Origin of the sequence: Sphingobacterium sp. UBA3519, assembly GCF_002377215.1 — a bacterium.
In the GTDB taxonomy this organism is placed as follows: Bacteria; Bacteroidota; Bacteroidia; order Sphingobacteriales; family Sphingobacteriaceae; genus Sphingobacterium; species Sphingobacterium multivorum.
Window position 1 is genome coordinate 1 of the sequence record NZ_DFPI01000026.1, and the last position, 115,343, is coordinate 115,343.

Here is a 115,343-nt window from a genome sequence, read left to right on the forward strand (position 1 = left end):
CCCCAAGAAGTCTGCTTGATCCCAAGACAGTTCAAGAACACCAGGGCTGACGTCCTCGGGTTGTGTTCGTATTGTGTTCGTACCACCTTCGGAGATGAACAATCTGGCGACAATTATTGACCTAATTCCGACCAGATAATTCCTGTACAGAGTCTGGTCGGAATCAGGTCAGCATTTGTACAATATCTGTATCGCATCCGAATAAGGTACGAAGCAGGTACGAACAAAAGGCAAGTTACATTCCTGAACATCGTTGTACAGTCTTTAGGCCCCAATAAGTATTGCAAATATTTTATCAATTTATTACATTGTGTTTGATTTTCATAACGCTATTAGATTGTTAAAAGCAATTTGTTCAACTTTGGCAATATGAAACAGCTTAAAAGAACAGGTTATCTACAAATTCCCTTCGGTACGCTCGAAATTGTGCTCCTGACAGATGGTTATTTTACACTAGAAACATTACAGCCTACCCTTGCCCCAAAAACACCGTCTCAACTAGTCGAAATGGAACTGCAAAGGCTTTCACTTTCAACAAAGATCTACCAAGCACCCATCATCATCATGCTGATTAAACAACAGAATCGATACATACTCATTGATACTGGTGAGGGACATTATGACACCGACAAAGCCGGAAATTTAATGGAAAGTCTGCTTTTAGCAAATATTGACCGTAATAAGATAACCGATATTCTCATTACGCACGCACATCGCGACCATATCGGTGGCATATTAGATGCCGATGGTTCACCCAATTATCCAAACGCAACTTACTACATGGCTAAACCCGAATTTGAGTTCTGGATGTCAGATCGTCCTGATTTTTCGAAGAGCGAAAATCCAGAAATTGCTCAAGCTAGCATCGATTTAATACGAAAAACACTCGTTGCTATTGAGGTCAAATTACAGCTATTTGAACCGGGCGATCAACTATTTTCCTGCATTCATACAGAATCAGCAGCTGGGCATACCCCAGGACATATCATCTATACAATAAAATCCGACAATAGAGCAATTACAAATCTTGTTGATCTGATACATTCACCGATCCTAGTTTCCCAGCCTCATTGGGGAACTCAATGGGATATTGACTTCGATCGTGCTGTGGATACACGGATAAAAATACTTGATCGCTGTTATCAACAACAGACACTTGTGCTCGCATCTCATATGCCTTGGCCGGAGATAGGCTTCATTGGTAGAAAAAACAACGGTAAAGAATTGGAGTGGATTCCTAAAAACAGCATTAACTAAAATGTCTTTTCCAAAAGACACACAGCAGATAAATAATCTCCTTCAATTCCTGAAATATTCAAAATGCTCTCTTTCATAATTTTTGTTTTTCATCATATCCAATTTTTTGTAGCAAATGACTCAAGGATTATAAAATATCGTTTCTGGTACTATACAAAAAAATACCTGAAACCAGTGATAAGGGGTATGGGCCAATTCAGCTATTTTTGTAGGAAAGAAGAGTGAAAAATGAAAAAGTTAATTGGATGCTATTTTATTATTTTAAGCATCGGACCACTTTGCTTAAAAGCGCAGGAAAATTTAAAGTTTGACGATAATTTCAACGTTTGGAACATACAGAAAGGCCAGTCAGCAACTGTTTTTGCAGCCAAAGCTTACGTCCGTGCTCAACCCAGTCTAAAGGCAGCAATCGTAGATTCTTTATCCGTAGGAAATGTCGTTACGATCAATAGTAATCCCATCAAAGGAAATACACTAAAAAATTTTTATGCTCCTTGGTATGAGATAAGTTATTCCGACGGTAACAGCAAAAAGAATGGATTTATTTGGCTTGGACTATTAGCGCTCGGAAAACAGACCGCATCAGACGGCTCGCAATATATTTACGGTTTTGAACGTTTCACCAAAGGTATCAACGAACAGGAACAGGATCATTTCTCAACCGGGGTAAAGCTTATCGACGCAAATGGAAATTTTCTAGCTGAACACACCTTCCCTTTCGCCTATTCAGAACAAACCTTCTCCCAAAGTAAATTGCTGCCAGCAATGGGGCTGCAAAATGTCAAACACATCATCCGCATTGAATTTCTGGGCGAAGCTTGTGGCATACCCTCTGAATATAACTATGTGGCCTGGACGGGACGGCAGCTGGTTGATCTTCCTAGCCGATATTCGGTTAGTGATGCTGGTGTGTTCTATTACGATGAAAAGATTCTTTTCCCTTCCGAACACGGAAAAAATAATCAGATTATCTATAAATACATTGAAGAGGGAGAAGTTATCGACGATAATGCGGAAAATCCAAATTTTAGGGTCACAAAAAAGAGTGAAGAATTTCTATGGAACGGTATTGGCTTTGAAAAGCTTTCGAAAGCTAAATAGTATTTTAAACAGATTTCAATATACTGAATACATACAAGAATTAATAAATGGAAGAAAAGAATATATATGATTTGTTCTACAGCGGACAACTAGACCTCTTTATTATTGAAGGAGAAAATCAACTACGACAAAACGATCAAGATGTGACGCTTTGGACACACCTCGCCATCGCCTACCACGATCAGCTATTTTATGAGGGCCACGAAGCTATTTTCGATGTGATTCAGGAAAAAATGATTCCCTATTTTCAAAAAGCATTGGCCATCGAACCTAATAATGAAACGACTCTATATCATATACTGAATTATGTTTTAGACAATCAAGCAACACTAGCGCAAATTGGTCGACCAAAATCCCATATTACCGAAGACAATAAAGGTTTATTTATCGAATATGCAAAAAAATTAATCGCTTCCCCGAATATGTCCGGATATGGTCACAATTATTTAACCAATATCTACGAAGGGCTCCAGGATGATACAGCGTTGCTCCCAGCTTTGGAGGCGAGTATTGATTTCGTTAAAGAAACATTCAAGGATGAACGAGAAACCTCTGATCATAATTTTTCCCTCTTTTGGATAAAGAAAATATATCTGCTCGACCGTACAAAACAGATCAACACATCCAATATTTTAGCTTTAATGGAAGCAGATTTTAAGCATTTCATCAGCAGCAACGAAATGAATTATGTGGATCTTGCTGAAATTGCTTACGAAAACAAAGCAATCGACCTAGCATTGCAGATTTTACTTAAGCTCATCAAAGGGGAAAACTCAGCCGTGCATATCCATCAGGAGCTGGTTAAATGGCATACTCGATTTGAAGAATTGATTGCCGAGGGGTATGAGCACCCTGAGGTCTTCTACTATCAGCTTATCATTGAGCGTAATTACTCGGAAGAAATCGGAATCCCCCTTGACTATTATTATCTCCATGCACTCAAATTGATCGACGCCTATCCTGACTCTTACGTCGGTTACCATTTTGCGGCAGCCTATCTCTATGACGAGGGACAGTATGCTGCTGCTATTCCATATCTGACTATGGTAGGCGAACGGAAATGGAACGCAACATCCTGGCGACGTCTAGTTGAATGCACTTTTAAAGCCAATGGAACAGTTTACGATCAGGTCCCTACTTTCAATGACCTTCCCCGTGAATGTTACAATGAAGCTGTTATGCTATCTGATTTCATTCACTCCCTGGACAACTTAACCGCAGTCGATCAGTCTGCACTACAATTGCTCGTCCTCGGACTTTACCGTCAAGCCTACGATGCCTTCAAGGACTATTTTGAACAAAATAAATACGAAAGTGACTATTTTGGAGGCAGTCACAATAGGGCCATGAATTGCAATAATCTAGCTTTAGCTTATAAAGAAGCCGGTGAATTGGAAACCTGTTACGCTATCGCAACCGAAGGATTAAGCTATTCCGACTTTGAAGAACTTCATTTCACCCGAGCCGATACCTTGTCAGCCTTGGAAGATTACGTACGTCTCGAGCAAGTACTTCAACAGTACTTTGACACCTATCAGATCTCGTTGGAAGCCACTCTTGCGCAGCAAGAATTTACTTCAGAAGAAGACGAAGAGGACGAAGAAACGGAGTCTGCCATATTTCCTCCTTGTTACCGCATGCTTATGCATCAAATCGACGTCGAATATCAACTGGGTCGTACAGCGGACATTCAATCCCGGGCGCAACAGCTTCTGGAGTTTATTTACAAATTCTATATTGATCATCCCAATTTAGACGAATATCACTACCGTGACTTTGAAGCGTCAAAGAATGGGATCGAGCATATTATCTATCAGATAACCGAACAGGATAATTTAGCGCAACGCATCTCTTATTACGAACAAATGGCTAAACAATATCCACACGAGGCTCAGCCTCAATATGTGTTGATGCAGCTATATAATGAAAAGAGCAACTACAAAGCCATGAACATCGCTGCGCAGAAATATCTTAAAAATAAACCGGAATTTATTATCGACAATTTCGACAAGGCAAAAACACTCTATCTCATCATTAAAAGCCATTATTACCTTATGGAATTTAGTGCAGGTAAGGAAACATTCCAAAAGCATGATAACTGGGTCCAATCGATCATGGAGCCTAATGACTATGTTCTTTGGTTAAAATTCGGCATTGAACTTTTGGCCGAAAACGGAGCTATAAACGAAGTAGATAAATACGTCAAAGTTTTCAACGGTATTTATGCCCAACACGATTGGGGTTATGACGATGACGTCGAATCGGTTAAATTAGCAGAAGCACATGTGAACTATAAAACTGGGAATCTGAAAAAAGCACACAGCTTACTTGATGAAGTGCTTTCCTATTCGGATCACTCTCCTCTGGCTGATGAATATAAATGTACCTGGAAAAAGCCAGGCTTCTTCTCTGGTTTTAAATTTTAAGTACTTCTTTTGCTTAAAAAAAGAAAGAATTCCAAACGTCGCTCCATGTTATTCGGCCCTCAGAACCCAAATAACATGGAGCGAATAAAAAAGTCCTTAATGCCAAAAAAAGTTAAAAAGGAAGCAGATTCTGCCCAAAACGACTATATTTGAACTGACATGGCAATTAAGCGACTTATACTACTTTTTTTAACCTTAGGTTTTCTGTTAAGTGCACCCGGCGCTTTTGCCTGCCATAAAATGAATGCACACAGCAGTCACACCCAAGATGATGCTACCACTGACAAAAAGGACCATTGTTGTGCAAAATTTAAATCTTCCAAAAAAAAGGCTTTCTGTAAACATCATAAAGCCTGTAAAAATTGTAATTGTCAATGTGCTTATAGTTGTACGATTTTGGCAATTTCCAACCCTCTTGAAAAAGGTCATGAACTTTGCGGTATAGCCATCAAAAAAAATTATAAACCCATAGCGCCAACATTTATTTCTGAAGGATATTTCTGTCCCTGGGTTCCGCCAAAAATAAGTTAATTCTCGTATTGATCATTTATCAATCATTTTTGATTACTTATTTTTATATATTCTTTTATCTAATCATATGAAAATCCAACACTATATCATAACAGGGGCTTTAGTGCTATCCTCTTTGACAAACTATGCACAAGACAACAACACCGTGAACAACAATGTTAAAATTGCCGGGAACTGCGGTATGTGTAAAAAAACAATAGAAAATGCAGGAGCCGCCGCTCAGGCGAAAGTTGAATGGAATGAAGACAACCAAACAGCGACAATAGCCTATGATGCAAAGAAAACGTCCTTAGATGCTGTATTGAAAAGTATCGCTGGAGCAGGCTACGACAATGAAAAATACCTTGCTGCCGAAGACACCTATGCTAAGCTACACACTTGCTGTCAATACGAAAGGAATTTAGCTCCTCCAGTTTCAGACGCCCCCCAAGATGCAACCATTGCAGCGGTAGCTTCAGTAGATAACATCAGCAACGCAAGCAATTTTCAAAAGATCTATGACCAATATTTTCTGCTTAAAGATGCGCTTGTAGCAGCGGATGGTAAACGAGCTGCAGGCCTCGCAAACGATCTTGCCGATGCTATCGCCAAGGTCAAAACTGCTGATCTAACGCAAGCGGAACAGGACGTCTGGAAAACCAAAACAGCATCACTCAAAGCCATTGTAAAGAGCCTACAACAGGCCAAGGATATCAGCAAACAACGAGAATCCTTCGCAATTTTGTCAGAAGATATCTATAGTTTGTCCAAAAACTCAAAACCATCTTCTGCTGTTTATTATCAAAAGTGCCCGATGTTCAATAAAGGTAAAGGTGCCACTTGGTTAAGCCGTCATAAAGAAATCAAAAATCCTTACTATGGCGCAAAGATGCTAACCTGTGGTAGCACAATTCAAACGCTTTAACAAATAACGTCAGTTAATCGACTCTTAAAAGGTTTATCTCGTCGGGAGATAAACCTTTTTTTGTAATTGCTGCCGCAATGATCGATTTTTTATAAACCAAAATAGTATATTTAATATCAGCAGAAATAGGTTCGCTTAAATGACAATATGCGTATATTAAAACAAGGTTCGATTCATGGAAAAAGTAATTATTACAGGTGGTGCCGGAGCTATAGGTCTTCATTTAACAAAACTATTGGTTGCCAATTTCTATGAAGTTATTATTTTTACTAGAAATCCGAAATCCCATCCCGCACAGCCGAATGTCAGATACGTACAATGGGATCCCTATAAGCAAGAGATAGATGCCAAATCAATTCAGGAGGCCGATTATATCATCAACCTGGCAGGCGCAAACCTCAATGCCAAACGCTGGACAAAAACATATCAGCAAGAAATTATCGCCAGCCGGGTCGAAAGTGGGAAACTGCTCTACCAAAGTCTTAAACAACTACCTAATCAGGTAAAAGCAGTTATATCTGCCTCCGCTATAGGCTGGTATGGAACTGACGATCCCTACCAAAAAAGACCTTTTACAGAAGGAGACCCACAAGGGGGCAATTTTCTATCCTGGGTTTGCAACCTCTGGGAAGGAAGCGTAAAACCTATTGAAACACTGGGAAAAAGACTCGTTGTCTTCCGTTTTGGAGTCGTTATCAGTAAGGATCAGGGAATGCTAAAAGAAATCGGACGCTTCCTACCCTTCCGTTCAGTTCCGATATTGGGTTCTGGCAAACAGATGCTCAGCTGGATCCATATGGATGATCTCTGCCGCATGCTGTTATTTGGTATACAAAATAATACCATAGCCGGGATTTATAATGCCTGCTCGTCCGAACCGCTTCCGCTTGCCGAGTTTACCAAAAGAATAGCGAAACGTCAATACGGTCCATTCTACATACCCCTCCCAGTCCCATCACTGATGATTAAGCTGATGCTCGGAAAAAAAGGAGAGGAAATGGTACTCAATGGGACATGGGTGAGCAACAAAAAGATTGTTCAGGAGAAATTCCCTTTTAAATATCCCCTTTTGGACAATAATTGTATAGATAATTTACATATCGATTAATTGTTAATTCGCGTTAATTTCCGCCCTTTTTGGGACAAAATCCGTATATTTGCGGCTTATGAAGATTTTTAGATATGGCGCAAAGGGCTCCGAAAAAGCGGGAGTCATTTTAAACGAAAAGAAATATGATGTTTCGGAAGGAAATTTTCAATATAACCGCGATTTCTTTGCGGATATTGCAAATTTGGAAAAACTTCAAGCATATATAATTGAAAAAGGCGACAAGCTTAAAGAGATAGCCGACGACGAGCGTATTGGTACACCATTGGAAGCTCCTTCCAAAATACTTTGTGTAGGACTTAATTTCGATGATCACGTCAAAGAGACCAAATTACAACAAGCTTCCGAGCCTATTGTATTTATGAAATCTGTATCTGCATTCAATGGCCCTTTTGATGGAATTACCCTTCCGAAGTTCTCTGTAAAATCTGATTGGGAAACCGAATTTGCCATTGTAATTGGAAAAAAAGCTTCTTATGTTACTGAAGAAGAAGCTTTGGACCATGTGTTTGGCTACGTGCTACACAACGATGTGACAGAGCGTGAATTTCAAATCGAGCGTGGCGGAACCTGGGACAAAGGTAAAGGATGTGACACGTTCGCCCCTATTGGTCCGTTTATAGCAACCAAAGATGAAATCACAGATATCGATAACTTAAGAATATGGCTTAAACTTAATGGTGAAATCATGCAAGACGGCAATACAAGTGATTTTATCTATCGTGTGCCCAAATTGATCTCTTATTTAAGTCACTTTATGAGCTTACTTCCTGGCGATATCATTTCCACAGGATCGCCTGCAGGATCTGGCATGGGCAAATCTCCACAAAGATTCCTGAAAGATGGCGATGTCATCGAATATGGTATTGATGGACTTGGATCGGCAAAACAAGTGATTTCAGCTTATCAAGGTTTATAAAAAATAGATATCTGGGTTCTTTCATTCTTTTTCAGTCTGAAAGAGCCCATTTTCTTTCACTTGATTTTATTTTATCCCCGGCATTTGTGTACATTTATATCAACATCATCCATTTGTCCAACTAAAATTGCTAAATCCCTACAGGGTCAATGATTCAACTAAACAACATATCCAAATCTTTTGCGGTAAAAGCGACACGTATTGATGCTTTAAAAGACGTCTCACTGTCTATTGCAAAAGGTGAAATTTTTGGTGTAATAGGCGCTTCCGGAGCGGGTAAAAGTACTTTGATTCGTTGCGTCAACCTTTTGGAAAGGCCAGACAGTGGTCAGGTAATTATAGAAAACAACGACTTGATGTCGCTGCCTGCCAGTGATCTTATGTTAAAAAGAAGGAAAATTGGTATGATTTTCCAACACTTCAATTTGCTATCATCACGAACAGTTTATGGAAACATATCCTTCCCGCTCGAACTTGAGGGCAAATCTAAAGAATTTATCAGCGGAAAAGTGTTGGAGCTATTACGTTTGGTTGGGTTGGAAGACAAAGCCGACGTGTACCCTGCAAATCTTTCAGGAGGCCAAAAACAACGCGTTGCCATCGCGCGTGCATTAGCCAATGATCCTTACATTCTACTTTGCGATGAGGCTACAAGTGCCTTAGACCCAGCAACCACAAAATCTATCCTCAAACTGCTAAAAAAAATCAATAAGCAGCTTGATCTTACGATATTATTGATTACGCACGAGATGGATGTCATAAAAAGTATTTGCGATCAGGTTGCCGTATTAGACCACGGAAAATTGATTGAAACTGGTCCGGTAGAATCAATATTCGCCAATCCTCAGGAAACAACAACCAAAAACTTTATTCAGTCTTCACTTGAAGTTGAAATTCCACTAAGTTTTCAGGAACGCTTGAAAAGCGCTGGAAACCCACTCGTAGAAATCTATCTAACTTCAAATGAAGAATCCATCCCATTTATACAACATTTGGAACAACAATTTCAAGTCAAGACAAATATCATCACCGCTCAAATAGATTATATTGGCGAAATGAAATTTGGTGTTATATTAGCCGAACTATCGGGTGAAAAAGAAAATGTTATGCATAGTCTATCTTTCTTAAAAGAAAAGCATTCACAAACTAAAATCTTAGGCTATGTCTGATCAGGTATTTAATCTTCTGCTATCGGGTACTTTAGAAACCCTAACCATGACTTTCTTATCAGGTTTCTTTGGTTTTGTACTGGGTCTTCCACTCGGGATTTACCTGTTCTTGACCCGCAAACATCAACTGCTTGAAAACAAAGCCATGCACCAACTTGTTTCATTGCTAGTGAATGTGTTTAGGTCTATCCCCTTTATTATACTTATCGTATGGATGATTCCGTTTACACGCAACCTTGTCGGAACATCTATTGGTATGGCCGCAGCATTGGTTCCCTTGAGTATAGGTGCAGCTCCCTTTATTGCAAGACTTGTGGAAAATAGTCTTCTAGAAATTCCAAATGGCCTGATTGAGGCTTCAAGAGCAATGGGAGCAAATGCCCAACAGGTAATTTTCAAAGTTTTACTTCCTGAGGCTCTCCCCTCGCTGGTAAACAATGCAACAATTACGTTGATCACACTTGTTGGATACTCCGCGATGGGTGGCGCTGTAGGTGCCGGTGGACTTGGACAGATTGGTTATCAGTATGGTTATGTCGGATATGATACTTTTATCATGAATTCTGTTCTAATTTTATTAATTTTAATCGTATTCCTGTTACAGTATACAGGAGACTACATCTCAAAAAAAGTAAACCATCGTTAACATAAATTATATCATATGAAAAAATTGAACTATGCATTTGCGATCTTAGCCTTCAGTCTCGTATCGATTGTGGCATGCAACAACAGCGAAAAGAAAGAGAATACCCTTAAAGTCGGTGTGGTATCCGGACCAGAAAAGGAGCTTGCAGAAACGGCTAAGAAGGTTGCAAAAGAAAAGTTCAATCTTGATGTGGAGTTGGTAGCTTTCAACGACTATGTTGTGCCCAATGAAGCCCTAAATCAAGGAGATATCGATGTAAATGTATTTCAGCATCAGCCTTATTTACAGGAACAATCCAAACAACGCGGTTTTACAAAGTTAACCATCGTCGGAAACACATTTGTATTTCCGATCGTTGCCTATTCTAAAAAAATAAAAAGCATCACCGAGTTACAGCCTGGCGCGAGTATTGCCATCCCCAATGATCCTACCAATGGTGGCCGCTCACTTTTACTTCTCCAACGCGAGGGCATTATCGGCTTAAAAGAAAATGTAGGCATACAGCCTAAAGTAACAGATATAGTAAGCAACCCTAAGCAGGTTAAAATCATTGAGATGGAGGCACCACAGTTGCCGCGCGTTCTGGATGATCCTCAGGTTACAATTGCCATCATCAACAATAGTTTCGCCGCTCAGGCTGGGTTGGATCCCGAAAAACAAGGCTTATTCACAGAAGACAAAGAATCACCTTACGTTAATCTGATTGTTGCCCGTTCGGATAATAAAAACGATGAAAAGGTGCAGCAGTTTATTCAAGCGTATCAGTCACCTGAAGTGGAAGCTACCGCAAAAAAAGTCTTCAAGAATGGCGCCATTAAAGGCTGGTAAAATTTTTAAAATACAAGTGATAGCATCAGATCAATTATGCCCCTGTGGCTCTGGCAATACCTTTGGAGAATGCTGCCAACAAATTCATCGTTTCCATGCCAAAGCAACCACAGCAGAGGCATTGATGCGTGCACGTTATAGTGCTTTTGTGACACAACAGATCGATTTCCTATACGATACATTTCACCCCTCAACACGACGGTTCCAAAATAAACAGGCCATTGGGCAATGGGCGCGGGACAATAAATGGATGCAACTCGCGATCCTGAAATCTACACTCCATACGGTCGAGTTTGAAGCACATTATCTGGATCCACAGATGGAAGTTCATATTCACCATGAAAAGTCTACCTTCAAAAAACAAGGTGATTTATGGTACTACGTTGACGGGCGCTGATATAAATAGTTTGCTTGCAAGCCATTGGAAAGCATACCAGACTATCAACAACAGCTTGCAAGCAGCTTTCCGTTCCATAAAAATTCTCTTCTATGAAATAAAATGTGGTTTCAACTAAGTCCTTATTTTTGCTCATAAAAAAGCAGTCTCAACGGGGATGTCAAGACTGCTTTTCTGCAACGAATATTCGTTAGTTATTTCTATTAGATCGCCTGTTCAGTATCTTCGCGATAAGGAGCTTCTTCATCAAACTCACCCTCCCATTTAGCAACAACAACGGTTGCCAAACAATTTCCGATCACATTTACAGAGGTACGCGCCATATCCATGAGTTCATCGATACCTAAAATGGCAGCAATGACAAATGTTGGTAAACCAAACTGATCCGCTGTCGCAATCAAAATAATTAATGAAGCTCTTGGGACAGCAGCAACACCTTTGGAGGTAATCATCAATGTAAATGCAATCATCAATTGATGTCCAAACGACAAATGGATACCAGCCGCCTGAGCGACAAAGATGGCAGCCAATGATAAATAGAGTGAAGTACCATCCAAGTTAAAACTATATCCTGTCGGAATGACAAACGAAACAATCTTACGTGGCACACCAAATTTCTCCATTGCGCTCATTGCTTTCGGTAATGCCGCATCTGAACTTGTAGTGGCAAATGCAATGGAAACAGGTTCCTTAATCGCATTTATAAAACGTTTCACAGGTATCTTTAAATACAAAGCTACAGGAAGCAATACCAAGCATAAAAAGCATACTAAAGCAAAATACAGCGTCGCTAAAAGCATGAAAAGATTCTTAAGGATATCGACACCGAGATGCCCCACAGTATAGGCCATGGCAGCACCAACCCCGATAGGCGCAAAGTACATAATCATGTTCGTAAACTTAAACATCGTTTCAGACATACTCTCGGTAAAATCAACCAAGGGTTTACGCTTTTTCTCATCGACCATTGCCAGGCCAATCCCGAACAAAATTGAAAATACAACAATCTGTAAAACTTGGTTATCCGCTACAGATTTGACAATATTTTCAGGAAACAAGTCGCGTATAAAAGAAGTGAACTTGTATACAGGATGCACATGGTCCGGAAGGGTTTTGAGGATATGCTCATCCATACTTTCCTTCGGCGCAGGGAGTTCTTCATGTGGCATATGTGCAACATCAACGCCCACTCCTGCTCGAGTCAGGTTTATAGCACCTAAACCAATAAAAATAGCACATGTCGTTGCGCAAAAGAAATAAAGCATCGATTTCCATGCCATACGTCCCACCTGTTTCAAATCAGAATGCCCTGCAATTCCATATACAAGCGTAGCAAAGAGAATCGGTCCCACAATCGTCTTGACTAACTTGATAAAACCTTTACTCAAAGGTTGCAGGGAAATCGCTAGATTTGGAAAATCCAACCCGACAAATATCCCCATAATCATACAGGTCAAAATCCAAGTGGTCAAATTTTTCTTAAAGAGCGCATTTACAACCAAAACGGTAGCAACTATCCAACGGACAGCCATTAGAAATTCATGCGAAAAGCCTACAACATCAAATTCGTATAATACAGCAATGATACAAGCTAATGTAACTGTGATTAGGGTTATCAACCCTATTTTGGTTTTTAACATTTAAAAGATTTTAATGGTCAAAAGAACAAAAATAAAAAAATACTATGCTTTTGCAAATATTATTATTCCAAATAGCCAAGATTCACAACAAAATATCGATTTCGCCAAAATAGAAAGGCACAAAAAAGGCAGGAAAATTTCTTATCCTGCCTTATATTTTAACGGAACACTAAATTTATTCCGCGTGTAACCAAGCTTTTTTCGCTAATAGCTCATCGTTCGATTCACGTACATCTTCGTCATCCACACAACAATCTACAGGGCAAACCGCTGCACATTGAGGCTCATCGTGGAAACCTACACATTCCGTACATTTATCTGAAACAATATAATAGACTTCATTAGAGATCGCTTCTTGAGACTCGTTGGCATCCAGTGTAACACCATCGCCAAAATCAATAACCCCATCCAAAGCCGTCCCATCTGAGAATTTCCAAGTTACACCAGCATCGTATATTGCATTATTTGGGCATTCCGGTTCGCAAGCACCACAGTTAATGCATTCGTCTGTAATTTTAATCGCCATTTATAACCTCACAATTATGATAAATAAACTATTTTTGCATTATCAATATGAAACAAAGTCTGATTGAACAATAAGGCTAGTTGATTCACGTTGATTAATGTTAACAGCACAAATATAATACAAATTTGTGTATTCATCTTTTAAAATTTTAATATTTTGACAAAGCAACAACGAATAAATGCATTTGTAAAATTAGGCGAGCGGCTGCAAGAGCGACCTGATGATTTGATTCAAATCATTCAATTCGCCCAACATAAAAACCCCTGGTATACGCCTCAAAATGTTGAACGTGCCATTCAAGCCATTGCTGCCAATTTGACAATAGAAAAGCTGAATCACTGGTTGGCTCCTTATCCAGATCTAAATTCAACGAAAATTGTAGGATTAATTCTGGCCGGCAACATCCCCTTGGTTGGCTTCCATGATATGCTATCGGTACTGATCAGTGGCTTTAGAGCCAAAATCAAAGTCTCATCGGACGACGCAGGATTGACAAGTTATGTGCTCCGCCTCCTTAAACAAATTGACCCGTCCTTTACCGATGCCTTTGAAATTGTTGACAAACTAAAAGATTTCGATCTGGTTATAGCAACAGGTTCCAACAATAGCTCGCGTTATTTTGACTATTATTTTGGAACCAAACCACATATTATTCGTCGCAATAGAAATAGTGTTGCCATCATCGGTGGACAAGAATCTCCCGACCAGCTTGAATCACTGGGACCCGACATCTTTGATTATTTTGGGTTAGGCTGTCGCTCTGTATCAAAGTTATTCATTCCAAAAGATTATCCAATAGCACACTTCTTCGAAGGTATCGCTGCGTTTAACAACGTGACGGAACATTTTAAATATAATAACAATTACGACTACAACAAATCCATCTATCTGATCAACGGCGACAAGCATTTTGATAATGGATTTTTATTGCTAAAGGAGGATGAGCGCACAGCTTCTCCCCTTGCTGTAGTTTATTATGAAACATACGAAACACTGGCTGAAGTTGAAAATAAACTCCAATTAGCGCAAGAAAATATCCAATGTGTTGTATCAGAAATAGCTTTAAATGTGCCCTCGCCAGTATTTCGTTTTGGAGAGAGCCAATGCCCTGCTTTGGATGATTTTGCTGACGGCGTGAATACATTGGATTTTTTATTCGCAAACCAATAAGCTTCCTTTAAATTCATAGTAAATAAATTGCATTAAAAATACTAACTTTGAAATTATGTATATCATTAAAGTAAAAGGTGTCGCCAAAATCCCTGATTATGTTCAATTAAGAGATGATGCCTTCACCTTGCTGGCATATTTTAGAGTCGACCGCCCAGATAAATCACTTGATAAGATTGGATTAGGAGAAAAGGCAGAATATATCATGCAACTGGTTAAAGAAATGCCTTTTGGGCAAATTAAAAAATTAGAATTTTAGCTTCCATGATTGAAAATAAAGTCATTACATTAAAAAACGTTGATATCTTCCAACAAAAACATTTGGTATTGTCCAATGTCAATTTAAACATTGGTAAAGGAGAGTTTATTTATCTTATCGGCCAGTCCGGCAGTGGAAAAAGTAGTTTACTAAAAATCATTTACGGCGATTTATACATCGGCAATGGTGAGGGAATGATTGCGGGCTTTGATCTTAAAAAGCTGCACGAAAATGATGTTCCCTACCTGCGTAGAAAATTGGGTATTGTATTCCAGGACTTCCATCTTTTATCCGATAGAAGCATCGAGAAAAACCTCGAATTTGCACTGAAAGCAACAGGCTGGAAAGATAAGAAAATGATCGATAGCCGGATATTGGATGTATTGGAAAAAGTTGGGCTTCGTTCCAAACTTAAGAAAATGCCACATGAGCTTTCTGGTGGTGAGCAACAACGCATTGTAATTGCCCGCGCATTACTAAATAATCCTGAAATTATTCTGGCAGATGAGCCGACCGGTAACTTAGATCCTGCGACATCAGAAGAAATCGTCTTATTATTGCGTGACATTGCCAATTCGGGAACGGCTATTTTAATGGCAACACACGATTATACCATTATCCGTAATATGCCATCCCGCATCATCAAAACTACTGATGGGGTATTACAGGACAATGTCAGTATCTAGACAGAAAACTGACATATAAAAATAAGATTCCGACAAATTGTTAGGCTTTTTTAATAAAATCTGACAAGCTGTCGGAATTTTATTGTTTGGCAAAAACTTTGACAAACGAAGCATAGAGTAAATTTTTGAATCTAATTTTAGCATTGAAGATATGAATGAGCAAGATAATTATTACGATGAAGGTCAAGATCCAGTAGAAACAAATTCTTCTGAACAACAGGAACAGCCTGCTGATAATATAGCAGAAGAACTGTCTACTGAAGAGAAATTGGCTGCAGAATTGGCAGAGGCAAAGGATAAATACATTCGTCTTTCTGCTGAATTTGACAATTATAGAAAACGTACAAGCAAAGAACGTGTTGAATTGATTCAATCAGCAGGAAAAGATGTCATCAGTAAGCTATTACCTACACTAGATGATTTTGACAGAGCGTTAACAGCCATGGAAACAGCGACAGATGTTGAATCTGTAAAAACAGGAATGGATATTGTTAACAACAAATTCAGACAAACGTTGTCGCAATTGGGGTTAAAGGAAATGGATACCACAGGCCAAGCCTTCGATCCTGAATTACAAGAAGCTATCACAGCAATTCCTGCACCCACAGCAGAATTAAAGAATAAAGTAGTTGACGTGATCGAAAAGGGGTACTACTTAGGTGACAAAGTGATCCGTCACGCAAAGGTAGTTATAGGTCAATAATATTAAGACGATGTCAAAAAGAGATTATTACGATATACTTGGTGTCTCGCGATCAGCGGACGAGAAGGAGATTAAATCAGCATATCGCAAATTAGCGATAAAATACCATCCGGATAAAAATCCTGGTGATCATGAAGCTGAAGAACAGTTTAAGGAAGCTGCTGAGGCATACGATATCTTGAGCAATCCACAAAAACGTCAACGTTATGACCAATTTGGCCATGCCGGTAATTCTGCAAGTGGTGGTTTTGGCGGTGGCGGCGGTATGAATATGGAAGACATATTCAGCCAATTTGGTGATATCTTTGGTGGAGGACATCCATTTGAAAGTTTCTTTGGCGGTGGCGGTGGCCAGCGTGGCGGCCGTCGGGTAGCTCGCGGAAGCAACTTACGCATAAAAGTTAAATTAACACTCGAAGAAATTGCCAAAGGCGTCGAGAAAAAGGTAAAGGTCAACAAACAAGTGGTCTGTCATTCTTGTGACGGATCTGGTGCTAAAGATAAATCTTCGTTCCATACCTGTAAAACCTGTGGCGGATCAGGATCAGTTCGAAGAGTAACAAATACCATCTTAGGACAAATGCAAACAACAAGCACTTGCCCTACGTGTAATGGTGAAGGTGTTGAAATCACAGCAAAATGTACAACTTGTAGAGGTGAAGGACTCGAACGCGGTGAGGAAACAATTGCGATCAATATTCCTGCGGGTGTAAGTGAAGGCATGCAACTTTCCATGAGTGGAAAAGGAAATGCTGCTCCGCGTGGCGGCGTCCCAGGAGATTTAATTATCCTGATCGAAGAAGTACCACACGAAAGTCTAAAACGCGATGGACTAAATGTAATCTATGATCTATACATTAATTTCGTAGATGCGACCTTAGGTACTAGCGTGGAAGTTCCTACAATAGATGGAAAAGCGAAGATCAAAATTGAGCCCGGTACACAAGGTGGTAAAATTTTACGGTTAAAAGGAAAAGGTATTCCCGAAGTCAACTCTTATCACAAAGGGGACCAACTTGTATACGTTAATATCTGGACACCAAAAGCTGTGTCTAACGAAGAAAAAGAATTATTGAACAAACTGAAAGAATCACCAAACTTTAAACCTCAACCAGGTAAAAGTGAAAAATCATTCTTCGAGCGAATCAAAGAATATTTCGATTAAAATCGGTCTTTCAAATACAAAAAAAAGCCATTTGTCCGCTGTTGACAAATGGCTTTTTTTTATCTTCTTACTTGAAATTGACAATTAAAAACAAAAAGTCAGGACAATATCATTATCGTTAAATAGAAACGATAAAAATAAAAATACACTAAATTTTAACGCGCTGAACCACTATCAATTACCATAATGGCAAAACATCTAGACAATCTAGTGACAAAAAATTAAAATAAGATTTCGATATTTGACTAACAAATTTAAAAAGTCAGGAAGTATTTACTGGCTTATTAGAACAAACTATTTTAAATAAAAAAGACATGAAAAAAGTTTTACTAACATTGACTGCCATTGCAGGTTTAACAATAGCAGCACAAGCGCAAACTGAACAAGGAAAAATTATGGTTGGTGGTCAACTTGGCTTCGAAACATCAAAAGTAAAAGATACTGATCATAAAAATAATTCATTCTCAATCAACCCAACAGTTGGTTACTTTGTAAGCGACAACTTGGCAATTGGTACTGGAATTGGTTACAACTGGGGAAAAACTGAAACAAGTAAAGATAATAGCGTTAAAAACGATGCTTTTCAGGTATCACCTTTCGCTAGAAAGTATTCTGCAAATGGCCCTGTAAGATTCTTTGCTCAATTGTCAGTTCCAATGGCGTGGGGTACAACCACAACTGAAGTAAATAACGTAGAGACAAAAAATAAATTCGAATCATATGGTGTGGAACTAGCACCAGGTTTAGCTTACTTCCCGACAAGCAAAATCGGTATCGAACTAAAAGTCAGAGGTTTATATTACAACTACAATAAAGATAAAACGAATGACGTTGCAGTAAATACATTTGGTCTGAATGTTAACTCATTAGCGCCAACTTTAGGTGTACAATTCCACTTCTAGTCAGTACGGAATTTAACAATAGGAAAGGCTATAATTACTTATAGCCTTTTTTTATGTCCTTCGCGATCATGTATACCGTTTAACAATCCGGAGTTTGTGTGTGTAACGGTTCTGTTCAGTATTAAAAATGCCCTCCGCATCCATCCGATCGACACGCACTTTCGCTGAAGCGTGGATAATCGTATCGCGATCCAGCATAATCCCTACATGGGTAATCCTTCCTTCGGCGTTATCGAAAAAAGCCAAATCCCCTACCCGTATTTCCGAAACAAAATCCACTGTCTGCCCCATCTCCGCCTGCTGGTAAGCATCGCGAGGTAAGGAAAGGTCAAAGCAACGATAAATCAATTGGGAGAAACCGGAGCAATCAATTCCCCATTGTGAACGTCCACCCCATAGATAAGGAACGTCATTATAACTTAAGGCCAATCGCACCACCTCGGTTTCAAATTGCTCTCTGGTAAAGGTATTGATACTACCTTGATACGTTAATGTCAATGGCGATAAATTGACGGTATTCCCTGTATTTAGATAAAGCTTGGTACCATGACAGAGCTGAAATTGTGTTGTATCGGTAAAAAGAACTCCACCCTCCCGTCCAACGATAGTAGGTTTTCCACTCAGATAATGTTGCCTATCCAAGTCGTTTAGTTCCTGAAACTGTCCGTTTTGAATCCAACCCAAATAGTCCGTTTCCAATAGACGTATTGAGGTCCAATCGGCCTGTTCATCAAGGATCTCAAAAAGTTCCCCAAACAATACCTGAGAAACCATTTCACTGCGGTGTGCCTGTTCTGAACGTAACGGAACGAGAGCTAGTGTACAAATACCATATTTCATGTGCTAAACAAAACAAAATCGTCAAAAATGTGATTATATATTATATGACGAAGATAAATTAATTATAGTAGAAATGGACAATACAAACTCAAAATTCAAAAGGATACTCGTCGCTGTCGACGACGAACCATGCTCAGAGAAGGCGATACTATATGCCAAAGAAATGGCCGCAGTATTTGGAGCCTCCATAGCGCTTGTCACTGTTGTTCCCCCTACTTCTCCGGCCAACTTTGGCGCGGATCCACTATTAGGTCAGCAACCTATCATTGTTCCGGAAGTATCGGAAATGGAACAGGATAATGCACAAAAATACCTTGAGAAAATAAGCCGCGAGTTTACAGGTGCAGGCGAAGTTTATCTTTTTAATCGAATCGGATCCATTAAAGAAGAAATTCTGGCGGCATCCCACGAGTGGTCCGCCGATCTTATTATTATGGGGACCAATGGACGGACTGGCTTTGACCATTTCATTTCTGGTTCCGTATCCGAGTCAGTCATTCGCAAATCAACTTGCCCTGTGCTCGTTATTCCCAGTAAATGTGACTGATACTAAATGATTTCTACATATAAAAGGCTATTTTTTCCAATGAAAAAATAGCCTTTTGCTTTTATTGCTTCTGAAAATTACCTTTTAATCAATCGCGCCACAAACATACTATCCGCTTTCTCTTCATAACCTTTCAAATAGTCCATGCGTTCGATTTCAAAACCAAAATTATCCACAATGTAATTGACAACATCTTCATTTTCCGCTTTAAAAATGGAGCAGGTTATATAAATCAAAGGCTTGCCCACTTTAACATGTCCTACTACATTACTTGCAATATTTTTTTGTAGTGCATTGAATTCGCCAATCTTAGCAGCCCGAAACTGTCTAATCATTTCTGGTGTACGCCCCCAAGTCCCCGATCCTGTACAAGGCGCATCCAATAACACCCCATCAAATCTTTCGCTCCCAAGAAGCGCAAAGGTATCCTTAGTAAGATCAAGTATTTTTTTTCGGTAATGCTTGATTCCAGCACGGTCAAAACGTTCATCGAGATTTCGGAGAATACTCATGCGAACATCGGATACCAAAAGATTGACAGTCGGACAAGCGTCCATCAATAAGAGAGATTTGCCACCTGAAGCTGCGCACGCATCCCACCAGGATTCCTTTTCAGCTGGATCCATATAATCCAACGTGCGCTGTGAAGAAAGATCCTGCACTTCTATCATTCCATCCAGCGTATCAAATCGCTGCAAGGATGTTCCATTATTCAAGGCAATAGTCTGATCGCCAATCATGGAATAAGGAATCTGATTGTTATCCAAAATAGCACACACGACTTTTGTCTTTCCGCGTTTCACCCGAATATATAAATAAGGCTGTATCAACTGGCTCTCTAAAAATTGTACCATGTCGATCTCATCAGAAATATGATCCGTAAATGGAAAGAGGTCATTCAGGTTAAAAACGCCTTCTGATTCCAGAAATGCAATTTTGTCCTTCAGTGGTAGATGGATCTTATCGCTGTACGAAGGCTCAAAAAGAGCCACCAAGGGGCTTTCGTGTTCACACAGGAATTCCGCAAGCACCAATCTACGCTGTTGTGACAGCTGCGAAGCTGCCGTTCCCAGACGAAAATAATTATAACATAAACGGGAAGTAGCCTTGCGATCGGATGATCCCATTTGCTTATTCAGCTTAAAAAAAGTAGTCAAATAACGCGAAAAGGGTTGATCCGCTTCAAAACCATCCATTGCCCGCTCAAAATTACGTATTTGCTGATGAACACGTCTTTCACTGAATTCCGCCATTCAAAGATTATTTTCTTTCAAATTTTTTGTTGTGATAAACCATCATACCCAAAGCTCTATTGGCATAGCCCCATTTTGGATAAAATTCAAATTTGTAATCGCTATTCAATCCCGAAAACTTATCCTGCGTCATTCGGCTAACATAATCTACGCCATATTTGTGGATCAATCGACCGAAATACAACGCCGCGTCATAACCTTTATAAGAAAATTCAGACGGGTCCACTTTATAAGCCGATTTATAATTTCCAATAAATTTACGGGTATCACTATCACTCTCATTCACCAAGTTGGAAGAAGTAATAGTAAGTCCATAAAAATCCATATTTTCGAAATTCTCATACGAAAGCTTAGCCATGTTTGGATGTCCATACAACTTAAATTGATTACCTGGATTCAAAAAGCGTTCGTCCATCTTATCCAATAAAGCTTTAACAAGATTCTTATTGGCTGTACCACTTACAATATGATTTGAACCGGTCAAGACAAGACTATTATCCAGTTCAGCAAGATTATAAACCGTTTTCACTTTTGCCTGTGCATTGGCTTTTGAAATTTCGCTAACAAAATTAACTAGAAACTGTTTGCTTTCATCGTCACCGGCATCGTATACTAATATTTGATCACCCGTATAGTATTGATCAGCAACATATTTCGCCAATGTCTCGGAATGTGTTCGAATAGAAGGTGTTATGGAAACCAAATTAGGTAAGCTAAATTCAGAAGCCATAGTGGCCGCCAAGGGAGAAACTTGCAGCACATTCTTATTTGCAAATGTTTGCCCAAAGCTTTTTATCTCACGTGGATACACTGGGCCCACCACAAGTACGGCATCCTTCACATTGACCGCTGTCCCCAAGGTCGCATTATAGGCAACATTGTCTCGAGAATCAATTACTTGTAAATCAAATAAAGCGCCCTCTTTGGCAATTTTGTCAAGGCCCAACTGAAACCCCTGATAAAAATCAAGTGCCAGGGAAGAACGCTCCACATCTTCTTTTGTAATTGTACCGGCAATACCACTTAACTCAAATGGCAATAGTAGTGCTATTCGATTATTCTTCACGGCGTGCCCATTGACATTTTGCACATCGCCCACTTTGGCAATCGTCGTCTCTTTGTCAACGGCCGGTTTAGTCACAGCAGTTTGCTGTTCGCCTTGACCAGAGGAAGGCGAACGCAATACTGTGCTTTTTTTGGTTGTACAGCTTGCAAGGCATAATGCTACAAGTGCCGCAACCCATATTTTATTCCCACTCAATTGTAGCGGGCGGTTTTGAACTGATATCATATACAACTCTGTTTATTCCTTTCACATGGTTGATAATTTCATTTGAAATTTTTGCCAACAGGTCATATGGTAAATGTATCCAATCCGCAGTCATTCCATCAAGAGAACCAACTGCACGTAAGCTAACAACATGCTCGTAAGTACGCTCGTCACCCATCACGCCTACAGAACGCACTGGCAAGAAAATTGTACCAGCTTGCCATACTTTATCGTACCAGCCAGCTTCCTTCAGGTTATTGATAAAGATCGCATCAGCCTCTTGTACAATACGTACACGCTCAGGCGTAATATCACCTAAAATACGAATTGCCAAACCTGGTCCAGGGAAGGGATGTCTGCCTAAAATTGCCTGATCCACTTCTAAAGCTTTTCCTACTCTTCTTACTTCATCTTTAAACAACGTTTTAAGTGGTTCTACGACTTTCAATTTCATAAAATCAGGTAAACCACCAACGTTATGGTGTGATTTGATTGTTGCTGAAGGTCCTTTCACTGAAACCGACTCGATAATATCGGGGTAAATTGTGCCTTGTCCCAACCATTTCGCTTCAATTCCCTCAGGTAATTCCTTTTGGATTTCTTTTGCAGCTTCATCAAAAACATCAATAAATGAATTACCAATGATTTTGCGTTTCTCTTCTGGTTCAGAGATCCCAGCTAATCTACCATAAAATAAATCTTTGGCATTTATTCCTTTAATATTTAACCCCATATTTTTGTAAGAATCCAATACCTGCTCGTATTCATCTTTACGAAGCAGACCATGATCTACGAAAATACAATGTAAATTTTTTCCAATTGCTTGGTGCAACAATACCGCTGCTACTGTCGAATCTACGCCCCCTGACAAAGCCATGATAACGTGATCGTCACCCAATTGTTCTTTCAAAGCGGATACTGTTGTTTCAACAAATGCGTCTGGTGTCCAATCCTGTGCACAACCACAAATGTTTACAACAAAGTTTTTTAATAAGATAGCACCATCTGTACTGTGTGTTACTTCCGGATGGAATTGTATACCATAGGTACGGGTGCCTTTTACTTGATAAGCTGCAACGCGCACTTTATCCGTACTTGCAATAATATCAAAATTTGCAGGAACTTCTTTGATGGTGTCTCCATGTGACATCCATACCTGCGATTGAATGGGTACTCCTGCCAATAATTCATTCTCGCTATTGACAAACTGCAGATTTGCACGACCATATTCACGAATTTCAGATGGCAACACTTCACCTCCTGATTTTTGAGCAATGTATTGCGCTCCGTAACAAACTCCTAAAAGTGGGAAACGATCCTGAATAGCAACAAAATCAATTTGCGGTGCGTCTTCTTGTCTAACAGAATAAGGACTTCCCGAAAAGATAACACCTTTTACGGTATCGTCAAAATCTGGCAATTTATTGAACGGGTGTATCTCACAATACACATTTAGTTCTCTGACACGTCTAGCGATTAACTGTGTGTATTGAGACCCGAAGTCTAGAATTATAATTTTTTCTGGCATGCTGCAAAGGTAAGTATTACGAATGAATTATTAAATGTCAAATCAGGAAATAATGCCTGCTTTTAACAGTTCTACTTCCATTTCTTTCTGTAGAATCAGCGCTTCCTCCCGTGCCCTTTCAGCGAAATCACGTCCGTTTGAGGCATAGATAATTCCCCTTGTGCTGTTTACTAAAAGCCCGCAATCTTTGTTCATACCAAATTTACAAACATCTTCAAGCGAGCCGCCTTGAGCCCCCACTCCTGGAACCAATAAAAAATGATCTGGTGCATGTTCTCTAATTTTAATAAAGCCCTCCCCACGTGTTGCTCCGACCACATACATCAAATTATCAGGTGTACCCCAAGTATTGACTTTATCGATCACCTGTTCGAACAATTGCAATCCTTCTTTGTTTTCAAAATTTTGAAAGTCCAGGCTACCTTCATTCGATGTCAACGCAAGTACGATTGCCCATTTATCGTTAAAATCCAAAAATGGTGTCACCGAGTCCTTCCCCATATAAGGTGCGATAGTAATACTATCAAATCCAAGTCCAGACGTCTTTTCATCAAAAAATGCCATCGCATAACGTCCCGACGTATTACCGATATCGCCCCTTTTTGCGTCAGCAATACTGAAACAATCCTTTGGCAACGCTGCCCAGGTTCTTTGAAGCGACTGCCAGCCTTTAATACCATAACATTCATAAAACGCAATATTAGGCTTATAGGCAACACATAAATCAGCTGTTGCATCTATGATGGCCTTATTGAAGCTATAGATCGGATCCTCATCATCTAAAAGATGCTCCGGGATTTTGGTGAGGTCTGTATCGAGTCCGACACATAGAAATGAGCGTTTCGCTTTTATTTGATGAATAAGTTCTGCTCTTGTCATACTATATTTAGAGATCTTAAAAATTATTTATTGATTAAATCTTGCATAAATTTGCCTACATCCGGACTTGAATAATCCGCCATACCTTCATGCCGTGTCGCGATCTTACCCGCTTTGTCCAATATCACCGTTGATGGAATCGGTCCCGAGAGCCATTCTTTTGGAATATCGCTATTTGGAAAACTAATTGGTAGGATTAACTGCTGTTCTTTCATGAAAGCCTCTGCCTTAGCCCTGTCGCCTTCAATCTCCACAATTAAAAACACTATATTTGGGTCATCTTTATACCGCTCATAGAGTACATTGATCGAAGGCATTTCGGCACGACAGGGAGCACACCAGGTTGCCCAAAAATTAATAAAGACCACTTTTCCCTTCAGATCCGCCACCTTGATTGTTTCTCCCCGCGAATTGACAAAGGAGACATGATTGAATGAAGTCTCTGGAGCCCGCCTGTCGGATTCTTTAGTAGTTGAAACAAGCTCCAGTTTAGGGTTGAAAAACCCCAATTTCATTAAAAATTGCTGAAAATAACTTCTACTTGTTGGCCAGATCAACAAACCGATGAGCAGTACAAATACAACATTTCCGATGATGTTTCTTGTCTTTGGACTCATTAGGCAATCCCGGTATTAAGCATCGAACTTATCCAACAGCTTCAATAAGGTCGCAAAATCCTTTGGATAAGGTGCCTCAAAAGCCATCTTAACTCCATTCAACTCAAATTCAACCTGTTTTGAATGGAGTGCAAAACGTTTCATAATAGGCTGCTCCTCTTCATCTTTCGACAATGTATATCCCCTTTTCTTAATTTGGGACAAATACACAGGTTTACCGCGATACATGTTATCCCCCACGATAGCGGCATGTTGTGTGGCGAGGTGAATACGGATTTGGTGCATACGTCCTGTAATAGGTTTACATTCCACCAAAGTATAATTCTTATAGTATTTGATCGAATTGAAGATGGTCTCGGCCGGTTTACCGTTTGCACGGTCAATAGATACGTTTTTATTGCCCTGGTTCAAGATGGGTAAATCGACAAGCAAGTCCTGAAAAGTATGTGTACCTCCTATGACCGCATGATAAATCTTATTCACTTTTCTTTTTTCAAATGCAATGGAGATTGTACGGTATGTTTCTGGATTTTTTGCAATTAGTAAAATACCCGAGGTCTCTTTATCCAGGCGGTGGCACACCTGTGCATCAGGATGATATTTCTTCGCCAAACGAAGAATATTGACCTCCCCTCCCTCACGTTCATCTAACGAAGCGACAAACGGCGGTTTATTGATAACGATCAAATTTTCATCCTCATGGATGATTAATTCTGAAAATTTGGGGAATTTAAATAGACGAGTCTCATTTTGTATCATTCTGCAAAAATACAAAACACAAGGCAGAATATTGGTCAATGTATGATAAAAAGCTTACTTTTGAACACACAATATAAGTTAAGATGTCTGTAAACAAAGAAATGAAACGAGTAAGCACAGCAATGCTGCAAGCCATGAAAGAACGTCAGGAAAAGATTTCTATGCTTACAAGCTATGATTACTCCATGGCCAAAATGGTCGATCAAGCCGGTGTTGACGTTATTTTAATTGGAGATTCTGCTGCTAACGTATTCGCTGGCTACGAAACTACCTTGCCTATCACCCTAGATAATATGATCTACCATGCCGCTGCCGTTGCTAGAGGTACCGAACGTGCCATGGTGTTGGCAGATTTGCCATTTGGATCTTATCAGGGCTCCGCCAATGAGGCTTACAATGCCGCCGTACGTATGATGAAAGAATCAGGTGCGCACGCATTGAAACTAGAAGGAGGTCTTGAAATCATCGAAAACATCAAAAAAATCATTGCCGGAGGCATCCCTGTATGTGGACACCTGGGCTTGACTCCCCAATCCATCAATAAATTTGGAAATTTTGGTGTGCGGGCGAAAGAAGAACAAGAAGCCGCTAAATTAATAGACGATGCCCTCGCTTTACAGGAGGCGGGCTGTTTTGCCATTGTTTTGGAAAAGATACCTGCAAAATTAGCTAAAACAGTTACCGAAAAATTGGTGATTCCAACAGTTGGTATTGGAGCTGGACCGGATTGCGATGGACAAGTCCTTGTGGTTAACGATATGCTGGGTATGAATGCTGATTTCAAACCAAAATTTATGCGTCATTTCGCTAATTTGCACGAACAGATCACAACTGCAGTAGCTCATTATGTGGCCGAAGTAAAAGCGGTACAGTATCCGAACGAAGACGAACAATATTAGAAAAATATGCGGTTTTTGATCATTGGACTTATTATTCTTATTGCTTATCTGGTGATACGCAAAAAATTCAATCTATTTGGGTTTACCGAGGATATGTCCAGAAATTTAAAATCAGGTTTTCAGTTGATTGAAGCTTCATCTCCGGTCATCCAGGCAAATCTAAAGAAGAGCGTTTCCAACGCCATGATGGGGGTTGTCCTCATTTTGATCACCGTCTTGCTGTTCATGAAGATAAAAATTGTCCTGTTCCTGCTTCCGATAGCCTTTTTCCTGCTAGGTTATCTTTTTCTGTTCAACAACCACTTTAGCAAGCTCAAAAGCCAGCAAATCTGGTACAATGCCAAAACCAATGAAGTTTTTATTGAACAGCTCAAAGGAGAAAATTATGCTTTTAACATGTTTAAGGACATAGAAGCCGTTCAGAAAATCGAATCAATTCAAACGACCAAAGGTTTATTATACGGCTACTACCGTCTCAAGTTAAAGAACAAAATAGTAGAGATCCCCTATTTGGTCGCCGAAAACAAGCCGGTCAATAATTTATTTTTCGACACCATTAACCAAAATTTCACCATAACTGTTCAAAAACGTATTTTTCCAATCATTTAAAAATGAACAAATTGAATATCTAAAAAGAATGTGGTATATTTAGGTAATTAATAAAATTTGTTAAAACCAAAATATTTCACACTATGGGAAAAGGTGACATCAAGACCAGAAGAGGAAAAATATCGAATGGTTCTTTTGGAAAAAGAAGACCACATGTATCGAAAACTGCAATCAAGGCGGAAGTAAAACAAGAGGCTCCAAAAGAAGTCCAACCAAAAGCAAAATCAAAGAAATAGTAAACAGGAAGCTAGAAAGTTATTTCTAGCTTTTTTTATTTCCAACCATTCGCGCTCGTCCATTTCGCTGTCCATTTGCAAAGTTTTCGTGGTATTGTAAAATCCTTTTGACAACTGATATCGGCATAATAATAAACCTATATTTACCTGTTAAATGTAAAAAGTACATAAGAGACTATATCGTATGAATAAAAAATCGATCATTTACCTCCTTTTGGCCTGTGCTGTGTTTGGAGGTGGATACTTTCTGATAACTGCTAAAAAAGATAAAAAAGAAGCTGATAAGCCCAATGGAAAAAAAGATATGCCCGTCCCCGCACAGGCTATCATTGCCAAATCTTCCGTCGCCGATAGATCCATTAATCTCTCGGGAAGCATTGACGCAGAAGAGCAGGTTGAAATCAGAAGTGAAGTAAGTGGTCGAATCACCAAAATCTATTTCTCTGAAGGACAGCGCATCAAACAGGGCGAGCCCTTGATCAAGATCGATGATATTGAGCTGCAGGCACAATTAAGACAAGCGCAAACAACAAATCAGCTGAATGCCGAAAATGAACGTCGGGCCAAACTGCTGTTGCAAAAAGGAGCAATCAGTCAGGAAGAGTTTGATATTGCCAGTGCAGCCTTAAAAACCTCCTTAGCACAGATCCAGTTGATTCAGGCACAAATATCCAAAACAACCATCCGCGCCCCTTTTAGTGGCATGATTGGACTTCGGAACATTTCCGTAGGTGCCATTGTCTCATCCAGTACCCTGATTACAAATTTAGTGAAGGACAATCTTGTCAAAGTTACTTTTGCAGTGCCCGAAAAATACAGCAATATAGTTAAAATAAATATGCCCATTGAGTTCAGTGTAGCCAACGACCCAACGATCATTACAGCAAACATTTACGCTATTGAACCACAAGTATCACTTAACACCAGAACACTCACTGTCCGCGCCAGAGCGACGAACGATCAGGGCAAATTGAAAGTCGGATCCTTTGTTAACGTTATTGTGCCGATCGAAGTGGAAAACGATGCGATATCCATTCCTACAGAAGCTATTGTTCCCGTACAGGACGGAAAGAAGGTCTTTGTACTACAGCACGGCCTCGCCAAGGAAGTGAAGGTTGAAACAGGTGCACGTACCGACAAGGACATCGTTATTCTATCTGGCATCAGTGCCGGCGACACCGTTTTAACCACGGGCGTTCTGTCTTTAAAAGATGGAGCAAAAGTTAAGGTATCATTAGCTAACTAGTTGTACATGAATTTATCTGCAGTTTTTATTAAACGCCCTGTTTTAACTATTGTCGTCAATATTACCATCATCTTGTTTGGCTATATTGGTTTTAGTTTTCTGGGCGTACGCGAATACCCCTCCATTGACCCCGCCATTGTTTCTGTCAGAACAAATTATGCCGGTGCCAATCCTGATATCATTGAATCTCAGATTACCGAGCCACTAGAGAAGGCCATAAACTCGATCGATGGTATTCGTAACATCTCTTCTTCGAGTAACCAGGGATCCAGCAATATTACCATCGAGTTTGATTTAAAAAAGAACCTGGAGGAAGCCGCAAATGATGTCCGGGATAAAGTATCCCAAGCCGTCCGAAGCCTACCACAGGATATTGATGCTCCACCGGTGGTATCCAAAGCCGATGCGGATTCCGATCCCATTATTACGTTGACATTGCAAAGTGAGACACGCGACAAACTGTCGCTGAGCGACTACGCCGAAAATGTGATTTCTGAAAGGTTACAAACCATCCCCGGCGTCAGCAGCACACAGATCTATGGCCAAAAACGTTACGCCATGCGGCTATGGCTCAATCCCGACCGTATGGCTGCCTATGGTATCACGGCTTCAGATATTCGTACAGCATTAAATAATCAGAATGTTGAATTACCTTCGGGAAAAATTGTCGGAAACACAACCGAGCTCACCGTAAAAACTATAGGCAATCTGTCTACCCCCGATCAATTCAACAACATCATTCTAAAAGCCGACAGCAGCCGTATCGTCAAGTTTACCGATATTGGTCGGGCCGAAATAGACGCTGAGAATCTCGAAACAAAAATGGTGAGTAATGGTAAACAGCTGGTCGGTATTGCCATTATTCCGCAACCGGGGACAAATTACCTTGATATTGCCAACAATTTTTATAAAATGCTCGATCAGATCAAAGAAGATCTGCCGCAGGATATTATACTCAACATCGCTTCTGATAATACGACATTCATCAAAAAATCAGTTGAAGAAGTCGCCGAGACACTCCTGATTTCGATCATACTGGTCACTCTAATTATTTATTTTTTCTTTCGAGACTGGGGCATAGCGTTACGTCCGTTATTGGATATTCCGGTATCCTTGATTGCGACATTCTTTATTATGTATATTTTTGGTTTTTCCATCAATGTACTGACGCTACTCGCTATTGTACTCGCGACGGGGCTTGTCGTCGACGACGGGATCGTTGTTACCGAAAATATCTTCAAGAAAGTTGAAGAAGGAATGTCTCCAATTGAAGCCGCGCTAAAAGGGTCTAAGGAAATATTCTTCGCTGTTATTTCCATTTCAATTACACTTGCAGCGGTATTTTTACCGGTTATATTTCTTCAGGGCTTTGTGGGAAGGCTGTTCCGGGAATTTGGTGTCGTCATCGCCTCGGCCGTATTGGTTTCGGCATTTGTTTCCCTCACCCTTACACCGATGCTCAACGCTTATCTGATCAAAGGTGGTGGCCACAAAAAGACGAAGTTTTACGATTGGACAGAACCCATGTTTGTCAAAATGAATAAAGGTTATGCCAAGGCTCTGGAAAAATTTATGAAATTCAAATGGATAAGCTTTCCAATTCTGATCCTATGTTTTATCATTATTGGTATCCTTTTCTCCTCCATTAAAAAGGAAACAGCGCCTTATGATGACAGAAGTAACATCTCCGTCAATGTAACAGGTCCTGAAGGTGCCACCTATGAATACATGGATCGCTACATGCAGGAATTGGACAAATTGGTCTACGACTCCATTCCTGAAAACAAAATCAGTTTAAACATTACCTCTCCGGGTTTCGGCGCGAGCTCAGTCAACTCCGGACGTATACGGATGACTTTGGTTGATCCTGGTGAGCGCAAAAAATCACAGGACGATATTGCCAAGGAGCTCACTAAATGGACAAAACAATACGATGCCGTACGCGTAAATGTTTCTCAAACGCCAACGATATCCATGAATCGAAGAGGTGGATTACCTGTTCAGTACATTATCCAAGCACAAAATTTTGAAAAACTTCAGGAAAAGATTCCCGAATTTATGAATGAGGTCAACAGCGATCCAGCATTCTCGACAACGGATATCAACCTGAAGTTCAACAAGCCCGAACTGCATGTCGAAATTGATCGTCTGAAAGCACTTAGTCTGGGTGTTTCCGTACTTGACGTTTCACAGTCCCTCCAATTGTTGTTAAGCGGTCAACGTTTCGCCTATTTTATGCGTGATGGCAAACAATATCAGGTCATTGGCCAAGTTGAAAACGACCGTAGAGCTACGCCGACAGACCTTGCTTCAATTTATGTACGTAATAACATCGGTCAGCTTATCCAGTTAGATAACGTCGTAAGCGTCAGGGAAGAAAGCAGCCCACCACAACTCTACCACAATAACCGGTACATGTCGGCTACAGTTTCAGCTGGCTTGGCGCCAGGCATGAGCATGAGCGACGGAATTGCAGCAATGGATCGCATAAAAGAAAAGGTACTCGACCAGAGCTTCACCACTGACCTTAGTGGTGAATCACGTGACTTCGTTGAAAGTAGCTCCAATACCTTATTTGCTTTTGGTCTTGCTTTATTGCTTATATATCTAATCTTGGCAGCCCAATTTGAGAGCTTCCTCGACCCATTTATCATTATCCTTACGGTGCCTATGGCCGTTGCCGGTGCACTAATAAGTCTATGGCTATTTGATCAAACCTGGAATATATTCAGTCAAATTGGAACAATTATGCTTATCGGTCTCGTGACCAAAAATGGTATCCTGATTGTTGAGTTTGCCAACCAAATGCGTGAAGAAGGGATGGAAAAATTTGAGGCAATTATGCACTCTGCCGAATCACGCCTCAGACCGATCCTAATGACAAGTTTAGCCATCGCCTTGGGTGCATTACCGATCGCCATGTCACTTGGAGCTGCTTCGACCAGCAGAATTGGTATGGGGGTTGTGATCGTTGGCGGTACAATATTCTCCCTTATCCTAACCTTATTCATTATCCCGGCGATCTATTACATGTGGTCAAGACAAAAAAAGCATAGACCTGAATTTGATAACATTAAAAGCTACGAATAATAAAGACATGAAGAGAAATTTCATCCTATTAGTATTACTTTACTCCATCATGTTTCAAGCTCGGGCGCAAGAAGTACTGACTTTGGAAGATGCACTGAAAACCACGTTGAGCAATAACTTCAATATTCTCCTGGCTAAAAATGACAATAACATTGATATGGAGAATACCAGTTTAGGAAGCGCCGGTATGCTTCCAGCAGTAACTGGAACGTTCAACAGAAGCAACTCCATCCAGAACTCCAGACAGGTCAGAGCAGATGGTCAAATACAGCAGATCTCCAATGCAAAAAACGACAACATGTCTTATGGAGTCAACCTAAACTGGACGATATTCGATGGATTGGGTATGTTTGCCCGTCGCGATCGCTTCAAAGAAATACAACGCCAAGGGGAAGCGGAGATCAAATATCAAGTGATCACCCAGCTCAGCGAAGTCATGGCAACCTATTACAATCTGGTGCAGCAAAAGCGCCTGATAAACGCACTGGATACCACCATTACCTTATCGAGATACCGCGTCACGCTGGCCGAAAATCGCCTGGAGATCGGAAAAGGCTCCAAGCTGGATCTCCTGAATGCGAAAGTCGATTTAAATACCGATCAGACAAACTTACTCAGACAGCAGGAAAGCTTCAAAAATACCAAGACTTACCTCAATCAGCTGATGACACGCGACTTGAGCCTAGATTTTCAGGTTGAAGATGAAATGAAACTTGATACGGATCTTAAACTTGGTAATCTGATCGAAATTGCCGATCGCCAAAATCCACAAATCCAGCTCGCCATCATCAACAATCGGGTGGCCGAACTCAACTTAAAAGCAGTTAAGGCCGAACGTTATCCCAAAATTGGATTAAACAGTGGTTACAACTGGAACGAATCCCACTCCTCCCTCGGTTTCTCGACAGAAAATAAAAATAGAGGTCTTACCTACGGTATATCGGCTTCCCTTAATATTTTCAATGGATTTCTTCAAAATAGAAACGAACGGATCGCTAAATTTCAGATTAAAGGTTCTGAGCTGCAGATACAACAACAAAAACAAGATATTCAGGCACAGGTCAGAACGCTGTTCCAAACCTACATCACCAATATGGAACTGGCTCATGTAGAACGGAAAAACGAGGAGCTGGCAAAAGAAAATTTAAACATCACCATGGATAAATTCCGTATCGGTACCATCACAACTTTGGAAGTAAGAACAGCGCAGTTAAACTACATCAATGTAATGACTCGGAGCTATACAGCACAATATGATGCAAAGGTATCCGAAATAAGGCTAAAAGAATTGACAGGCGAAACATACTAGAAATTTCTTTCAGCATGAGGTCCTCTTCATGAAGGGACAGGATTTTGAAGCGCTTTTCAGCAGCATCTATTCTTAAAAAGCGAAAGGCTCCTTAACTAAATGAGGAGCCTTTCGTTTGTCTATTTAATAGTCTATTGCTATAATAGATTTCAGTGGTATTAACACGCCACTTTTAATCTGAATATATCTATCGGTTAACGACCATACGGTGGTCTCGATACGCTTTGGTCCGGAATCAGTCTCAAAGGCGATTTCAGTTTTGGATTTAAACTCATTTCCCAACCGAAGTGCCCCTTTCAATTTATCCATAAAAGTCGCTGTCTTATCTTCACTCGCCGGGATAAATTTAAATTGAGGAATTTCCTCTTTAGCTATTAGTTCTCCAACCATAATACTAGCATTTAATGTGTAAATTATTGTTTTGCGCTATGCTACTCTTATAACGCTTTAAAGCCAATCTTATTTTATCTCTTTCTGCCATTGGCTTATTTAAATCTACCGATTCCCATGATAAAAATCAATTAAATCCTTGAAAACTATCATTTATTTTACAATAAAAAAACGATTGTACTTTGGACACACTACTCCCCTTTGAGGGTCACCGGCAGGTCCAACAGGCATTTATAACGAGATATCTAAATATAGTGTCATTTCATTTTGAATTTATAGCCCAAATCATTCATATTACCTATTTTTGATCAAAAAAATATGTAAATGGAAAAATCTGTTTTTGAAAAAGAGTGGGAAATTTATTTCACGCAATGCTATTCTAATGGCCGTATTCGTTTCTCCGATTTATCCAATATTCTGCAGCTTACCGCGGGAGAACACGCCAATGCTGTGGGATTCGGTTTTAAAGAAATGGCCAAACATAACCAAACTTGGGTACTTAGCCGCATACGTATAGAGATTGCACGATTGCCCAAATGGATGGACATCGTCAAGGTTAAAACTTGGATACAGGAATTAGAGGGCGCACGCTCAACACGGAATTTCGAAATTACCGTCAATGGACAGATCTATGTTACGGCAACCAGTTATTGGGCTGTCATCAATACCGTGAAGCGGAGCTCTGAAACACTCGCGATTTCCACCGAAAATTTTACCACCTATCCGGATCGTCCCGCAACACAACGGCCATTTTCAAAATTGGATATTTCCCAGACAGTCAAAAATCTTGATGAATATTGTGTTAAGCTCTCGGACCTGGATATTGTCAATCACGCCAACAATGTAAAATACCTGGACTGGTGTATGGACAGGTTGCCCATTGAGCTTGTATTGACCAATCAAATCAAATCATTAGAGATGAATTACCTGCGCGAATTACGCTATAATGATACCGTAGAGATTAATGGTGATGCGACAGATCAGGGTTACTTTATGACAGTGACCAAACAGCAGCGCATTCATTTTGCGCTAGCCATAGAAACAAAATAAAAAGGGAAAACAAGATAAGAACGCGAAACAATAAAAAAAGGGAGGCTACGGGCCTCCCTTTTTATCTTACATAGCGCATCGTTTATGCAAATGCCTTATCGCCTTTTTTGTAAGGAAGGTTACCATCAAATTTTCCCGGAATCTTCACAAAACGTAATGCTTTTGTACAACCCAGCTCCGAGTTAAAGAAACCGGTCAATGTCAATTGCTTGAACATCGTAAACCAATGTGGTGGATCGTTCTCAACATAATTATACAATTGATTTTGTTTTTCTTTATTCTTCTCCAGAATATCCTTTTGATCTTCAGCTTGCTTTTTATTAAACTCGTTTGCTTCTTTATCCAAAGCAGCTGCAACAGCCGTTCTGTCTTCCGCAGAAAGCTCCAGGAATGGTTTTCCTTTCACCTCTTTTGCCTTATCATCTAAGCTCGCAAAACCAGTTAAAAATGCCTTTTGTTGCTTCTCCGTATAACAATCGCGAACCATGACTGGGATAAAACTTCCTACCCCTGCTTCTTTCGCACCCGGAGTTGCGGTAGCTGGTAAGATTGCTTCAGCCAAGTCACCTAATAAATCAGTTGTCTTCGCTTCAAATAATGCTTGCACATCTTTGGTTGCTGAGCGTGTACAACCTTCCAAAAATAAATTAGCGCCGATAACGGTACCTCCTAAAATTAAGGCAACTCGTTGTAATGCTTCTCTTCTATTCATACTACTAAATATCTTAATTTTAGAAATTATATTTCATTTCCCACCCTTGTCTGTAATTACGTTTTACATATTGATTGACGTTGTCAAAGTTGGTGACACGCATGTTATCGTTATCCCACAACAATTTCAGGTTACGTCCAGGGTATTTACCATCAATACGTAAATCAGCACCTCTGATTGCCAGGTTAGCCATTAATAAAGCTTCTGTCAACGGACCTGCTATTTCAAAAGGTGAACTTACTTCTTTCTTGCCGTATCCAGCCTGACAAGCTTCAACCCATTGTGCGTAGTGTCCACCTTCTTGTCCTGGTACACGGGCATATTTCTGTGCCACCTGCTCTTTTCTTGAAGTCGGCAACAAGCGTGCATTCTGGCCGTAGGTATCCGCAAGGATTTTACCTTTTGTACCTACAAGTAAGATACCGTTACCACCATCACCAAAAATTTCGTTTGGACCTAATTCATCCGGGCGAGCAGGCTGAATACCACCATCCATCCAATGTAAAGTCACCGGACCATTGGTACGTGGTGTTTTAGGGAATGTTAATGTCGCATGGCTCGACGGAGGACAGCTTTCAGGGAAATATCCACGTTTGAATTCATCCACATACACCGATCCTACAGTTGCCTGTACATCCTGTACATATGTCAATCCCAAGGTACTGAAAGGAACTTCCAACAAGTGACAGCCCATATCGCCCAATGCGCCAGTACCATAATCCCACCAGCCGCGCCAGTTGAAAGGCACCAATTTATCCACATACTCTTTATAAGGCGCTGTACCTAACCAAAGGTCCCAATCCAATTCTTTTGGAACTTCGGCCTTGCCTGTAGGCCATGCAATACCTGAAGGCCATACCGGACGATCTGTCCAACAATATACCGTATGTACATCACCGATCAGACCTGCTTCATACCACTCACGTACAAAACGTGGTCCATCATTCGATGCACCTTGATTTCCCATCTGGGTAACCACTTTATATTTTTTAGCTGCATGCGTCAATGCTCTCGCTTCCCATACATCGTGAGTCAACGGTTTTTGAACGTACACGTGTTTACCCAATTGCATAGCTGCAAGTGCCTGAATCGCATGTTGATGATCTGGAGTTGATACAGAAACGGCTTCTATACGTTTGTGCTCCTTATCCAACATCTCACGGTAGTCTTTGTAATACTTTGCTTTCGGGTAACGTTTCAACGCACCAGCTGCACGACGGTCGTCCACATCACACAAGAAAGCAAGATCTGCTTTTCCTGAATCATGGAATGCATTGATGTCACTAAAACCTTTACCCCCTACACCAATACCTGCTACTTGTAATTTGTCACTTGGAGCTGTAAAGCCATTTCCGCCCAATACATGGCGAGGGACGATCATAAAAGCCGCAGCAGCTGTTGCCGCGCTCTTTATAAAACCTCTTCTACTCGTCTTATTTGAGTTATTTTCCATTGTTATCAATCTTTAGCTATTAGATGTTACCTTTTTTCAATTCGCTCACTGCGAAATCAACCGCACGAGCAGTAAGTGCCATATACGTCAATGAAGGGTTGACACAACCTGCAGAAGTCATACAAGAACCGTCCGTTACGAAAACATTCAATGCATCCCAAACTTGGTTGTTACCATTTAATACCGAAGTTTTTGGATCACGTCCCATGCGGGCAGTTCCCATTTCGTGGATACCTTGGCCCAAACCATATACGTTATCGTACGTATAGGTATCTTTTACGCCAATGCTTTCCAACATTTCCTTCATTTCATTTTGCATGTCGCCACGCATCTTCAATTCATTATCCTTGATCTCAGCGTCAAATGATAATACAGGTAAGCCCCATTTATCTTTTTTGCTCTTGTCAAGTGTAATTTTATTTTCGTGATATGGCAAGGTTTCTCCGAAAGCAGTAAAACCAACAGTCCAGTCACCTGGCTCACAGATCGCATCTTTCCATGCACCACCAACTTCCATCTCGGCAACAGCACCAGACCAACGTCCACGACCTGCAGCACCCTGGTAACCAAATCCACGTACATAGTCACGTTTTTTGGTATCACCTTCTACATTTACAAAACGTGGCACATACAAGCCTGTTGGTCTACGACCATATACATAGCTATCCAAATATCCATCTATTTTACCTCCGGCACCACAACGGAAATGGTGATCCATCAAATTGTGGCCCAATTCACCGCTGCTGCTACCCAGACCGCCTTCCCAAACATCTGTAGCTGAGTTCATTAACACCCAAGTCGAGTTCAATGCAGATGCACAAACAAAAATTACTTTAGCGAAAAACTCATACGTTTGGTTTGTTTCAGCATCAACAATTTCAACACCTTTTGCCTTTTTCGTGTTTTTATCGTAGATAATCTTTGTTACGATAGAAAAAGGACGTAAAGTTAGATTGTTTGTTTTACGTGCTGCAGGAAGAGTTGCCGATTGCGTACTGAAATAAGCACCAAAATTACAACCCAACCAACATTGATTTTGATATTGACAATTTACACGATCATGATGCGGAACAGTAATGTTGGCTGTTCTACCCATGATGAAATGACGTTGACCACCATATTGCTTTTTCAAACGCTCAGCCAGGTCTTTTTCAACAATGTTCATCGCCATTGCTGGCATGTAATCTCCATCTGGCAAAGATGGTACACCATCTCTATTTCCGGAGATACCCGCAAATTTTTCAGCATAACTATACCAAGGGGCAATATCCTTATAACGAATCGGCCAATCCACACCGTGGCCATCTTTTAAGTTAGCTTCAAAATCCAAATCGCCCAAACGATAAGATTGTCTCCCCCACATTAAAGAACGTCCACCAACATGATACCCACGGTACCAGTCAAAACGTTTTACCTCTGTATATGGACTCTCCTTTTCATTTACCCAAAAATCCAGGTTCTTCTCATTCAACGGATAATCTCTACGCAAAACCGGATATTCTTCGATCATTTTTTGTGTACGACCGCCAGCATGAGGCCATTCCCATGGATTTTTATTTGGCGCAGTGTAATCCTTAATGTGTTCAATGTTACGACCACGCTCCAGCATAATTGTTTTCAGCCCTTTCTCTGTCAATTCTTTCGCAGCCCATCCACCACTTATCCCCGAACCGATTACAATTGCGTCATAAGTATTTGTTGCCATCTCTCTTCTAATTATTTGTTTTTAAATAGTTATTTTTTCTGTTTAGTGTGCAGCATTTGTACTGTCGATCTTTTCGTCCTTAAATAAAGCTAAAAAGATAAAAAATACAACAGCTGCGATAATTGCAGGTACAACCCAGGTATGATTCCAGAATCCTGCTAGGTCTGTTGCTTTCATTGCTTTGTATTTGTCTCCGACGTAACCCGCTACCCAGAAACCGATCAACTGTCCAACACCATATGTTGCCAGCGTGATCAAGCCCTGTGCTGCAGATTTGTATTTAACACCTGCTTTGCTGTCCGTATAAATTTGTCCCGAAACAAAGAAAAAGTCATAACAGATACCGTGCAATGCAATACCGATCAACAACATGAACGACAATTCACCTGCATTGCCATAAGCAAATAACAGGTAACGGATTACCCAAGCCAACATACCGACCAAAATTGTTTTCTTAAAGCCAAATCTTGTAAAGAAAATTGGGAGTGCCAACAAGAACAATACCTCAGATCCCTGACCAATTGTCATTTTACCAGTAGCATTTTCCAGCCCTATCTCAGAAAGAAAAGGGTTTGCATTTGAATAATAAAATGCCAATGGAATACAGATCAATACCGAAGAAATGAAAAAGATCAAGAAGTTTTTGTCTTTCAACAATTTGATCGCATCCAGACCAATGATTGATGCAAAGGACGGTTTTTCGTTTTCGTCCAGTTTAACCGGTGGAGTTTTAGGTAATGCAAAAGAAAATATACCCAATACTAAAGAAGCAACACCCGATAATAGGAAGGTATTTTTTAATGCTCCTTCAGATGCTTTTGCATCCCAAAAATAGCTAATAACTAAACCAGCAACAATCCAACCAATTGTCCCCCAGATACGTATTCCTGAAAATTGTTTTTCCGGATTGGTCAATTGCCGAAAAGAAACTGAACTAGTCAAAGCCAATGTTGGCATGTAAAGTATCATATAAGCCAAAACATACGGATAAAATGTCGACATGTCTGTTGCACTATACATCTGATACATTAATACTGCACCGACCAAGTGTAAAACACCCAAAATACGCTCCGCATTAAAATAACGGTCTGCAATCATTCCGACAATAAAAGGCGCGATAATCGCTCCCAATGATTGTGTTGAAAATACATTGGCCTTTTCAAATTCTGTTGCATTCAAATTCTTGCTCAAGAAAGTACCTAATGTGACAAACCATCCCCCCCAAATAAAAAATTCGAGGAACATCATAAAGGATAGTTTAAATTTTATTGTTGATGAAATCATAAAAAAAATGGTGTTTTACAATACTACTAATTGGTTTTACCTGCTCAATTTAAGAAATTAAATCTAATTGTCAATAGTACACTATTAAAATATTACAAAAAGCTATCGACCTCGCGATATGCCGCCACCAAGCGATCCTCACCCTCTTTACCAGGCTTGGAAATACCATGCTCCATCCCCATGATACCCTTATATCCTTTACTATGAATGTGTTTGAATACGTTTTTATAATTGATCTCGCCCGTAGTCGGTTCTTTACGACCTGGATTATCGCCGATTTGAATATACGCAATTTCATCCCAACAACGATTCATATTTGCAATTAAATCTCCTTCGGTACGCTGCATATGATAAATATCATACAAAATTTTACAGGATGGACTATTCACGGCCTTACATAAAGCATAGGTCTCATGCGTTTGCTGCAAAAACAAATCTGGTGTATCACTTAAGGTTTCCAACACCATCACCAAACCATGTGGTTCAAAGATCTCCGCACCTTTACGCATCGCAGTAAGGATATTGCTGAACTGATTACCCCAAGGCAGTTTTCTTTCATAAAAGCCCGGTACCACAGTCAGCCATTTTGCGTTACAACGCTTGGCAGCTTCGACAGACTTCTTGCATGTTTCGACAAACTTGTCCAAATACTCCTGTTTTCCTGTCGCTAAAGAAGGCATCCAGTTTTGTCCGCCATCCACAACAAATACACCCATGGTCATGCCTAACTTCGCTAATAAATCACCGATCTTCTGCTGCTCGTCCAATGTTCTACCCAAATAGCCATTATCTTCTATTCCACGGAATCCCAAATCATACATATACCGAATTTCATCCAGGAAATTATCACCTGCATGATTTTTGAACATTCCCTGATGGGGAGCATAATTTAAATTGAATGTCTTTCCTTTATCCATCGTATTTGCTGTATTTTGAGTTGTAGACGCAAAAGTCTGTCCAGCTAGTCCTGCCCCCGCGGCCAAAAGACTACCTTTAATAAAATCCGATCTCTTCATTTTATTTATAATTGATTAATTTTTAAATAATTTACCAAATCCATCCGAATAAATCGTTTCTATGGACTGATTTTTATTTTTAAAAATGACAAAAACCGCCACACCTTTCAATTTTTTGGCCTTTGTCTTAATTTGTTCGGGTTCCATGCCCATAAAATAATTATCCAGTGCATCCGCTTCCATAGCAGTCTTCGCATAGACGCTGACACTCAATATATGGGTCATGTATGGGAAACCCGAAACAGGGTCAATATGATGACCCAATTTTTTCCCTTTGTATTGAATAAACTTTTCGAAACTGCCGGCTGTTGTCAGCGCCCCTTCATTGAGCTGCGCAACAGCAGTCATCAATTCCTCCCCACTTTCACCATCGGGCTGAACAATACCAATGGAAAAGCCCTGCCCACCTGGCGGAGTTCCCAAAGCCCTGATTTCACCACCTACCTCGACCATATAATTGGCAATTCCCTTACGTTCGAGATAGTCGGCCAAGACGTCTACCGTATACCCCTGTGCAATACCATTAACATCGATTTTAATCCCCTGTTTCTTTTTAATCAGCCGGTTGCCGCTGACCTTCAGGTAATGCATTCCCACCAGTTCCTTCGCTTTTCGTACCGTCGCCGAATCCGGGGCCACCGGGCTCTTATTAGCACCAAAGCCCCATAGGTTGACCAACGGGGCAATAGTGATATCGAATTGACCTTTCGATAATTTGTGGTATTTAAAGGAAGCATTTATCACCTTAGCCATGTGGCTATCCATCACAACAGACATTACCGTATCTGTATTGAACTTGGATATCCTCGAGTCTTTGCGGTAAATTGACATCGACAAATCGATTGCCGTTAAGATACTGTCAACTTCCGACCGCCTAACAAGACTGTCGGAAGCGAAGTAAGTGATATGGAATTGGGTACCCTGCGCGGGTCCCTCCAGCCGAATTTTATGGGGTTTCGTTGCCGGTATCTGCGCCTGTGCATCAATGCAACAAATCGTAGCAAAAAATAGAAGGCACAAATTCCACTTTAATCCCATCGGCCCAATTGCTTAAATATATAAGTTGGTGTTTTGACCAGGCATCGCTACTGGGTAAAAACCTTCTGCATCCGGAAGTAATTTTGGTTTAGCATCCCAAGCAAGTACATCTGGTCCCAATTTGATGGTCGATTTCAAGGCTTCATCCCACTTGATTACCTTACCGGTATAACAAGCGATACGTCCGATAATACCTGTTAACGTACTGTAAGCACCATATTCTGCATTATCAAATTTATATTCGCCTTTCGAAATTGCCGTAAATAGTTCTTTATGTTCTTGCTGATACGGGTTTGGATTACCCTTCGCATCATGGCGATAGATTTCCTTTCCCTTCCAGTCGTACAATACAGCCTGTCCACCTGCAGAAAGATAAGCACGTCCTTTTGTTGCCTGGAATTGCTCGTCTACACGGTTATGTATACCTTCGAAGTGTCTACATTGACTATAAACAACGCTGTTGTCGGCATAGGTCAATTCTAATGCAAAATTATCATAGATTTCACCATACTCTTTGCCGGTGCGGTGTGCCCTGCTACCTGTACCTTGGATCGATACCGGGTAAGCACCTTTCACCCAATTGGCGATATCAATATTGTGTACGTGCTGCTCTACGATATGATCGCCACACAACCAGTTGAAATAATACCAGTTACGCATTTGGTACTCCATTTCAGTTTGCTCTGGCTTACGCGGACGCACCCATACGCCACCTGAGTTCCAATAAACTTGTCCCGAAGTAACATCACCGATTGCACCCTCGTGGATACGTTTGATCGCCTCACGGTAATTCGTTTGATAACGGCGTTGTAAACCGACTACAACATTCAATTTTTTACGTTTAGCTTCTGCAGCCACACGTAAGACCTGCTGTACACCAGGGATATCAACAGCGACCGGTTTCTCCATGAAAACATGTTTACCTTGACGGATCGCTTCCTCAAAATGCATTGGTCTAAATCCTGGAGGAGTCGCTAAAATAACAACATCGGCCAATTGAATTGCATCTTTATATGCATCGAACCCCACAAATTTGTGATTGTCACTTACATCGATCTTATCTTGCCATTTTTCCTTCAGCGTTTTATAAGTACTCTCTAAATTATCTTTAAAAGCATCTGCAAGAGCCACCACTTTAATGTTCATGCCCGAACTTAGCGCATCAAATGTAGCTCCAGTTCCGCGGCCCCCACAGCCCACTAAGGCAACTTTGATAACATCCGAACCAGCGGCATATGCACCTGATAAAGGCATTGAGCTCAGCACAGCGCCTCCAGCAACTACAGCAGAAGTTTTAATAAAATCTCTTCTTTCTAGATTTTCCATAACAGTTTTATATTGATTATTTTATATTAAAAGTCTTTGATTGGCTGTTTGTCGTAATAAGCCATAATCTCTTCGTGACTAGGTGGGTTGAGGGGTCTGACTAGTCTCATGCCCACGAATGGGGCTTCTGGAAACCACCAGTTACTTTTTGGAATTTGTGGATCCAACTGTTTCCATACGGGATCTGAGGCACCACGCGCTGCAGAGCGCATGTCCTCGGCACCACTGTCAAAAGCACCACCACGTACAACATGTGGATACAGGGTTGTCGGAACGACTACAGGATTAGTCAATACCTTGCCTTTACCTTCATTGTAACTATCGGCCTTATATTGATCATAAGTCCATTCGGCAACATTGCCATAAATATCATAAAGGCCCCAAGGATTCGGTTTCTTCTGTCCTACAATATGTGTTTTCTGTTCAGCATTATCTTTAAACCAGGCATAATCTGCTAATGGCGTTGCTTGATCACCGAAAAAATAAGTCGTCTTTGAACCTGCTCGAGCTGCATATTCCCACTCGGCCTCTGTTGGTAAACGGTAAAATACACCGGTACGGACATACAGCCACTTACAGAATTGAATAGCATTGTAATGGGTCATCGCTAGGGCCGGGTGCCCTTCCTTTCCAAAACCAAAAGTCATATCCAAATAAGGTTTGGTCGGTCGCGTAACGGCATCAATCTCTTTCGATACTTTACCGTCCTTACTCTTTGCGATCTCATAATCTTTATACAGAAATGGCTCAAACAGATCCCAGGTTACTTCATACTGCCCCATCCAAAATGGATCTAACTTCACCTCGTGTGCAGGTTTTTCATCCTCTTTCCCACCACTTGTAGTTCCCATTTTAAAATTACCGCCAGGGATTGCCAGCATTTTGAACGTCAGATTAGTCCCTTCAATAGGTTGTTCATAAGGTTCGAAAGCTTTCTGAGCCATAGCGTGCACGCCGGCAAATAACAAAACAGGAATAAAGATTCTTTTTAACATATTTAGGTTTGTAATTAAAGACTAAAATATAAAATAAGGTGTATACTTTACACTTTGACACTATAACTTTTTTATTACAGTTTAATTCTTAACATAATAGTCCATTCGTAATATCGATTTAGCCAGATGCTGGCAAGTATCCAGGGTAACTTAACTAGCCTGAAAATCAAGATCAATAAAAAAGGTTTTCCATTCTCATGGAAAACCTTAATATCTTATCACAGTATGCTCTGTCTAAAGCAGAATCTTACGACTTACCGCTTTATCGATGGTAATATATCCCGGATAGAATACCGACTGCCCTGCGATATTGATAGAAGGTTTCACTTTTAACGTAAATATTCCCTTTTTATTCTCATCGCTCGACATTAAAAAATCCTGCAGGTCCGAATTCTTCAACAAATCATAGATATTGGTCGCTATACGCACATTGGCTACGGTAGATTCTCCGGGCTCTATTTGTAATGATTGATTGACAATCCCTTCCACAAGCTGCTGTCCACCATAAAGAATGATATACTGAAACTTATTAATTGATGCCTTTTTGAGCGTTGGGTTGTCTATTTTAAGTCGGATAACTGCATTCAATGGAATATCTTTCCGCAAATAGGCCAACGCCAGGCTTGGCGCTGCTCCCAGGTCGATTTGATTATTCTTGATCAGTCGTTGCAATGATGTTCCGGCCAACCGAATACTATCTACCGATTCCACATCGAACTTACATTTCGCCAAATTCTCGATCTGTGCCTTTTGTCGATTCACGCCGCAGCCGGCGATAAACAAACCCAGCAGAACCAAACATCCAAATAAAATTTTCTTGCTCATAATCCCTATTTTCCTCCAAATTTATATAAAACTCCCAGTGTAAACAATGGGTACCCTGCTTTTAAATAGGTATTACTTTTAAAACCAAATACCATACCGTTCGTATATTGCAGCTTCCATCCTTTCCCTAAGCCCATCCTTGTATAAAATACAGGTTCAATAAGCATATTGTCTTCTTTCTCTGCCGGAAGACCATCAATAGCGAAATTCTTCATCCGCATATTGCTCAACCGAATGATGGTACCGTAATCGATATCGTGCCGGTTGCCAAACAACTTTAGGGCATCCTTTTTCTCCGATGAAAAGTTTACCTGCACAAACACCTTTTCAAAATCCATATCCTTCGTTTCCACAATAGCTTGTCCCATCGTCGACGAACGCTTATCAACCACACTGGTATTGCCTAGCCCATACCCCCCGTAAACCTCAAATACACGATTATTTTTCCGACCGAAGCGTGTATAATAGCCAATCCCCGCTTCGCCCATCTTTTGCGCATAGTCTTTGATATTGGATATATTATCCACATAGGAACCATTGGCGATGACAGCTACATGATCGGTTACGGCTACCCCCAGGTTGGCCGATACATTAGCCTTTGTATTGATATTACCGGAAACATATACCTCCCCAGCTTCTGTAAACATCGGCGCTGAAGGCACATTAGGCATGTAAATCGAACTACAGGAATAAAATGAACAGGCAAATAACCCCGCACACAAACCATATCCAAACTTGTTGTATTTCATATGTAAGTATTTATTCAATCGTGCTTGCATCCAATGGTATTCCGGAATGTTTCGCCTATTGTCTTAAAAACACCTATCCTTTATAAAAATTGTACCAAAGCTTTACATTTAACAGAAAATAACAATTTAAATAAAACCAAAACCTTAACGCACTCATTACCAACTCCGATAAATTGGCGGGGCAGCAGCGCTGCGGGTCAACGATATTGCCAATAGTGGCTCTGTGCAACGAAAGTGCAGCAAGTAGCATCCGATTTCGTTCCTATTGCCCAAGGGTAGATCCATGGGAGAACAGACAAACAAAAAAAGGCATCAATTTCTTGATGCCTTTCCAATATTGTTGCAAAACCTTACGCTTGTTCTGTAGGAACTACAGATACATAAGATTTATTGTTAGCTTTTTTACGGAAAACTACTTTACCGTCTACTAAAGCGAACAATGTGTGGTCTTTACCAATACCAACGTTTGTGTCAGGATTGTGTTGTGTACCGCGTTGGCGTACGATGATGTTACCAGCGATTGCTTGTTGACCACCGAAGATTTTGATACCTAAACGCTTGCTATGTGACTCACGGCCGTTCTTAGAACTACCCGCACCTTTTTTGTGTGCCATTTCTTTATCTTAATTTAAGACTATTTGTCTGATTAAAAATTCAATTATAACGTAATACCAGTGATCTGGATTTTAGAAAATTGTTGACGGTGACCGTTTTTCTTTTTGTAGCCTTTACGACGTTTTTTCTTGAAAACGATAACTTTATCGCCTTTTAAATGAGACAAAATTTTAGCCGAAACTTTTGCACCAGCAACGCTAGGTGTACCAATGGTAAATTTACCACCGTCTTCTGCTAACAATACATTGTCAAATTCAATACTAGCGCCTTCATCTCCTTGTAAACGGTGTACAAAAAGGAACTGGTCTTTTGCAACCTTAAATTGCTGTCCTGCTATATTTACTATTGCGTACATTGTTAATTAATTAAATGTGTTATTAAATGAAGGGCAAAAGTAATCAGTTTTTATCATAATTCAAAGACAAATTTACTTTTTCGTTTCCATTTAAACGTTATCAGTTGAACAGCATGACCTTAATCCGTATTAGGACAATGCTGTTCACGCCTGTTTCCGCTTACCAAACCAAAATTCTTTTCTCCGGTGCCACATACATTTTTGCTGTAGGCTGTACATTAAATGCTTTATAGAAAGCCTCCATATTGTATACGGGACCATTTACCCGAAATTGTTCGGGGCTATGTGGATCAACTTTTAAACGTAGCCGCATGCGCTCATCGCTGCTCTTTACGCGCCACACTTGCGCAAAACTCAGGAAGAAACGTTGATCTGGAGTAAAGCCATCAATCTTGTCCTGCCCCTGCCCTTGTTTGGTTAATTTAAAGGCATCATAGGCAATATTTAAACCGCCGATATCCGCCAGGTTTTCACCTAAAGTAAGCTCACCGTTTACATGTTGATTGTCCAACAGCGTAAAACCACCATATAACTTCGCTACCTGATTAGCGCGTTCCGTAAACTGTTTCGCATCCACTGCAGTCCACCAGTCATTCAAGTTACCGTCTTTATCATATTGGCGCCCCTGATCATCAAAACCATGTGTCATCTCGTGTCCGATAACGGCACCGATAGCGCCATAATTGATTGCATCGTCCGCGTTGGCATCAAAGAAGGGGAACTGCAAGATGCCGGCCGGAAATACAATCTCATTATACGGTGGATTGTAATAGGCATTCACCGTAGGTGTTGTCATCAGCCATTCTGCCTTGTCAACCGGTTTACCAATTTTACCCGCCATTTCTTTATAAGCATGCTTTGCAGCAGACTGCAAGTTGGCATAGTAGGTATCTTTGGCGACTTCCACATCACTATAATCTTTCCACTTCTGCGGGTAGCCGATTTTTTTGGTGAAGGCTTCCAATTTTTCAATCGCTTTCTTTTTGGTTTCAGGCGTCATCCAGTCCAATTTCTCAATGCGGCTCTTATAGACTTTCTGCAAATTGTCGACCAATTCGAGCATTCGTTTTTTTGCTTCGGGCTTGAAGTATTCATCCACATACAACTTACCCACAATCTCGCCAAGATTCTCGTCCGCCGAACTCACCATCAGCTTCCACCGCTCTTTCTCCTGCTTCTGACCATTTAGGGTTTTCCCGAATAATTCAAACTTGGCCTCCCGGAAACCTTTGCTCAGTGCCGTCGCAGAAGCATTCGCTAAATCTGCTTTTAGTTTTGTCTTCCAGCTATCTAAGGACTGCGACTTCAACAAATTATTTAAAGCAAGGTAAAATTTTGGCTGCTGTACCAAAATCGTGTCGGTCTTCACATCCAAGCGTCGCAGAATATCTTTCCAGTTGAGGTTTGGCGTTTGCTTCTGAAATTCCTGTACCGCAAATTTGTGGTAGTTTTTAATGGGATCCCGCAATTCTACAGGTGTGGCATGCGATTTGGCAATTTCTGTTTCCAGGCGTAGCACTTCCTCAGCCGACTTTTGGGCATTTGCCCCTTCACCGATCAGTCCGAATAACTTGACCAGATACGCGACATAGGCCTCCCGGATCTTCTTCGCTTTCTCATCCTGATCTAAATAATAACTTGCTTCAGGCAAGTTGAGTCCCCCCTGAAAAAATTGCAATGCATTCTTAGTGCTGATCCGGTCATCCGCGGCGACATAAAAGGTAAAAAGATCACCATCGCCCTCCTTAAATCCATCTGCAGCATACGCAATCAATTCATCAATACTTTTCAATCCATTGATTTTTTGAATGGCCCCTTCGATCGGTTTCGCACCCAATTTATCGATCGTCACCGTATCCATACCACTCGCATAGAAATCGCCAGCCTTTTGCTGATCTGAACCTTTTTTGTTGTCGGACTTTGCGGCCCCTTCCAAAATAGATTTCAGGTTTGCCAGATTTTCGTCGGCGAGCACATAAAAGGAGCCCCATCCTGTTTCCGATGCCGGGATCTGCGTATTTTTCATCCAGCTTCCATTCGCATATTGGAAGAAATTATCTCCTGGATTCACCGTCGTATCCATACCTGAGACATCAAAAAAATTTGTGCGGACCTCCTGAGCAGTATCGCTTTTCTTATTTGACTGACATGACATCATCATTAAGACCATGGATAGCGTCCCCCATTTGACTTTTTGTATCATATTTTAAGAGATTAAAAGCGTATTTAAATTTTACTTCAAAAGTTTCACTTCGTACAGATCCTTCCGCCTATCCTTCTTCACTTTAACAGTACCATACTCATGTAGGTCGCGCAGCGCATACAGATCAACGTCGGCAATAAGCACCATCTCCGCATTCGGTGTCGCCTCGGCTTTGATGGCATTATTGGGAAAAGCAAAGTCTGAAGGAGTAAAAACGGCGGACTGCGAATATTGTATATCCATATTATTCACACGCGGCAAATTACCCACAGAGCCAGCAATAGCCACATAACATTCATTTTCTATCGCCCTGGCCTGCGCGCAGGTACGCACCCGGATGTACCCGTTTTGGGTATCCGTCATAAAGGGCACAAATAGAATCTGCATGCCCTGATCGGCCAAAATACGGCTCAGTTCAGGAAACTCGACATCGTAACAGATCAACAGCCCTACTTTACCACAATCGGTGTCAAATACTTTCACTTCACTACCACCCACCATACCATAGTATTTAAATTCATTTGGCGTGATATGAATTTTTTTAAACTCATCCAGCTTACCGTTGCGATGACAGAGGTAGGAAACATTGTAGAGTTTTTTGTTTTCCATCAATGGCATGGAACCCGCAATGATATTAACGTTGTAGGATACAGCAAACTGTTGAATGCGGTCGATAATCTCGGAGGTATGCTGCGCAAGCCTTTCCATCGCCAGGCGCTCGGGAAGATCGTTATAAGGGCTCATGAGCGGCGTATTGAAAAATTCCGGAAACATGATAAAATCTGTTCCATAATCACTCACGGTATCCACAAAAAACTCGATCTGATCATAAAATGCCTCCAGATTATCAAACAAGCGCATCTGCCATTGCACCAGCCCCAAACGGATCGTCTGCTTGGTGGTCGAAATGGACCGTGTCTCTGACTCATAATAAATATTATTCCATTCCAACAGGGTAGCAAACTCCATCGATTCAGCATCTTCAGGCAGATAATGCTTGAGTATTTTTTTGACATGAAAATCATTTGAAAGCTGAAAGGTCAGCGTCGGATCATAGATCTCCTTGCGTTTGACTTTCTCGATGTAAACCCGCGGACTCATTTTATCCGCATAGTTATGGTAATTGGGAATACGGCCCCCGGCAACAATACATTTGAGGTTCATCTGTTCACACAGCTCCTTACGCGCATCATAGAGACGCCGGCCGAGACGTAACGCCCGATGTGCCGGATGAACAAACACTTCTATTCCGTAAAGGGTGTCTCCATCATCACTATGCTTGGTAAACTTACCGTCATCGATAATCTCATAATAGCTATCGTAAATATTATTCTTTTTTGAATTCAGGATAATGGACAAGGCACAGGCAACGACATGTCCATCAATCTCCACACATAATTGCCCTTCGGGAAATATATCAATCAAATCCTGAATATTTTCCTTTGACCAGGTCTCACCTGCACCATCATAAGCCTGTTCCATCGATCGTTTCAAATCAACATAATCCTTCTTTGTCAAGTTCCGCACTTGAATATCCATATAAATCTCCTTTTTGAATTAGTTATCTAAATTTAGTAAAAGTAAATGCCAAGTCCAAAACTAACAATAGCCCACAGGCGAATATCAGATGGCATCCAACTTTATATTTTAGACAGTGCTTACTCAGTGATTGTTCAGTGCTCGTTCAGTGCTTGCTCAGTGTAGACTGAATATGCACTGACTTATTACTGTCTAAACATTGATTAAGAAATATTAATAGGCACTACCTGATATGCAGATGTTTCAATTTTAATTAGATCTTGATGATCTTATCCCTTAACAGGTAGTTAGGGCAATCGTTTTTTTCGTACATGAACCCAATTGGAGCATCGGAAAGACTTTGCTGAAATCAAGGACATAAAAAAAGCGCCAATGTTCAATTGGCGCTTTTGATATCTCAATGATAGCTGCAATCAACTATGCTTGACCTTGTGGCGTTCCAAAAGGGAATGCAACTGTAGGATCACCACCTTGTTGAGGTTGTTCAGCAACACCTAAGTCCATTTTAATTGGGCCATTTAATGCTTCGAAACGGTTCACGTTATCAACCAATGCACCTAACAAGCGTTTTGCATGCTCTGGAGTCAAAACGATTCTTGATTTCACTTTTGCTTTTGGCACTCCTGGCATCACACGGATAAAGTCAACCACAAATTCAGTATTAGAGTGAGTGATAATCGCAAGATTTGAGTAGGTTCCTTCTGCTACTTCTTCTGTCAACTCGATGCTCAATTCGTTTTGATTTTGGTTATTTTCCATAATAATTCTAATGATAAGTTAATATATTCTTAAATTCTACTTTGTAAATGTTCTAAAATCTTGTCCGTTCTCAATATTCAATAATGTTTCGTAGATCAACCGGATCACGTTATCCACATCTTCCTTGTGCACCATCTCCACTGTTGTGTGCATATAACGGAGTGGTAAAGAAATCAACGCAGACGGTACACCACCATTGCTATAGGCAAATGCATCCGTATCAGTTCCTGTAAAACGAGAAGAAGCCTGACGCTGGAAAGGAATATTATTCTTCTCAGCAACTTTAACCAACAGTTTATTCAGATTAATCTGAACCGCTGGAGCGTAGGACAATACCGGACCTTTCCCTGAAAATAGATCGCCCTGCGTGATCTTATTGATCATCGGAGTTTGCGTATCATGTGTCACATCAGTTACGATGGCGACATTCGGTTTGATACGATCTGCAATCATTTCGGCACCGCGTAAACCAATCTCTTCTTGCACCGAATTTACGATATATAATCCAAATGGCAATTTCTTTTTATTCTCTTTTAGCAAACGAGCAACCTCAGCGATCATAAAACCACCGGCACGATTGTCCATAGCCCGCCCAACATAATAACGGTCGTTAAGGATAGAGAATGTATCTTCGTATGTAATGACACAACCGACATGTATTCCCAAGGCTTCAACCTCTTCTTTGGTACTACAGCCACAGTCCAAAAAGATATTTTTCAGCGAAGGATTTTCTTCTTTCTCTCCCGAACGCGTATGAATTGCCGGCCAGCCGAATACAGCTTTGACAATGCCCTTTTCCGTATGAATATTCACGCGCTTAGACGGCGCAATCTGGTGATCTGAACCACCGTTACGTATTACATAGATCAGTCCGTCTTTGGTAATGTAATTGACAAACCAAGAAATCTCATCCGCATGAGCCTCTATAACGACCTTATACTCCGCTTTTGGATTGATTACCCCTACAGCTGTACCGTAGTTGTCAACGAATGTATCATCAACATAAGGCTTCAAATAATCCAACCACAGGCGCTGTCCTTCCCACTCAAATCCTGTAGGAGAAGCATTATTGATATATTTCTCAAAAAATGAAAGCGAATCTTTCGTCACAACCGCGTCGTGCTTCGGCTCTTTTTTCTTGTTTTTTTCTGCCATCTTTTCCTTTTCTATTTACTTTCGTCAAAATATGAAAATTTCAATGAAATGCAAAAGTAAAAATGTTTTTTGAAATATTGTTTGCGCAATTTATTTTAGGTTATACGCTCCTCTTTAAGTAAAAAGGATCCGCAAAAGACAATATTTTGTTCACGATGAATGAATTAGATCCGCAGCCCAATGATATTCTGCTTAAAAACAAATTGTAGGAATAAAAAAATGAGATTAAAGCTTATCTTTACTTCAAAGTAATTTAAAAAGCTATAAAATTTATGAATTCAATATTAAGTGCAATACATTGGAATATTGACCCCGAAATGTTCAACTTTGGCGCTTTTGCCCTTCGCTATTATGCCTTATGCTGGTTGTTAGCGTTTTTTGTTTCATACGTAATGATGTTACGTATATTCAAAAAGGAAGGCCGCACACAAGAACAGTTGGATCAGCTTTCAATTTATATTTTTCTGGGCACTTTGATCGGAGCACGATTAGGACACTGCCTATTTTACGATTTTGACTATTACAAAGATCATATACTTGAAATCTTTCTGCCATTCAAATGGGATAAAACAGGATTTCATATCACTGGTTTTGCAGGTTTGGCTTCTCACGGTGGCGCCATTGGAATTATCCTCGCACTCTATTTATTCTGCAGAAAAACAAAAACTGATTTTCTGTGGTTAGCGGACCGATTGGTCGTTGTAGTCCCTATTGCCGGTGCACTTATCCGTATCGGAAATTTCTTCAATTCCGAAATTATTGGCACACCTACAGATCTACCCTGGGCTATCGTGTTCGAACGTGTAGACAATGTACCACGCCACCCAGGGCAGCTTTATGAAGCAATCGCCTATATTTTGATCTTCATTATCATTGGCTCCCTATTCAAATCAAATCCCAATCGCCAAAAAGGCCAATTATTTGGCATATTCATGGTCCTATTATTTGGTGCACGCATGGTCTTGGAACATTTTAAAATTGACCAAGAACCTTTCGAGCAAAGTATGGCTTTAAATATGGGCCAATTACTGAGTATACCTTTTATTCTGGTAGGCTTCTACTTTATCTTCCGGAAAACCAAAGCTTAAAACAGGAGACATTGTTTTTGTTTGCTAATACAAGATTTTACAGGCATCTTTTCTACAAAAGATGCCTTGTTTTTTTTCTATACCTGCAAAGATTACTATATTAGGCTTCAATAAACAATATATCTTTTTACAACAAGAAACTTAAGCCTAAAATGAGTCTAACACAAGCTGCATCTGTCGAAGCAAATGAGAAGATGCTTCAATACAATGGTCAATATGGAGAATTTGGCGGATCTTACATCCCACCAGTATTGGAAGAGCAATTGAATAAACTGGCTGCTTTTTTCGATAGTCATGTCCAAAAAGAAGAATTCCAGAAAGAGTTTATTGCGATCTTAAAACATTATGTCGGTCGCCCCTCACCTTTATATTACGCGAAGAATTTAAGCGAACACGTAGGTTCCAAAATCTATTTGAAGCGGGAAGATTTAAACCATACAGGTTCCCACAAGATAAACAACTGTATCGGTCAAATTCTTTTGGCTAAACAAATGGGAGCTACAGAGATCATTGCCGAAACTGGCGCCGGTCAACATGGTGTTGCAACAGCAACAGCAGCAGCATTGTTAAACATCCCCTGTAAAGTATTTATGGGCGAAATCGATGCTGCGCGGCAGGCCCTGAACGTCAAACGCATGGAATTGTTGGGTGCCGAGGTTGTAACGACCAACTTAGGTAGCCGTACATTGAAGGATGCCGTAGACGCGGCCTTGATGTATTACGTCGAAAATCCCACATCCTATTATCTGCTGGGATCGCATGTTGGCCCACATCCCTATCCAAAAATGGTCGGCTATTTTCAAAGCGTTATCGGTAAAGAAGCACGCCAGCAGATCCTTGATCAGGAAGGGCGCCTTCCCGACAGCATCTTTGCCTGTGTGGGTGGCGGGTCAAATGCGATTGGCTTATTTTCGGGTTTTCTCGATGATCATGCCGTCGAAATTCATGGTGGTGAAGGTGGTGGCACCGGGACTTATCCAAAAACAGCAGCGACACTTTCTTTTGGTAAACCAACTGTATTCCAGGGGACATTTTCATACTGTCTGGTCGATGATGAAGGTAATCCGATCCCCTCAACCTCGGTATCTGCAGGCCTTGATTACCCGGGGATATCGCCGCAACATGCCCAGCTAAAAGATAGCAATCGTGCAAACTATCATCCCGTGACTGACACCGAGGCGATTGATGCCTACAAGTTGCTTTCCCGACTGGAAGGTATTATTCCGGCCATTGAATCGTCTCATGCTGTTGCCCTTGCGGTGAAATTGCTCAAAGACAAAAACCAAGTCGCTATTGTGAACCTTTCGGGACGTGGCGACAAGGATGTTGACCGCGAATTCTAGACGGTAACATCAAAATACATGAGTAGACCGAGTGCCGAGCCCTAGGTTATGCACTCGGTCTAAACATTTTATCCATTAGCTAACGATCGCCAAGATGAAACGACCTAGAAAACGTCGAATAGTTTTAAAAACAGTCATCAGCCTCCTCGTCTTACTTTGCCTGGGCCTGATAGGTTATAATCTTTATCCCGAACCAACGTTGGATCGGCATGCGAAAGTGGACAAACTGACTGTCTATAAATCTAAAAGGACACTATTGGCCTATAGCAAGGGAAAGCTCCTAAAATCATATCGTATTTCACTAGGCGGTCAACCTGTGGGCGACAAAGAATTTGAAGGTGATTTAAAAACACCCGAGGGTCTTTATACGATCAACGATAAAAATCCATATAGCGACTATCACAAAAACCTAGGTGTCTCCTATCCGAATGAACAAGATATCGCCCATGCCAAAAGTTTAGGAAAAGATGCCGGTGGCGACATCAAGATCCACGGACTCCGAAACGGACTAGGCTTTATCGGTAAACTGCAACGCCACATGGACTGGACTTTCGGTTGTATGGCACTTACAAACTCGGAGATTGACGAGCTTTTTGACGCTGTTCCAATAGGCACAACTATTGAAATAAAGCCCTAGCGGAAATAAAGCCTTGACTGAAATAAAGCTTAGCATCCGTCCCTTTACACTCATCTGTAGGCGATCTAACCCTTCCGTCCTATTTTTCCCCACTGCCTATTTTCAAAATACTACAAGATAAACCCTAAATATTACAACCCCATGTCTAATAAATTAGCGATTTTTGAGTTTACATGAGTAACTTGTATTTAAAATAATTCTTATGAAACTTGCAATAAAGAATATGGTATGCAATAGATGCATAATGGTTGTTGAAAATGAACTGGCGAAGCTCAATCTCCATGTTAAGCATATTTCTTTGGGCCAGGTGGAAATTGAAGAAGAACTGACCAAAGCGGAGAGCAAGCAACTTGCTGAAAATTTTTCGGAACTTGGGTTTGAACTTATTGACGATAAAAGAACCGTCATCATCGAACAGGTAAAACATGTGGTGTTGGATCTCATCCGTAATCAACATAACGACACCAGCCTTAATCTTTCCGAAATCATCAGCAAGAAAGTGCACCATGATTACAACTACATCTCCAATCTATTTTCGGATGTTGAAGGGATCACCATCGAAAAATACTTCATCGGCCAGAAAATTGAATATGTCAAAGAGTTATTGGTTTACGATGAGCTGACATTAAGTGAGATTGCCTATAAACTCAATTACTCCAGTGTTGCCTATTTAAGTAATCAATTCAAAAAAGTAACCGGATTGACGCCAAGCCACTTTAAACAGATCAAAGACAATAAACGTAAGCCGCTCGATAAAATCAACGAGTAAAGGCGTGGAACGACAAAAGCAAGCTTCATAGCAGCCTCGGCCGCCAGGATTAGAAAACAGACAAAAAACAGAAGCAACTGGTCAAAGAAAAGAAGCAGCAGGCCAAATGAAGAAGTGACAAATCAAAGAAAAGAAGCAGCTGCCCAAAGAAGAGCAGGTCAAAAAAGCAACTGGTCAACAAAAAGAACAGCAGGTCAAAAAAGAAAAGGCTTCCGAGCGGAAGCCTTTCTTTTAAAATTGCCCTTTCAAATTAGCAACCCTTATCTTGAATATCTCTAATTCTTTTTGTTGTTGATTGATAAAAGAATTCTCCTCCAGTTTTCCGACCACAATATCACGTTCTTCATCATTGGCATAGACCATGTTTTTGAACTGATTTTTGTAGTCTTTGGCCCGGGATTTATAAATCTGTTCACCAATCCAGATCCGGTGCCCAAGCGCCTGATCCAACAAAGATACAATTTTATCTGTTGATAAAACCATACCTTCCAAATTTAAGACTTCGATTAAAGACAAGAGTGCATGTTCACGTTTATCTAGGGGGTAATCTTTACTTTTATCATGATAGAATTCATGAATATCATCCCACGAATCTATCTTTTTTGATTTGATATCATCTAAGAAAGTGTGGAGGGCATTGCTTTCGATCAGCTGTCCACCGATATTCTCCCAGTTCGTACGCGATCGACCCGTTAAGGAGGCCATAATATCCTGCAGTGACATACCTTCCTCGAGGGCATCCATCAGGTGCAGTACACCATAATACTTAATAAACGAACGATATAAGTGATAAGCCTCGCCAACCTTCTGAATAACAGTCGGTCTGCGTGAATTTTCGGCTCCTTGCAACACGATGGTCTGATCTTTTAGGTCCATGTTGTTGGCAAGCAGTGCCCGACCGGCAACAATACGTTCGCGCTCATCCTTCCCTGCTGCAGTGTGAAGGCTGTCTGCAACGGCCAAGGCCAGCATATCCATCCCTTCAAACATTTCATTCACCGTATCCGGAGCCAACATATCGTATTCAAAATATTGATTTTTGAAATGTCGATTGTCCCGCGCCGCATACTTATTCGCATTTCGTACCAATGCATACATATTGTACATGAACCAATACCCCGGAATCAGGACCAGTTGATCATGTTGTACGTCATTGCTTACTAAGGTGAAAGGTAGCTTAATATCCAGTTCATGCAGAAAATCCCCTTTTACAATCAGGCAATACGATGCAAATCTGGAGTTGTGTTTTAGACTGACACAGAGTCCGGGCCAAAAACCACGTCCCGCGATAATTTCACCATCCGCAGCTCTGGAGTTGTGATTCGATCCTACGGTTGCTCCAGCAGCCATGTTACTTTGGCCCATCACCAATGCCGCACATAAAAACGAGTTGTTATGGTGCTGTTCATGGGCTGGAAAAATCAGGGAATTTAATACTTCACAACAGGAAATTGTCGAGTTGTCACCCAAATAAGAGTTGATCAAGCGCGCACCATATTTCAATTGCGAATAGGAAGCCAAGATAAAACGTACGGCTTTAACGCCATAAAATATACGACAGCCATAGCCAATAATTCCATTAACAAGCTCACAGCCTTCACCGATCTGCGTATACGATTCCTGGGAGGAATTGACGGTTACATTTTTCAGCTTGCTGACCCCTTTGATATAAACATCAGTCCCAATCTTGACATTCTTGATCGTTAACGTATTTTTGATGACACAACGGTCGCCAATTTGGCTGTAATAGCCGCGTTGACTTCCAAATTTTTGATCCGTAAGTTCTCCAAATCGCTGCTGTAAAGCATGATCATGCCGATTGCGGGTCCAAAGGTATACATCTGCAGCCTGCATGCCATCAAAAGGGTAAACCGAGCGGGCACCATTTTCGTTGCAGAGCTCCAGCTCGATCCGTTTCTCCGACTCTTCACCGTCACGGAGGATGCCATTACCAAACTTGGCTGTACTACCGGTCTCCATTTCCTTGATCTGGCTCAACAGCACTTCATTGCCAACAATAAAGTAGGACAAGTAGCCCACATAATGAACAGCAACATCGTCACCAAAGTCCGAGCTGATGATCGTCGAATGGTACAGGCCAATGGGCAGCTGCAAATTGCGGTAATCCAGGTAACTCGGACTCAAATTGCCGATACGGACCAGACCATAGAACTTACAGTGCTGCACCTGATTCGGATCGAAGACTGCCGATACTTTGACCTTGGTCCAGTCGCTTGACCAGTTACCGTTATGAATCAACTGTTGAATCTCCGTTTCCGTCAGATCGCGGTAGTCATTACGCGGGTTTTGCTGAAAGCGCAGGGTATATTCATCTTGTCCTGCTGGAATAAATTCATCTGGGATAAATCCATAGCCCAGCTGTTCCAAAGGTTTCTTCTTCAATACACTCATAGGCCTCCTTACTCTACAGTTACCGACTTCGCCAGGTTACGTGGTTTGTCCACATCCAATCCGAGTTCTACACCAATATAATACGATAGCAGTTGCAATGGTACAACCGAAATCAATGGCGCAATAATCTCATCGGCCTCCGGAATTTCCATAAAATCATCGGATAGATTTTCAGAAACGGTATCGCCCTTGGTAACCACCGATATGATCTTTCCCTTACGTGCTTTGATCTCCTGAATATTTGAAACAATCTTCTCGTGATAAGCATCTTTTGTAGCGATAAAAACAACAGGCAAGTTCTCATCAACCAATGCGATCGGTCCATGTTTCATCTCTGCTGCAGGGTAACCTTCGGCATGGATATAGGAAATTTCCTTGAGTTTAAGCGCACCTTCCAGGGCAACCGGGAAATTATATCCCCTACCCAAGAAAAGAAAGTCGCGGGCATCTTTGTACTTTTTGGCAATGGTTTTAATTTTATCAACCTGCGTATCCAAAATCCACTCCACCTTTTCAGGCACTTCATTTAATTCCTTTGCGAGTTTTTGATAACGCTCTTCACTGATGGAGCCTCTTAAAGAAGCAATCTTTAAGGCAATCAGGTTCAATACAGTCAACTGTGCTGTAAATGCTTTCGTACTTGCTACGCCGATTTCTGGTCCAGCATGGGTATAGGCACCTGCATCCGAAAGTCGGGCGATAGAAGATCCAACAACATTGACCACACCCAATATAATAGCACCCTGTTTTTTTGCATTTTCCAACGCAACTAATGTATCAGCCGTTTCACCACTTTGGGAAATCGCCAGGATCACATCTCCCGGATGAATAACCGGATTACGGTAGCGGAATTCCGACGCATATTCAACTTCTACATTTATGCGGCACAATTCCTCAATAACATATTCTGCAATAAGCCCGGCATGCCAGCTGGTACCGCAGGCAACAATTACAATGCGATTGGTGTTGCTGATCTCATTGGCAAATTTTTCAATGCCGCTCAGTGTAATCTGATGGGATTGCAGATCCAAACGTCCACGCATCGAGTCAAAGATCGTTTGCGGTTGCTCAAAGATCTCTTTCAACATAAAGTGATCAAAGCCCCCTTTTTCAATAGCTGACAGTTCCAGATCCAATTTTTGGATATAAGGTGTGATGCGCTCATTACCCAGATTTTTAAGGATCAGCTCCTCTGGTGTGATAATGGCCAGTTCATAGTCATTGATGTAAACAACTTCTTTGGTATACGCTAACATCGGGGAAGCATCTGAACCCAAAAAATGCTCATTTTTACCGATACCAATTACCAAAGGACTTCCCTTACGTGCTGCAATAATACGATCCGGATGACCTGCTTCCAATACGAGGATTACATAGGCCCCGACGACCCGTTTCAAAGCAATACGGATCGCTTCTTCTAACGAGCATTCATTCTGCGATTGGATTTCTTCGATAAAGTTGACCAGAACCTCTGTATCAGTATCACTTTTAAACGTATAACCTTTATTTATTAATTCTGATTTTAAGGAAGCATAGTTTTCAATGATGCCATTATGAATCATCGCGATGCGTCCGCTATTGGAATAATGCGGATGTGCATTCCGATCAGAAGGTTCACCATGGGTAGCCCAACGGGTGTGGCCTATCCCTGTGGTCGACTGTAGATCTTTTCCGTACACAAACTCTTCCAAGTTTGCGACTTTACCTGTTTTTTTGTAAACATCGATCTGCTCACCTTTATGCAATGCCACTCCAGCACTGTCATAACCACGGTATTCTAACTTTTGTAATCCGTCAATGACGATACCATACGCCTGACGATAACCTGTGTATCCTACAATTCCACACATGTATGTCTCAATTTTAAGTGTATATTTTGTTAATGCGCCGCAATGTAATAAAAAATATTTACGCAATCGATTGATTAACCTAAAATTAACACAAAAAAGGCGGTTAATGAAACATTAGCCGCCTTTTTCTATTGTAAAATGTATTATTTTTTAGTGTTCTGCCACATCTACATGGTCATAATCTTCCTTCATCAAGGCTTCATAATCTGTTTTTTCTTTCTTGCCAAAACGACGTTGAAGACTGTCAAAAATGGAGTACACCACTGGTACAACAACCAGGGTTAAAAATAAAGAAGATAACAAACCACCGATGATAACAATCGCAAGACCTCTATTCATATCGGCACCGTCTCCAGTAGCGATTGCAATAGGAATCATACCAAATACCATGGCAATTGTCGTCATCAAAATCGGACGAAGACGTGCATGGTTGGCTGCCACCAATGCATCGTGCGTGTTATCGCCAGCTTCCTTACGATGGTTGGCAAAATCAACCAGCATGATCGCATTCTTGGCCACCAGACCAATCAACATGATGATACCCAAAATCGTAAAGATATTCAAGGTCTGATTACCCAAAGCCAAGAATAACAGGGCTCCGATAAACGACAATGGAATCGAGAACAAGACCACAAATGGCGTGATAAAACTATCGTATAAAGCAACCATAACCAAATATACTAGGATAATAGATGCCAATAAGGCAATACCCAAAGTACCAAAACCTTCGGTTTGGTTTTCCATATTACCACCCCAGATAAAGACGATACCCGGTTTACGCGGCAGTTTTTCAAACTGTGCCTGCCACTCTTGCGCTACGGTACCCATTGGTCTACCGATTGCCTGTCCCTGAATGGATACTGCCGGCGACTTGTCGCGACGTTCCAACAACGTAGGTCCCGAACCAAAAGTTACATTGGCAAATTGATCCAAAGAAATAGAGGCACCCTGATTATTGATAAATTTCAGATCACGTACGTTGTCGATATTGGCTCGACCATTTTCCGCATAGCGGATATTGATATCGTACTCGTTATCACCCGCTCTGTATTTGTTATCCGTATTTCCTGAAAATGCCGTCTGCATTGTCATCCCCACAGTAGAGACATTCAGTCCCAAAGAGGTCATTTTATCACGGTCGATCTTCACATTGATCTCAGGGTTACCCGCTTCAGAAGTCAATTTGACACCCGCAGCCCCAGGAATCTTACGTAATTGATCTGCCGCCTTCTCTGCAAATTCCTGTGCATCTTCGACAGAAGCACCGATAATGGTCAGCTTCAATGGTGCCTGCTCCGCTCCCATGATACCCACATTGACGGTTTTGATTTTTGCACCGATCAGTTTATTTTCCAGTTCACGCTTCAGCGTCGCTGAATACACCTGTGAGTTACCCTCAAAATTTTCCTTGTCGAGGATCACATGGATCTCCGATTTATAACGCGAACCCGTTGTTGAAGCCATACCGTCCGAAGACTGCCCCACTGTCGTAATAATTTCTTTGACATCAGGTTTCGATTTAATGTAAGCCTCCGCTTTTTGCGTCAACAAGTTGGTCTTCTCCAGGGAAGCATCTTTATCGAGTTCTAACTGGATGAAAAACTCCTTACGGTCGATACTCGGGAAGAAGTCCGAACCAATATACCCCATACCGACCAAAAAAAACGATGCGACAAGTAAACCGATTGCCAAAAACAACGTAGCCAACTTCGTACCGACGTTCTTTAAAGCCCAGGTCAACAATCCCGCAACCCAATGTGTAAAGCTATTCAAACCGCTTTCAAAACCATGAATAATACGACCAAAGAAAGAAGTTTTGCTTAAGTGCTCCAATTTACCGAAACGCGAGTATAACCAAGGCACTACCGTAAATGACACCAATAAGGATAATAAAGTCGAGATGATTACCGTCACACAGAATTGTGCCAGGATATTGGCCACCAAACCCGTAGACATCGCGATCGGCAGGAACACTACCACGATAACCAAGGTGATCGCCGTTACGGTAAATCCGATTTCCGAAGCACCATCATAGGCCGCACGCACCTTGTTTTTACCCATCTCCATGTGGCGGTGAATATTCTCGATAACAACGATCGCGTCATCCACAAGAATACCTACTACCAGGGATAAACCGAGTAAAGACATCAAGTTTAAGGTATAGCCCATCAAAAGCAAGCCAATAAAGGTAGCGATCAAAGATAATGGAATCGCCACCATGGTAATCGCCGCATTACGTAAACTTTGTAAGAAGAACAACATGATAAAGCCCACCAATGCAATGGCAATCATTAAGTCATGGATCACGTTATCGGCTGCATTCAAGGTAAATTCTGAAGAGTCATTGGCAACCAGAATTTTAATATTCTGTGCAGCATAATCCTTCTCTACACCAGAAATTACTTTTCCGTCTTTATCGTGTACCGCAATGGTTTTCTTGACCGCTTCGGACACCGCTACCGCATTTGCATCAGACTGTTTAAAGACCTGCAATAAGATTGTATTCTGACGGTCCAGGCGGGCTACTTTTTCAATCTCTTTAATACCATCCCGCACATCGGCGATATCGCGCAGATAAATCTGCACCCCTGCCGGCGTTGTGATCGGGAGGTTACGCAGCTCCTCGATTGAAGTTACTTTACCCGAAAGACGGATGGTTGTCCGGTTATCACGAGTACTGACGTTACCTGTCGGGAAATCGAGATTGGATGATGCTACAATTTGTTGTACCTGCGAAATTGTCAGTCCATAACCTTCAATTTTCTTCGGGTCTACAGAGATCTGGATTTCACGTTCCTCACCTCCGATCAGGTCCACTTTGGCAACACCATTGATCCGCGCAAAGACCGGCTGGATTTTATTGTCCAAAAGATCGTAGAGTTCTTTTTCCGATAAGTTGGACGTGACGGCCAAACTCATGATCGCCACATCATCCAGGGAGAATTTGGAGAGTGAAGGTGTCTTTACATCATCCGGCAGATCGTTGATCACGGCATTGATTTTCCGTTGAGCATCCGTAAGCAGGAAGTTGACATCCGCACCGTTGTTGAGGGTAATCATGACAATCGATACCCCTTCCAGGGAAGTCGACTCCACCTTTTTGATACTTTCCAAGGATGAAATGGCATCCTCTATTTTTTTGGTCACCGAACTCTCCACCTCTGCAGGCGAAGCTCCCGGATAGACCGTTTGTACCGTAATGACGTTAATTTCAAATTTAGGGACCAATTCATAGCCCAATCGCGTATAAGAAAACAACCCGCCTAATGTCAGTATTATAAATAATACGATAATTATACTGGGGCGTTTTATCGATATTTCGGTAATTTTCATTCGAATAATTTATTTTTAATAGCTATGCAACCGAGGTTCCATCTGCTACCGATTACAGTATGCTCTATTTAATAATCTCTACAGGGCTTTGGTCAAATAGATTGATCTGACCCGAAACAATCACCTGATCCCCATTTTGCAAACCACCTAAGATCTCGATGTAATCACCAAAGTTTCTACCTGATTTGACGTTTGTTTCGATGGCTTTACCGTTTTTCAGCACAAAGATCTTGTTGTCGCTCACGCTACCCACAAAGGCATTACGAGGTACGATCAACGTATTGCTAGCAACACCTTCACCGAAGATGGCTGTACCGTACATACCAGCACGCAATTGGTTCGATGCATTATTTACCTCGATTTCCACCGGGAAGTTTAAGCTACCATCCGATTTAGGAGCAATAAAAGTTACTTTACCTGTAAAGCGTTGGTCTGCATATACACTCGCTGTCACATCAACAGATTGACCGATCCTTAAGGTAGCCACATTCTTTTCGTCTACATTGACACGCAATTTCAAGGTGGCGACATTGACAATATCGAAGGCTGCAGCGCCCACATTTAGGTAAGTGCCCGGTTCGATTTTACGTGCATTGACGATACCCGATACCGAAGTTTTGATGGTCACATCGCCAGCATTCAATTTAGACGCTTTTAAGTTATTTTTCGCATTCTCAAATTGCAATTTCACCTGGTCTAACTGTTGTTTGGTTACACCACCTGTAGAGAAGGCACTTTCAAAGCGATGCAGATCGGCCTGCGCATTGGTAAATGCAGCCTGCGCATTCGCTACGTTCACATTCAGTTTATCGCCCTCGATGATCGCCAAAGTCTGTCCGGCGCTCACATGAGAACCTTCATCAACCAATACTTTCACCACTCTACCTGCAGTCTCAGCTGAAACAGTTACTTCCTGTTTCGGAGAAAATGTTCCGTTAGCCGTATAACGTAAGTCCATGGAAGATACTTTTGCCGTATCGATACGCACTGCAATAGCCACATTTTTCTTTGCTACCTCTGCAGTTTCGGCCTCATTTTTCTTTTTATTTTTATTTAACACAAAAAATATTCCTGCTAGACCAGCAGCAATAATAAGTAAGGTAATAATTCCGCGTTTCATATTGTATTAGTCAATTATTCTTTAATTAGTGATTTAAGATTTCCATTCGCTTTGATCAGCTGCACTTCAGCAATTTTATAATCGAGCAAAGAGGTATTTAAATTATTCTGGGCATCTGCATAGGCATTTTCCGCATCCAAAAGATCGGTCAATGTTGCCAGACCATTTTTGTAATTGTTGTTAGTATCTTCCAGCACTGATTTTGCCAAATCCACGTTCTTACGGTTTGACTCAATTGTTAACAAAGAATTTTTAATCTGAACCTTGGAGTTTTCTGCTGCCAGATTCAGTGCCAATTTTGTATCCGCGATATCAACCTGCAACTTATCGATATCGATCTGTGCCTGACGAACTTTAGAACGTGTGAGGAAACCATTGAAAATAGGAACCGTCAAATTAAGACCAATTCCTGAAAATCCCGACCAATTTACACCTTCAGCTTTCGAAAAGATTGGGAAAACAGGTCCCAAACCCTGACGACCGTAATTCGCAGTCAAAGATAAAGTGGGGTAGTATTTGGATGCTTCAGCTTTTTTGTTCAACTCTAGTAATTCATTTTGTTTAGTGAGCACCTGGATCTCCGTTCTACTGGACACATCAAGCGGGTCATATATGGCATCCAGAGCAACTGTTTCAAACGTTGACGCCGGCATAACAATCTGCTCCGACATCTGCATACCAATGACAAATTTTAGTGCATTCTCTTTTAATTCAACGGCATTAATCAGCTGCTGGCGAGAAGCTTTCAAATTTGTAACGGCTACATTTGTACGGTCAAGGTCAATTTTCTTCGCTAACCCATTCTTAAAAAGTCCTTCGATGACATCCCTAGTTTTGGTGGTACTTTCCAAGTTATTGTCAACCGTTTTTAACTGCAATTTGGATTGATAAACATCATAATAACTATTGGCCACCTTTTCGATCAATTGCTCATCGGTCAATGTTTTGTTGATCACATAAAATTCGCGTGTCGTCTTGGCAGCTTTCAGTCCAGTAAATACAGTTTGATTAAATAGCTGTTGGTTTAAGCTTATCGAATTTGTCGATTGCCATTTTTGTCCAAAAGCAGCCATTACTGTGGTTCCCGGTTGGCCCACAAGCTCTCCTGGTAAAGCGACCTTTTGAATCATTGGATTGTAAGTGATACCACCGTTAAAATTGACCTGTGGTAATGCACCCGATTTAACTTCCGCAATTTTATGTTCGGCATTTACGACATCGAGACCTGCCTTTTTCGCATCAGCCTTGTTCTGCAAAGCAAATTTAATCGCATCACTTAAGCTCAATTGTTGCTGTGCATGACTTTGGAAAACCATCGTACCTAATAAAAGGCTGGCTAGTATTCTGATTGTTTTCATTCCTAATTTATTTATCCTAATTTTATATCTACTTTTTATTTATACCATTAAAAAAGAGCTTGGTAGCCAGCTTTTGCTTTTGCAGCACTTCATCAAAACGATCCTGATTTGGAATTCCTGAAATGATATCGGAGATATTGCACATCAGGGATAAACTCTTCATCAATTCCACATAGATTTCGGCCGTTTCATAGAGATGCTCCCCATCGATTTCACCTTTTTCGGCACCGATTTTGAAGATCTCAAACAAGGCTTTCACATCTCGGTCGTGCAGGCACTGGAAAAAATCCTGCATGGAAAGTCCCTTGATCCATTCCAGGTTTTCATTCATGTGCAACATATAGTATTTCCGGACAAATGCATCGCGCAGCTCCAGTATTTTCATGATCAGCTCGTAAGTGGTGCCCACGTGCACAGCCACCATCTTCTCCTCCTCTTCCCTATATTCATCCGTCAAACGCACAATCACATCCCGTATAAGTGCATTCTTTTCCGAATAATAGTAGTACAAATTCGCTTTGGTAATTTTGATATCCTCCGCAATTTCATTCATTGTAGTCTTACTAAAACCATAATGCATAAAGCGTCTTATCGCCGCATGAATGATTTGATCTTTTCTATCTTCCATTCTTCAAAAAACTCCTTTCTACTTTCTGACTTTTATCAAAAATTGTTCAAAAATATAAAAAGTAACATGTTGGGCAAAATAAATTTTGATATTGTAATAATTTTGATATTAACCTGACAACAAAACCTTCATGACTTCGCAGACACCAACAGCAATGAAAGCAAACTGAAGGTTCTTTCTGGCCAGTAAGATCAGACACTTTCAGAAAAAAAAGGAAAACTCGAGAGTTTGCCTTTTATTATACGAACAGATCTGTTAGAATGCGACCGTGTTCTGAAAATGTTTTAAGAATTTTCGTTTATCCAGTTTATAGAGCCGTGCTGCACGATAGGCAACTCCAGTCTGCACTTCGTCGAGCTCTTTTAGAAAGCCATAATTTTGCATTTTCTTTCTAAAATTGCGTTTATCAAGCGGTTTATTCAAGATTCCCTCATACACCAGCTGTAACTGGGTGAGTGTAAATTTTTCAGGCAGCAGCTCGAAAGCAATCGGCTTATAGGCAAGGCGGCGCTGCAACCGCTCCAGACAGAGGTCCAAAATCTGCTTATGGTCAAAGGCCAGTTCAGGTACATTCCGAACGGGGAACCATTTGGCCTGCTTCATATAGTTTGTAACAGGTTTGGTTTTCAATTTGGTATTATCCAGCTGCACGAGGGCGTAATATGCCACCGTCAGAATGCGCCCCTTTGGATGCCGTTTTAATCCGGCAAAGGAATGCAGCTGATCCATAAATACATCTTTCAAACCTGTATTCTCATACAGAATTCGTTTTACGGCATCTTCCATCTCTTCGTCATTATCCACGAAAAAACCTGGCAATGCCCACCAATCCTTAAAAGGATATTCATTTCTTTCGGCCAAAAGAACTTTTAATTCTCCTTCGTGAAAGCCTAATATGACACAGTCAACGGTAAAATTACTATACAAAACTTCTAAATTTATTTATGTGCAATATACTGAGCTAAATTTAGCGGTTACTAATCATCGGGTTATCTGTAACAATTATACGCTTCCTAAACGTGATGCGCAAAAAAATATTGAAAAATTTATTCAAAGTGTAGAATATACACTATAAAAATCTTATATTCGTAAAACCTAAAATATAGCGTGTGATAAAAGAAATTAAAAAAATAGGTGTATTGACGTCGGGAGGTGATGCTCCTGGCATGAATGCCTGTATTCGTGCTGTCGTTCGAACAGCATTACATAAAGGATTGCAAGTAACGGGTATTTATCAAGGATACCAAGGTTTGATCGACGCAAATTTCATTGAAATGGATACGCGTTCGGTCAGCAATATTATACAACGTGGTGGTACAATATTAAAAACCGCGCGTTGCATGGAGTTTAAGACGCCGGAAGGCCGTCGAAAAGGCTATGACAATCTGATCGCTGCCGGTGTAGATGCCTTGGTGGTCATTGGTGGTGACGGTACCTTTACAGGTGCTAACTTCTTCTCCAAAGAATTTGAAATACCTATTATAGGTATTCCGGGTACGATAGACAACGACCTTTACGGTTCTGATTATACTATCGGCTACGATACAGCCAACAATACTGTCATCGAAGCGATTGATAAAATCAGAGATACTGCGGCGTCACATGAACGTCTTTTCTTTGTTGAAGTGATGGGCCGTGATTCAGGCTGTATCGCCTTAAATGCCGGTATTGCTGGCGGAGCCGAAGCCATTTTACTTCCAGAGAAAGAAACGGCCATTGACGATCTAATCCGTCATTTAGAAGACGGTGCCATTAAGAAGAAATCGTCATCTATAGTTATTGTTGCAGAGGGCGACCAAAATGGTGGTGCTTATTATGTCGCAAAAAAAGTAAAAGAAAAGTTTGATCATTACGACACGAAAGTTAGTATATTAGGGCATTTGCAACGGGGTGGTTCTCCGACGAGTTTCGACCGCGTGCTTGCGAGTAGATTGGGCTTTGCTGCGGTCAATGAATTATTGGCCGGAAACACACGAGTTACTGTTGGGCTTCGTGGTAATGAAATCAAGACAACTCCAATTGAAGAAGCAATCAGCAATAAGGAAATTAAACTTAGCCCTGATTTATTGGAAATGGCTGAGATTTTATAATCGTAATTTGAACAGACATGATAGCAGTAGTATATAGTGGATCTCGATTTTCAGACTGGCGGTTGGCCGACAAGGGGCGGATCACTACGGGGTTCCGCATGAACGGGATCAATCCTTATCTTCAGGATGAGCGCTCCATACTACAGCATTTGCATAAAAACACCAATTTGATCAACAATGCCGAAAAAATCAGACGGATCTATTTTTTCGGAGCGGGATCTTCCTCGAAGGAACGTAAAGATAAAATAAAAAACGTCCTCGAACGTTTTTTCGTCAATGCGCGCGTACGGGTTGATCATGATGTCATTGCTTCGGCAATTTCCACTTTCGGCGACGAAAGAGGAATTATTGGCATCATTGGAAGTGGATCAAATGCAGCTTATTATACAGGGAAAAAAATTATTGACAATAACTATGGTCTAGGTTATATTCTGGCCGATGAGGGGGCGACAAACTGGAATAGCCAGCAGCTGCTCAAACATTACATGACGGATACCTTACCTGTTGATCTGCGGGACAAACTGGAAAGAGAATTTAACATCGATAAGAAAACCATTTTGGAAAGGGTGTATATTTCCCCACAACCGACAAATTTTCTGAATTCATTTACAGACTTTGTCCTCGAAAATAAAGATCATCTATTCATTAGTCAATTGGTTAAAAATGGGCTTCGTACGTTTATAAAAACCTACATCAAGCCCTTAATGAAAGAATATCCGGACAGTGACGTAAACTTTACGGGTTCAGTAGCGTTTAATTATGAGCACTTGCTTCGGGAAGTTGCCACAGACGAATTTAATATCAGTATTGGTAATGTTGTAAAAGAACCGATACATAATTTAATTAAATATTATATCAATAAAAATTAAGAATATGAAAATTGGAATTAACGGATTTGGACGTATTGGTCGTTTAGCATTTAGAGCGGCTATCAATCGTCCAGAAATTGAAATTGTTGGTATCAATGACTTAGTTGAACCAGATTATATGGCTTATATGTTGAAATATGATTCAACACATGGCAAATTTGACGGTTCTGTAGAAGTAAAAGACGGTAACTTGGTTGTTAACGGAAAAACTATCCGTGTTACAGCTGAGAAAGATCCGGCAAACTTAAAATGGAATGAAGTAGGTGCTGAAGTAATCATCGAATCTACAGGTTTCTTCTTGACGCAAGAGTTGGCTCAAAAACACATCGATGCAGGTGCTAAAAAAGTGGTGATGTCTGCTCCAGCGAAAGACGACACCCCTACTTTCGTCATGGGTGTAAACCACAAAGAATTGAAAGCCGATCAACACATCGTTTCAAACGCTTCATGTACAACAAACTGTTTAGCGCCTATCGCTAAAGTATTAAACGATAAATTTGGTATCGTTGAAGGTTTGATGACAACAGTACACGCGGTTACAGCAACACAAAAAACTGTAGACGGTCCCTCTGTAAAAGACTGGAGAGGTGGTCGTGGTGCATACCAAAACATCATCCCTTCATCGACAGGTGCTGCTAAAGCAGTAGGTTTGGTTCTTCCAGAATTGAAAGGTAAATTGACCGGTATGTCATTACGCGTTCCTACAGCAGACGTTTCAGTTGTTGACTTAACAGTACGTTTGAACAAAGGTGCTTCATACGAAGAAATCAAAACTGCAATGAAAGAAGCTTCTGAAGGCGAATTGAAAGGTATCTTAGGTTATACTGAAGACGAAGTTGTTTCTTCAGATTTCTTAGGTGATGCACGTACATCAATCTTCGATGCAAAAGCAGGAATTTCATTGAATGATAACTTCGTTAAAGTTGTCTCTTGGTATGACAACGAATGGGGATATTCAAACAAAATCGTTGACTTGGTATTAGAAGTTGGTAAATTGTCTTAATCAACTCGACCAATATCCTATAGAGGGGCTATTCTATACGAATAGCCCCTTATTTTTTTTCCTTAAAAATCAGCAGGTTGGCGTTTAAACGCAAAAAAAAGCGCTTTTAGCTTTCGTAATTCAAATAATCCGTCTATATTTGCATCATCAATAAGGCAGACAGCTAAATTGAAAAGGTGCCATAGCTCAGTTGGTAGAGCAAAGGACTGAAAATCCTTGTGTCGCTGGTTCGAATCCAGCTGGCACCACCAAAAGGGAAGAACGCAAGGTTCTGACAGATTGAAAGAATAATAATTCCAATGCGAAAATAGCTCAGCTGGTAGAGCACAACCTTGCCAAGGTTGGGGTCGCGAGTTCGAATCTCGTTTTTCGCTCACCTGCCTAGGTGGTGGAACTGGTAGACACGCAGGACTTAAAATCCTGTTCCCGTTAAGGGAGTGCGGGTTCGATTCCCGCCCTAGGTACAAGAAAGCTCATCTAACGATGGGCTTTTCTTGTTTTAGCCCCTTGCCTCCAAAGACTTATCCGAACTTAATGCGTCCGAGAAGACTATTTTTTGTCCGAAAATTGATAAATTAGATGATATGTTCCATTCAGCTCATTCTCGCCGGCATTGGCCGACACTCCTACTGTGCGTGCTCTTCTCCGTAATGGGTTTAGACCTCAGTGCGCAATTGTTTCATCAGGACAGCCTAACATTAATAGCCCGGCAGTTTGCCTTTACCGAGGGACCGGCAGTGGATAAGTCGGGGGACATCTATTTCACCGACCAGCCCAATAACAAAATCTGGAAATATAGCACTAAAGGGCAACTTACGCTTTTTAAAGATGCTGCAGGCCGCGCCAATGGCTTGTACTTTAACCATCAGGGTCAGCTCCTCGCCTGTGCCGACGAAAAGAACGAAATCTGGTCAATCAGCAAAGATGGAGAGGTTACCGTGCTGCTCTCAGCAGTTGATGGGAAAAAACTGAATGGTCCAAATGACCTTTGGGCAGACAAGAAAGGCGGCATCTACTTTACAGACCCCTTTTATCTGCGCGATTATTGGACAAGGACAAAGCCAGAGATCGCAGGGCAGAAAGTCTACTACCTTCCACCAGGAAAAGGGAAAAAACCCGTTGTAGTAGCTGACGATGTCACCAAACCGAACGGCATTGTAGGCTCGGCCGATGGAAGATACCTGTATGTGGCCGATATCGAACGGAATAAAACGTACAGATACAGCATAGAGTCTGACGGTAAGCTCAGCAGGCAGACGGCGCTTATCGATCAGGGATCTGACGGGATGACTTTGGATCACCAAGGAAATATTTACCTCACAGGCAAAGGCGTTTTTATCTATAGTCCTACAGGCCTGCTGATCGGACATATTGAAGTAAATGAACCATGGACGTCCAATGTCTGTTTTGGAGGCAAAGATCGCAGCGACTTATTTATAACCGCCTCAACAGCCATCTATAGGATTCCCATGCGTACCAAGGGCGTGGATTAATACATTTCATGATACATAGAAGCAGTCTAGTTTTAAAATGATGAAACGTCAAGCAACTTTATTTATCTTTATATTGAAATAAAGATTCAATTATTATGTTCCGGGAAAAGCGCATGACAAGCATCAATTGGTTAGGTAAAAAGCTTGGATTCAATTTAAAAGGAAAGAAGATCTATCTATTGGATTAACTACTATCCATAAGCTTTAGTAGTCGTATGTTTTCTTTAACCAAAGGCTTGCCTTTACCAATAATATCAATACAGGAACTTCCACCAGCGGGCCTATTACGCCAACAAAAGCCTGTGGCGAATGTATACCAAATACGCCTATCGCAACAGCAATTGCCAATTCAAAATTATTACCTGTTGCAGTAAATGAAATGGCGGTATTTTTATCATAGGGAACATTCATCAATTTATTGACAAAGAAGCTAAGGAAAAACATAAGTATAAAGTAAATAATTAATGGTAATGCCACTTTGATGACATCCATCGGCAATTCCACTATTTGATCTCCTTTCAAGCTAAACATCAGTACAATAGTAAAAAGTAGAGCATACAGGGTAATAGGCGATATTTTGGCGATGAACCGGTGGTTATACCATGCTATACCTTTAAATCTTACAAGAATATAACGACTTAAAAAGCCCGCAAAAAAAGGAATTCCAAGGTATATCAATACACTCTGGGTAACATCCTTCATGGAAACGCTCACATTAAAATTGGCCAAACCAAGTTTACTTGGTAAGACATTGATAAATAGCCACACCAGGAAACTATAGGTCATCATCTGAAAAATACTGTTCAACGCCACCAATAATGCAACGTACTCCCTATTTCCTTTTGCCAGATCATTCCAGACGATGACCATGGCAATGCATCTTGCCAATCCAATCAGTATCAGTCCCGCCATATAATCGGGTTCATCTCTTAGAAACAGGACCGCCAATCCAAACATCAATGTTGTTCCGATCACCCAATTCAAGAATAGGGATATACCAATCGCTTTTTTATCCTTAAATGCTTTTGGCAATAATGCATAATCCACCTTTGCAAGCGGCGGATACATCATCAATAGTAAACCGATTGCCAAGGGAATGTTGGTCGTACCTATAGAAAGCGTATTGGTGAGATGAGAAATCTGTGGGAAGAAATGCCCTAGACCTATCCCTACTGCCATCGCAAGGAATATCCATAAAGTCAGGTAACGGTCCAGAAATTTTAATTTTGGCTGCATGGCTATCGCTTGATTTTTGAAAAGACGTAAAACATGCTCCTTGCAATTTCAAGGCTCCGCTCGGCATATATTCTGGTCTGGTCGGGCGTATCATCAGCGATTTTGGGATCCTCAAAAGTGACCGGAAACCTTCTATCGGCACCTGCTATAAACGGGCATCCCCCATCGGCCTGCGAACAGGTCATAATGGCGATAAACTTCGATACCGGATTAAAGGGGCTATCGTATTTTTTTGAAAAACCAATTACGGGAAGCGCATTGTCATCATATTTTATAGCATATACAGGATTAAGGGTCTCCGAAACCGTAAAGATATGAAAACCCTGGCCAGCCAACGTCTCCGCTACTTTAGGAAATAGGGCTGTTTCTTCTGTACCGCCAGAATAACAATATACCTTTGGAATATTGAAATATGCACTTGCCACCTGCGCCCAAACCTGGGACAAGTGGCTGCGCCTTGAATTATGGGTACAGATGAAATTGAGGTTTACAGCCTCCAATTGATCAACCTTCTCCTGAATAGCAAGGATCAAAGGCTTTAAAACGGTGCTGCTATCTTCGTTATCTAATCGCGTCCAATTGAGCTGCTCAATGGTATCCGCTAATTTAGGGTATATCATGCGATGCTCAACAATTTAACAACATCCTGATCCAGGTGTGCAGCATGAGGGTTGCGCGATCGGTAGCTGCGCCAGGTTCAGCTTCGTTTTTTCCGATGGTATGCCACAGGCATCCTGCGCCAGACAAGCAGTCGTTTTATTTTTCAGTATAAACGTTTTCCCATTAAAATCAAGGTCGTACTTACCGATGGTATCGCTTTGGTATTCCACTTCGATGTCAGCATCTTCCAGTCCTAGTTTTTCTTCAGAGAGCTTGATGATATGGAGCAGCTTTGCGGGTTTGAGACGGTGCTCATAATCATCCGCATTCCACAATTGAAAGTTGACTACGTTCTCATTCCGGATGACGCCACCACAATCGATAAAGTTTTTAGTGATTTGACCAACCTCGGTCACATGGAAATGCTCGGGCACAAAATTGCCGTTTTCCAATTGAAACTCAACATTTGTTAAGGTTGGAAGGACTTCTTTAATTTCTGATAATCTCATAATAATTCAATTTAAAATGAACGCGCTATTTATTAATAATATATCGCAATATTACGATACGTATTGCCAAAAAAAATGCACTAACAGCATCCTTTTATTTTTACATCCTGGATAAAGAATGTATTCAGTACACCTTGGGTTTGCTTCCACACATTTTCGTCAATGCAATAACAGACTGATTTTCCCGCTATGGTACCCTGAATGAGGCCTATATTTTTAAGCTCTTTCAGGTGCTGCGATATCGTCGCCTGTGCCAATCCCAATTCCTCAACCAAATCGTTACAGATACATGCCTTTTGGTTTATGATGTACTGAAGAATTGCTATCCGTGCCGGATGTGCTAAGACCTTTAGGAATGAAGCCAGTTTATTCTGCTCGTCGGTGTAAATTTCTGTTTTCGTAATTCCCATATTGCCAATTAATACATCGCAATATTACGATATTAATTTAACGAATCCAAATGCAAGCAACATATTTATCCGACTCCACCTATCAGCAATCCGCCACCATTCTAGGTATGGCAATAATGAAAACGGCAACTACCATCTATCTTGCTTTACATCGCATCCGATGACGGACCCATCCGAAAAATCCAAAGTACAACGTTTTTAGCCTTGCGCTTTGGATTTTCTTTTCGCTGATTATTTTATATTTTTGTACATCTTCCAGCAATAATCTAATTTAGTCGGGAACAACCATTATGCAGTTTAATTTCGCCTTTGATTCCAGTCCGTTTAAAACCCTGATCGCTTTTCATAAGATTATACCCTCTTTTGAAGCAGCGGCCCTATCGCCGGTTGGCTTTCAGGCTAATTACGCCCGATCGCTGCTGGAAGAAATCAGCAAATACCCCGAACTTATCGAGGGCGTAGAAAAAGCCGAAGACCTGCTGCGATACGAGCCTATCATCAAGGTGCTGCTGGCAGATCTGTTTCCAAGCTCACTGACGCATAATGAGATCAAGGCCATTACCATTCCCTTCCATCTCTATACGTTCAACCATACCGCAAGACTGGAAAAAATATTACAGGACGCCGGCGATCACTATGAATTTAGTCTGCGCGACATCTCGCCCGACACCTATTATATCCTCAATTGCTGCGTCATCATCAGTCAATATTATGGCTTTAAGGTGGATGCTATGGATGCCCCGCTCTTTTTGGATATTCCAGACAAGAATAATATCATTCATCATTACCGCGTCCTCTTCAATGCCGATTTTATCGATGTCCTTCCGACAGAACAGGCTATCGACCTTTCGGCAGAAGATATTACCGAACTGGTCGACAACTTTTCAGATATTGCCTTATGGAAGTCCAAATTCCCCGAGCAGAGCTGGATCCTGAAGGGCTTTTCCATTATGACGCTCTTCGATGCCACCATTGAAAATGCGGTATCGAGCTTTAAGAGCAATCTGCTGCGCGAAAAAAGTGCGATCCAAATGGCGGAAATAGAAAGCATCTTCAGGTCGATTTATAAAATAAATGATCTGCGGATCGGACTCACCTCCTTTGAAAAAGTCAGGGACGAGTACAACTTACGGCTTGTCGAAAAGCAGCTGTACAGTCACCTACTTTATGATTCGACCATCGAGGAGTGTGAAAGCATGCTCTGCAGCGAGACCCTGGAGCGCATGCTCAGCAAGGACGAATACCTTGTTGTACCGGATATTGACAAACTGCCGATTGCTGATCCAAAACAGGCCTTTTTTATCAATAAGCTGAAGCAGCAAAATGTAAAGAGCTTTATTTTTGTTCCCCTGATCGAAGGCGACAAAGTGCTGGGTTTACTGGAAATGTCTTCCTCCAGGGTACGCGAACTCAATTCGGTCAATGCCAACAAGCTCAACTTCATCTTGCCCTTTATAAAGGATAAAGTCTCGAAGGCATTTTCCGAAACTGAAAACCAGATTGAAGCGGTGATCCAAAAAGAATATACATCGATCCACCCGAGTGTCAAATGGCGGTTTCAGGAAGAAGCCATCCATTTCCTCAACGACCGCGCCTTCGGCAAAGACTATGCCCTGCAGGAAATCGTCTTTGACCATGTTTATCCGCTCTATGGACAAATCGACGTACAGGGCTCCTCCGAGTCCCGCAATCAGGCCATCCGGCAAGATCTGATCAATCAGAGCGAGGAGCTTATCGCGCTGTTTACGGCGGTCAACCAGACGCAGCCATTACCCCTATTTGAGCAGAAAATATTCGATTTGGAACGAAATCTGACGACGCTGCAACATGGGCTGCTGACGGATACGGAACAGCTTATGCTCGATTATTTTAACCAGGATATCCATCCTATTCTGGAGAATTTCAGAAAGAATAACACAAATAGCCTCGCCACAGAGTCCATAGACCGTTATTTTGAGCGAATCAACCTGTCCATCGGCGGTTTTTATGAGGCCCGCCAGGATTATGACAACTCCATCACGCTGATCAACAAAAAGCTGGTGGCCGTCCTCGACGAGAAGCAGGTGGAAGCCCAACAGTACTTTCCACATTACTACGAGCGCTACAAGACAGATGGTATCGAGCACAATATGTATATCGGGGCATCCATTGCTCCGGACCGGAATTTTGAGCTGTATTATCTGCGCAATTTACGCCTGTGGCAACTGCAGGTGATGTGTGCCATGGAACAGGAATTTAGGCAGCTGCAACCCTCACTGCCCCACCTGCTCGAGGTAACATCCCTGATATTGGTGTTCGCCACGCCCATTTCCATCCGCTTTCGCATGGACGAGAAGCAGTTCGATATCGATGGCTCCTACAATGTGCGCTATGAAATTGCCAAGAAACGGATCGACAAAGCCAAGATCAAAGGCTCTACAGAACGCATTACCCAAAAAGGTAAACTGATCATTGTTTACTCCAATGTACATGAAGAGACAGAGTACCTAGGCTACATCAACCTACTTCAACACAAGGGCTTATTGACGAATGAAATAGAACAGTTTGAGGTGGAAGATCTCCAGGGCCTCGTTGGCCTGAAAGCGATCCGTGTAGGCTTTCACTTTCAGGAACAATAGGAAAACAGCAACGATCATTTCGGACAGGTTCGATTACCGAAAAGTAAACGGTAGCTTTTTTTTATTTTATAAGGAAAAATTATTGCATTGCAATAGCAATTTCGCCGAGATTGGGTTATCTTTACTTCAAAGATTGATCGGGCCATATGATAGAAAATGCATTCAACGAAGCTGCTGTAAACCGTAGGGAAATGGATCGACTAGCGGCATTACAGCGCTACGATATTATTGATAGTCCTTCCGAACGCATTTTTGATGGTCTACTGCAACTAGCTGCACAGGTTTTTCAGGTGCCAGCGCTGTTGCTCACCTTTGTCGGTGCAGATCATATCTTTATTAAATCCAGCCTGGGCATCGACCAGGCTGAGCCTATCAACCGTGCGAATAGCCTTTTTTCCAGTACCATTGAACATCAGCAGGTGATGGTGATTGAAGATCTGCTACACGAAAAAGCCTGGACAGGCGATCGCACTTGGATCGACAGCCATGCTCTTCGCTTCTATGCCGGTGCTCCGCTAGTGACAGCCGATGGATTTCTGATCGGCACATTCAGCATTGCCGACCATCAGCCGCGCGAGTTTAGCGAAGCCGAACGGGACAAGCTTGCCTCCTTTGCCCAAACAGCTATGGATCAGGTCGCTTTGCGCCAATCAGCACTAGCGAAGATCGAAGAGGTTGCCGCCGTCAATACCCATCTGGCCCATATGCAGCAGCGGCTGCTCGATCTCAACAGCGAGCTTGAAGCTGCCAATGCGCAGCTTACCCAGACCAATAGCATGCTTTTCAAATCGTACGATGTGACCCTGCTGCTCAACAAAAACCTCAAGAAGAACGAGCAGCGCTTGAAATCCTTTATCACCAAAGCCCCTATTGCCTTTGCCATTCTAACGGGCCGCGAAATGAAGATCGAGGTCGCCAACGATAAGATACTCCATATATGGGGTAAAACCGATGCCGTGGTAGGCTCGCCGCTGGCAAAGGCCTTGCCCGAGCTCGAAGGCCAGCCTTATTTTGATCTGCTCGACAACGTGTTCACAAGTGGACAAGCCTATATCGGTGATACGGCTCCAGTGGAATTAGAAGAGGATGGAATAGTAAGCACCCATTATTTTGATTTTATTTACGAACCGGTCAAAGGCGAAGACGGAAAAACAGAATCCATTATTGTGATCGCCAACGAGGTGACCGAGCGTATCCGGCAAAACAACCATCTGAAAGGGCTCAACCAGGAGCTGGAAATGGCCCTCAAAGCCGGCGAACTGGGCACCTATCACCTGGATATTCAAAACTGGAAAAACCAGGCTTCAGCTACCTGTAAAGGCCATTTTGGCCTACCGCCAAATGAGACCTTTGAATTTGACGACTTCATTCAGGCGATTATCCCCGAGCACCGCGATATGGTGCAGCAAAAAGTGGAGGAAGCCATTGCTAAAAAGATTACCTATCAGGCTGAATATATGACCCGCTGGCCAGATGGTTCGCTCCATTGGATCAATTCCTCGGGACTGACCCACTATGATGCCGAAGGCACCCCAATCGATCTGATAGGGGTAACGGTTGATGTAACCACCCGCAAAAATTACGAGGCGCAAAAAGAAGATTTTCTGAGTATCGCCAGCCACGAGCTCAAAACCCCCATTACCAGCCTTCGGGGGACAATACAGATGCTGGAGATGCTGAAAGACAAATCGGCAGATGCCACCATCGGCAAACTTATTGACATGTCGGGTGCAAGTATCAAAAAAATAACGGCACTGGTAGATGACCTGTTGAATATGCACCGCATCAGCCTAGGGCAGCTCGAGCTGAATACCACAACTTTTGCAGCAGCCCAAATGATCCGCTCCTGCTTTCGCGACATCAATATGATTGGCAAGCACCAGCTCAACCTGGAGGGCGACATCGAGGCCAGGCTCCATGCAGACGAACAGCGCATCGAACAGGTGGTCTCCAACCTGATCAACAATGCCATCAAATATGCACCGGCTTCGCATACCATTGACGTGCGCATCGAGCAGCTTCCCCGATCTGTTAAGATCAATGTAAGGGATTATGGCGAAGGCATTCCAGCCGAGCTACAGCAGCAGATCTTCGAGCGTTATTATAGGGTCTATCCCGATGGCAAGAAATATTCCGGCCTCGGACTGGGGCTGTATATCTCGGCAGAAATTGTCAAGCGCCATGGTGGTGAGATCGGTGTAGACAGCAGTCCCGGCCAAGGCAGCAATTTCTGGTTTACCATACCGCATGCCGAACCGCATCCTGATGAAAGCCTTTAAATAAAGGTACGAGTCAAGGTTTTATCCAAATTTAAGCAATTCGATATCACATCGGATATGCGTTTGCTTCGGCTTAAAACAAAGTCTAAGTCGCTTTAAACCATTCGATGTTCCATCAGGTAGGCCAATGCCTCACGTACGGCCTGTTCGCTGCTTTTGGGATTAAAACCAAGTTCGGTGCGTGCTTTGCTGATATCAAAATCCTGCTGCAGCCCCGAAAACATCGCAATATCTTTGCGGGTAATCGTTGGCGCCGCACCTTTCAACCGTCCTGCGAGCTCCATAAGTCCTGCGACTCCGTAAAGCAACATTTTGGGAACGGCTGCGGGAATCTTGAGCCCTAATTCGGGATATAGTTTCTGTGCCAATTTGGTCGTATCAGTTATCGTCATACACTTTTCATTGGCCAAAATATAACGTTCGCCTGCTCTTCCGTGGAGGGCCGCGAGGTAGCAGCCCTCGGCGACATCCTTGACGTCCACCTAGTTGAGGGCGATGCCGGTATCGACAGGAATCTGCTTGGTCAGTATAAGGCGGAGCACATCGTATGATACATTGAGGGGCAGAGCGGCTTCGTTGCCGATCATGGCACCGGGCATAACCGACACCAGCTCGATGCCCAGTTCGACCGCCAGTTTAAAGGCCAGCTTTTCCCCATCGTTTTTGGAATTGTAGTAGGCATCCCGCCGGTCGGGGTTGTAACCGTTGCTCTCCTTTGTGGGCGTATGCGTGTAATCCAGTGCAGCAATAGAGCTTACATAGATGATTTTTTTGACGCCTGCCTCTGCGGCGGCTTCGATGGTATTGCGGGTACCCTGCATATTCACGTCGTAGATTTCCTTTTGCGGATCGCGGGCCCATAGCTTAAAAGCCGCCCCCACGGCATAGAACGTATCCACGCCCTGGAGCGCCCTGACAAAAGAGGCCTTATCGGTGATATCTGCCGATACGAGTTCGCAAGGCAAGTTTTTCAATGCAGCGTTGTTATCGAGATTTCGCACAGAAGCGCGTACCTGAAAACCCTTTGTGAGCAGCAGTCTGACCAGGTTATTTCCCAGGTGCCCATTTGCACCCGACACCAATACCAGTGTTTTTGTTGTCATGTGTTTGATTTTAAATGATAGCACAAAGTTCTGCTTTGGCCATTCAAAACCAGTTCACAAATGTTACCTAATGATCTGTTTGCGGATTCGGCTCAAACTTTTGGGGTTCATACCGAGGAAAGATGCGATATATTGCATGGGTACATTGTGCAGCAACTCCGGCTGCTCGGCCATGAGTTTGAGATAACGTTTTTCAGCCGTAAGCGTGGCTAGCTCTTTCGATCTCTTCTCATTGTAACTCAAAGCTTGCTGAAACACATACATGCTAAAATCTTTAAAATCAGGCGATTGCACCATAAGCAGATCGAGGTTTGCCTTACTGATGCGTAGCAGTTCGCAGTCGGTGATACTTTCCAGATTTTCTTCGGTGCAGGTCTGGTTGCTGAAATTTTGGTAAGAGCAGATAAATCCCGGCGGGCAGTTGATATGTGTCGTCAGTTCATCGCCTTTATCATTGTAATGGAACAGACGAACAAAGCCCGACACCACAAAATAGAGGTAAGCCGGTACCTTTCCCTCCTCTTCAATGAGCTGATGCTTAGCATAGCGCACAGGCTCCATATACGTTTTGAGCAGCTCAATCTCGGATTCCGATAGCTGGCTGTGTTGTTTGATCAGCTGAATAAACTTTACGTGCATTTTATCTGTTTTAATCGTCTCCCAATCCTTTCATACGTACACCTGCCATTTCCTGTGCTTGAGTGTCGCATCGCTGGGTATCGCCCATTAACCAAACAAATATACTAAAAACGATTAATATACTAATAAAATTAGTAAATAAATTCTGCATCAGGACTTTTATGCCCGGTATTCCTTGCTGGCGAAAGCCAAAAATTACAGCAAGCTTGGCACAATAAAGAGCAATAAACCGACATGAACGATAAGCGGCCCAGCGATCATTAATTGCGCGCGGGATACGTTGGCGCGGGATAGTCCCTGTCGACATGCATCTGATTGATCAAAACTTCGTTGATCAGGTGACGCATGCGCTTATCATTGACGGCTATTTTTACAATTTTGTGGTTGTAATAGGAATCGGTTTCAAATTCGCTTTCGATTTTCTCGGCGAATGCAGGCGATAGCGATTTGTAGTGCAGGGCAATTTCGGTTTCCTTTTCGGCCACTTTTTTTACGATCAAGGTCCAGAGTACCCCGTACTCCGGAGCGAAAAAGATTTTTCTCGGCGGCGGCACTTTCAATTTTTTATTCTTTAGGGTATACGTATACAGCAGATGAATACTTGGTTTGGAAACATCTTTCGCTGCTGCCGCGACCAGTTTATTATAGTCTTTTTCGTTATCCACAACCGTCTCAATACTTATTCCCTGCTCCTCAATTTCAAAGCTGGCCGTGGAATCTGTACTTTCCAGGGCTGTGATTTTCATTTTGCTGTCCACAAACTGGCCGGCCATATTTGGAAGGGATTCTTTTACACGTTCGAAGCTTGCCGCTAAACGGAGCGGAACCAATTTAGTTGTCACCGTCTGGGCACGCAGACTACCTGCTGCGGCTATAAAAAGAAGTATTATACACAAATATTTTCTCATTATGATTGTTTTTAAGATGTCATTGAGCGATAACGATCGTTCAATTTTCCTCGAATTTACTGATTTTATAGCGGCTATATTCTTCCATCTAATATCCGACAGCATTCATTTACAATTCGTTGTATTTTCAAGCATTTCCGACAGCAATTGGCCTAAAAATGTCTTAACGGCAGCCATACCCCCTCACATACCAGGCCACGGTCATTAACTTGGTCCGGTTGGTCTTTCAATCGCTTTAGCGTCCAGACTGGCTTGTTCAGGAATGGTCAATGTCGCCTCCATCAAACGCTAGGCACCTCGGCTTGTTGCCGCTACGTCAATTGATCAGCCCCTTTACCGGCAAAATACACGACAGCACATCCAGTTTAAAAGTCAAGATTGAGAAAGACAAGGTTGAGTTGGATATCATTTGAAAAAAATTAAAGTTAGCACTATGCTGTCGAAGATTCTACTATTGCTGTCAATTTTTCATGTAAAATCTGACAGTTTTCGTGAAAAAAAATCAGTTTTTTGAACTCGGTATCTTTTTTGTGCAATTTTTAATACAGTCGGCCGGCTGGCAATTATAGATTATTGTTATACTTCATTAAAAGGAGGTTACTATGAAACTTGCAAAAAGAAACTGGAACAATTTTTCACTTTTTTCGCCCATGTTTGATAATTTTAACCGGGAGCTTTTAAACTGGGACAACAAAAACTATTCATCAACAAGTACCACTGTTCCTGCAGTCAACATTAAGGAAAACGGAGACACTTTCGAAGTGGAGGTCGCTGCCCCCGGTATGGCCAAAGACGATTTCAAGGTCACACTCGACGGCAATCTCCTGACCATATCTTCGGCTAAGCAGGAAGAAAACGAGGAACATAAAGACAACTATACACGCCGGGAGTTTAGCTACCAATCTTTTCAGCGCAGCTTCGAACTTCAAAAGGAGGTTGTCGATCAGGACAATATCCAGGCACGCTATGAAAATGGCATGCTCCGGTTGACAATACCCAAAAAAGAAGAAGCCAAACAGAAGGAACCGCGGATGATCGAAATATCCTAAAAATCCAGCTAGCAGCAATAACCTGGTTAGCCTCCGTGGGAGGCTAACCTATTTTTCAGTCTTTAATCCCCGGATTATGAAAACGTCGAATTACTATATTGAAATACAGATGTACTGCCACGGACGTTACATCACGATCGCCAGTTTTGACAAAAACAGCTGTGAAAAGATTATTCATGAACTATTTGATGAACTGCTCGGTGAGCACGAAGCCTCCGATAGCAGACGGCTGCGCATCAATCTTCTGCTGAACGACACCGCAATTTCGAAGACGCAGTTGCGGTCCATACACTGTACACTGGATGAATTGGCCGAGAATACCAAGATGATCATCAAGAAGACCTTCCGCTCAATCAACTTTGACTGATGTCAGCCTGCAACGACATTTACCGTCAACTACCAGCTTTTAGACCGTTTAAACACATTTTTTTTACATTATTTTTTTTATTTCAATCTTGATTTTTATCAAATTGATTTTTAATTTGGGCACGGTTTTCAAAAAGGCACCTGCTGCCCAAACCAACATTTTTTAAAAGCTAATATTCTATTTAAATATAAATTTTAGTTATTGGATCATGTTAACAGAATTACTAATTACAAACACAGACCGACGTTTTTCTTTCAGGCCATTTTTTATCGCAATTGTTGTGCTGGCCAACAGTTTCAATCTATCGGGGCAAACCGCAAAACCCCTCAAATCCGGTTTCGAAGCGAGGCTCATCAATATTGAAGCCCCCAGCAATGAACCCTTTCGTTATACAACGACCCTGACCAATGGATCCGCCCAATTGGTTAATTACAACCTGAATGCCCAGCTGCCTGATGGATGGCAGATCAGCTACCGCGTAGATGGGTCGCAGGTGACTTCCCTGCAGATGCAACCCAATAAAGCCCAGGAAATCAGCATTGAAATCAGCTGTCCGATCACGGCCAAGCCCGATAAATATAAAATTCCGGTCCGGGCGATCTCCCCGACCGACACCTTAAAGCTTGATCTCGAAGCAGTTGTTAAAGGCTCCTATGCCCTCGAGTTGGCCACCCCCAGCGGGCGGCTGAGCGACGAAGTCGTATCCGGCGGCAGCAAGGAAATTCTACTTAAAGTCAAAAACACGGGCACCCTGCCACTCAATGCGTTGGAACTGACGTCCCAATTACCCAGCAGATGGGAAGCAAGCTTCGAACCCTCGAACATCAAACAGCTCGAAGCAGGTAAATCTATCGACGTCAAAGTCAACCTCAAAGTTCCCGACAAGACCATCGCCGGTGACTATGCGGCAAAATTTGAGATCAAGTCATCCAATAGCAACGCCGACATTTCATTCCGTATGATTGTGAAGACTTCTTTGCTTTCTGGCTGGATCGGTATGCTGGTCATCGTTTTGGCCATTGGTTTGGTGTATTTTCTCATCCGCAAATACGGCCGCAGATAAAGGCGCAACAAAAAGATTATCATGATGAAGGATCCTATCATTCAATTGACAGGACTAACAAAACGCTATGGCAAAGTAACCGCCGTAGACCAGTTGGACCTGCACATTTATCCCGGAGAGATCTTTGGTCTGCTCGGCCCCAATGGCGCCGGAAAAACCACCAGCATTCTCATGATGCTGGGCCTGACCGAACCCACAGCCGGCACCGCCTATGTCTGCGGACATAATGCCACGCGCAATCCGATCGCGGTGAAACGCAAAGTCGGCTACCTGCCTGACAATGTGGGCTTCTACCCGGATATGACCGCGCTGGAAAACCTAAGCTTCATTGCCCGGTTAAATGGACTAACAGAATCCCATGCCCAAGCGGCTGCAAAAGACATGTTACATGTCGTTGGACTCGAACGGGAAATGCATAAAAAAACCGCTGCGTTTTCCCGTGGGATGAAACAACGGCTAGGTTTGGCTGAAGTGCTGATCAAGGCTCCCGAGGTTGCCATCCTCGATGAGCCAACACTGGGTATTGATCCCAAAGGTGTTGACGAATTCCTCGAACTCATCAAACAGCTCAGCAGAGAACACAACCTAACTGTACTGCTTTCTTCACATCACCTTCACCAGGTGCAGCGCGTATGCGATCGGGTGGGTATTTTTGTTGGCGGAAAGCTGCTGGTCGAGGGATCTATCGAAAGCCTATCCCAAAATTTACAGCAACAGAAAGGCATCAGCACAGTCATTACCCTTGGGCATGCCCAGGGCAATCAAAAACGCTTTGAAGAAGTATTAAAGGATCTACCCGGACTCCGTGATCTTACGATCAACGGATCTACGATCGAGCTAATGACCGACAGCGATACAACAGCAATGGCCGTGCGCCTGCTGGTAAACAATGGCGCCGATATTGTATCGGTGAACCGCAATGACTATCAGCTCGATGATATTTATAACACCTATTTTGAGAATAGCATAACAACAGATACTGTCTATGAAAAATCCAACGGTTTCTTCAAAAGATATCAATAAGCGGCCAGCCATACCGATGCAGGTGCTGGTCCGCAAAGAAATTGCGTCACATATCCGGAGCTGGCGCTTTATTATCCTGATCCTGCTCATCGTGCTGACCTTCGGCGCCTCCCTCTACGTATCATCCATGGGGCTCAAAGATGCTGTCAGCAATGTGCGCGATCCCGATCAGTCATTTTTATATTTAAAGCTACTGACCATAACGGATAATTCTATTCCGCCGTTTCATGTTTTTTTAAACTTTTTAGCACCCTTGTTGGGCATAGCCTTGGGTTTTGATGCCGTCAATGCGGAATATAATCAAGGGACACTCACCCGTTTGCTGGCGCAGCCAATTTACCGTGACAATCTCCTATTCGCCAAATTTCTGGCGCCGCTGGCCGTGGTGGGTACATTATTTGTTGCGCTGGTCATGCTGATGATCGGTGGCGGTCTCCTGGGCACTGGTGTACGGATAGAACCGCAGGAATTGGTACGTATTTTGGGTTTCACCCTGATCAGTGTGCTGTATGTTGCCTTCTGGCTGAGCCTTTCCATCCTGTTGTCGATCCGCTTTCGCCAGCCGGCCACCTCAGCACTTACCGCAATCGGCATCTGGTTGTTTTTTACGGTATTTTTCCCTATCCTGGTCAACCTGGCAATACGTCCCTTTTTGCCCAATCCCAATTATATTTCTGAGCAGGAATATATTGGCTATAACGAACTCATCTTAAATTTACTTCGCTTATCACCGAGCCAGCTCTACACCGATGCAACCACCACCCTATTGATGCCTTCGGTACGCAGCCTGGGTCCCATTTCGATGGAACAGATGGTGGGTGCCATCCCTTCGCCACTCTCCTTTCGGGAAAGTTTTCTCATGGTATGGCCCCAGATCAGTGGACTCAGCGCAGCCATGATGATCTGTTTTGCCTGGTCTTATTACATTTTTATGCGGCGGGAAATCAGAAGTTAAGAACCTCAACCAAAGCAGCTTATCAAAACTGTATTCATAAACTGTAAGGCGCACCCTCCCGTGCGCCTTTCTTTATTTCCTTTCAGCCCTTCCGTTCGGTCATTAATTTGTTCTCTCTGAAGAAGTCAAAGAGCAACAGGGGCGTTCACACGATAATAGAAAGGCGACATCAAGTCAAAGAGCAACAGGGCCGCCTACACGATAATAGACAAGATAAGACGAAGATAATAGAATAAAAATATACCATATAAAAACAAATTAGCTCCAGTTTTGGTATATTTGTATATAATAAAATAAACAGCTGCACTTAAGAAATCAGGCTATGAAAATTCTCTTGACCGGTGTTACCGGGTATATCGGAAAACGTCTTCTGCCAGTGCTGCTGGAGCAGGGACATGAAGTGATCTGCTGTGTACGAGATAAGAATCGTTTTGACACCTCGGCCATCCCGGCAGCTGTTGAAGTTGTCGAAGTTGACTTTCTTGATCAGGAGACCCTGAAAAATATTCCGGCTGAAATTGATATCGCTTATTTCCTGATCCATTCAATGGCTACGCAATCCGGTGATTTCCAGCAGATGGAAGCCCAATGTGCGACCAACTTCCGGAACTTTATTGAAAAAACCAACGCGCAGCAGATCATTTATCTGAGCGGAATAGTTAATTCGGATCACTTATCGAAGCATCTCGACTCAAGAAGGAACGTTGAAAACATCCTAGCAAGCGGCCGCATTCCGATCACCACGCTGCGCGCCGGTATCATCGTTGGCTCGGGGAGCGCATCTTTCGAGATCATCCGCGACCTAGTGGAAAAACTTCCCCTAATGATTACCCCCAGATGGCTGAAAACAAAATGTCAGCCCATCGCCATACGCAATGTGATCGAATTTATGATCGGGGTCATCGCCAGACCGCAGACTTTTAACAAAAGCTATGACATCGGCGGTCCCGACATCCTCAGCTATAAAGAGATGCTGCTGCAATATGCTGCCGAGCGAAAACTCAGCCGGCATATCATTGTGATCCCGCTCATGACGCCGCGGCTCTCCTCCTACTGGCTCTATTTTGTGACTTCAACATCCTATAACCTGGCCAAAAACTTGGTCGACAGCATGAAAGTGGAAGTGGTCTGTCAACCAAATCATCTGGCCGAAGAACTCGGCATCCAGCTGATCAGCTACCGTGCATCCATCCGCTTAGCTTTTCAAAAAATTGAAAGCGACAACGTAGTGTCCAGCTGGAAAGACGCACAGACCAGTAAAATTCTATCGGGCGGGCTTACCCGGCTGCTGGAAGTGCCCAGCTATGGCTGCTTTAAAGATGTCCGTACAGCCCCGCTTCCTGACAGTGAGGCGTCATTGACCAAAATCTGGTCCATTGGCGGCAATGCGGGCTGGTATTATGGCAACTGGCTCTGGAAAATCCGCGGCTTCATGGATCAACTGGTCGGCGGCGTAGGCATGCGTCGGGGACGCAAAAATAAAAGTGACCTTGCAGCCGGCGATGCACTTGATTTTTGGCGCGTGCTGATCGCAGATCGAAAAACGAAAAGACTGCTGCTCTATGCGGAGATGAAACTCCCCGGAGAAGCATGGCTAGAATTTAAAATCGAAGATAATATCCTGGTCCAGACCGCCACCTTCAGACCGTTAGGTATTGCCGGAAGGCTCTATTGGTATGCCGTATGGCCTTTTCACGGCTTCATATTTAAGGGCATGATCAACAGGATCGCTAACACTTAAAAAAGTATTCATACACTATGATTTATAATGAACAGGCCATTGCGGCATTTGAAAGAAGATACAGAGCTAATTTTATCAACTCGCTGGGCGGCTTTAAAAGCCTGGTATTGATCGGTACAAAAAACAGGGACGGCAGTGAAAATCTGGCCACTTTCAGCAGTTTGTTCCACCTGGGCGCAGATCCGGCACTCTGCGGTATCATACTCCGGCCGGCAACAGATTTTAGCAGCACACTGGAGAATATATTGGATCAGGGGTGTTATACGGTCAATCATGTCTCCCCTGCATTTGTACATCAGGCGCATCAATGCAGTGCCAAATACCCAAAAGGTGTTAGCGAATTTGAACAGGTTGGACTTACCCCTGAATATCTGGAAAATATTCCGGCGCCTTTTGTCCAAGAAAGTAAAATAAAATTCGCCTGCAATTTTGTTCAGAAAACAGCCATTGAGCTGAATGGCACGACATTGGTCATTGGTCAGATCAAGGCTGTTTTGGTACCGGACAACTATTTAAAAGAGGATGGCTATATCGATATCGAAGAAGCCGGGACCGTTACCACCAGCGGTCTAGATAGTTATCATACCACAAGCCGCATCGAAAGGTTACCTTATGCAAAGCCTTAGGTAACCTTGGGCTAGAATTTCCATTAGAGCGAAACAGATTATCCGACTTTTATGAAGACTTTACTCCGCCGAACGGAAGATAATGCGATCCAACGTGGATTAATGTGCATACAAATGTCCCGTCAAATTCATTCAATTAAACATGCCCCTAAATTCCAGTGGCGTTTGAGCAGTTTTCTTCTTGAAAAGTTTGCTGAAACTTTGGGCATGCTCAAACCCCAGTTCATAAGCGATTTCGTTTACCGTAAGTTGTGTTGTTGATAATTTCTCTTTGGCTTTTTCAATAAGTTTATTGTGGATAAACTGCTGGGTATTCTGACCAATGAGCGCACGTAGCATGTCGCTTAAATAACCTGCAGAGAGATTCAACTGTTCCGAAAGAAAATGTACAGTTGGAACACCTCGAACAACCGAATTATCATTGTTAAGATAATCATCTAACAGCGCCTCTGCCTTCTGTAAAATATCATTGTTTACATTTTTCCGAGTAATGAACTGTCGCTTGTAAAATCGGTTGACATAACTCAGCATTAACTCAATCTGGGAAATAATGACTTCTTGGCTAAATTCGTCTATCCGATTGTCCAGTTCATTTTTCATGATGTTCAAGATAGCTATCATCGTTTCTCTTTCCTGATCAGATAAATGTAACGCTTCATTCACAGAATAGGTAAAATAGCCGTACTTTCTAATTTTATGTGCTAAGGGAGAACCCAGGAAAAAGTCAGGATGAATCAGCAGCAGATAGGCATAGGTATCCTTATTATATTCTGTGCTACCCACCAATTGATTGGGTGCAAAGAAAAGCATACTTCCTTCATTAAAATCATAATAACCCCTACCGTACTTGAGTTTTCCGCTATTTTTTGTTATAAACGTTATTTTGTAGAAACTGAGGACATCATAGATTGGAGCCATATCGGTATTGAATGGGTTGTCCTGATTAAAATGAACCAGACTAATCAAGGGATGCTGTGGTTTTGGCAGGCCAAAAGCTTCATGACTCTCTGATATTGATATAAAGCGCCTTAACTTACCGTCTTTCTTTTTCATAGTATAAATTTATAAAAAACCTGTAACGCATGATTACAGGTCTTTGAATCGGTGATTCTACCAGGGAACTTGACCGCCTTGTTCTGTTCGGTAAGTAGCCGGTCCCGTAAAGCTCCCATTGGGAATATCTTCTGCGAGCGCAACGCGTATTGGCTCAAGTGCCCCTTCTTCTACCGTATCCGTCCCTTCAAAGTTATTCAGGGCTGTAGATGTAAAGCCCGGACTTACCAGATTTACCTTAACATTTGTATTTTCCAACTCATTTGCAAGAGAAAGGAAAACTCCATTCAACGCTGTTTTGGAAGCCCCATATACCGCATCAAATCCACTACGAAAGGTATTGTCCCGATCGGCATTCAGCGTTAGTGAACCTAGGGAACTTGAAACCGTTACGATTCTTGATTGTTTCGCATTCCGCAGTAAGGGTAACAATGCCTGTGTTATGGCAAGGGTGCCAAAGACATTGGTTTCCCAGACCTGACGCATTTCATCTATTGATGCAACGCTTGCTTTCTGGGCACTAAGAATTTCCCACATGGTGCGACCGGGAGTTCCAGCGTTTGAAATCGCGGCATTATTGACCAGCAAAGTAAGATACCCAAAATCATTTTCTATTCTGCTTACTGCATTCTTGATTGAGTTGGTGTCGGTGATATCCAGCTGAATAGCCTGTGTTTTAAATCCTATCCGGTTGGCGGCATCTTCCCCTTTTTGTAAATTTCGCGATCCAACAAACACATCATATCCATTTTCAGCAAGAGCTTTGGCTATCTGAAAACCAACACCTGTATTGGCGCCCGTAACAAGGGCTACTTTTATTTCATTTGTCTGCATATCTCATTATTTTAAATTTAATAGGACAAAGTTCACCATCTACAGATGGTCAATTGTAGTCGAATTGAGGAAATTTCTAACCAAATTAAGGGTAGATGCAAATTCAGCTATGACGCAGGTGATGGTTTGCTTTTTTTTGACGTATAATAGATGATCATAGCACTTAGCATCATCAACATAGAGGCCAACAAGAACGGAGCACCTGAAAACTTAAACGGTGCTTTATCATGTGTAAAGTAGTAAAAAAGATTAGTCATCATAGGCGGCCCAATGACTGAAGTTGCACTTACCAGACTTGTTAATGCACCCTGAAGCTCTCCCTGTTGATTTGAGGGGATACTTTTGCTGATCATCGACTGAAGTGAAGGCCCACAGATGCCACCCAATGAATAAGGAATAAGAAACAGCATCATCATCCAGCCTTCCGCTGCAAAAGAAAACAGGAATAAACCCAGTGCATAAAAAATCAAGCCATAATAGATACTTTTTTGCTCCCCTAATTTTGGCGTGGTCCATCTGATCAAAACACCCTGGACTAATCCAAGTAAAAGCCCCAGTACACCTAATGACATACCTACGATTCTTTCCGACCAATCAAATTTATACATGGTAAAGAAATGCCAATTACTTTGTACGGCATGGAGTCCGATATAGACCAAAATTAATGCAATTACTAAACATGAAATTTTTGGATGTTTTGCCAGCAATTTTAGCGATCCGATCGGATTTGCGCGTCGCCACTCAAAGGGTCGTCTTTTGTTTTCGTCCAAACTTTCGGGAAGAATGAAATAACCATAGATGAAGTTCAATAAACAGAGAACCGATGCAACATAAAAAGGAATTCGCGCACCATAGTGCCCGAGCAAGCCTCCCAGTACCGGCCCTATAATAAATCCCAGACCAAATGCGGCACCTATTAAACCAAAATTCTTCGTTCTGGTTTCATCCGTAGACACGTCGGCAATATACGAACTTGCTGTGGATATGCTGGCTCCAGTGATGCCCGCTAGGATGCGTCCGACAAATAGCCAACCAATAGAAGGGGCCAATGCAAGGAAGAGGTAGTCCAATCCAAAATCCCAGGAGCGAAATTAACAGGATCGGACGTCTTCCGTACCTGTCACTGAGATTGCCGATCATCGGTGCACATATGAACTGGGTGAAAGCATAGGCAAAACCCAACCAACCACCATATGTCGCCGCTTCAGTGATGTCACCATGGATAAGTTCGCCGACAAGTTTAGGTACAACGGGAAGTATAATTCCCCAACCTGTAATATCAATTAGCAGCGTGATAAATATAAAACCAACGGCTGCTTTTTTCGCTGTTTTTTTCATGGCATAAAAATAGAGAGCGTCAAAAAAGAAGGCATTGACACCTTAATGGGATTTACGTGCAATTTTTAAGGTGATTTGTCGATTATCTATGGAAGTTTGGCTACGTTCCTTTGATTCCGATAGGATGTTGGAGACACCCCACTGATTCTTTTAAAATACCGACAAAAGATGCTGGTCTCGCCAAAGTTTAACGCATTGGTGATTTCCTTGATCGATAGGTTGGTCGATTTAAGGAGCGTCTTAGCTTCCAAGATCAATATATGGTCAACCCATTGCGCTACCGATCTACCCGTTTTTTCCTTCAGGAAAGTGGAAAGATACTGTGGTGTTAAATGCAATTTCTCCGCGTAAAAATTAACGTTTCTGTGTTCTTTGGTGTGTTTTAAAATTAATTGATAGAAATCATCGATATTCTCGTGTGTGCGGCTTTTTGGTAAACTCTTGGAATTGGGCAGTTCTGAATACAATTCGGAGATCATATTGATCATTACCATGACCAGATGTCTAAGCATTTCGGCTTTATTCGGGCTTGGCTTTTTATTGTAAAATCCTTTTATCAAAGTTATCAGTTCATTTTGCAATCTACCTTCGTCCTCTTGAAGCCTAACTACAGGTTGCCAGCGTAGCTGATCATTCATTACAAATTCACGCAACATTGGAAATGCGGACATAAAATCTAGTGAGATCCCAATTGTGACGATCTCTGCGTCGTCACTCAGGTATTTTGTATCCATTAATAACTGCGGTGGTAAAACAGCTATATCACCGGCCTTTATTTCGTAATCCAGGAAATGGATCTGCATTTTCATAGCTCCTTTTAGCATAAAACCAAGTAACAATCCGTCAAATAACCGGCTATGCTCGGTATACCCCGCACTTGATCCGGCCAGTTGATGGAATACAACGATACCGTCTGTCTTTTTTGAAGGATCAATAGGATATAATTGATAAACGTTATCGAGTGTTATAAATAAAGCCATGTACAAATATTGAAAAAATATTTTTTGTGATCCGTATTTTGAGCGACACAAATCAGAAGCAGATGACAACACGAAGTTAGGTAAGCAGGGACTCCCCTAAAAGGATGACAATTTGTACTAAAGCCGATATCGAAGGGATAAATTGCGCCAAATCTCAGTCGCAAAATGCTGATCTGAATGCCTGTTTTCAAAAAACCAATGGTCACCTCTTTTTACCAGATTCTGCTCAATTCCATCGAGCAAAATGGGCAATTCCGTATCGAGCTTTGATAAAGACTTTTTCAACAACACCAGCTGATAATCCTGTCCTTTATACGTTAAACGGAACACCTGTGAACGATGTGGTTCCCCGCTTATCCCATCAATTGTGCCTTGCATAAATATAGATCCTCTAAAATTTTTAAAATACAGCAATTACGCCAATACGAATATGCTAAAAAGTATGTGAATCGAACACAAATCAGCTTCCTATTTCATACTTTTTTATAACGAATATCAACAAATAATCGTGCCAAAAGATAGATGTCCATTTATAAAAATGTATTCTTTATCTTTGGACTAATGGACATCAATAATAAATTTGGCAGTGCCACTTTTGGCGAGGACCACATCTTACAGGCGCTGAGCAGTTCTCCCGAGCCGACGTCAATATATACTGGGACAGAGATGACCATTCAGTTTGCTAATGCGGGCATGCTTTCCCTATGGGGCAAAGATGCATCCGTTATTGGAAAGGCGCTGATCAGTGCTATTCCCGAACTGGAAGACCAGCCGTTCTTATCTATTCTGCAAGAGGTTTGGCGTACGGGCAAATCCTATTCCGTTAAGGAAGCGCCGGCCAGACTCATTAAAAACGGTGTTCCGGTGACTGACTATTTCGATTATGAATATAGAGCCCTATTAGACCAAAACAATCAAACCTGGTGTATTTTGAACACGGCCCACAATGTTACTTTAAGGAGGCAGCATCAGCAACAAATACAGGAAAAAGAAAAAAAGGAACAAGGGCTTATGGAGGAAATGGCGGCAACGCTCGAAGAATTGACCGCTACAAATGATGAGCTCAACAGTTCCTTACAACTTCTAGCAGAAAGCCGTGAACAAATGCGGACAATTATTGAGCAGGCACCTGTTGGCATAGCGATGCTGAAGGGGCCGGAACTGATTATTGACATCGCCAATCCGACCATATTAAAGATCTGGGACCGTCATTTGGCGGAAGTGCAGGGCCTGCCGCACGATATTGCAAGGCCCGAACTACAGGGCCAGCCCATGATCCAATGGCTCCGGGAAGCGTTTGAAAAAGGCGAACGGAAAACAAATAATGAACTTTCCATCATGCTGCGCCACAAGGACGGTTTGCGGGAGGCTATCGTAAATTCGATCTATCAACCTATTTTTTCAGCTGACAACAAAGTCACGGGAATTCTGATTATCCTCGAAGAAATTACGGACCAAGTCCTTGAACGCCGGAAAAGCGAAAAGGACCAACAAATGTTATCCATGGCTATTGATGCCGGAGAGCTTGCGACGTTCTATTATGAGCCTGAGCTGAACCTTTTCTCCGGAAATGCGCTATTAAAGTTATGGTTCGGTTTGGCCGATGAAGATCAATTGGATCTATCTGCCGCTATTAATTCCATTGTAAAAGAGGATCAGGAACGCGTCATGGCTGCCATCACTGATGCACTGAGCGAAGAGTCGGATGGCAATTACTTTATTGAATACCGTATCGTCCATCCACAGTCCCCGAACGGTAGGCTCGTGCAGGCACGTGGTAAAGTGTTTTATGATGCCAAGGGAAACGCTGCCAGCCTCAATGGTACTTTACGGGATATTACCGAACAGAAAGCTGAGGAACAGCGGAAAAATGATTTTATAAGCATCGTTAGCCATGAATTGAAGACACCGCTGACCTCCATAAACGCCTATCTTCAATTAATGCAGCGTCAGGCAATCCTTACAGCAAACACGAATTACCAAAACATTACAATGAAATCCCTTCGACAAGTTCGCAATATGAAGAACTTAATCAATGGATTCTTGAACATCTCGCGATTCGACTCCGGCAGAATGATGATCGAAAGAGAAGTGTTTGATCTGAAGGAATTATTTGCTGAACTTGAAGATGAATTTAAATTGAGGATCAACACCCATCAGATTGTCGCTGACCTGACGCAAAGTCTATCCATTGCTGCTGACCCCAACAAGATTTCGCAGGTAGTCCAAAACCTTGTGGAAAATGCGGCCAAATATTCGCCGATAGGAACCCAGATTACATTTGGCTATTCGCCCACAGACAACAAGGATATCGAAATTTTTGTCAGTGACGAGGGTATGGGAATTGCCGAGGAAGACCGCGATCAGATATTCGAGCGATTTTACAGGGCAGGAAAAGATCGGGTCGGAACAATCTCGGGATTTGGCATAGGTCTCTACCTCTGCCGTGAAATTGTAGAACTGCATAACGGACATATCGCTGTGGAGAGCAACTCCGCGGGCGGAACCACATTTAGGGTGCGGCTTCCTGCGCAGTAAGCTCCACCCCCAACTTCGCCGCCACTATGTTATCTAGCGGTTTATGGTTGTGTCCCTGCACAAGATCAAGCAATAGGGATCTTTGCTTCAAAGCGCTGATCCGACTAATTAAAAAGTATGAAAGGTTTCCAAGAAACCTTTCATACCTATCAAATAAAAGCATTAAACCTATTTTTCCAGGGGAAGTTTGACCCCCTCCTTGATTTCGTCATTGGCATGCAGCAAGATCTGATCACTCTTGTTTAGCTTACCAAAAACCTCGGTAGAATCATGCGTAGATACGCCTTCTTTGATATCCACGAAATGTGTCTTACCCTCTATCAGTTGAATCACATACTGTCTTTCCGTCGAACGTACAATACTATTGGATGGCACCAATAAAGAATTGGCTCCGGCAGACAATGGAATATCCACTTCACAATATAAACCAGGCTTGAGTTTGTTATCCGAGTTGGCGACATCCACCTCTATCGCTTCGGACTGCATGGCGCCCAAAGAATTTGCCGAACGGGCTATCATCCCTTCAAATACCTTATTCGGTTTATTATTAAACCGATAAGCGACCTTTTTCGAAAGGTCTACTTTATCGACATAGGTCTCGGGGATCTGCACTTCCAGCCGTAATTTATTGAGATCCTGCAGGATCAACAGGGGTTGATCATTTCCTTTTCCTGGTCCGACCAGTGCTCCTTCAGAAACGTTACGTTGTACAATCACACCATTGAAAGGCGCTTTGATATTCAGATAAGACTGCAACATTTCAACCTCTTCCACATTTGCTTTTTCCGACATGGCTACCGCTTCGTCGGCTTTCATCTTTGATAGCGCATTGTCCAGATCAAGTGGTGATACAGCACCTTCCTCCTGTGCAGCATTTTTGAGCCTTTTATATTTATCCTTACTCGCAGAAGCAGTCTCCTGTGCCTGCACAAAACGTGAATGCGCAGCCTGTACCGCAGCGAGCATTTCTGGTGCCTCCAGCTGCATCAGCAGCTGCCCTTTTTTGACTATTGCTCCTCTGTCCACATAGATGTGCTTGACAAAGCTGTTCATTTTGGCGTAGATATTTACCTCGTTAAAAGGTTTGAGCTTACCAGGTAAACGCACACTGCTGGACATGACTTTCTCCTGTATTACTGTTGTTTGATAGGTACTGGCTTTAGCCGGATTTTTCGGCGTCAGATCAATCGGCTTTTCGGTATGACCGAAAGCGGAAAGTAAGCCTGCCAGTATTATTAAATAGCCTACTTTTTTCATCCCTTTGGTTTTCTTGTTCATTTCTCAATTATGTCTTTAAGGCATATATGCTGCCTTTGGCAATTTTATCTTTTTATACGATTCTGTTCCCGTTCCATAGTAACTTCCTTCTATATCATCGCAGTTCGTACTGCTTGATGTCGATTCCGAAAGAGCACTATATTTTTTAGTTTACACGATACGCTTCTTTTTCCATCAATGGCTTCCGATGATCAGGCGCATCCTGCGGCAAGAGTGATTCGGAGTCGAACTTGGATTTTTCCTTCATCCACACAAACAGGAGCGGCAGAATAAAGAGGGCAGCAAATGTGGAGGCAAAGAGGCCACCGATAACGGCCCGGCCCAATGGAGCTGCCTGTTCACCCGTCTCTCCCATTCCCATGGCCATGGGAATCATACCGGCAATCATGGCCATACTGGTCATCAGGATTGGACGTAACCGCGTTGTCGCACTGGCCAGCGCTGCCGTCCTGGCATTGCGAAAGTCCAGCCGCAGTGCTTCCGCATTGGACACGATCAGGATCGCATTGGCGACGGAAACCCCGGTAGACATAATCATACCCATGTATGATTGCAGATTGAGCGTAGACCCTGTGAGCAAAAGCATCGCCAACGACCCTAATATCACTGCAGGAATAGTGACCAATGCGGTCAGCGAAAGCTTGACACTTTGATAATTCGCCGCCAACAGCAGAAAGATCACAACAACTGCGCAGGCTAGCCCCAACTGCAGACTATCCATGGTATCAAGTAATAGTGTCGACATCCCCTTCATTTCCACCACAACACCACGCGGCGGAGCCGGAAGTTCACGAATAGCTTGTTGCACATCGGCTGTTGCTGCCCCCAGGTCCTTCTTATGGATATTTGCCATCACGGTCAGATACCGCCTTGGCCCCTGTCGGTCATATTCACCGGGTAAATATTGTGTATTGAAACTGGCTATATCGCCCAAGGTCGGTGTGAGCTGCCCTTTCACCAGCGGAATTTCGCGCAGTTCGTCCATTGTATTCATCACGTATTCAGGCACCTGCACCTGTACCTGATAGGTATAGGTATTGTTTTCATCGAGCCATTGGATCTTCTGTGTAAATCGGCTTGATGACGTACTGGCTGTTACCGACCGGGCAATATCATCCATCTGCAGACCAAGCTGTGAAGCTTTGAGGCGGTCGATGGCAATGGAAATGGTCGGCAAGCGGAGGGGTTGCGCGATCTGCACATCACGCAGATAGCCGATATGCCGCAATGAACCGACAACCTTATCGGCGTAGACCTTCAATTCGTCCATTTTCTTGCCGGCGACACGCACTTCGATCGGTGTTGCAGCTCCCTGGCTCATAATCTTTTCGGTCATATCAATAGGCTCAAAATTCAGGCGCAAATTTGGTAGTTTATAGTGGATGTTACGCCGTAAAACATCTTTGAGTTCGTCCATATTTACATGGTAGTCTGCATTCAGGTTCACCTGAATCACGGCTTCATGCGTTCCGGTATTGAATACATAGAGGTTGCTGACCCCATAGCTGCTGGGCACCAGACCTACATAGGCCGAACTGATGGCAACCTGATGGTTGACCGTACTGTCGATTACTTGCAGAACCTGTTTGACAGACTCTTCGGTGCGCTCCAGCCTAGTTCCATCGGGCTCTTTGATCCGCAACTGAAACTGCCCATTGTTGACTTTGGGCATCATATCCTTGCCGATGTACACAAATGCGCCAGTGGCAAGAGCCACCGTGAGCAGCAGATATCCTATGATAACTTTGCCCTTATGCCGCATGGAGCGGTATAAGCTAAAGCGATAACGCTTTTTGATCTTATCGAAAAAGCCCGGCGAGTCTGACTTGAAATGACCAATATGATGCTCTTTGAGCAGCCAATTGGACAAAATGGGTACCAAGGTCTGCGCCATGAAATAAGAAGCTATCATCGTCAATCCAATGGATAAAGAAAGTGGCAAAAACATTGCCCGGGGAATTCCCGTCATCATAAAAGAAGGTGCAAATACAGCCAAAATACAGAATAGGATCAAGAGTAGCGGAACAGCGATCTCCTGACAGGCATGATAGATCGCCCTACGTTTGTGTGTACCCTGTTCTTGATGCTGATGTATGCTTTCGATGGTCACCGTGGCCTGATCGACCAGGATACCGATGGCCAGTGCCAAACCGCTCAAGGTCATGATATTGATGGTCTGGCCAAACAGTGTGAGCAGAAAGACACCGATCAAAATGGATACCGGTATGGTGACGATCACGATCAGGCTGCTCCGCCAGTCACGCAGAAACAAGAGTACCATAAGACCGGTAAGCAGAGCACCGAGCCCCCCTTCGTGCAAAAGACTCTGCACCGAATTCATAACCGCTACGGACTGGTCAAATTCATAAGATACCTTCACATCCTCTGGCAGCAGGTTCTGGATTTCCGGCAACTTAGCCTTAAGGTTGCTGACCACTGCCCAGGTGGATGCATCCGAAGTCTTAACGGCGGGAATATAAACAGAGCGCCGACCATTGATCAGTGCGTAACTGACCGTCACATCCGAAGCGTCCGATACGCGTGCGACATCTTTGATATAAATTGGGATCCCATTTTTTGTCAGAATAGGAATATCGGAGAAATCTGCAACATTCTTGATCAGTGAATTGATGGTGGTCACATACATCGTATTGTTGAGGTTCAGGTTGCCTGATGGTGACATGACGTTGAATTTGGACAATGCCATCACCACCTCGTCGGCGGTCAGGTTATAGCTGCGCAATTTATTGGGGTCTACATTGACCGTAATGGTCCGGGAGTTGGCTCCAAAGGGTGGCGGGGCCGAGAGTCCCGGTACCGCAGAAAACATGGGCCGCACCAGCGTACTCGCCATATCGTAGATCTCCTTGAGGCTTTTTGTCTTCGAAGACAGCACCAGCTGCCCCACAGGTAAAGAGGAAGCATCAAAACGAACCACCTGTGGTGGCAATGCCCCTGGCGGAAAGAACTTCATGGCCCGGTTTACCTGCAGTGCTACCTGCGCCGAAGCTTCGGCCATATCGGTATTTTCATAGAAACTAAGTTTTAGGAGCGTAAGGCCCTGAATATTTTTGGCTGATATATTTTTGATTCCGTTGACATAGAGAAATTGATCCTGCATCCGGGAGGAGAAAAACCCCTCCATTTGTTGCGGAGACATTCCACCGTAAGATTCAATGACGTAAATTGTCGGTGAATTGAGCTGCGGAAAGATATCAATCGGTATTTTCAGTACAGCGAGTACCGAAAAGAGCAGCAGGCTCAGGGTAATGATCACCGTGGTAATCGGCCTTCGTAAAGCAGCTGTGACAAGTGACATAAGTAATTAATTAAAAAGTTGAAGAAAGCCATCGACATTGTTTTGTGCCACCACCTGATGGAACAATGCCAGATAATAATTATACTTAGCGGTGATATAATCGCGCTCTGCCTGATTGAGCATATTTTGGGCAACGTTGACCTCCACAATATCAATCAGCCCGTTTTTGTATAAGGAAAACTTCTGACGGTAGGCGGCATTTGCAGCCTTGGTCTGACGCGGAATTTCCTTGAGCCGTCTTTCAGCAGTTTCCACTTCCGTGGCAGACTGTGCAATATTCATGGCGATGTTGGCCTGTTGTTCCTGTAGCTTTTGACCGGCCTCGTCCACCATAAGACGCTGTGTATGGAGTTTTACTTTTTTGCGGCGCAGGTCAAACAGGTTGTAGTTAATCCCCATACCGACGAGGTAATTACCCCTTTGCAGGCCAAAGCCATCGGCTAGTGAACCATAACTGTTATCACTATGTACACTGGATGCCCTCCCCCAGACGGCGCCCGAGAGGAACAGCTTAGGTCGGTAACTATTGGCGACCAGCTTTTCTTCCATCTTGGTCTTGTCAAACAATGCATTATAATAGGCTACCATAGGATGCTGACGGCCACCATCCAGTTCAATGGGGGCATTCTTTACCTGCTCGAAAAGAATCTTTTCGGCAGTGGTGTCCGCTATAATCTGCGCTGGCGACATACCCGCCAAAGTAGCCAGTTGAATTTGCAATTGCTGCTGTTGGTTATCCAGTTCGATAAGACCAAGCTGGCTCCGCGATATTTCAGCATCCGCCATACTGGTATCCACACCGGCCCTGATACCACTTTTGACCAGCGCAAATATCGACTGACGTATTTCCTGATTACGGGCTATACTCCGCGATTGGATTTCGATTAGGTCATGCAATTTCAACAATTGCAGATAACTGTAGATGGTGAAGGACTGCAGGTCATACTTAGACTGTTCAAAACGACGGTTCTCCACGGCCACCTCCGCCTGCGCAAGCTGGTCCTGGGCCTTGAATTGACCAAAATTATAGACCTCCCATTGGAAAGCAGCAATGCCAAGATTACTGCTCACAGCCTGATAATTATTATTGGCACGGATACCACCATTATTGGTCGGTACCAAGCCAAATCCGAAGTAAGGCCCCGGTACATTATTATTGGAACCGACATCTGCCTGATACGACAGCTGGAGGCTCGGCAGACGGTTGTTTTTGACTTCGGCTGCTCGGGCCTGCTGCACCTGCGTACGCACGTAGTCGGTACGTTAGGAGGGCGCATGCTGCGTTACCGAAGACAACAGCTGATTGAGTTTGATAGGCACATGGTTCTCCTGGCCATAGCTAAAGAAGCTACAGCAGAGCAGCACATGCCCCATAAGGACAAGTTTCTGAAACATATAAAAAAGCTTATTTTAAAATAAATGAATGTCTGTAGCCCCATTGGACTCATTCAATACGATTAAAATCGCTTTTTTATCATAAAGTCAGTTGGAGATTACGCAGGTATAGCCGCTCGAGCGGCAATAAGGCCTTGGACATCAAGTTACCAATCGAAAACACGCTGGAATTCGGAAAGAACCTGTTGAAAAAGTGGGTAATGAAAAACTCCCTTACTTTGGCGGTAAAGTGACGAAGTGGAGAGAGCGTCAGACAGACACTATCTTTGACATCAACCCAATCCAGGTATTCTTGTTTCCGTTTACTAAAAGCCTTGATAACGGTGATAAACTCATTCTCGCTCTGTGCCTTTGCCTGATGATAAAGTGAAAATCCGATCAAAGGCTTCACGATCAACAGCATCGCACTTATCAGTAAGAGAAATTGAAATATGACTCGTCTTAACATAGGTTGTATGATATCTAATGTACAGCATTTTGATTTGCGTACACTACAAATATAAACAATTGCGCAGTAGACTAATGTAACATTGACGTAGCGAAAGCTTTTGTAAACATCATGTTGCAATCACACTTTTTCCTGCAAAGATCAACCGCTAGCGCTCTCCTAGCCTTAGCCCGCAACATCATCCTCGTCCACATCTTTCGATTCTCCGGAAAATACATAAGCAGCCAGATTCGTCTATATTTAATTGCCTTTAAATGACTTTTCTTTTTTTGGATAGGTTTACTTTTGTCGCAAATGTATCCCGTTCGGGATTGAAGAAGAGCAAAATGAAGAAAGAATCACGCATCATATCGCTCATTGTAGGTGGCACACTGCTTATGGAGATGCTCGACACCACAGCGATATCCACGGCCTTACCCAAAATGGCACACGATTTTGAGCGTAATGTGGTACAGCTCAGTGCCGGTATTACTTCGTATACGGTTATGTTAGCTGTATTTATTCCAATCAGCGGCTGGATTGCCGACCGCTACGGCGCAAAAAAGGTTTTCAATACGGCAATTATGGGGTTCATACTTTCTTCAATCGCATGTGGACTGAGTACCAACTTAACTTCCTTTGTTATAGCGCGAATCTGCCAGGGTACTGCAGGCGCACTGATGGTACCGGTCGGCCGTCTCATTGTGCTCAAGCATACCGCAAAGAAAGATCTGGTCGATGCGATCGGTTATATTGCCTGGGCCGGATTATTGGGCCCTATAATTGGTCCCGTATTGGGCGGATTTTTTACGACCTATTTTAGCTGGCACTGGATTTTCTTTATTAATGTACCCGTCGGTGTATTTGCACTGTGGGCAGTCAATAAATTTATTCCAGCGATGGAATCTGAAAATCGACGACCACTTGACCTTATCGGTTTTTTTATCAGTGGGATCGGCCTTGCCGGCATTATGCTGGGTACTGAAATGATCGGTGCAGCCAAAGGAGATTATACCAAACCCATTGTTACTATCGTTGCTAGCTTTGCGCTAATGGCCGTTTCAATCTGGCACTCCAAGCGGATCAAGTATCCATTGATAGATTATAGTGTCCTCAAAATAAAAACGTTCAGGGTTACGGTCTATTCTGGATCGATCACCCGTATGGTGATCAATGTTGCTCCGTTTATCCTGCCGCTTATGTTACAGTTGGGTTTTGGACTGAGCCCATTTCACGCAGGCCTCCTCTATATGGCCAACATGCTGGGCAGTATGAGCATGAAGCCCGTAGCCATATGGATCACCAGAAGATTTGACTTCCGTAAAGTATTAATCGGGAATGGTATTATTTTAACATTGTTTACGGCCGGACTTTCCCTGCTTTCAATACAAACACCGATTTGGCTTGTAGCCATTGTATTCTTTTTCTCTGGACTTACACGGTCGCTTCAATTTACGAGCCTTAACACCTTGGCCTATGCAGACATACCAAATGAGCAGATGAGCAATGCAAATACGCTCTATAATACGGCACAACAAATGGCACTTGGTATGGGGATCGCCTTAGGAGCGGTAACCCTCCACCTAGCAAGCAGTTATTATCAGGATACTGTTTATCAGATGCGGGATTTCAGTCTGGCATTGCAGTTAATTGCGGCCTTGTCCCTACTATCCTTAATTGAATATTTCAAAATTAAACCAAGTGACGGAGCCAATTTAAGGGGCTTGCCTTCACAAAAAGAAGTGCAGAAGGCCGCTTAGTCCTTTAAATTTTAGTTAGGCACTTCGGAGTGAAGGCAAAACTGTTTGCCGGAAAAGCTCCAGCAAATACAGGTTTAGTTAGTGCAAAAACAGCTGCTCAAAAATCTGAACAGCTGTTTGCTATGTTTGTATAATTGGGAATAATTACTTTTTGTCTCTGGCTAGATCTGCCCGTACTTTCTGTACAAAATCAAGCGAAACCTTCGCAACACGCACGATAACATCATCAGTAAGCTTAAGTTCGGTAATCAAATTTTCCACTACCTCATAGCCTTTTGCCTCAGCGCCCTGTTCCAGTCCTTGTTCAACACCTTGTTTAATGCCTTGTTTAATGCCTTGTTCAACACCTTGTTCAATGCCTTGTTCAATGCCTTTTTGAATAGCCTCATTAAGCTGTTGCTCCTGATATTGGCGCACCGCTTCAGCATCCCATTTACGTTTTAGACTTACATCATACATTGCTCGTTCCTCCTTATTCAACTTTGCGTATTCCGCTATTTTAAATAATTTTTCAAATATAGGCTTCTTCAGATAGACCGGTATCTTGTTCAGCTTGGACATATTACGTAAAACATAAAGCCAACGATCAAGATCAGTTTCTAATTCCGCCTCTACTTTTGTAAAGTTACGCAATTGAACGTAAATAAACCCCAACTCTTCATAAAAAACTCGACCTGTCTTCCTGTTACACAAGCAAATATCGTGAATAACAGCGCTGGATTCATCCGCCTGTGAAAAAGTAAATCCATCCATAAGTACAACGATATACACTTCGGTTATCGCATAATTCCACGCTCGCCGTTTTCCTTTGGGAGCCTGATCCGCAATAAGCTTACTGCTGTAGTAAAGCATGCGTTTTTTCAAATTTATCTGTGCAGTACGCTGTACTTCAATCACAAACTTCTCTCCATTTTCAGCTGTACAGATCAGGTCAAAGATCACGGTCCCGATCTCCTCGCTATCCCCTACATGTTCATTCTTTTCGTACAATAAATCGACAATACTTTTCCGTCCACGGAATAACTCATTCAATAGGGAAATCAGTAAATCCTTATTGGGTTCGGATCCAAAAATGCGCTTAAATGCATAGTCTGAAACTAGATCTATATAAACGGGCTCGTTCATAAATATAATAATTGGTTGTTGACTGTAAATTTCGAAAAAAGAATTTAATAAAACTAATATTTTTAGTAATAAATACAGATTCCCGAAGACCTACCGTCAACGACTATGCAAAGGCTGTATTGATAACTTCCGTTATATTTAGGTTGCCAGTGATGACATCCCCATTGGGCGTCCGGTTAATAATAACTAGTACCACACGGTTATCAGGAAGGCCATTGAGTTGTGTGGTGAGTCACCTGCGGCAGATCATGAAGCAAGCGGACAAGTCCGCAAAAGCATTTTTTACCGCCTTGCAGCGCAATCTCAAAAAGATCCTCGAGCTACGCGATACCTTTAGAAGTGGAAAACGCGCATAGTCGACTTACAGAAACGCCTTGGGAAGACCACTGTCTCAGCGAAGACCTCGTCTACCAACAGGAATGATTCAAATAACGGGGTAAGCAATGTTGACGAAACCGAAAGCACGTAGGGTATTTTGCGCTGTACACTGTCAATAATAATTATTAGCTTTATTTAAATTATGCTGTGATGCATTTCAACAATGCACTATTTATCTCTGAATAGCTTTATAACTTAGACAAATGGCAAAATCTATTTTAACAATAACCCTGAACCCATCCGTAGACAAGAGTACCAGTGTACAACATATCGTTCCTGAAAAGAAATTACGTTGTGAAGCACCTGTATATGAGCCTGGTGGCGGAGGAATTAATGTATCTCGGGCCTTGAAAAGACTTGGTTTGGATTCAACAGCTCTTTTTACATCCGGTGGAAGGACAGGCAGTTTACTCGAAAGCTTATTGAGACTGGAAGATATTGCTATAGATCCTATTCGGGTGAATGGCGAGACCCGCGAAAACTTTATCGTGGTTGACAGCGCAACCAATCAGCAATATCGATTCGGGTTTCCAGGCGAACAAGTTGAATCCAACGAGCTGGACGGGATTAGGAATTCAATTGAGGAACTCACGGATATCCCGGATTTTGTCGTTATCAGCGGCAGTATGCCGGCTGGTATGCCACCCGAGTTTACGCGGTCACTGATCAACACGTACAAAACGAAGGGCAGTAAAATAATCATTGATACATCTGGCGATGCACTTCGCCTTGCACTGGATGAAGGTGTCTATTTAATCAAACCGAATGCCGGCGAGCTGGCTGCTCTTCTGGGAAAAGAGGAATTGGGGCATTCCGATCTGGATATGGCCGCCAAGCAACTAATTTCGGAGGGTAAAGCTACGCTGATCGTGGTCTCGCTAGGTGCACAGGGCGCTATTTTGTATTCAAAAGCAGAAAAAATCCAACTACCTTCACCAGTGGTAAAAGTGCGCAGTACTGTGGGCGCTGGTGACAGTATGGTCGCCGGAATGGTTTCTGTCTTAGCCCAACAAGGCGATCTGGAGCATGTCCTTCAAATGGGAATTGCGTGTGGCTCGGCGACCACGATGGCGCAGGGAACCGGACTGTTCGCTAAGAAAGATGTCGAAAGGCTGTTTTCGGAAATTAAAAAAAGATAAAAACTGAGGATTTTGCCTTACAAATGAAGATGTTGCCTTACAAAAAGGCGCACAATCCCGTGCACCTTTTTGTTCTACTCATCTTTTCCGTTTCCCCAGTTTGGCTAGTAGACCAGTCTTTAAATATTAAATGATAAAATACCATTTGCAAGCCCTAAAACACGGAGACAATATCAATTATTTATTATGATATTTTAATAGATCTTTTTCATACCTTTCTAGACTCCAAATAATCTTCCATCTCTTAAGATATTCTTTCATTGGCGGTAAGCCAATCTTGGATCTGAACTCATCGACTTTAGCAGGCTCCTGAATTGGCAACACATAGTATGCAGAACCCGATTTGCCAACTTGTGTACCATATTTCTGATTATCATTGCGCTGTAAAAGATATCGGTCCTGGAATAACGCATAATCGGTGGCTCTTATTTCTCCTTTCGAAACGGCTCTTTCCACCATATCGATATACTTTTGTTTAATATCTAAAGGCGCGTGCTGAAGCACAAGAAATACTGTATTGATTCCCCTCTGAGATACCTTTTCTGCTCCTAGCCATCCGTAGCTATCTAACAGTAAAGAAATTCGATTCTGATTTTCTGAATCGTTTTTAGACATTTCACCATAAAGCTTTTTCATTTCCAAACTATCATCTGCCTTTACATTTAAAAGTTTCATTCTGGGGAGCTGATCGTTTTCATAAATAGTATCTAAGATGTGAATAAGCTTTTTGTCAAGAGACTGATAATTATTAGACTGGATAGAATCATTGAAGTAATAATTTGCCTTTATCTTACTCTTTAAGTTTTCCCATCTTGGAATATTTTCTAACTTTTTAAATGCACTATCTGCCTCTATTTCTATGTAACTACCATATCCGACTTTAATTATTTTATTAAATTGATTCTCAACAGAATCTAAATTTCCTATTAAAGCCCATAATCTTCCCGCTTCATATCTATCTTGAACAAGCCCTTTATCACCATTTTCGGCAAATGCGCGCTCAAGCATAGTTACTGCCTCTTTAAATTTATTAGTACTCCTATAAATTCTAGCGCTATCTATCAGTTTTTGATAGCGTTCAGGGAGCACCTGACTGAAACTTTTAGAACTAGATAATATCAAGAGGAAGAAAATAAAAAAAATATTGTATCCTTTGATTTTTGTTATGCAATTATGCTGCTTCGTCATCATTCCAACTTGCTGTATATGGGTCATAGAAACACTTTTTTGGTTTTTCTGAATAGTCTTCATCTTCATGACCGTAGTCCATTTGGTCGAATTTTTTATAATCGGGAAACGCATTTAGTTTAAATTATTACACACGAAATGTGTTTAAAAAATTACAAATAATAAATCAAAGCTGAAATTTTTTTTAAAAATTCAAATAGCTTACATTATATTTCTTGAAACATAAAATAATAAATACCATCCACTAACACTTTCTGTATCGTAAATTGTCGATGAATTGAGCTGCCGAAAGATGTCGATAGGCTGTTTTCGGAAATTAAGAGAAGATAAAAATTGAAGATGTTGCCTTACAAAAAGGCACACGATCCTGTGCGCCTTTTTGTTCAACTCATTTTTTGCGTTTACCCATCTTCGCCAGTAGCCTACTTGTTGCGAAACTGACCAAGGTACCTAGTGCAGCTGTCAGGGCGGTTTGCAGCACATCGCCCAGGGAAATACTGGCCCAGATGGAGCAGATGGTACCACCAATAGCCGAGACGCGGATATCATTCACTTTCATCCATCGCGCTCCTTTCACCTGTAGTTTCGGCTCCGTTTTTAGCGGACATGTTATCTCCAACGCCCTCCGAAGTAAACTTATCGCTTTCCAATTCAGAAGCCGGCTTCTTACCGTTCTCTTCCACCGAAGCATCCTTATCGTCCACCTCCGGCTGCGGCTTAGCCTCATCCAATACGGTTTCCACGATGCCCAGCCCCAGGGCTAGGTATTTTAATACATTCCCTACCTTTCCCGGTAGCTTAACAGGTGCCGCCAGCAACAGCTGTAACACCTGTCCTATTTTGCTAAAGATTTTTTTCATGATTATTCTATTTAATGGAGTTCACTTGCCCTGTATCGGGCGACGCTCACTCGACCTGTACTTCGACCAGTCCCTGCAGCATTAGTTCGACCACTAGCGGATAGAACTTTTTGTAGGCGACACCCGAGGCTAACAGGCGATAATCACCATCCTCCAGTACATATTGCGCGCCTACCAGGATGCAGCCCGCAGTCTCTTTGTAGCTGTTTCCTTTGTGGAAGTAGACATAGCTAAAATTCGGAATATCAAGCATCTCTAACATCCCGCGATGCATTTTTGGGTAAGCGTCGTAGTAACGGCCATTCATTGCCCCCTCGCGGTTAAAACCCAGCGGATAATGCCCGACAGGTATGGCAGTCTCGCCCCTAATCTTCACGGGGCGCGGAATATTCTCCAGACCGTAGCAGACAAATTGATTGTTCAGGTAGATCTCGGACAGCGTGCTATGCTTGCCCTGTTTTGTACGAAGTACTTTTATCGTTGATTTCATACGCAAGATTTAAATTAGAAAAGACCGAGGTACTGACTTCTGGAGTACAGGTTTTCGTCACGATCATGTAGGAACAGGTACAGGTGCACCGGCCGATCATGCAGGATGGATGGCAGCTCGATCGTCATTTGGAGATCCTTGCGCAGCACCTGTTGTTCATTGATGGCTGCCTGCTCGCCAATAATATCATAAGCACAGAGTATGACCTGGTCATCCCATTGGTTATAATCTTTGATGTTGGATTCGGTTACATCCCAGCTCAGCTGAATCGTATTTGACGTACGTACACAGGTATTCACCGCGAGCGGAGACAGCATGCCATTGCTTATTTTTGCGAGAGCGGGCACTACCTCAAAATCCGGATATTCCCCCTGTATCACATTCGTCAGCGTATGCGACATGGCGCGGCCAAAAGCCGCCTGCACCGTGCACTTGCTATGGGCAAAACCTTTGCGGATGAGCGGGTACAGCGGATTCAAAAACCGGCGTGCCAGCCGAAAACGCTCCTGCGCAGCCTCCCTACGTGTCGGATCTGTAACCTGCTTTTTAAACTCAGAAATCACCAGCATGTCTTATCGTTTTGTGTTCAAAAATCAGGAGGAGCCACATGCTCCTCCCGTTCAATTAATCCTTCAGTGGCTAAGCCAGGTCAAATTCGCCCAAATACGTACTTTTGGATACCTTTTCGGCCTTGCGGTCGGTAAAGAAGATCCAGACATGCCCCTTGCCACCGAGCAGGTGGGCCGGGATCTGGATGTCTATCGTACCGGCAGCACGGGTGGGCGGTGTAGGTGCCGTCATAAATTCATCCTTTTCGGGTGAATAGACCAAGATAATGACCTGATCATCGGCCTTGGTCTTGTACAGGCTGTTGAGGATGGTATCCCAGTAGATAGAAAGAATTCCATTATCCACAGCAGCCTCCATGCCGCCGCCGTTGAGGTAAGAGCCCGTACTGATTTCGATCTTGCTGTAATCCAAGCTAAAGTTTGGATAAGTACCGCTTACCGCCTGTGCGATGTTGAGCTGCAGTGCCACGTTTGTGGGCGTCATCTTTTCGGTTTTGGAAAGCCCAAACCCCACCTGCAGGATCGGCGTGATCGGCATCAGAAATTTGGAGATTTTCAGGAAACGGTCCTGTTGGATCAGCTGTTCTTCGGACATCCCTTTCGTCCGCTTTTTGGGCAGGCCTTTGAGGTAGTTGATGGATTTCCAGGACGAAGCTATCACAGCGCCCACTTTACCACTTGCTCTTCCGATTACACCATTGTTGATTGTTGCCATGTTGTTATTTTTTTTAAAAAGTTAAACCCCATAAAGCTTTCATTTATACCGGTATGTATTGCTTTACTTCGACAAACATACCACATCACATAGCCCCTTGTCAATAGCATAAAACAGGTTGGCGGAGACTCGTCGGCGGCAGCCCGTCTTTTGTCGGCGTGTTGTCGGAGGCAATCGGGCATATTCCAGGTACACCGCCGTCTGGCACTTCAAAAACTACGGGTTTGAGCAGCAGTCTCGGGCCTTTGCTTCGCACCTGATTCGTACCTGCTTCGGATCAGCAATAGATCTTGTACAGATACTGACCAGACCTTCACCAGTCTCCGAACAGGGAAATACTGTTCAGCAACGGATTAACAGTGGCTGCTTTTACATGCAGCCCCGAAGACAATACGAAGCAGGTACGAATAGTGTAGGGATTTAAGGCATTTGCCGCGGCCATTTTTTATATTCGGCCACATACAGCTGCACCACATCTTTTTTGAGAAAGAGATCCGCATTACCCTCTTTATAGGTGGCTTTGAGCAGGCCTTTGGCGATACGGCGCTCGATGGTGCGCACACTTTTGCTCAAAAAATAGGCGACTTCGTGGATGGTCATTGTACCGGTCAGCTTGTGGAGCTCCGTATACTGCTGTTCTTGCAGCAGGTCGAGGATACGGTCCAGCTTGGCCGCTAAGGGCGTATATCCGATGCCTGACTTTAATTGAAAAGAATAGTGGATTTTAAGGTGAATAGCTGTCGCATTGGACACAAAACGGGGGGTGATATCCTGTTGATCAGGAGATCCTTTTACAAAAAACATAAACGGGTAAGGTTAGCTCGACTAACCGCCGAAATCCAGCGCAGCAGCAGACCTGTTGTCTACTGCGCTCGGTCTATCTAAGTTTATAAAGTGGGATGATTCAATTGAGCCGAATAAGGTTATCCCATCCCTCATGCTCCAGGTTATTGACGTTATCCAAAAAATCCTTTAGTTTTTTTTCTTTGCGCATCCATTCAGTTATCTGCAGCAGGTTGCTGATTTCCAATTCCGTCATATTCAACTTGAGGCTGTCAAACACTTCCTTACGAAACTCCAGGTAAGTGGCATTTGGCAATATCGGTTGACGGACGAGCATCATATTTACCCTACAGGTTTTATTGATGCGGAAATACCATTTATCAAGCCCCAACCTTTCTAGCTCCTGCATGAAATGATGGGCTTCCAAACGGATACCATTGATCAGGACGACTTCTTTTTTTCTTTTTTGGGAAAAATAAAAGGGCACATCAAACATACGTACAGCATCCATCTGCAAGGTATTTAAATTGAATGGCGAATCTTTATGCAGCACATCATAGAGTGATCCGATTACGATAGTCCTATCCAATGCACTTGGAGGTGCTATAGTTCCCGCTCTATCTGTTGTGTTTTCCTGCGACATGACCTCTTTCCCTAACAAAGCCATCACATTTTCAGTTGTTAGCCACCATAATTCGCCGTTACGAAAAACATAGATCACGTAGGCTATAAAGCCTAGACCAATAAAAGGCATATAATGCAGCAGATAGCTTCTTAACAAGCTGTACGTATCTTCGCTGCGGACAGAAGCGAAACAATAGATAATGAAGAGATAAATCGATAGAATCGATATAGTTGTAACAAGAATTGCACAGCAGAGCTGACCTTTGGGTATACTCTTGGTCATGACCCTCCCCTTGCTCATGAGTATCAAATCAGGGTACCGCTTCTGCCAATAAGTCCCAAAGGCTTCAAGAAACATCTGCGTGAACACGACCGCAACACCAATCGCAATTGCAAATGCCACTGTCCACATCCAATAGGTCTGTGTCCAAAATCGATTCAGGTAAATACCGTGATTTCCGATTAAATTAAAAAGCATGGAGATGAGTAAACTCTCCACCGTTAGTTTTAATACTTTCATATGTTATGTCAAGCTCTCTTAAATGGCTCAGGTTTATACTGGTTTACAGAACCAATTTACTAAATAAAATCAAATATTAAGCAAAATTTAATCACCCAAAAGAAGATTATCCTCCAAAATACCGGAGGTTAGGACAGGTCGGTTGCTAATTTGATCTATTTAAATAAATATTTGCAAAAATACAATTTGAATGAAAGAGAACTTCGACAATGCAGGTGTGGCGCAAAAAGTAGCCACGCTTCTTGCGCTACCCTTAGCGGAGCGCGCGCTAGAGATGCAACTTCTTAAAGACGATTTTGCAGCCTGGATGGAACACAATTTTGACTTGAAGCCCCATCAGGTGGAGCAGCTCTATGATTTTTCACCTGGATTTCGGAAACAACTTGGCACGGCTATCAGCAATTATCTCATGCAGGGCAACGTACTTCAATTTCAAAAAGAAGACAAGGGAGATGATGATGATCCAGAATTTAAGGAGCTTATGGTTCACGGCCTCGATGAATGGCAGGATGGTGTGGCGACAATGATGTTCACTCCCCTGTTTATCCGGATTTCCTACACCGGTCCGCAGCAGTAATCCAACCCAACGTTATCCAAAAACCATTTCCCCCGATCATACCGAAATCCTGATCGGGGGGATTTTATTGACCTATACACCATTATGAAAACAGCACTACAGATCGATATCGCAAAGGTATTTGACCAGCCGATCAGTCCGAGAACTGATATGCTCAAGCCAAGAATAAGCATGTCCAATGCGGACTATCAACATTACGAAAACCAACATGGGCAAGCCTGCCTGCAGCAATTTGATGGCATGCTCGGCTACATCAATATATTGGATCTGCATCTACCTGCCGATATTGTCATTCCTATACAAGTCACACGTTCAGACCTGCATATCTTTTATCTCTTCACAGAAGATCGTGCTATTCAGATCAGGGATGTCCAGAAGCGGATCAGTTACAGCATTTCTTGCAATCGTGGCCGCTACTTCTACTTAACCAGAAGTGATTATGAAATCCATGTTCCTGCCGGAAGTTATACCCTTGTTAACTTTTATTTCCGCGGCAGCATTTTCCGCGATGGCAATGAGCGTCCCTTCCAGTTTCTTCACCCCTTGATCCATGCCTATCGAAAACAAGATCCGAATTCGTGGTGCAGCATCGATTTCCGTGCCGGCACCAGGACCATCTCATTGATGAAAACCATTGCGTCAAAAATCAAGAAAGGCGACCTCGATAGTGAGGTCAATATCCTCTGGGGTATCAAGAAACTGATCCAGCTATCGAAGGAAAAGATCTTTGAAGAATATGACAAGATTTCGGAATCCCAAATCAAATCCAAAGAAGCCCATGCTGCCATTAAGCAGGCAGTAGCCGAGCTTGGCCAGGATTTTAAACTGGACGACATTGCCTGGCAGCTCGGGATCAGTATGGACTATCTGCATCAGCTTATCCAACTTTATTACGGACAGAGTCCTCAAGAGCTGAAGGTAGAATTTATGCTGGATCTCGCCAAGAAATATATTGTAGACGGTATGCCTACCGATGCAATCGCCTATGAACTGGGCTATGCCTCACCGAGCAGTTTTGCACGCTTTTTTAAAAAGAAAACGGGCATGACGGCTACGGAGTTTTTTAAGCGGTATAACCAAGACTATTTATAAAATTTATTGTTAAATTAACCTAGTGACCTAAAAACATGAAAGAAATCATTCAAAAAAGCGTAAAATTTTTCAGCGTGATCGGACAATTTTTTGTAGCTGAGCCAGCTGACAAAAGCACGCTAATTGCGAGAAAAGTCTGTGGAAAATATAGAGCCTGGAAATATGGCCCGTTATGTATTTGTATCGAGATGGCCGCCTCCTATTTCCCTGAAAATTATCAGCTTGATGAAGAGGTACTCAGGAAAGCAAATGCTGCTGGCAACATTTATTCTCCAAAGGGTATGCTTTATTATCTTTTGTCCCATGCGAGAAAGGTAGCGGCACCACGGCAGCCATTACCCATTAAAAAGAGCTATAGCTATGTGGCCTGGCAGATGATCAATCTATCAAAAGTGGATATCGTGACAACCCTCACCAAACACCCTCGTTTAATAGAAATTCGTGAGGAAACGCTGGAACTGTCTGCAGCGAAAGCCGAGATACTGATCTTGAGCAGCGGTGGTGATTATCTTGAAGTAAATCATCTTCTTTCGAAGGTTGACCTGACACATAAATATGTAATTATCTGTTCTGTTTTTGAAGAAGCCTTTATACGCGATCATATTCTTTATCGAGTAGATCGGAAAATTACACCAAATTTTAAAAGCGAAAACG

Annotated in this window: 107 protein-coding genes, 3 tRNA genes and 1 pseudogene (1 of these 111 running past the window's edge); 50 read left to right on the top strand and 61 right to left on the bottom strand. The window is 42.3% G+C overall.

Annotated elements, in window-relative coordinates:
• Positions 1 to 369 precede the first annotated feature (369 nt).
• The 10 genes from B3297_RS17030 (at position 370) to B3297_RS17075 (ending at position 11,286) form a co-directional block, all read left to right on the top strand.
• A complete protein-coding gene (locus tag B3297_RS17030) occupies positions 370 to 1,257 on the top strand; it encodes an MBL fold metallo-hydrolase (RefSeq protein WP_286779170.1) in 888 nt (295 codons plus the stop codon).
• A gap of 228 nt (positions 1,258 to 1,485) precedes the next feature.
• A complete protein-coding gene (locus B3297_RS17035) occupies positions 1,486 to 2,358 on the top strand; it encodes an SH3 domain-containing protein (protein ID WP_070561108.1) in 873 nt (290 codons plus the stop codon).
• 47 nt (positions 2,359 to 2,405) lie between these two features.
• Positions 2,406 to 4,784, top strand: a complete 2,379-nt coding sequence (locus tag B3297_RS17040) for a hypothetical protein (protein ID WP_070561109.1) — start codon at positions 2,406 to 2,408, stop codon at positions 4,782 to 4,784.
• A 598-nt stretch (positions 4,785 to 5,382) separates the two neighbouring features.
• Positions 5,383 to 6,219, top strand: a complete 837-nt coding sequence (locus tag B3297_RS17045) for a DUF3347 domain-containing protein (RefSeq protein ID WP_286779171.1) — start codon at positions 5,383 to 5,385, stop codon at positions 6,217 to 6,219.
• Between the two features lie 175 nt (positions 6,220 to 6,394).
• Positions 6,395 to 7,327 carry a TIGR01777 family oxidoreductase gene (locus B3297_RS17050; RefSeq protein WP_070561112.1) on the top strand — a complete coding sequence of 311 codons (933 nt, stop codon included), beginning with the start codon at positions 6,395 to 6,397 and terminating at the stop codon, positions 7,325 to 7,327.
• A gap of 58 nt (positions 7,328 to 7,385) precedes the next feature.
• Positions 7,386 to 8,246 carry a fumarylacetoacetate hydrolase family protein gene (locus B3297_RS17055; RefSeq protein WP_201639160.1) on the top strand — a complete coding sequence of 287 codons (861 nt, stop codon included), beginning with the start codon at positions 7,386 to 7,388 and terminating at the stop codon, positions 8,244 to 8,246.
• A gap of 149 nt (positions 8,247 to 8,395) precedes the next feature.
• A complete protein-coding gene (locus B3297_RS17060; RefSeq protein ID WP_112376361.1) occupies positions 8,396 to 9,415 on the top strand; it encodes a methionine ABC transporter ATP-binding protein in 1,020 nt (339 codons plus the stop codon).
• Positions 9,408 to 10,061 (top strand): methionine ABC transporter permease MetI, encoded by a 654-nt coding sequence (metI, locus tag B3297_RS17065; protein ID WP_046672885.1) that lies wholly within the window; start codon positions 9,408 to 9,410, stop codon positions 10,059 to 10,061. The genes B3297_RS17060 and metI overlap by 8 nt, the downstream gene beginning before the upstream one ends.
• Before the next feature lie 15 nt (positions 10,062 to 10,076).
• Positions 10,077 to 10,889, top strand: coding sequence for a methionine ABC transporter substrate-binding lipoprotein MetQ (gene metQ / locus B3297_RS17070; RefSeq protein ID WP_070561115.1), 813 nt, complete (start codon positions 10,077 to 10,079; stop codon positions 10,887 to 10,889).
• A complete protein-coding gene (locus tag B3297_RS17075; protein WP_070561116.1) occupies positions 10,867 to 11,286 on the top strand; it encodes a YchJ family protein in 420 nt (139 codons plus the stop codon). Before metQ ends, B3297_RS17075 begins: the two co-directional genes overlap by 23 nt.
• A 203-nt stretch (positions 11,287 to 11,489) precedes the next feature.
• Here the strand turns inward: B3297_RS17075 and B3297_RS17080 are convergent, their stop codons facing one another.
• Together B3297_RS17080 and B3297_RS17085 are read right to left on the bottom strand one after the other, a co-directional pair.
• Positions 11,490 to 12,926: a dicarboxylate/amino acid:cation symporter gene (locus B3297_RS17080; protein WP_070561117.1), complete on the bottom strand. Its 1,437-nt coding sequence runs from the start codon at positions 12,924 to 12,926 to the stop codon at positions 11,490 to 11,492.
• 175 nt (positions 12,927 to 13,101) lie between these two features.
• Positions 13,102 to 13,452 carry a 4Fe-4S dicluster domain-containing protein gene (locus tag B3297_RS17085; RefSeq protein WP_046672889.1) on the bottom strand — a complete coding sequence of 117 codons (351 nt, stop codon included), beginning with the start codon at positions 13,450 to 13,452 and terminating at the stop codon, positions 13,102 to 13,104.
• A 156-nt stretch (positions 13,453 to 13,608) separates the two neighbouring features.
• Between B3297_RS17085 and B3297_RS17090 the strand changes: the two genes are divergently transcribed.
• The 6 genes from B3297_RS17090 to B3297_RS17115 all read left to right on the top strand — a co-directional run bounded on the left by B3297_RS17090 (position 13,609) and on the right by B3297_RS17115 (position 18,337).
• A complete protein-coding gene (locus B3297_RS17090; protein WP_070561118.1) occupies positions 13,609 to 14,622 on the top strand; it encodes an acyl-CoA reductase in 1,014 nt (337 codons plus the stop codon).
• 55 nt (positions 14,623 to 14,677) lie between these two features.
• Positions 14,678 to 14,881, top strand: coding sequence for a fructose-6-phosphate aldolase (locus B3297_RS17095; RefSeq protein WP_070561119.1), 204 nt, complete (start codon positions 14,678 to 14,680; stop codon positions 14,879 to 14,881).
• A 5-nt stretch (positions 14,882 to 14,886) separates the two neighbouring features.
• On the top strand, positions 14,887 to 15,567 hold the full coding sequence (locus B3297_RS17100) for a cell division ATP-binding protein FtsE (RefSeq protein ID WP_070561120.1): 681 nt from the start codon (positions 14,887 to 14,889) through the stop codon (positions 15,565 to 15,567).
• 151 nt (positions 15,568 to 15,718) lie between these two features.
• Positions 15,719 to 16,270, top strand: coding sequence for a nucleotide exchange factor GrpE (locus B3297_RS17105; RefSeq protein ID WP_070561121.1), 552 nt, complete (start codon positions 15,719 to 15,721; stop codon positions 16,268 to 16,270).
• Positions 16,271 to 16,280: 10 nt separating this feature from the next.
• Positions 16,281 to 17,435: a molecular chaperone DnaJ gene (dnaJ, locus tag B3297_RS17110; RefSeq protein ID WP_046672894.1), complete on the top strand. Its 1,155-nt coding sequence runs from the start codon at positions 16,281 to 16,283 to the stop codon at positions 17,433 to 17,435.
• 314 nt (positions 17,436 to 17,749) lie between these two features.
• Positions 17,750 to 18,337: a porin family protein gene (locus B3297_RS17115; RefSeq protein ID WP_046672895.1), complete on the top strand. Its 588-nt coding sequence runs from the start codon at positions 17,750 to 17,752 to the stop codon at positions 18,335 to 18,337.
• Between the two features lie 66 nt (positions 18,338 to 18,403).
• Here B3297_RS17115 and B3297_RS17120 read toward each other — a convergent pair whose 3' ends face one another.
• Positions 18,404 to 19,177 carry a C40 family peptidase gene (locus B3297_RS17120; protein WP_070561122.1) on the bottom strand — a complete coding sequence of 258 codons (774 nt, stop codon included), beginning with the start codon at positions 19,175 to 19,177 and terminating at the stop codon, positions 18,404 to 18,406.
• A 73-nt stretch (positions 19,178 to 19,250) separates the two neighbouring features.
• Here B3297_RS17120 and B3297_RS17125 point away from each other — a divergent pair, with 73 nt between their 5' ends.
• Positions 19,251 to 19,724 (top strand): universal stress protein, encoded by a 474-nt coding sequence (locus B3297_RS17125; RefSeq protein ID WP_046672897.1) that lies wholly within the window; start codon positions 19,251 to 19,253, stop codon positions 19,722 to 19,724.
• A 77-nt stretch (positions 19,725 to 19,801) separates the two neighbouring features.
• Here the strand turns inward: B3297_RS17125 and B3297_RS17130 are convergent, their stop codons facing one another.
• From B3297_RS17130 to B3297_RS17155, 6 genes are read right to left on the bottom strand one after another with little or no spacing between them, the layout of a single operon-like run.
• On the bottom strand, positions 19,802 to 20,977 hold the full coding sequence (locus tag B3297_RS17130; RefSeq protein WP_070561123.1) for an RsmB/NOP family class I SAM-dependent RNA methyltransferase: 1,176 nt from the start codon (positions 20,975 to 20,977) through the stop codon (positions 19,802 to 19,804).
• 7 nt (positions 20,978 to 20,984) lie between these two features.
• Positions 20,985 to 22,268, bottom strand: a complete 1,284-nt coding sequence (locus B3297_RS17135; RefSeq protein ID WP_083295756.1) for an ABC transporter substrate-binding protein — start codon at positions 22,266 to 22,268, stop codon at positions 20,985 to 20,987.
• On the bottom strand, positions 22,225 to 23,775 hold the full coding sequence (gene guaA / locus B3297_RS17140; RefSeq protein ID WP_046672899.1) for a glutamine-hydrolyzing GMP synthase: 1,551 nt from the start codon (positions 23,773 to 23,775) through the stop codon (positions 22,225 to 22,227). The genes B3297_RS17135 and guaA overlap by 44 nt, the downstream gene beginning before the upstream one ends.
• A gap of 42 nt (positions 23,776 to 23,817) precedes the next feature.
• Complete coding sequence (pyrF, locus tag B3297_RS17145; RefSeq protein WP_070561124.1) at positions 23,818 to 24,654, bottom strand: orotidine-5'-phosphate decarboxylase; 837 nt, start codon at positions 24,652 to 24,654, stop codon at positions 23,818 to 23,820.
• 23 nt (positions 24,655 to 24,677) lie between these two features.
• Complete coding sequence (locus tag B3297_RS17150; protein ID WP_070561125.1) at positions 24,678 to 25,271, bottom strand: TlpA family protein disulfide reductase; 594 nt, start codon at positions 25,269 to 25,271, stop codon at positions 24,678 to 24,680.
• A 15-nt stretch (positions 25,272 to 25,286) separates the two neighbouring features.
• Positions 25,287 to 26,030 (bottom strand): RluA family pseudouridine synthase, encoded by a 744-nt coding sequence (locus B3297_RS17155; protein ID WP_070561126.1) that lies wholly within the window; start codon positions 26,028 to 26,030, stop codon positions 25,287 to 25,289.
• A gap of 83 nt (positions 26,031 to 26,113) precedes the next feature.
• Between B3297_RS17155 and panB the strand changes: the two genes are divergently transcribed.
• From panB to B3297_RS17185, 6 genes are all read left to right on the top strand, one after another.
• Positions 26,114 to 26,929: a 3-methyl-2-oxobutanoate hydroxymethyltransferase gene (gene panB / locus B3297_RS17160; RefSeq protein WP_070561127.1), complete on the top strand. Its 816-nt coding sequence runs from the start codon at positions 26,114 to 26,116 to the stop codon at positions 26,927 to 26,929.
• A 6-nt stretch (positions 26,930 to 26,935) separates the two neighbouring features.
• A complete protein-coding gene (locus B3297_RS17165; protein ID WP_070561128.1) occupies positions 26,936 to 27,538 on the top strand; it encodes a hypothetical protein in 603 nt (200 codons plus the stop codon).
• 83 nt (positions 27,539 to 27,621) lie between these two features.
• Positions 27,622 to 27,774 carry a 30S ribosomal protein THX gene (locus tag B3297_RS17170; protein WP_070561129.1) on the top strand — a complete coding sequence of 51 codons (153 nt, stop codon included), beginning with the start codon at positions 27,622 to 27,624 and terminating at the stop codon, positions 27,772 to 27,774.
• Between the two features lie 184 nt (positions 27,775 to 27,958).
• On the top strand, positions 27,959 to 29,020 hold the full coding sequence (locus B3297_RS17175) for an efflux RND transporter periplasmic adaptor subunit (RefSeq protein WP_070561130.1): 1,062 nt from the start codon (positions 27,959 to 27,961) through the stop codon (positions 29,018 to 29,020).
• 6 nt (positions 29,021 to 29,026) lie between these two features.
• A complete protein-coding gene (locus B3297_RS17180) occupies positions 29,027 to 32,110 on the top strand; it encodes an efflux RND transporter permease subunit (protein ID WP_070561131.1) in 3,084 nt (1,027 codons plus the stop codon).
• 7 nt (positions 32,111 to 32,117) lie between these two features.
• Complete coding sequence (locus B3297_RS17185; RefSeq protein WP_070561132.1) at positions 32,118 to 33,419, top strand: TolC family protein; 1,302 nt, start codon at positions 32,118 to 32,120, stop codon at positions 33,417 to 33,419.
• Positions 33,420 to 33,542: 123 nt separating this feature from the next.
• Here B3297_RS17185 and B3297_RS17190 read toward each other — a convergent pair whose 3' ends face one another.
• Positions 33,543 to 33,809: a hypothetical protein gene (locus tag B3297_RS17190; protein ID WP_172462508.1), complete on the bottom strand. Its 267-nt coding sequence runs from the start codon at positions 33,807 to 33,809 to the stop codon at positions 33,543 to 33,545.
• Positions 33,810 to 34,133: 324 nt separating this feature from the next.
• Here B3297_RS17190 and B3297_RS17195 point away from each other — a divergent pair, with 324 nt between their 5' ends.
• Complete coding sequence (locus B3297_RS17195; protein ID WP_070561133.1) at positions 34,134 to 34,859, top strand: acyl-[acyl-carrier-protein] thioesterase; 726 nt, start codon at positions 34,134 to 34,136, stop codon at positions 34,857 to 34,859.
• Between the two features lie 82 nt (positions 34,860 to 34,941).
• Here the strand turns inward: B3297_RS17195 and B3297_RS17200 are convergent, their stop codons facing one another.
• The 16 genes from B3297_RS17200 to B3297_RS17275 form a co-directional block, all read right to left on the bottom strand.
• Complete coding sequence (locus B3297_RS17200; protein ID WP_070561134.1) at positions 34,942 to 35,571, bottom strand: gluconate 2-dehydrogenase subunit 3 family protein; 630 nt, start codon at positions 35,569 to 35,571, stop codon at positions 34,942 to 34,944.
• 19 nt (positions 35,572 to 35,590) lie between these two features.
• On the bottom strand, positions 35,591 to 37,024 hold the full coding sequence (locus tag B3297_RS17205) for a Gfo/Idh/MocA family protein (protein WP_070561135.1): 1,434 nt from the start codon (positions 37,022 to 37,024) through the stop codon (positions 35,591 to 35,593).
• Between the two features lie 19 nt (positions 37,025 to 37,043).
• A complete protein-coding gene (locus B3297_RS17210) occupies positions 37,044 to 38,729 on the bottom strand; it encodes a GMC oxidoreductase (protein ID WP_286779172.1) in 1,686 nt (561 codons plus the stop codon).
• 42 nt (positions 38,730 to 38,771) lie between these two features.
• On the bottom strand, positions 38,772 to 40,010 hold the full coding sequence (locus B3297_RS17215; RefSeq protein ID WP_070561211.1) for a nucleoside permease: 1,239 nt from the start codon (positions 40,008 to 40,010) through the stop codon (positions 38,772 to 38,774).
• Between the two features lie 95 nt (positions 40,011 to 40,105).
• Complete coding sequence (locus B3297_RS17220; RefSeq protein ID WP_070561137.1) at positions 40,106 to 41,029, bottom strand: hydroxypyruvate isomerase family protein; 924 nt, start codon at positions 41,027 to 41,029, stop codon at positions 40,106 to 40,108.
• 15 nt (positions 41,030 to 41,044) lie between these two features.
• Positions 41,045 to 42,067 (bottom strand): FAD:protein FMN transferase, encoded by a 1,023-nt coding sequence (locus B3297_RS17225; RefSeq protein ID WP_070561138.1) that lies wholly within the window; start codon positions 42,065 to 42,067, stop codon positions 41,045 to 41,047.
• Positions 42,068 to 42,079: 12 nt separating this feature from the next.
• The gene (locus B3297_RS17230) at positions 42,080 to 43,393 is read right to left on the bottom strand and encodes a Gfo/Idh/MocA family oxidoreductase (RefSeq protein ID WP_046672915.1); all 1,314 of its coding nucleotides are present in this window, start codon (positions 43,391 to 43,393) and stop codon (positions 42,080 to 42,082) included.
• Positions 43,394 to 43,419: 26 nt separating this feature from the next.
• Positions 43,420 to 44,388 carry a formylglycine-generating enzyme family protein gene (locus B3297_RS17235; protein WP_286779173.1) on the bottom strand — a complete coding sequence of 323 codons (969 nt, stop codon included), beginning with the start codon at positions 44,386 to 44,388 and terminating at the stop codon, positions 43,420 to 43,422.
• Positions 44,389 to 44,622: 234 nt separating this feature from the next.
• Complete coding sequence (locus B3297_RS17240; protein WP_286779174.1) at positions 44,623 to 45,213, bottom strand: hypothetical protein; 591 nt, start codon at positions 45,211 to 45,213, stop codon at positions 44,623 to 44,625.
• A 5-nt stretch (positions 45,214 to 45,218) separates the two neighbouring features.
• Entirely contained in the window at positions 45,219 to 45,962 is a 744-nt protein-coding gene (locus B3297_RS17245) for a hypothetical protein (RefSeq protein WP_286779175.1), read from the bottom strand.
• A 350-nt stretch (positions 45,963 to 46,312) separates the two neighbouring features.
• Positions 46,313 to 46,576, bottom strand: coding sequence for a 50S ribosomal protein L27 (rpmA, locus tag B3297_RS17250; RefSeq protein ID WP_046672918.1), 264 nt, complete (start codon positions 46,574 to 46,576; stop codon positions 46,313 to 46,315).
• Positions 46,577 to 46,620: 44 nt separating this feature from the next.
• Entirely contained in the window at positions 46,621 to 46,932 is a 312-nt protein-coding gene (gene rplU, locus B3297_RS17255; protein WP_028068281.1) for a 50S ribosomal protein L21, read from the bottom strand.
• 160 nt (positions 46,933 to 47,092) lie between these two features.
• Positions 47,093 to 49,135 carry a M13 family metallopeptidase gene (locus tag B3297_RS17260; protein ID WP_286779176.1) on the bottom strand — a complete coding sequence of 681 codons (2,043 nt, stop codon included), beginning with the start codon at positions 49,133 to 49,135 and terminating at the stop codon, positions 47,093 to 47,095.
• A gap of 30 nt (positions 49,136 to 49,165) precedes the next feature.
• On the bottom strand, positions 49,166 to 50,674 hold the full coding sequence (locus B3297_RS17265; RefSeq protein WP_046672920.1) for a bifunctional GNAT family N-acetyltransferase/carbon-nitrogen hydrolase family protein: 1,509 nt from the start codon (positions 50,672 to 50,674) through the stop codon (positions 49,166 to 49,168).
• 417 nt (positions 50,675 to 51,091) lie between these two features.
• The gene (locus B3297_RS17270) at positions 51,092 to 51,433 is read right to left on the bottom strand and encodes a DUF3467 domain-containing protein (RefSeq protein ID WP_046672455.1); all 342 of its coding nucleotides are present in this window, start codon (positions 51,431 to 51,433) and stop codon (positions 51,092 to 51,094) included.
• A gap of 36 nt (positions 51,434 to 51,469) precedes the next feature.
• Positions 51,470 to 52,588, bottom strand: coding sequence for a M42 family metallopeptidase (locus B3297_RS17275; protein WP_070561144.1), 1,119 nt, complete (start codon positions 52,586 to 52,588; stop codon positions 51,470 to 51,472).
• Between the two features lie 272 nt (positions 52,589 to 52,860).
• Here B3297_RS17275 and lgt point away from each other — a divergent pair, with 272 nt between their 5' ends.
• From lgt to B3297_RS17295, 4 genes are all read left to right on the top strand, one after another.
• A complete protein-coding gene (lgt, locus tag B3297_RS17280; RefSeq protein WP_159332956.1) occupies positions 52,861 to 53,676 on the top strand; it encodes a prolipoprotein diacylglyceryl transferase in 816 nt (271 codons plus the stop codon).
• A 152-nt stretch (positions 53,677 to 53,828) separates the two neighbouring features.
• Complete coding sequence (gene trpB, locus B3297_RS17285) at positions 53,829 to 55,019, top strand: tryptophan synthase subunit beta (protein WP_236560212.1); 1,191 nt, start codon at positions 53,829 to 53,831, stop codon at positions 55,017 to 55,019.
• Between the two features lie 94 nt (positions 55,020 to 55,113).
• Positions 55,114 to 55,656 (top strand): L,D-transpeptidase family protein, encoded by a 543-nt coding sequence (locus B3297_RS17290; RefSeq protein ID WP_159332957.1) that lies wholly within the window; start codon positions 55,114 to 55,116, stop codon positions 55,654 to 55,656.
• Between the two features lie 202 nt (positions 55,657 to 55,858).
• A complete protein-coding gene (locus B3297_RS17295) occupies positions 55,859 to 56,425 on the top strand; it encodes an AraC family transcriptional regulator (RefSeq protein WP_070561147.1) in 567 nt (188 codons plus the stop codon).
• A gap of 231 nt (positions 56,426 to 56,656) precedes the next feature.
• On the opposite strand, the gene B3297_RS17300 is transcribed toward B3297_RS17295, so the two are convergent.
• The 7 genes from B3297_RS17300 to B3297_RS17330 all read right to left on the bottom strand — a co-directional run bounded on the left by B3297_RS17300 (position 56,657) and on the right by B3297_RS17330 (position 68,053).
• Entirely contained in the window at positions 56,657 to 58,837 is a 2,181-nt protein-coding gene (locus tag B3297_RS17300) for a DUF4954 family protein (protein WP_115049032.1), read from the bottom strand.
• An 8-nt stretch (positions 58,838 to 58,845) separates the two neighbouring features.
• Positions 58,846 to 60,687, bottom strand: a complete 1,842-nt coding sequence (gene glmS / locus B3297_RS17305) for a glutamine--fructose-6-phosphate transaminase (isomerizing) (RefSeq protein WP_286727020.1) — start codon at positions 60,685 to 60,687, stop codon at positions 58,846 to 58,848.
• 150 nt (positions 60,688 to 60,837) lie between these two features.
• Positions 60,838 to 64,020, bottom strand: coding sequence for an efflux RND transporter permease subunit (locus tag B3297_RS17310; protein WP_115049036.1), 3,183 nt, complete (start codon positions 64,018 to 64,020; stop codon positions 60,838 to 60,840).
• A 64-nt stretch (positions 64,021 to 64,084) separates the two neighbouring features.
• Positions 64,085 to 65,140, bottom strand: coding sequence for an efflux RND transporter periplasmic adaptor subunit (locus tag B3297_RS17315; RefSeq protein ID WP_115049038.1), 1,056 nt, complete (start codon positions 65,138 to 65,140; stop codon positions 64,085 to 64,087).
• A 14-nt stretch (positions 65,141 to 65,154) separates the two neighbouring features.
• Positions 65,155 to 66,498, bottom strand: a complete 1,344-nt coding sequence (locus B3297_RS17320) for a TolC family protein (RefSeq protein ID WP_112376346.1) — start codon at positions 66,496 to 66,498, stop codon at positions 65,155 to 65,157.
• A gap of 28 nt (positions 66,499 to 66,526) precedes the next feature.
• Positions 66,527 to 67,126: a TetR/AcrR family transcriptional regulator gene (locus B3297_RS17325; RefSeq protein WP_286779177.1), complete on the bottom strand. Its 600-nt coding sequence runs from the start codon at positions 67,124 to 67,126 to the stop codon at positions 66,527 to 66,529.
• A 255-nt stretch (positions 67,127 to 67,381) separates the two neighbouring features.
• Positions 67,382 to 68,053 (bottom strand): NUDIX hydrolase, encoded by a 672-nt coding sequence (locus B3297_RS17330; protein WP_075992906.1) that lies wholly within the window; start codon positions 68,051 to 68,053, stop codon positions 67,382 to 67,384.
• A gap of 185 nt (positions 68,054 to 68,238) precedes the next feature.
• On the opposite strand from B3297_RS17330, the gene pfkA reads away from it, so the two are divergent.
• The 7 genes from pfkA to B3297_RS17365 all read left to right on the top strand — a co-directional run bounded on the left by pfkA (position 68,239) and on the right by B3297_RS17365 (position 72,581).
• Positions 68,239 to 69,216, top strand: coding sequence for a 6-phosphofructokinase (gene pfkA / locus B3297_RS17335; RefSeq protein ID WP_075994837.1), 978 nt, complete (start codon positions 68,239 to 68,241; stop codon positions 69,214 to 69,216).
• 17 nt (positions 69,217 to 69,233) lie between these two features.
• Complete coding sequence (locus tag B3297_RS17340) at positions 69,234 to 70,085, top strand: hypothetical protein (RefSeq protein ID WP_070561153.1); 852 nt, start codon at positions 69,234 to 69,236, stop codon at positions 70,083 to 70,085.
• Between the two features lie 4 nt (positions 70,086 to 70,089).
• On the top strand, positions 70,090 to 71,088 hold the full coding sequence (gap, locus tag B3297_RS17345) for a type I glyceraldehyde-3-phosphate dehydrogenase (RefSeq protein ID WP_070561154.1): 999 nt from the start codon (positions 70,090 to 70,092) through the stop codon (positions 71,086 to 71,088).
• Positions 71,089 to 71,263: 175 nt separating this feature from the next.
• Positions 71,264 to 71,339: transfer RNA gene (locus B3297_RS17350), tRNA-Phe, on the top strand.
• Between the two features lie 50 nt (positions 71,340 to 71,389).
• A tRNA-Gly gene (locus B3297_RS17355) sits at positions 71,390 to 71,462 on the top strand.
• Between the two features lie 5 nt (positions 71,463 to 71,467).
• Positions 71,468 to 71,552, top strand: a tRNA-Leu gene (locus B3297_RS17360).
• 120 nt (positions 71,553 to 71,672) lie between these two features.
• Positions 71,673 to 72,581 carry an SMP-30/gluconolactonase/LRE family protein gene (locus B3297_RS17365; RefSeq protein WP_070561155.1) on the top strand — a complete coding sequence of 303 codons (909 nt, stop codon included), beginning with the start codon at positions 71,673 to 71,675 and terminating at the stop codon, positions 72,579 to 72,581.
• A gap of 204 nt (positions 72,582 to 72,785) precedes the next feature.
• Here B3297_RS17365 and arsB read toward each other — a convergent pair whose 3' ends face one another.
• From arsB to B3297_RS17385, 4 genes are all read right to left on the bottom strand, one after another.
• Positions 72,786 to 73,817 (bottom strand): ACR3 family arsenite efflux transporter, encoded by a 1,032-nt coding sequence (arsB, locus tag B3297_RS17370; RefSeq protein ID WP_115049046.1) that lies wholly within the window; start codon positions 73,815 to 73,817, stop codon positions 72,786 to 72,788.
• A 2-nt stretch (positions 73,818 to 73,819) separates the two neighbouring features.
• Positions 73,820 to 74,434, bottom strand: coding sequence for a low molecular weight phosphatase family protein (locus tag B3297_RS17375; RefSeq protein WP_115049612.1), 615 nt, complete (start codon positions 74,432 to 74,434; stop codon positions 73,820 to 73,822).
• Positions 74,435 to 74,452: 18 nt separating this feature from the next.
• The gene (locus B3297_RS17380; protein ID WP_286779178.1) at positions 74,453 to 74,926 is read right to left on the bottom strand and encodes a DUF6428 family protein; all 474 of its coding nucleotides are present in this window, start codon (positions 74,924 to 74,926) and stop codon (positions 74,453 to 74,455) included.
• A gap of 80 nt (positions 74,927 to 75,006) precedes the next feature.
• A complete protein-coding gene (locus tag B3297_RS17385) occupies positions 75,007 to 75,336 on the bottom strand; it encodes an ArsR/SmtB family transcription factor (protein ID WP_286779179.1) in 330 nt (109 codons plus the stop codon).
• A 290-nt stretch (positions 75,337 to 75,626) separates the two neighbouring features.
• Here B3297_RS17385 and B3297_RS17390 point away from each other — a divergent pair, with 290 nt between their 5' ends.
• Positions 75,627 to 77,954 carry a GAF domain-containing protein gene (locus tag B3297_RS17390; protein WP_115049050.1) on the top strand — a complete coding sequence of 776 codons (2,328 nt, stop codon included), beginning with the start codon at positions 75,627 to 75,629 and terminating at the stop codon, positions 77,952 to 77,954.
• 146 nt (positions 77,955 to 78,100) lie between these two features.
• Positions 78,101 to 80,233 (top strand): ATP-binding protein, encoded by a 2,133-nt coding sequence (locus B3297_RS17395; RefSeq protein ID WP_286779180.1) that lies wholly within the window; start codon positions 78,101 to 78,103, stop codon positions 80,231 to 80,233.
• Positions 80,234 to 80,328: 95 nt separating this feature from the next.
• Here B3297_RS17395 and B3297_RS17400 read toward each other — a convergent pair whose 3' ends face one another.
• The 4 genes from B3297_RS17400 to B3297_RS17415 all read right to left on the bottom strand — a co-directional run bounded on the left by B3297_RS17400 (position 80,329) and on the right by B3297_RS17415 (position 82,883).
• The gene (locus B3297_RS17400; protein ID WP_254667632.1) at positions 80,329 to 80,715 is read right to left on the bottom strand and encodes a hypothetical protein; all 387 of its coding nucleotides are present in this window, start codon (positions 80,713 to 80,715) and stop codon (positions 80,329 to 80,331) included.
• Positions 80,716 to 81,336, bottom strand: coding sequence for an NAD-dependent epimerase/dehydratase family protein (locus B3297_RS17405; RefSeq protein ID WP_286779181.1), 621 nt, complete (start codon positions 81,334 to 81,336; stop codon positions 80,716 to 80,718).
• 63 nt (positions 81,337 to 81,399) lie between these two features.
• Positions 81,400 to 81,975 (bottom strand): Crp/Fnr family transcriptional regulator, encoded by a 576-nt coding sequence (locus tag B3297_RS17410; RefSeq protein WP_070561161.1) that lies wholly within the window; start codon positions 81,973 to 81,975, stop codon positions 81,400 to 81,402.
• 260 nt (positions 81,976 to 82,235) lie between these two features.
• Complete coding sequence (locus tag B3297_RS17415) at positions 82,236 to 82,883, bottom strand: hypothetical protein (RefSeq protein WP_070561216.1); 648 nt, start codon at positions 82,881 to 82,883, stop codon at positions 82,236 to 82,238.
• Between the two features lie 602 nt (positions 82,884 to 83,485).
• On the opposite strand from B3297_RS17415, the gene B3297_RS17420 reads away from it, so the two are divergent.
• The 7 genes from B3297_RS17420 to B3297_RS17450 all read left to right on the top strand — a co-directional run bounded on the left by B3297_RS17420 (position 83,486) and on the right by B3297_RS17450 (position 89,707).
• Positions 83,486 to 83,932 carry an Hsp20/alpha crystallin family protein gene (locus B3297_RS17420; protein ID WP_115049056.1) on the top strand — a complete coding sequence of 149 codons (447 nt, stop codon included), beginning with the start codon at positions 83,486 to 83,488 and terminating at the stop codon, positions 83,930 to 83,932.
• 76 nt (positions 83,933 to 84,008) lie between these two features.
• A complete protein-coding gene (locus tag B3297_RS17425) occupies positions 84,009 to 84,299 on the top strand; it encodes a hypothetical protein (protein WP_286779182.1) in 291 nt (96 codons plus the stop codon).
• A 208-nt stretch (positions 84,300 to 84,507) separates the two neighbouring features.
• Positions 84,508 to 85,362 carry an NEW3 domain-containing protein gene (locus B3297_RS17430; protein WP_286779183.1) on the top strand — a complete coding sequence of 285 codons (855 nt, stop codon included), beginning with the start codon at positions 84,508 to 84,510 and terminating at the stop codon, positions 85,360 to 85,362.
• 21 nt (positions 85,363 to 85,383) lie between these two features.
• Positions 85,384 to 86,385, top strand: a complete 1,002-nt coding sequence (locus B3297_RS17435) for an ABC transporter ATP-binding protein (protein WP_286779184.1) — start codon at positions 85,384 to 85,386, stop codon at positions 86,383 to 86,385.
• The gene (locus B3297_RS17440) at positions 86,348 to 87,340 is read left to right on the top strand and encodes an ABC transporter permease (protein ID WP_286779185.1); all 993 of its coding nucleotides are present in this window, start codon (positions 86,348 to 86,350) and stop codon (positions 87,338 to 87,340) included. The genes B3297_RS17435 and B3297_RS17440 overlap by 38 nt, the downstream gene beginning before the upstream one ends.
• Positions 87,341 to 87,662: 322 nt before the next feature.
• Positions 87,663 to 89,081, top strand: coding sequence for an SDR family oxidoreductase (locus B3297_RS17445; RefSeq protein ID WP_115049064.1), 1,419 nt, complete (start codon positions 87,663 to 87,665; stop codon positions 89,079 to 89,081).
• Between the two features lie 17 nt (positions 89,082 to 89,098).
• Positions 89,099 to 89,707 carry a flavin reductase family protein gene (locus B3297_RS17450; RefSeq protein WP_115049066.1) on the top strand — a complete coding sequence of 203 codons (609 nt, stop codon included), beginning with the start codon at positions 89,099 to 89,101 and terminating at the stop codon, positions 89,705 to 89,707.
• A gap of 132 nt (positions 89,708 to 89,839) precedes the next feature.
• Here B3297_RS17450 and B3297_RS17455 read toward each other — a convergent pair whose 3' ends face one another.
• The 6 genes and pseudogenes from B3297_RS17455 to B3297_RS17475 all read right to left on the bottom strand — a co-directional run bounded on the left by B3297_RS17455 (position 89,840) and on the right by B3297_RS17475 (position 94,290).
• A complete protein-coding gene (locus B3297_RS17455) occupies positions 89,840 to 90,760 on the bottom strand; it encodes a helix-turn-helix domain-containing protein (RefSeq protein WP_070561169.1) in 921 nt (306 codons plus the stop codon).
• Between the two features lie 57 nt (positions 90,761 to 90,817).
• Entirely contained in the window at positions 90,818 to 91,594 is a 777-nt protein-coding gene (locus tag B3297_RS17460; protein ID WP_115049068.1) for an SDR family NAD(P)-dependent oxidoreductase, read from the bottom strand.
• Between the two features lie 107 nt (positions 91,595 to 91,701).
• Positions 91,702 to 92,664, bottom strand: coding sequence for a TCR/Tet family MFS transporter (locus B3297_RS17465; protein ID WP_313158539.1), 963 nt, complete (start codon positions 92,662 to 92,664; stop codon positions 91,702 to 91,704).
• Positions 92,665 to 92,671: 7 nt separating this feature from the next.
• Positions 92,672 to 92,932 (bottom strand): annotated as a pseudogene (locus B3297_RS24730) (MFS transporter); the annotation flags it as partial.
• Positions 92,933 to 93,018: 86 nt separating this feature from the next.
• The gene (locus tag B3297_RS17470) at positions 93,019 to 93,912 is read right to left on the bottom strand and encodes a helix-turn-helix domain-containing protein (RefSeq protein ID WP_115049070.1); all 894 of its coding nucleotides are present in this window, start codon (positions 93,910 to 93,912) and stop codon (positions 93,019 to 93,021) included.
• A 117-nt stretch (positions 93,913 to 94,029) separates the two neighbouring features.
• Positions 94,030 to 94,290 (bottom strand): hypothetical protein, encoded by a 261-nt coding sequence (locus B3297_RS17475; RefSeq protein WP_115049072.1) that lies wholly within the window; start codon positions 94,288 to 94,290, stop codon positions 94,030 to 94,032.
• Positions 94,291 to 94,434: 144 nt separating this feature from the next.
• Here B3297_RS17475 and B3297_RS17480 point away from each other — a divergent pair, with 144 nt between their 5' ends.
• Entirely contained in the window at positions 94,435 to 96,450 is a 2,016-nt protein-coding gene (locus B3297_RS17480) for an ATP-binding protein (protein ID WP_286779186.1), read from the top strand.
• 168 nt (positions 96,451 to 96,618) lie between these two features.
• On the opposite strand, the gene B3297_RS17485 is transcribed toward B3297_RS17480, so the two are convergent.
• The 5 genes from B3297_RS17485 to B3297_RS17505 all read right to left on the bottom strand — a co-directional run bounded on the left by B3297_RS17485 (position 96,619) and on the right by B3297_RS17505 (position 102,890).
• Positions 96,619 to 97,728, bottom strand: a complete 1,110-nt coding sequence (locus B3297_RS17485; RefSeq protein WP_286779187.1) for an efflux RND transporter periplasmic adaptor subunit — start codon at positions 97,726 to 97,728, stop codon at positions 96,619 to 96,621.
• Between the two features lie 145 nt (positions 97,729 to 97,873).
• Positions 97,874 to 101,047: an efflux RND transporter permease subunit gene (locus B3297_RS17490; protein WP_286779188.1), complete on the bottom strand. Its 3,174-nt coding sequence runs from the start codon at positions 101,045 to 101,047 to the stop codon at positions 97,874 to 97,876.
• A 6-nt stretch (positions 101,048 to 101,053) separates the two neighbouring features.
• Entirely contained in the window at positions 101,054 to 102,298 is a 1,245-nt protein-coding gene (locus B3297_RS17495; RefSeq protein WP_286779189.1) for a TolC family protein, read from the bottom strand.
• A gap of 12 nt (positions 102,299 to 102,310) precedes the next feature.
• Positions 102,311 to 102,442: a hypothetical protein gene (locus B3297_RS17500; RefSeq protein ID WP_286779190.1), complete on the bottom strand. Its 132-nt coding sequence runs from the start codon at positions 102,440 to 102,442 to the stop codon at positions 102,311 to 102,313.
• A gap of 79 nt (positions 102,443 to 102,521) precedes the next feature.
• Positions 102,522 to 102,890, bottom strand: a complete 369-nt coding sequence (locus B3297_RS17505; RefSeq protein ID WP_286779191.1) for a hypothetical protein — start codon at positions 102,888 to 102,890, stop codon at positions 102,522 to 102,524.
• A gap of 254 nt (positions 102,891 to 103,144) precedes the next feature.
• On the opposite strand from B3297_RS17505, the gene B3297_RS17510 reads away from it, so the two are divergent.
• Positions 103,145 to 104,629 (top strand): DHA2 family efflux MFS transporter permease subunit, encoded by a 1,485-nt coding sequence (locus B3297_RS17510; RefSeq protein WP_217493505.1) that lies wholly within the window; start codon positions 103,145 to 103,147, stop codon positions 104,627 to 104,629.
• Positions 104,630 to 104,773: 144 nt separating this feature from the next.
• On the opposite strand, the gene B3297_RS17515 is transcribed toward B3297_RS17510, so the two are convergent.
• Entirely contained in the window at positions 104,774 to 105,754 is a 981-nt protein-coding gene (locus B3297_RS17515) for an Rpn family recombination-promoting nuclease/putative transposase (RefSeq protein ID WP_070561178.1), read from the bottom strand.
• Between the two features lie 581 nt (positions 105,755 to 106,335).
• Between B3297_RS17515 and B3297_RS17520 the strand changes: the two genes are divergently transcribed.
• Positions 106,336 to 107,271 (top strand): 1-phosphofructokinase family hexose kinase, encoded by a 936-nt coding sequence (locus B3297_RS17520; protein WP_286779192.1) that lies wholly within the window; start codon positions 106,336 to 106,338, stop codon positions 107,269 to 107,271.
• A gap of 177 nt (positions 107,272 to 107,448) precedes the next feature.
• Here B3297_RS17520 and B3297_RS17525 read toward each other — a convergent pair whose 3' ends face one another.
• From B3297_RS17525 to B3297_RS17560, 8 genes are all read right to left on the bottom strand, one after another.
• A complete protein-coding gene (locus tag B3297_RS17525; RefSeq protein WP_286779193.1) occupies positions 107,449 to 108,522 on the bottom strand; it encodes a DUF6624 domain-containing protein in 1,074 nt (357 codons plus the stop codon).
• A gap of 325 nt (positions 108,523 to 108,847) precedes the next feature.
• The gene (locus B3297_RS17530) at positions 108,848 to 109,012 is read right to left on the bottom strand and encodes a hypothetical protein (RefSeq protein WP_175441939.1); all 165 of its coding nucleotides are present in this window, start codon (positions 109,010 to 109,012) and stop codon (positions 108,848 to 108,850) included.
• Positions 109,005 to 109,319 (bottom strand): hypothetical protein, encoded by a 315-nt coding sequence (locus B3297_RS17535; RefSeq protein ID WP_070561181.1) that lies wholly within the window; start codon positions 109,317 to 109,319, stop codon positions 109,005 to 109,007. Before B3297_RS17535 ends, B3297_RS17530 begins: the two co-directional genes overlap by 8 nt.
• Positions 109,320 to 109,365: 46 nt before the next feature.
• Positions 109,366 to 109,809 carry a DUF5675 family protein gene (locus B3297_RS17540; protein WP_070561182.1) on the bottom strand — a complete coding sequence of 148 codons (444 nt, stop codon included), beginning with the start codon at positions 109,807 to 109,809 and terminating at the stop codon, positions 109,366 to 109,368.
• A gap of 14 nt (positions 109,810 to 109,823) precedes the next feature.
• A complete protein-coding gene (locus B3297_RS17545) occupies positions 109,824 to 110,378 on the bottom strand; it encodes a DUF6266 family protein (protein ID WP_070561183.1) in 555 nt (184 codons plus the stop codon).
• 70 nt (positions 110,379 to 110,448) lie between these two features.
• Positions 110,449 to 111,093, bottom strand: coding sequence for a DUF6266 family protein (locus B3297_RS17550; RefSeq protein ID WP_070561184.1), 645 nt, complete (start codon positions 111,091 to 111,093; stop codon positions 110,449 to 110,451).
• Positions 111,094 to 111,513: 420 nt separating this feature from the next.
• Positions 111,514 to 111,897, bottom strand: a complete 384-nt coding sequence (locus B3297_RS17555; protein WP_070561185.1) for a hypothetical protein — start codon at positions 111,895 to 111,897, stop codon at positions 111,514 to 111,516.
• A 100-nt stretch (positions 111,898 to 111,997) separates the two neighbouring features.
• Positions 111,998 to 113,020 carry a hypothetical protein gene (locus tag B3297_RS17560; protein ID WP_115049132.1) on the bottom strand — a complete coding sequence of 341 codons (1,023 nt, stop codon included), beginning with the start codon at positions 113,018 to 113,020 and terminating at the stop codon, positions 111,998 to 112,000.
• A 190-nt stretch (positions 113,021 to 113,210) separates the two neighbouring features.
• Between B3297_RS17560 and B3297_RS17565 the strand changes: the two genes are divergently transcribed.
• The 3 genes from B3297_RS17565 to B3297_RS17575 all read left to right on the top strand — a co-directional run.
• Positions 113,211 to 113,597 carry a hypothetical protein gene (locus tag B3297_RS17565; protein WP_070561187.1) on the top strand — a complete coding sequence of 129 codons (387 nt, stop codon included), beginning with the start codon at positions 113,211 to 113,213 and terminating at the stop codon, positions 113,595 to 113,597.
• Between the two features lie 84 nt (positions 113,598 to 113,681).
• Positions 113,682 to 114,689: a helix-turn-helix domain-containing protein gene (locus B3297_RS17570; RefSeq protein ID WP_286709319.1), complete on the top strand. Its 1,008-nt coding sequence runs from the start codon at positions 113,682 to 113,684 to the stop codon at positions 114,687 to 114,689.
• 35 nt (positions 114,690 to 114,724) lie between these two features.
• Positions 114,725 to 115,343, top strand: the 5' portion of a protein-coding gene (locus B3297_RS17575; RefSeq protein WP_286779194.1) for a hypothetical protein. It continues 62 nt past the right edge of the window; the window shows 619 of its 681 coding nt (coding positions 1–619); it begins with the start codon at positions 114,725 to 114,727; its stop codon lies off the right edge, out of view.

Coding starts and splice junctions, on each gene's coding strand:
- B3297_RS17475 (WP_115049072.1), bottom strand. CDS start 94,290: ATGCAAGGCACAATTGATGGGATAAGCGGGGAACCACATCGTTCACAG.
- B3297_RS17080 (WP_070561117.1), bottom strand. CDS start 12,926: ATGTTAAAAACCAAAATAGGGTTGATAACCCTAATCACAGTTACATTA.
- B3297_RS17565 (WP_070561187.1), top strand. CDS start 113,211: ATGAAAGAGAACTTCGACAATGCAGGTGTGGCGCAAAAAGTAGCCACG.
- B3297_RS17435 (WP_286779184.1), top strand. CDS start 85,384: ATGATGAAGGATCCTATCATTCAATTGACAGGACTAACAAAACGCTAT.
- B3297_RS17130 (WP_070561123.1), bottom strand. CDS start 20,977: ATGGCGGAATTCAGTGAAAGACGTGTTCATCAGCAAATACGTAATTTT.
- B3297_RS17095 (WP_070561119.1), top strand. CDS start 14,678: ATGTATATCATTAAAGTAAAAGGTGTCGCCAAAATCCCTGATTATGTT.
- glmS (WP_286727020.1), bottom strand. CDS start 60,687: ATGTGTGGAATTGTAGGATACACAGGTTATCGTCAGGCGTATGGTATC.
- B3297_RS17500 (WP_286779190.1), bottom strand. CDS start 102,442: ATGTTTCAGAAACTTGTCCTTATGGGGCATGTGCTGCTCTGCTGTAGC.
- B3297_RS17040 (WP_070561109.1), top strand. CDS start 2,406: ATGGAAGAAAAGAATATATATGATTTGTTCTACAGCGGACAACTAGAC.
- B3297_RS17515 (WP_070561178.1), bottom strand. CDS start 105,754: ATGAACGAGCCCGTTTATATAGATCTAGTTTCAGACTATGCATTTAAG.
- B3297_RS17300 (WP_115049032.1), bottom strand. CDS start 58,837: ATGAGTGTATTGAAGAAGAAACCTTTGGAACAGCTGGGCTATGGATTT.
- B3297_RS17420 (WP_115049056.1), top strand. CDS start 83,486: ATGAAACTTGCAAAAAGAAACTGGAACAATTTTTCACTTTTTTCGCCC.
- B3297_RS17405 (WP_286779181.1), bottom strand. CDS start 81,336: ATGACAACAAAAACACTGGTATTGGTGTCGGGTGCAAATGGGCACCTG.
- lgt (WP_159332956.1), top strand. CDS start 52,861: ATGAATTCAATATTAAGTGCAATACATTGGAATATTGACCCCGAAATG.
- B3297_RS17125 (WP_046672897.1), top strand. CDS start 19,251: ATGGACAATACAAACTCAAAATTCAAAAGGATACTCGTCGCTGTCGAC.
- B3297_RS17150 (WP_070561125.1), bottom strand. CDS start 25,271: ATGAGTCCAAAGACAAGAAACATCATCGGAAATGTTGTATTTGTACTG.
- B3297_RS17550 (WP_070561184.1), bottom strand. CDS start 111,093: ATGGCAACAATCAACAATGGTGTAATCGGAAGAGCAAGTGGTAAAGTG.
- B3297_RS17455 (WP_070561169.1), bottom strand. CDS start 90,760: ATGAAAAAGAAAGACGGTAAGTTAAGGCGCTTTATATCAATATCAGAG.
- B3297_RS17210 (WP_286779172.1), bottom strand. CDS start 38,729: ATGGCAACAAATACTTATGACGCAATTGTAATCGGTTCGGGGATAAGT.
- B3297_RS17520 (WP_286779192.1), top strand. CDS start 106,336: ATGGCAAAATCTATTTTAACAATAACCCTGAACCCATCCGTAGACAAG.
- B3297_RS17425 (WP_286779182.1), top strand. CDS start 84,009: ATGAAAACGTCGAATTACTATATTGAAATACAGATGTACTGCCACGGA.
- B3297_RS17510 (WP_217493505.1), top strand. CDS start 103,145: ATGACTTTTCTTTTTTTGGATAGGTTTACTTTTGTCGCAAATGTATCC.
- B3297_RS17320 (WP_112376346.1), bottom strand. CDS start 66,498: ATGAAAACAATCAGAATACTAGCCAGCCTTTTATTAGGTACGATGGTT.
- B3297_RS17265 (WP_046672920.1), bottom strand. CDS start 50,674: ATGGATATTCAAGTGCGGAACTTGACAAAGAAGGATTATGTTGATTTG.
- B3297_RS17560 (WP_115049132.1), bottom strand. CDS start 113,020: ATGAAAGTATTAAAACTAACGGTGGAGAGTTTACTCATCTCCATGCTT.
- dnaJ (WP_046672894.1), top strand. CDS start 16,281: ATGTCAAAAAGAGATTATTACGATATACTTGGTGTCTCGCGATCAGCG.
- B3297_RS17200 (WP_070561134.1), bottom strand. CDS start 35,571: ATGAATAGAAGAGAAGCATTACAACGAGTTGCCTTAATTTTAGGAGGT.
- B3297_RS17545 (WP_070561183.1), bottom strand. CDS start 110,378: ATGCTGGTGATTTCTGAGTTTAAAAAGCAGGTTACAGATCCGACACGT.
- B3297_RS17135 (WP_083295756.1), bottom strand. CDS start 22,268: ATGATATCAGTTCAAAACCGCCCGCTACAATTGAGTGGGAATAAAATA.
- B3297_RS17045 (WP_286779171.1), top strand. CDS start 5,383: ATGAAAATCCAACACTATATCATAACAGGGGCTTTAGTGCTATCCTCT.
- B3297_RS17240 (WP_286779174.1), bottom strand. CDS start 45,213: ATGAGCAAGAAAATTTTATTTGGATGTTTGGTTCTGCTGGGTTTGTTT.
- B3297_RS17390 (WP_115049050.1), top strand. CDS start 75,627: ATGCAGTTTAATTTCGCCTTTGATTCCAGTCCGTTTAAAACCCTGATC.
- gap (WP_070561154.1), top strand. CDS start 70,090: ATGAAAATTGGAATTAACGGATTTGGACGTATTGGTCGTTTAGCATTT.
- metI (WP_046672885.1), top strand. CDS start 9,408: ATGTCTGATCAGGTATTTAATCTTCTGCTATCGGGTACTTTAGAAACC.
- rpmA (WP_046672918.1), bottom strand. CDS start 46,576: ATGGCACACAAAAAAGGTGCGGGTAGTTCTAAGAACGGCCGTGAGTCA.
- B3297_RS17055 (WP_201639160.1), top strand. CDS start 7,386: ATGAAGATTTTTAGATATGGCGCAAAGGGCTCCGAAAAAGCGGGAGTC.
- B3297_RS17245 (WP_286779175.1), bottom strand. CDS start 45,962: ATGAAATACAACAAGTTTGGATATGGTTTGTGTGCGGGGTTATTTGCC.
- B3297_RS17430 (WP_286779183.1), top strand. CDS start 84,508: ATGTTAACAGAATTACTAATTACAAACACAGACCGACGTTTTTCTTTC.
- B3297_RS17205 (WP_070561135.1), bottom strand. CDS start 37,024: ATGGAAAATAACTCAAATAAGACGAGTAGAAGAGGTTTTATAAAGAGC.
- B3297_RS17275 (WP_070561144.1), bottom strand. CDS start 52,588: ATGGCAGAAAAAAACAAGAAAAAAGAGCCGAAGCACGACGCGGTTGTG.
- B3297_RS17075 (WP_070561116.1), top strand. CDS start 10,867: ATGGCGCCATTAAAGGCTGGTAAAATTTTTAAAATACAAGTGATAGCA.
- B3297_RS17415 (WP_070561216.1), bottom strand. CDS start 82,883: ATGAGAAAATATTTGTGTATAATACTTCTTTTTATAGCCGCAGCAGGT.
- B3297_RS17315 (WP_115049038.1), bottom strand. CDS start 65,140: ATGAAACGCGGAATTATTACCTTACTTATTATTGCTGCTGGTCTAGCA.
- B3297_RS17380 (WP_286779178.1), bottom strand. CDS start 74,926: ATGAGATTATCAGAAATTAAAGAAGTCCTTCCAACCTTAACAAATGTT.
- B3297_RS17050 (WP_070561112.1), top strand. CDS start 6,395: ATGGAAAAAGTAATTATTACAGGTGGTGCCGGAGCTATAGGTCTTCAT.
- B3297_RS17365 (WP_070561155.1), top strand. CDS start 71,673: ATGTTCCATTCAGCTCATTCTCGCCGGCATTGGCCGACACTCCTACTG.
- B3297_RS17505 (WP_286779191.1), bottom strand. CDS start 102,890: ATGTTAAGACGAGTCATATTTCAATTTCTCTTACTGATAAGTGCGATG.
- B3297_RS17185 (WP_070561132.1), top strand. CDS start 32,118: ATGAAGAGAAATTTCATCCTATTAGTATTACTTTACTCCATCATGTTT.
- B3297_RS17165 (WP_070561128.1), top strand. CDS start 26,936: ATGCGGTTTTTGATCATTGGACTTATTATTCTTATTGCTTATCTGGTG.
- B3297_RS17440 (WP_286779185.1), top strand. CDS start 86,348: ATGAAAAATCCAACGGTTTCTTCAAAAGATATCAATAAGCGGCCAGCC.
- B3297_RS17060 (WP_112376361.1), top strand. CDS start 8,396: ATGATTCAACTAAACAACATATCCAAATCTTTTGCGGTAAAAGCGACA.
- arsB (WP_115049046.1), bottom strand. CDS start 73,817: ATGCAGCCAAAATTAAAATTTCTGGACCGTTACCTGACTTTATGGATA.
- B3297_RS17030 (WP_286779170.1), top strand. CDS start 370: ATGAAACAGCTTAAAAGAACAGGTTATCTACAAATTCCCTTCGGTACG.
- B3297_RS17225 (WP_070561138.1), bottom strand. CDS start 42,067: ATGGGATTAAAGTGGAATTTGTGCCTTCTATTTTTTGCTACGATTTGT.
- B3297_RS17195 (WP_070561133.1), top strand. CDS start 34,134: ATGGAAAAATCTGTTTTTGAAAAAGAGTGGGAAATTTATTTCACGCAA.
- B3297_RS17385 (WP_286779179.1), bottom strand. CDS start 75,336: ATGGGAATTACGAAAACAGAAATTTACACCGACGAGCAGAATAAACTG.
- B3297_RS17485 (WP_286779187.1), bottom strand. CDS start 97,728: ATGAACAAGAAAACCAAAGGGATGAAAAAAGTAGGCTATTTAATAATA.
- panB (WP_070561127.1), top strand. CDS start 26,114: ATGTCTGTAAACAAAGAAATGAAACGAGTAAGCACAGCAATGCTGCAA.
- rplU (WP_028068281.1), bottom strand. CDS start 46,932: ATGTACGCAATAGTAAATATAGCAGGACAGCAATTTAAGGTTGCAAAA.
- B3297_RS17525 (WP_286779193.1), bottom strand. CDS start 108,522: ATGAAGACTATTCAGAAAAACCAAAAAAGTGTTTCTATGACCCATATA.
- B3297_RS17310 (WP_115049036.1), bottom strand. CDS start 64,020: ATGAAAATTACCGAAATATCGATAAAACGCCCCAGTATAATTATCGTA.
- B3297_RS17450 (WP_115049066.1), top strand. CDS start 89,099: ATGATTTATAATGAACAGGCCATTGCGGCATTTGAAAGAAGATACAGA.
- B3297_RS17340 (WP_070561153.1), top strand. CDS start 69,234: ATGATAGCAGTAGTATATAGTGGATCTCGATTTTCAGACTGGCGGTTG.
- B3297_RS17480 (WP_286779186.1), top strand. CDS start 94,435: ATGTCCATTTATAAAAATGTATTCTTTATCTTTGGACTAATGGACATC.
- B3297_RS17100 (WP_070561120.1), top strand. CDS start 14,887: ATGATTGAAAATAAAGTCATTACATTAAAAAACGTTGATATCTTCCAA.
- B3297_RS17235 (WP_286779173.1), bottom strand. CDS start 44,388: ATGTTAAAAAGAATCTTTATTCCTGTTTTGTTATTTGCCGGCGTGCAC.
- B3297_RS17105 (WP_070561121.1), top strand. CDS start 15,719: ATGAATGAGCAAGATAATTATTACGATGAAGGTCAAGATCCAGTAGAA.
- B3297_RS17570 (WP_286709319.1), top strand. CDS start 113,682: ATGAAAACAGCACTACAGATCGATATCGCAAAGGTATTTGACCAGCCG.
- B3297_RS17120 (WP_070561122.1), bottom strand. CDS start 19,177: ATGAAATATGGTATTTGTACACTAGCTCTCGTTCCGTTACGTTCAGAA.
- B3297_RS17490 (WP_286779188.1), bottom strand. CDS start 101,047: ATGTCACTTGTCACAGCTGCTTTACGAAGGCCGATTACCACGGTGATC.
- B3297_RS17295 (WP_070561147.1), top strand. CDS start 55,859: ATGAAACTTGCAATAAAGAATATGGTATGCAATAGATGCATAATGGTT.
- guaA (WP_046672899.1), bottom strand. CDS start 23,775: ATGCCAGAAAAAATTATAATTCTAGACTTCGGGTCTCAATACACACAG.
- B3297_RS17410 (WP_070561161.1), bottom strand. CDS start 81,975: ATGCACGTAAAGTTTATTCAGCTGATCAAACAACACAGCCAGCTATCG.
- B3297_RS17445 (WP_115049064.1), top strand. CDS start 87,663: ATGAAAATTCTCTTGACCGGTGTTACCGGGTATATCGGAAAACGTCTT.
- B3297_RS17115 (WP_046672895.1), top strand. CDS start 17,750: ATGAAAAAAGTTTTACTAACATTGACTGCCATTGCAGGTTTAACAATA.
- B3297_RS17175 (WP_070561130.1), top strand. CDS start 27,959: ATGAATAAAAAATCGATCATTTACCTCCTTTTGGCCTGTGCTGTGTTT.
- B3297_RS17085 (WP_046672889.1), bottom strand. CDS start 13,452: ATGGCGATTAAAATTACAGACGAATGCATTAACTGTGGTGCTTGCGAA.
- B3297_RS17170 (WP_070561129.1), top strand. CDS start 27,622: ATGGGAAAAGGTGACATCAAGACCAGAAGAGGAAAAATATCGAATGGT.
- B3297_RS17325 (WP_286779177.1), bottom strand. CDS start 67,126: ATGGAAGATAGAAAAGATCAAATCATTCATGCGGCGATAAGACGCTTT.
- B3297_RS17540 (WP_070561182.1), bottom strand. CDS start 109,809: ATGAAATCAACGATAAAAGTACTTCGTACAAAACAGGGCAAGCATAGC.
- B3297_RS17155 (WP_070561126.1), bottom strand. CDS start 26,030: ATGATACAAAATGAGACTCGTCTATTTAAATTCCCCAAATTTTCAGAA.
- B3297_RS17190 (WP_172462508.1), bottom strand. CDS start 33,809: ATGGTTGGAGAACTAATAGCTAAAGAGGAAATTCCTCAATTTAAATTT.
- B3297_RS17555 (WP_070561185.1), bottom strand. CDS start 111,897: ATGTTTTTTGTAAAAGGATCTCCTGATCAACAGGATATCACCCCCCGT.
- metQ (WP_070561115.1), top strand. CDS start 10,077: ATGAAAAAATTGAACTATGCATTTGCGATCTTAGCCTTCAGTCTCGTA.
- B3297_RS17180 (WP_070561131.1), top strand. CDS start 29,027: ATGAATTTATCTGCAGTTTTTATTAAACGCCCTGTTTTAACTATTGTC.
- B3297_RS17260 (WP_286779176.1), bottom strand. CDS start 49,135: ATGATACAAAAAGTCAAATGGGGGACGCTATCCATGGTCTTAATGATG.
- B3297_RS17270 (WP_046672455.1), bottom strand. CDS start 51,433: ATGGAAAATAACCAAAATCAAAACGAATTGAGCATCGAGTTGACAGAA.
- B3297_RS17230 (WP_046672915.1), bottom strand. CDS start 43,393: ATGGAAAATCTAGAAAGAAGAGATTTTATTAAAACTTCTGCTGTAGTT.
- B3297_RS17535 (WP_070561181.1), bottom strand. CDS start 109,319: ATGAAAAAAATCTTTAGCAAAATAGGACAGGTGTTACAGCTGTTGCTG.
- B3297_RS17290 (WP_159332957.1), top strand. CDS start 55,114: ATGAAACGACCTAGAAAACGTCGAATAGTTTTAAAAACAGTCATCAGC.
- B3297_RS17395 (WP_286779180.1), top strand. CDS start 78,101: ATGATAGAAAATGCATTCAACGAAGCTGCTGTAAACCGTAGGGAAATG.
- pyrF (WP_070561124.1), bottom strand. CDS start 24,654: ATGACAAGAGCAGAACTTATTCATCAAATAAAAGCGAAACGCTCATTT.
- B3297_RS17470 (WP_115049070.1), bottom strand. CDS start 93,912: ATGGCTTTATTTATAACACTCGATAACGTTTATCAATTATATCCTATT.
- B3297_RS17035 (WP_070561108.1), top strand. CDS start 1,486: ATGAAAAAGTTAATTGGATGCTATTTTATTATTTTAAGCATCGGACCA.
- trpB (WP_236560212.1), top strand. CDS start 53,829: ATGAGTCTAACACAAGCTGCATCTGTCGAAGCAAATGAGAAGATGCTT.
- B3297_RS17460 (WP_115049068.1), bottom strand. CDS start 91,594: ATGCAGACAAATGAAATAAAAGTAGCCCTTGTTACGGGCGCCAATACA.
- B3297_RS17220 (WP_070561137.1), bottom strand. CDS start 41,029: ATGAAGAGATCGGATTTTATTAAAGGTAGTCTTTTGGCCGCGGGGGCA.